At 61.4% G+C, this 115343-nt stretch carries 100 protein-coding genes and 1 riboswitch (2 of these 101 running past the window's edge); of the genes, 53 read left to right on the top strand and 47 right to left on the bottom strand.

Features of this window, described 5'->3' with window-relative positions; all coding sequences use genetic code 11:
- From H2Z84_RS18715 to H2Z84_RS18700, 4 genes are all read right to left on the bottom strand, one after another.
- On the bottom strand, positions 1 to 1407 hold the 5' portion of the coding sequence (locus tag H2Z84_RS18715) for a TcfC E-set like domain-containing protein (RefSeq protein ID WP_181837300.1). 1059 nt of this gene lie to the left of the window's left edge; only the first 1407 of its 2466 coding nucleotides appear in the window; it begins with the start codon at positions 1405 to 1407; its stop codon lies off the left edge, out of view.
- Positions 1408 to 1495: 88 nt separating this feature from the next.
- Positions 1496 to 1987 carry a CS1 type fimbrial major subunit gene (locus tag H2Z84_RS18710; RefSeq protein ID WP_181837299.1) on the bottom strand — a complete coding sequence of 164 codons (492 nt, stop codon included), beginning with the start codon at positions 1985 to 1987 and terminating at the stop codon, positions 1496 to 1498.
- 35 nt (positions 1988 to 2022) lie between these two features.
- On the bottom strand, positions 2023 to 2751 hold the full coding sequence (locus H2Z84_RS18705) for a molecular chaperone (protein WP_181837298.1): 729 nt from the start codon (positions 2749 to 2751) through the stop codon (positions 2023 to 2025).
- A gap of 64 nt (positions 2752 to 2815) precedes the next feature.
- Positions 2816 to 3988: an EAL domain-containing response regulator gene (locus H2Z84_RS18700; RefSeq protein ID WP_181837297.1), complete on the bottom strand. Its 1173-nt coding sequence runs from the start codon at positions 3986 to 3988 to the stop codon at positions 2816 to 2818.
- Between the two features lie 150 nt (positions 3989 to 4138).
- Between H2Z84_RS18700 and H2Z84_RS18695 the strand changes: the two genes are divergently transcribed.
- From H2Z84_RS18695 to H2Z84_RS18665, 7 genes are all read left to right on the top strand, one after another.
- Positions 4139 to 4765 (top strand): response regulator, encoded by a 627-nt coding sequence (locus H2Z84_RS18695; protein ID WP_181837296.1) that lies wholly within the window; start codon positions 4139 to 4141, stop codon positions 4763 to 4765.
- Positions 4752 to 8225: a response regulator gene (locus H2Z84_RS18690; protein WP_181837295.1), complete on the top strand. Its 3474-nt coding sequence runs from the start codon at positions 4752 to 4754 to the stop codon at positions 8223 to 8225. Before H2Z84_RS18695 ends, H2Z84_RS18690 begins: the two co-directional genes overlap by 14 nt.
- Before the next feature lie 53 nt (positions 8226 to 8278).
- Positions 8279 to 9538, top strand: a complete 1260-nt coding sequence (locus H2Z84_RS18685; protein WP_181837294.1) for a hypothetical protein — start codon at positions 8279 to 8281, stop codon at positions 9536 to 9538.
- Positions 9539 to 9674: 136 nt separating this feature from the next.
- Positions 9675 to 10928, top strand: coding sequence for a hypothetical protein (locus H2Z84_RS18680; protein ID WP_181837293.1), 1254 nt, complete (start codon positions 9675 to 9677; stop codon positions 10926 to 10928).
- A 362-nt stretch (positions 10929 to 11290) separates the two neighbouring features.
- Positions 11291 to 11758 carry an OmpA family protein gene (locus H2Z84_RS18675; RefSeq protein ID WP_181837292.1) on the top strand — a complete coding sequence of 156 codons (468 nt, stop codon included), beginning with the start codon at positions 11291 to 11293 and terminating at the stop codon, positions 11756 to 11758.
- 133 nt (positions 11759 to 11891) lie between these two features.
- Positions 11892 to 12167: a putative hemolysin gene (locus H2Z84_RS18670; protein WP_258869484.1), complete on the top strand. Its 276-nt coding sequence runs from the start codon at positions 11892 to 11894 to the stop codon at positions 12165 to 12167.
- 195 nt (positions 12168 to 12362) lie between these two features.
- Positions 12363 to 13793, top strand: coding sequence for a sensor domain-containing diguanylate cyclase (locus tag H2Z84_RS18665; protein WP_181837291.1), 1431 nt, complete (start codon positions 12363 to 12365; stop codon positions 13791 to 13793).
- A 64-nt stretch (positions 13794 to 13857) separates the two neighbouring features.
- Here the strand turns inward: H2Z84_RS18665 and alaC are convergent, their stop codons facing one another.
- Positions 13858 to 15063 carry an alanine transaminase gene (gene alaC / locus H2Z84_RS18660; protein ID WP_181837290.1) on the bottom strand — a complete coding sequence of 402 codons (1206 nt, stop codon included), beginning with the start codon at positions 15061 to 15063 and terminating at the stop codon, positions 13858 to 13860.
- A 189-nt stretch (positions 15064 to 15252) separates the two neighbouring features.
- Here alaC and H2Z84_RS18655 point away from each other — a divergent pair, with 189 nt between their 5' ends.
- Complete coding sequence (locus H2Z84_RS18655; protein ID WP_181837289.1) at positions 15253 to 15723, top strand: Lrp/AsnC family transcriptional regulator; 471 nt, start codon at positions 15253 to 15255, stop codon at positions 15721 to 15723.
- Between the two features lies 1 nt (position 15724).
- Here the strand turns inward: H2Z84_RS18655 and H2Z84_RS18650 are convergent, their stop codons facing one another.
- Complete coding sequence (locus tag H2Z84_RS18650; protein WP_181837288.1) at positions 15725 to 16486, bottom strand: dimethylarginine dimethylaminohydrolase family protein; 762 nt, start codon at positions 16484 to 16486, stop codon at positions 15725 to 15727.
- Between the two features lie 320 nt (positions 16487 to 16806).
- Here H2Z84_RS18650 and modA point away from each other — a divergent pair, with 320 nt between their 5' ends.
- From modA to H2Z84_RS18625, 5 genes are read left to right on the top strand one after another with little or no spacing between them, the layout of a single operon-like run.
- Complete coding sequence (gene modA / locus H2Z84_RS18645) at positions 16807 to 17556, top strand: molybdate ABC transporter substrate-binding protein (protein WP_181837287.1); 750 nt, start codon at positions 16807 to 16809, stop codon at positions 17554 to 17556.
- A 1-nt stretch (position 17557) separates the two neighbouring features.
- Positions 17558 to 18244: a molybdate ABC transporter permease subunit gene (modB, locus tag H2Z84_RS18640; RefSeq protein WP_181837286.1), complete on the top strand. Its 687-nt coding sequence runs from the start codon at positions 17558 to 17560 to the stop codon at positions 18242 to 18244.
- Position 18245: 1 nt separating this feature from the next.
- On the top strand, positions 18246 to 18953 hold the full coding sequence (locus H2Z84_RS18635) for an ATP-binding cassette domain-containing protein (protein WP_181837285.1): 708 nt from the start codon (positions 18246 to 18248) through the stop codon (positions 18951 to 18953).
- Entirely contained in the window at positions 18946 to 19506 is a 561-nt protein-coding gene (locus tag H2Z84_RS18630) for a nitrogen fixation protein NifQ (protein ID WP_181837284.1), read from the top strand. Before H2Z84_RS18635 ends, H2Z84_RS18630 begins: the two co-directional genes overlap by 8 nt.
- Positions 19503 to 20309, top strand: a complete 807-nt coding sequence (locus H2Z84_RS18625) for a TOBE domain-containing protein (protein ID WP_181837283.1) — start codon at positions 19503 to 19505, stop codon at positions 20307 to 20309. Before H2Z84_RS18630 ends, H2Z84_RS18625 begins: the two co-directional genes overlap by 4 nt.
- A gap of 87 nt (positions 20310 to 20396) precedes the next feature.
- On the opposite strand, the gene hflX is transcribed toward H2Z84_RS18625, so the two are convergent.
- Positions 20397 to 21785, bottom strand: coding sequence for a GTPase HflX (gene hflX / locus H2Z84_RS18620; protein ID WP_181837282.1), 1389 nt, complete (start codon positions 21783 to 21785; stop codon positions 20397 to 20399).
- Positions 21786 to 21946: 161 nt separating this feature from the next.
- On the opposite strand from hflX, the gene H2Z84_RS18615 reads away from it, so the two are divergent.
- The 3 genes from H2Z84_RS18615 to H2Z84_RS18605 all read left to right on the top strand — a co-directional run bounded on the left by H2Z84_RS18615 (position 21947) and on the right by H2Z84_RS18605 (position 28456).
- On the top strand, positions 21947 to 23206 hold the full coding sequence (locus H2Z84_RS18615; RefSeq protein ID WP_181837281.1) for a DEAD/DEAH box helicase: 1260 nt from the start codon (positions 21947 to 21949) through the stop codon (positions 23204 to 23206).
- Between the two features lie 262 nt (positions 23207 to 23468).
- On the top strand, positions 23469 to 27392 hold the full coding sequence (locus H2Z84_RS18610) for a response regulator (protein ID WP_181837280.1): 3924 nt from the start codon (positions 23469 to 23471) through the stop codon (positions 27390 to 27392).
- 11 nt (positions 27393 to 27403) lie between these two features.
- Positions 27404 to 28456 (top strand): response regulator, encoded by a 1053-nt coding sequence (locus H2Z84_RS18605; RefSeq protein WP_181837279.1) that lies wholly within the window; start codon positions 27404 to 27406, stop codon positions 28454 to 28456.
- A gap of 93 nt (positions 28457 to 28549) precedes the next feature.
- Here H2Z84_RS18605 and H2Z84_RS18600 read toward each other — a convergent pair whose 3' ends face one another.
- The 3 genes from H2Z84_RS18600 to H2Z84_RS18590 all read right to left on the bottom strand — a co-directional run bounded on the left by H2Z84_RS18600 (position 28550) and on the right by H2Z84_RS18590 (position 31480).
- A complete protein-coding gene (locus H2Z84_RS18600) occupies positions 28550 to 28696 on the bottom strand; it encodes a hypothetical protein (RefSeq protein ID WP_181837278.1) in 147 nt (48 codons plus the stop codon).
- A gap of 249 nt (positions 28697 to 28945) precedes the next feature.
- Positions 28946 to 30817 (bottom strand): methyl-accepting chemotaxis protein, encoded by a 1872-nt coding sequence (locus H2Z84_RS18595; protein WP_181837277.1) that lies wholly within the window; start codon positions 30815 to 30817, stop codon positions 28946 to 28948.
- 387 nt (positions 30818 to 31204) lie between these two features.
- Positions 31205 to 31480, bottom strand: coding sequence for an HU family DNA-binding protein (locus H2Z84_RS18590; protein WP_059286330.1), 276 nt, complete (start codon positions 31478 to 31480; stop codon positions 31205 to 31207).
- A gap of 126 nt (positions 31481 to 31606) precedes the next feature.
- Here H2Z84_RS18590 and H2Z84_RS18585 point away from each other — a divergent pair, with 126 nt between their 5' ends.
- The gene (locus H2Z84_RS18585) at positions 31607 to 32035 is read left to right on the top strand and encodes a LexA family protein (RefSeq protein WP_181837276.1); all 429 of its coding nucleotides are present in this window, start codon (positions 31607 to 31609) and stop codon (positions 32033 to 32035) included.
- Positions 32036 to 32108: 73 nt separating this feature from the next.
- Here the strand turns inward: H2Z84_RS18585 and H2Z84_RS18580 are convergent, their stop codons facing one another.
- Complete coding sequence (locus H2Z84_RS18580; RefSeq protein ID WP_181837275.1) at positions 32109 to 32642, bottom strand: arsenate reductase/protein-tyrosine-phosphatase family protein; 534 nt, start codon at positions 32640 to 32642, stop codon at positions 32109 to 32111.
- Between the two features lie 329 nt (positions 32643 to 32971).
- Between H2Z84_RS18580 and H2Z84_RS18575 the strand changes: the two genes are divergently transcribed.
- Both H2Z84_RS18575 and H2Z84_RS18570 read left to right on the top strand, forming a co-directional pair.
- Positions 32972 to 34237 (top strand): porin, encoded by a 1266-nt coding sequence (locus H2Z84_RS18575; RefSeq protein ID WP_258869483.1) that lies wholly within the window; start codon positions 32972 to 32974, stop codon positions 34235 to 34237.
- A gap of 11 nt (positions 34238 to 34248) precedes the next feature.
- Positions 34249 to 35580 (top strand): sigma-54 dependent transcriptional regulator, encoded by a 1332-nt coding sequence (locus H2Z84_RS18570; RefSeq protein ID WP_181837274.1) that lies wholly within the window; start codon positions 34249 to 34251, stop codon positions 35578 to 35580.
- Positions 35581 to 35715: 135 nt separating this feature from the next.
- Here H2Z84_RS18570 and H2Z84_RS18565 read toward each other — a convergent pair whose 3' ends face one another.
- The 5 genes from H2Z84_RS18565 to H2Z84_RS18545 form a co-directional block, all read right to left on the bottom strand.
- Positions 35716 to 36387, bottom strand: coding sequence for a hypothetical protein (locus H2Z84_RS18565; RefSeq protein ID WP_181837273.1), 672 nt, complete (start codon positions 36385 to 36387; stop codon positions 35716 to 35718).
- Positions 36388 to 36434: 47 nt separating this feature from the next.
- Complete coding sequence (locus H2Z84_RS18560) at positions 36435 to 37139, bottom strand: C39 family peptidase (protein WP_181837272.1); 705 nt, start codon at positions 37137 to 37139, stop codon at positions 36435 to 36437.
- 49 nt (positions 37140 to 37188) lie between these two features.
- Positions 37189 to 37998 carry a FapB/FapC family functional amyloid domain-containing protein gene (locus H2Z84_RS18555; protein WP_181837271.1) on the bottom strand — a complete coding sequence of 270 codons (810 nt, stop codon included), beginning with the start codon at positions 37996 to 37998 and terminating at the stop codon, positions 37189 to 37191.
- A 64-nt stretch (positions 37999 to 38062) separates the two neighbouring features.
- A complete protein-coding gene (locus H2Z84_RS18550) occupies positions 38063 to 38656 on the bottom strand; it encodes a FapB/FapC family functional amyloid domain-containing protein (protein WP_181837270.1) in 594 nt (197 codons plus the stop codon).
- Positions 38657 to 38685: 29 nt separating this feature from the next.
- On the bottom strand, positions 38686 to 39093 hold the full coding sequence (locus H2Z84_RS18545) for a FapA family amyloid fibril periplasmic chaperone (protein WP_181837269.1): 408 nt from the start codon (positions 39091 to 39093) through the stop codon (positions 38686 to 38688).
- 404 nt (positions 39094 to 39497) lie between these two features.
- Between H2Z84_RS18545 and H2Z84_RS18540 the strand changes: the two genes are divergently transcribed.
- Positions 39498 to 41117 (top strand): methyl-accepting chemotaxis protein, encoded by a 1620-nt coding sequence (locus H2Z84_RS18540; RefSeq protein ID WP_181837268.1) that lies wholly within the window; start codon positions 39498 to 39500, stop codon positions 41115 to 41117.
- Between the two features lie 28 nt (positions 41118 to 41145).
- On the opposite strand, the gene cadR is transcribed toward H2Z84_RS18540, so the two are convergent.
- Positions 41146 to 41577 carry a Cd(II)/Pb(II)-responsive transcriptional regulator gene (gene cadR, locus H2Z84_RS18535; RefSeq protein WP_181837267.1) on the bottom strand — a complete coding sequence of 144 codons (432 nt, stop codon included), beginning with the start codon at positions 41575 to 41577 and terminating at the stop codon, positions 41146 to 41148.
- 79 nt (positions 41578 to 41656) lie between these two features.
- Here cadR and H2Z84_RS18530 point away from each other — a divergent pair, with 79 nt between their 5' ends.
- The 5 genes from H2Z84_RS18530 to H2Z84_RS18510 all read left to right on the top strand — a co-directional run bounded on the left by H2Z84_RS18530 (position 41657) and on the right by H2Z84_RS18510 (position 48945).
- Positions 41657 to 43909: a heavy metal translocating P-type ATPase gene (locus H2Z84_RS18530; RefSeq protein WP_181837266.1), complete on the top strand. Its 2253-nt coding sequence runs from the start codon at positions 41657 to 41659 to the stop codon at positions 43907 to 43909.
- A gap of 134 nt (positions 43910 to 44043) precedes the next feature.
- Positions 44044 to 44601, top strand: a complete 558-nt coding sequence (locus H2Z84_RS18525; RefSeq protein ID WP_181837265.1) for an antibiotic biosynthesis monooxygenase — start codon at positions 44044 to 44046, stop codon at positions 44599 to 44601.
- A gap of 134 nt (positions 44602 to 44735) precedes the next feature.
- The gene (locus H2Z84_RS18520; protein ID WP_181837264.1) at positions 44736 to 45890 is read left to right on the top strand and encodes an FIST signal transduction protein; all 1155 of its coding nucleotides are present in this window, start codon (positions 44736 to 44738) and stop codon (positions 45888 to 45890) included.
- Entirely contained in the window at positions 45887 to 47374 is a 1488-nt protein-coding gene (locus H2Z84_RS18515) for an HD domain-containing phosphohydrolase (RefSeq protein WP_181837263.1), read from the top strand. The genes H2Z84_RS18520 and H2Z84_RS18515 overlap by 4 nt, the downstream gene beginning before the upstream one ends.
- A 2-nt stretch (positions 47375 to 47376) precedes the next feature.
- Entirely contained in the window at positions 47377 to 48945 is a 1569-nt protein-coding gene (locus H2Z84_RS18510; RefSeq protein ID WP_181837262.1) for an HD domain-containing phosphohydrolase, read from the top strand.
- 13 nt (positions 48946 to 48958) lie between these two features.
- Here H2Z84_RS18510 and H2Z84_RS18505 read toward each other — a convergent pair whose 3' ends face one another.
- Complete coding sequence (locus H2Z84_RS18505) at positions 48959 to 49564, bottom strand: 3'-5' exonuclease (RefSeq protein WP_181837261.1); 606 nt, start codon at positions 49562 to 49564, stop codon at positions 48959 to 48961.
- A 5-nt stretch (positions 49565 to 49569) separates the two neighbouring features.
- Positions 49570 to 49773, bottom strand: coding sequence for a hypothetical protein (locus H2Z84_RS18500; protein ID WP_124641382.1), 204 nt, complete (start codon positions 49771 to 49773; stop codon positions 49570 to 49572).
- Positions 49774 to 49894: 121 nt separating this feature from the next.
- Between H2Z84_RS18500 and H2Z84_RS18495 the strand changes: the two genes are divergently transcribed.
- A complete protein-coding gene (locus H2Z84_RS18495) occupies positions 49895 to 50476 on the top strand; it encodes a flavin reductase family protein (RefSeq protein WP_181837260.1) in 582 nt (193 codons plus the stop codon).
- A gap of 36 nt (positions 50477 to 50512) precedes the next feature.
- Here H2Z84_RS18495 and H2Z84_RS18490 read toward each other — a convergent pair whose 3' ends face one another.
- Together H2Z84_RS18490 and H2Z84_RS18485 are read right to left on the bottom strand one after the other, a co-directional pair.
- The gene (locus H2Z84_RS18490; RefSeq protein ID WP_181837259.1) at positions 50513 to 51871 is read right to left on the bottom strand and encodes an aspartate aminotransferase family protein; all 1359 of its coding nucleotides are present in this window, start codon (positions 51869 to 51871) and stop codon (positions 50513 to 50515) included.
- Between the two features lie 48 nt (positions 51872 to 51919).
- Positions 51920 to 53257 (bottom strand): glutamine synthetase family protein, encoded by a 1338-nt coding sequence (locus tag H2Z84_RS18485; RefSeq protein WP_181837258.1) that lies wholly within the window; start codon positions 53255 to 53257, stop codon positions 51920 to 51922.
- Positions 53258 to 53484: 227 nt separating this feature from the next.
- On the opposite strand from H2Z84_RS18485, the gene H2Z84_RS18480 reads away from it, so the two are divergent.
- Positions 53485 to 54132, top strand: a complete 648-nt coding sequence (locus H2Z84_RS18480; RefSeq protein WP_181837257.1) for a GntR family transcriptional regulator — start codon at positions 53485 to 53487, stop codon at positions 54130 to 54132.
- A 184-nt stretch (positions 54133 to 54316) separates the two neighbouring features.
- Here H2Z84_RS18480 and H2Z84_RS18475 read toward each other — a convergent pair whose 3' ends face one another.
- Both H2Z84_RS18475 and H2Z84_RS18470 read right to left on the bottom strand, forming a co-directional pair.
- Positions 54317 to 54877, bottom strand: a complete 561-nt coding sequence (locus H2Z84_RS18475; protein WP_181837256.1) for a hypothetical protein — start codon at positions 54875 to 54877, stop codon at positions 54317 to 54319.
- A gap of 93 nt (positions 54878 to 54970) precedes the next feature.
- Entirely contained in the window at positions 54971 to 55570 is a 600-nt protein-coding gene (locus tag H2Z84_RS18470) for a TetR/AcrR family transcriptional regulator (protein ID WP_181837255.1), read from the bottom strand.
- 103 nt (positions 55571 to 55673) lie between these two features.
- Here H2Z84_RS18470 and H2Z84_RS18465 point away from each other — a divergent pair, with 103 nt between their 5' ends.
- From H2Z84_RS18465 to H2Z84_RS18455, 3 genes are read left to right on the top strand one after another with little or no spacing between them, the layout of a single operon-like run.
- Positions 55674 to 57113 (top strand): efflux transporter outer membrane subunit, encoded by a 1440-nt coding sequence (locus H2Z84_RS18465; RefSeq protein WP_258869482.1) that lies wholly within the window; start codon positions 55674 to 55676, stop codon positions 57111 to 57113.
- A gap of 48 nt (positions 57114 to 57161) precedes the next feature.
- Entirely contained in the window at positions 57162 to 58325 is a 1164-nt protein-coding gene (locus H2Z84_RS18460) for an HlyD family secretion protein (RefSeq protein ID WP_181837253.1), read from the top strand.
- 3 nt (positions 58326 to 58328) lie between these two features.
- The gene (locus tag H2Z84_RS18455; RefSeq protein ID WP_181837252.1) at positions 58329 to 59867 is read left to right on the top strand and encodes a DHA2 family efflux MFS transporter permease subunit; all 1539 of its coding nucleotides are present in this window, start codon (positions 58329 to 58331) and stop codon (positions 59865 to 59867) included.
- 153 nt (positions 59868 to 60020) lie between these two features.
- Here H2Z84_RS18455 and H2Z84_RS18450 read toward each other — a convergent pair whose 3' ends face one another.
- The 4 genes from H2Z84_RS18450 to H2Z84_RS18435 all read right to left on the bottom strand — a co-directional run bounded on the left by H2Z84_RS18450 (position 60021) and on the right by H2Z84_RS18435 (position 64439).
- On the bottom strand, positions 60021 to 61292 hold the full coding sequence (locus tag H2Z84_RS18450) for a RidA family protein (RefSeq protein ID WP_181837251.1): 1272 nt from the start codon (positions 61290 to 61292) through the stop codon (positions 60021 to 60023).
- 694 nt (positions 61293 to 61986) lie between these two features.
- A complete protein-coding gene (locus tag H2Z84_RS18445) occupies positions 61987 to 62664 on the bottom strand; it encodes a DUF1028 domain-containing protein (RefSeq protein ID WP_181837250.1) in 678 nt (225 codons plus the stop codon).
- Positions 62661 to 63083 (bottom strand): RidA family protein, encoded by a 423-nt coding sequence (locus H2Z84_RS18440; RefSeq protein WP_103525597.1) that lies wholly within the window; start codon positions 63081 to 63083, stop codon positions 62661 to 62663. The genes H2Z84_RS18445 and H2Z84_RS18440 overlap by 4 nt, the downstream gene beginning before the upstream one ends.
- Before the next feature lie 72 nt (positions 63084 to 63155).
- Positions 63156 to 64439, bottom strand: coding sequence for a flavin-containing monooxygenase (locus H2Z84_RS18435; protein ID WP_258869481.1), 1284 nt, complete (start codon positions 64437 to 64439; stop codon positions 63156 to 63158).
- 453 nt (positions 64440 to 64892) lie between these two features.
- Between H2Z84_RS18435 and H2Z84_RS18430 the strand changes: the two genes are divergently transcribed.
- From H2Z84_RS18430 to H2Z84_RS18420, 3 genes are all read left to right on the top strand, one after another.
- On the top strand, positions 64893 to 65396 hold the full coding sequence (locus H2Z84_RS18430) for a putative pterin-binding protein (RefSeq protein ID WP_181837248.1): 504 nt from the start codon (positions 64893 to 64895) through the stop codon (positions 65394 to 65396).
- A gap of 19 nt (positions 65397 to 65415) precedes the next feature.
- Positions 65416 to 68061 carry a hybrid sensor histidine kinase/response regulator gene (locus H2Z84_RS18425; RefSeq protein WP_181837247.1) on the top strand — a complete coding sequence of 882 codons (2646 nt, stop codon included), beginning with the start codon at positions 65416 to 65418 and terminating at the stop codon, positions 68059 to 68061.
- Positions 68062 to 68308: 247 nt separating this feature from the next.
- Positions 68309 to 69049, top strand: coding sequence for a hypothetical protein (locus H2Z84_RS18420; RefSeq protein ID WP_181837246.1), 741 nt, complete (start codon positions 68309 to 68311; stop codon positions 69047 to 69049).
- A gap of 93 nt (positions 69050 to 69142) precedes the next feature.
- On the opposite strand, the gene H2Z84_RS18415 is transcribed toward H2Z84_RS18420, so the two are convergent.
- The gene (locus H2Z84_RS18415) at positions 69143 to 70606 is read right to left on the bottom strand and encodes a cobyric acid synthase (protein ID WP_181837245.1); all 1464 of its coding nucleotides are present in this window, start codon (positions 70604 to 70606) and stop codon (positions 69143 to 69145) included.
- Between the two features lie 113 nt (positions 70607 to 70719).
- Here H2Z84_RS18415 and cbiB point away from each other — a divergent pair, with 113 nt between their 5' ends.
- From cbiB to bluB, 16 genes are all read left to right on the top strand, one after another.
- Entirely contained in the window at positions 70720 to 71661 is a 942-nt protein-coding gene (gene cbiB / locus H2Z84_RS18410; protein WP_181837244.1) for an adenosylcobinamide-phosphate synthase CbiB, read from the top strand.
- On the top strand, positions 71654 to 72640 hold the full coding sequence (gene cobD, locus H2Z84_RS18405) for a threonine-phosphate decarboxylase CobD (protein WP_181837243.1): 987 nt from the start codon (positions 71654 to 71656) through the stop codon (positions 72638 to 72640). Before cbiB ends, cobD begins: the two co-directional genes overlap by 8 nt.
- A 42-nt stretch (positions 72641 to 72682) precedes the next feature.
- A riboswitch (cobalamin riboswitch) is annotated at positions 72683 to 72862 on the top strand.
- Between the two features lie 162 nt (positions 72863 to 73024).
- Positions 73025 to 73354 carry a (2Fe-2S) ferredoxin domain-containing protein gene (locus H2Z84_RS18400; RefSeq protein WP_181837242.1) on the top strand — a complete coding sequence of 110 codons (330 nt, stop codon included), beginning with the start codon at positions 73025 to 73027 and terminating at the stop codon, positions 73352 to 73354.
- Positions 73351 to 77511 carry a cobaltochelatase subunit CobN gene (locus H2Z84_RS18395; RefSeq protein WP_181837241.1) on the top strand — a complete coding sequence of 1387 codons (4161 nt, stop codon included), beginning with the start codon at positions 73351 to 73353 and terminating at the stop codon, positions 77509 to 77511. The genes H2Z84_RS18400 and H2Z84_RS18395 overlap by 4 nt, the downstream gene beginning before the upstream one ends.
- Entirely contained in the window at positions 77508 to 79454 is a 1947-nt protein-coding gene (locus H2Z84_RS18390; protein ID WP_181837240.1) for a putative cobaltochelatase, read from the top strand. Before H2Z84_RS18395 ends, H2Z84_RS18390 begins: the two co-directional genes overlap by 4 nt.
- 10 nt (positions 79455 to 79464) lie before the next feature.
- Positions 79465 to 80205: a cobalt-precorrin-7 (C(5))-methyltransferase gene (locus H2Z84_RS18385; protein ID WP_258869497.1), complete on the top strand. Its 741-nt coding sequence runs from the start codon at positions 79465 to 79467 to the stop codon at positions 80203 to 80205.
- On the top strand, positions 80202 to 81773 hold the full coding sequence (locus tag H2Z84_RS18380) for a precorrin-8X methylmutase (RefSeq protein ID WP_181837238.1): 1572 nt from the start codon (positions 80202 to 80204) through the stop codon (positions 81771 to 81773). Before H2Z84_RS18385 ends, H2Z84_RS18380 begins: the two co-directional genes overlap by 4 nt.
- On the top strand, positions 81770 to 82924 hold the full coding sequence (gene cbiD / locus H2Z84_RS18375; RefSeq protein ID WP_181837237.1) for a cobalt-precorrin-5B (C(1))-methyltransferase CbiD: 1155 nt from the start codon (positions 81770 to 81772) through the stop codon (positions 82922 to 82924). Before H2Z84_RS18380 ends, cbiD begins: the two co-directional genes overlap by 4 nt.
- Positions 82917 to 83648: a precorrin-2 C(20)-methyltransferase gene (cobI, locus tag H2Z84_RS18370; protein WP_181837236.1), complete on the top strand. Its 732-nt coding sequence runs from the start codon at positions 82917 to 82919 to the stop codon at positions 83646 to 83648. Before cbiD ends, cobI begins: the two co-directional genes overlap by 8 nt.
- Positions 83645 to 84484, top strand: coding sequence for a precorrin-4 C(11)-methyltransferase (cobM, locus tag H2Z84_RS18365; protein WP_181837235.1), 840 nt, complete (start codon positions 83645 to 83647; stop codon positions 84482 to 84484). The genes cobI and cobM overlap by 4 nt, the downstream gene beginning before the upstream one ends.
- A complete protein-coding gene (locus H2Z84_RS18360; protein WP_181837234.1) occupies positions 84481 to 85239 on the top strand; it encodes a cobalamin biosynthesis protein in 759 nt (252 codons plus the stop codon). Before cobM ends, H2Z84_RS18360 begins: the two co-directional genes overlap by 4 nt.
- Before the next feature lie 649 nt (positions 85240 to 85888).
- On the top strand, positions 85889 to 87427 hold the full coding sequence (gene cobJ / locus H2Z84_RS18355; protein WP_181837233.1) for a precorrin-3B C(17)-methyltransferase: 1539 nt from the start codon (positions 85889 to 85891) through the stop codon (positions 87425 to 87427).
- The gene (locus tag H2Z84_RS18350) at positions 87424 to 88524 is read left to right on the top strand and encodes a CobW family GTP-binding protein (RefSeq protein WP_181837232.1); all 1101 of its coding nucleotides are present in this window, start codon (positions 87424 to 87426) and stop codon (positions 88522 to 88524) included. The genes cobJ and H2Z84_RS18350 overlap by 4 nt, the downstream gene beginning before the upstream one ends.
- Positions 88525 to 88554: 30 nt before the next feature.
- Positions 88555 to 89157 (top strand): cob(I)yrinic acid a,c-diamide adenosyltransferase, encoded by a 603-nt coding sequence (cobO, locus tag H2Z84_RS18345; RefSeq protein WP_181837231.1) that lies wholly within the window; start codon positions 88555 to 88557, stop codon positions 89155 to 89157.
- Between the two features lies 1 nt (position 89158).
- Positions 89159 to 90451: a cobyrinic acid a,c-diamide synthase CobB gene (locus H2Z84_RS18340; protein ID WP_181837230.1), complete on the top strand. Its 1293-nt coding sequence runs from the start codon at positions 89159 to 89161 to the stop codon at positions 90449 to 90451.
- Positions 90448 to 91110 (top strand): 5,6-dimethylbenzimidazole synthase, encoded by a 663-nt coding sequence (bluB, locus tag H2Z84_RS18335; protein ID WP_181837229.1) that lies wholly within the window; start codon positions 90448 to 90450, stop codon positions 91108 to 91110. The genes H2Z84_RS18340 and bluB overlap by 4 nt, the downstream gene beginning before the upstream one ends.
- On the opposite strand, the gene H2Z84_RS18330 is transcribed toward bluB, so the two are convergent.
- The 14 genes from H2Z84_RS18330 to H2Z84_RS18265 all read right to left on the bottom strand — a co-directional run bounded on the left by H2Z84_RS18330 (position 91095) and on the right by H2Z84_RS18265 (position 105274).
- The gene (locus H2Z84_RS18330) at positions 91095 to 92273 is read right to left on the bottom strand and encodes a GGDEF domain-containing protein (RefSeq protein WP_181837228.1); all 1179 of its coding nucleotides are present in this window, start codon (positions 92271 to 92273) and stop codon (positions 91095 to 91097) included. The two genes, bluB and H2Z84_RS18330, sit on opposite strands and share 16 nt — an antisense overlap.
- Before the next feature lie 225 nt (positions 92274 to 92498).
- Positions 92499 to 93941, bottom strand: coding sequence for an efflux transporter outer membrane subunit (locus H2Z84_RS18325; protein ID WP_181837227.1), 1443 nt, complete (start codon positions 93939 to 93941; stop codon positions 92499 to 92501).
- Positions 93938 to 94819, bottom strand: a complete 882-nt coding sequence (locus H2Z84_RS18320; RefSeq protein WP_181837226.1) for an efflux RND transporter periplasmic adaptor subunit — start codon at positions 94817 to 94819, stop codon at positions 93938 to 93940. The genes H2Z84_RS18325 and H2Z84_RS18320 overlap by 4 nt, the downstream gene beginning before the upstream one ends.
- Before the next feature lie 2 nt (positions 94820 to 94821).
- Positions 94822 to 95025 carry a DUF1656 domain-containing protein gene (locus H2Z84_RS18315; protein WP_059285457.1) on the bottom strand — a complete coding sequence of 68 codons (204 nt, stop codon included), beginning with the start codon at positions 95023 to 95025 and terminating at the stop codon, positions 94822 to 94824.
- Entirely contained in the window at positions 95022 to 97091 is a 2070-nt protein-coding gene (locus H2Z84_RS18310; RefSeq protein ID WP_181837225.1) for an FUSC family protein, read from the bottom strand. The genes H2Z84_RS18315 and H2Z84_RS18310 overlap by 4 nt, the downstream gene beginning before the upstream one ends.
- On the bottom strand, positions 97088 to 97573 hold the full coding sequence (locus H2Z84_RS18305; RefSeq protein ID WP_181837224.1) for a MarR family winged helix-turn-helix transcriptional regulator: 486 nt from the start codon (positions 97571 to 97573) through the stop codon (positions 97088 to 97090). Before H2Z84_RS18305 ends, H2Z84_RS18310 begins: the two co-directional genes overlap by 4 nt.
- A 288-nt stretch (positions 97574 to 97861) precedes the next feature.
- A complete protein-coding gene (locus tag H2Z84_RS18300) occupies positions 97862 to 98263 on the bottom strand; it encodes a YMGG-like glycine zipper-containing protein (protein ID WP_181837223.1) in 402 nt (133 codons plus the stop codon).
- Positions 98264 to 98405: 142 nt separating this feature from the next.
- Positions 98406 to 99500, bottom strand: a complete 1095-nt coding sequence (locus H2Z84_RS18295; RefSeq protein WP_181837222.1) for a fatty acid desaturase family protein — start codon at positions 99498 to 99500, stop codon at positions 98406 to 98408.
- Positions 99497 to 100591, bottom strand: coding sequence for a sterol desaturase family protein (locus H2Z84_RS18290; protein ID WP_181837221.1), 1095 nt, complete (start codon positions 100589 to 100591; stop codon positions 99497 to 99499). The genes H2Z84_RS18295 and H2Z84_RS18290 overlap by 4 nt, the downstream gene beginning before the upstream one ends.
- Positions 100588 to 101208 (bottom strand): phosphatase PAP2 family protein, encoded by a 621-nt coding sequence (locus H2Z84_RS18285; RefSeq protein WP_181837220.1) that lies wholly within the window; start codon positions 101206 to 101208, stop codon positions 100588 to 100590. Before H2Z84_RS18285 ends, H2Z84_RS18290 begins: the two co-directional genes overlap by 4 nt.
- Complete coding sequence (locus tag H2Z84_RS18280) at positions 101205 to 102494, bottom strand: F390 synthetase-related protein (protein ID WP_181837219.1); 1290 nt, start codon at positions 102492 to 102494, stop codon at positions 101205 to 101207. Before H2Z84_RS18280 ends, H2Z84_RS18285 begins: the two co-directional genes overlap by 4 nt.
- Complete coding sequence (locus H2Z84_RS18275; protein WP_181837218.1) at positions 102491 to 103303, bottom strand: MBL fold metallo-hydrolase; 813 nt, start codon at positions 103301 to 103303, stop codon at positions 102491 to 102493. Before H2Z84_RS18275 ends, H2Z84_RS18280 begins: the two co-directional genes overlap by 4 nt.
- A complete protein-coding gene (locus H2Z84_RS18270) occupies positions 103287 to 104315 on the bottom strand; it encodes an NAD-dependent epimerase/dehydratase family protein (protein ID WP_258869480.1) in 1029 nt (342 codons plus the stop codon). The genes H2Z84_RS18275 and H2Z84_RS18270 overlap by 17 nt, the downstream gene beginning before the upstream one ends.
- A complete protein-coding gene (locus H2Z84_RS18265; RefSeq protein WP_181837217.1) occupies positions 104303 to 105274 on the bottom strand; it encodes a 3-oxoacyl-[acyl-carrier-protein] synthase III C-terminal domain-containing protein in 972 nt (323 codons plus the stop codon). Before H2Z84_RS18265 ends, H2Z84_RS18270 begins: the two co-directional genes overlap by 13 nt.
- Positions 105275 to 105504: 230 nt before the next feature.
- On the opposite strand from H2Z84_RS18265, the gene H2Z84_RS18260 reads away from it, so the two are divergent.
- From H2Z84_RS18260 to H2Z84_RS18245, 4 genes are all read left to right on the top strand, one after another.
- Positions 105505 to 106653, top strand: coding sequence for an ATP-grasp domain-containing protein (locus tag H2Z84_RS18260; RefSeq protein ID WP_181837216.1), 1149 nt, complete (start codon positions 105505 to 105507; stop codon positions 106651 to 106653).
- The gene (locus tag H2Z84_RS18255) at positions 106650 to 107795 is read left to right on the top strand and encodes a GNAT family protein (protein ID WP_220272907.1); all 1146 of its coding nucleotides are present in this window, start codon (positions 106650 to 106652) and stop codon (positions 107793 to 107795) included. Before H2Z84_RS18260 ends, H2Z84_RS18255 begins: the two co-directional genes overlap by 4 nt.
- A complete protein-coding gene (locus H2Z84_RS18250; protein ID WP_181837215.1) occupies positions 107792 to 108787 on the top strand; it encodes a Rieske 2Fe-2S domain-containing protein in 996 nt (331 codons plus the stop codon). Before H2Z84_RS18255 ends, H2Z84_RS18250 begins: the two co-directional genes overlap by 4 nt.
- Before the next feature lie 68 nt (positions 108788 to 108855).
- Positions 108856 to 109860 (top strand): potassium channel family protein, encoded by a 1005-nt coding sequence (locus H2Z84_RS18245; protein ID WP_258869479.1) that lies wholly within the window; start codon positions 108856 to 108858, stop codon positions 109858 to 109860.
- Between the two features lie 141 nt (positions 109861 to 110001).
- On the opposite strand, the gene H2Z84_RS18240 is transcribed toward H2Z84_RS18245, so the two are convergent.
- The 5 genes from H2Z84_RS18240 to H2Z84_RS18220 all read right to left on the bottom strand — a co-directional run.
- Positions 110002 to 111810: a family 2A encapsulin nanocompartment cargo protein cysteine desulfurase gene (locus H2Z84_RS18240; RefSeq protein ID WP_181837214.1), complete on the bottom strand. Its 1809-nt coding sequence runs from the start codon at positions 111808 to 111810 to the stop codon at positions 110002 to 110004.
- Entirely contained in the window at positions 111785 to 112717 is a 933-nt protein-coding gene (locus tag H2Z84_RS18235) for a family 2A encapsulin nanocompartment shell protein (protein ID WP_045844953.1), read from the bottom strand. Before H2Z84_RS18235 ends, H2Z84_RS18240 begins: the two co-directional genes overlap by 26 nt.
- Positions 112718 to 112969: 252 nt before the next feature.
- The gene (epsC, locus tag H2Z84_RS18230; protein ID WP_181837213.1) at positions 112970 to 113926 is read right to left on the bottom strand and encodes a serine O-acetyltransferase EpsC; all 957 of its coding nucleotides are present in this window, start codon (positions 113924 to 113926) and stop codon (positions 112970 to 112972) included.
- A 41-nt stretch (positions 113927 to 113967) separates the two neighbouring features.
- Complete coding sequence (locus H2Z84_RS18225; protein WP_181837212.1) at positions 113968 to 114495, bottom strand: rhodanese-like domain-containing protein; 528 nt, start codon at positions 114493 to 114495, stop codon at positions 113968 to 113970.
- A 271-nt stretch (positions 114496 to 114766) separates the two neighbouring features.
- On the bottom strand, positions 114767 to 115343 hold the 3' portion of the coding sequence (locus tag H2Z84_RS18220; protein ID WP_181837211.1) for a MetQ/NlpA family ABC transporter substrate-binding protein. 212 nt of this gene lie beyond the right edge of the window; 577 of the gene's 789 nt are visible here — the last part of the coding sequence; the start codon falls outside the window, past its right edge; its stop codon occupies positions 114767 to 114769.

Raw genomic sequence — 115343 nt, 5'->3', positions numbered from 1 at the left:
CCGGCCCAGTTGCTGCTGCCAGGTCAGGTTGACCGTGCGTACTGGCTGGCTGGTGCCATTGGACAGATTTTTCCGCCACTGACTCAGCCCCAGCAGCAGGCTGCCGTCACCATAGCCACCGTACCATTGCAGATCGGCCTGATTGCCGGTCTGCCCGCTATGCAGCCAGTTGGCGATCAGCTTGTTGTCGTTATTGAGATCCAGCGCGACCGATGCGCCATGGCCGCCGTATTGCCCGGTGCGCGCCACATTGAGGCCAGCCACCACCTGTGGATGCAGCAGATAGTTGAGGTTACCGCCCCACACCGGCTCTCCGGCATCGCTACGGTCAAAATTATCCAGCAACTTGCGCTGCTGGCCAGCAAACAGGTTGTAGCGCCAGCGCTGTTCCGCACTGCCCCAGCGCGGCGACTTGTAAATCCACTCGGTTTGCGTACTGTGCAGCACGCCGTCCTGCAGTAGCCTGATTTCTACCTGGTAGACGCCCTCGGGCAGGCTGCGGGTATTGATGAGTTGCAAGCCGGAGCTGACTGCCTGGCTGTGCAGCAGCACGCCATTGCGCAACACCTCCACCATACCGTCACGGTTGGCGGTGACATAAATCGGATAGCTGCTGGAGAAATCGTGACTACTCCTGAGCGTGGCGGAACTGCCTGCCATCACACCCAGCGTGGTGCCACCACTGCCGGCCAGCGGGCGTGGCAGCAACACCATATGTTGATTGTCCGGGGTGAAATAACCCAGCCGCAAATAGTTGCCCGCATATTCACGCTGGGCATACCACTGGGTCAGCGCGTGACGCCAGCCGCCATCCATACCACTGCTGCGGCTTAGCAGCATGCCTCCGTGGCTGGTCCAGTTTCCCAGGCTGCCGCTCATGTCCAGCGCGTAACGCCCGCCTACCCCACCCTGCTGCGCACCGGCCAAGTTCAACTGGCTGCGCGCAATCAAGCCCTGACTACCATGATCGGGCTGCAGGATATAAGCCCGTGCCTGATCATTGCCAGTGGCAGACTGGCTTAGCAGGTAGAGCGTGGCGTTTTCCACGTTGTAATGCATGCTGAGCAAACCGCGTGGGCAATCTGCCTTGCAGGCGCCCAGCGCTCTGGGTTCGCTCAGATAGTGCTGCCAGATGGTCTGCAAGTCCGTTTGCCCTTGCGGGCCGGAATCGCTGAACTGCAGCAGTTCCACGCTGCCTTCGCGGCTGAGTACCAGCAGCGCATCGCCCAGAAACGCGCCATTGAGCTCGACGCGACTGGCTTGAGGACTGGTAAACAATCGATCGGCGAATTCTGCGGGAATCTCTTCTGCCTGCTGCTGCAGGGAGGGTGCCAGGACAGTAGTACCTGCTGTCGCCACACCACTTACCAGCAGCCAGGCCGCCAACAGTGAATTGGTATGCAACATCGGTCTCGGGAGTTAAAAATGGCACGCAGAACCGCGTGCCAAAACCATCGAATGAGAAAAGAAAGAAAACGGCGATATAGCCGACAAATCAGCTGCCCGGAGCCACGCTCTCAAACATCATGTTGACCACGGCGTTGTACTGGCCAGCTTGATAACCATTACTGGGTTTTACCGGCTCCAGCGCCAGGGTCACCCGCTTGCTGACTGCCGCATTGGTGGCCGACATCACTTCCACCTTGCTGGTGCTGCCAACTTCCAGCTTCTTGTCAGCTACTTTCACGTTCAGCGGGATGGTGTTCTGGCCATTGCTGCTGTACAGGATGGCGGCTTCTTCCAGATAGCCCTGGATCGGACCCAGCGTACTCTTCATTTCCAAGGTCTTTTGCAAAGGCTCCAGGCTGCTGGTGCCAGGTTGCCAAGTCATGTTCTGTATCTGACCACCCCAGCCACCGACTGGGGTGACATAAAAATTGTCGGACGGAATGCGTGCTTCCACCGTCAGTTGCAACTTGCTTGTTTCCGCCATTGCATTGCCCCACACAGTCGCTAGCGTTACGGCCAACAATAATTTTTTCATCATGTGCATCTCCATTTAGTTCCAAGCACAGCTCGACATCAGGGAAGGGATACGGGCTTGGATCGTGTCCCCTCTATCAACTCGAAGTGGTAACGCCGCTGTGGCGTCTTCTCCAGGCGCAAGCTTGCCTGCGGCAAGACATGGCGCTTTACCGCGTCGCTGCAGGCATTGCCGCCATCGCACTGATACAAGGCTTCCAGCACGATGGTGCTGTTGCCGCGATTACGGATGACAAAAGCGCCATCCTGGTTTTCCAGTTCTGTGTCGTAATGCTCGACATGTGGCCTAACAATCAGAAAAGCCCCATAGCCAGTCAGTACATTCACCCCGGCATCCAGCGAGTTCTGGTATTGAGTGGCAGCCTTGTCATCCAGTCCGAATTCGTCCTTTTTTTGCGGCAACACCGGCACGAAACGCACGCGGTAATAGCTTTCCCGCTCACGCGACCCGACATGGAGCAGCCGCACGCTACTGGCAGAAGATGCCGGCACGATCACATGCGAGGGGCTGGCAATCAGCCCCTCCAGCTTAGTGCTGCCGTCGGTGCGGGCGATGGGCAGCTCGCGATGCTTGCCATTGCTGTCGTACACCACTTCATGGATGGTGATCCGGACAAATGCCGTATTGCTGCCGCTGTTGTAGATCCGCTTCAGGATGGAACTGCGGTCATGATCGATATAGTTGTACAGCGCGCCGATACTGATGACCGGCCCGGCCTGTGCCAGGAAAGTGGCCAGCAGCGTCGTAATCAGCATGATCAAGCGCATCGTTTTCCTTCCTTTCTCTGGCTCCCCCACCGTAACAGCCGGCAGGCAGCACACCGTGCGCGCTTCAAAAGCGGTTGCCTATTTCCACAGCACTCATCGGCCGCGCCAGGAAATAGCCCTGGCCGGTGCTGATATCCAGCTGACGGGCGATGTCCAGATCCAGCGTGCTTTCAATCCCCTCCAGCACCACATCGGTCACCGCCAGGCTTTTGGCCATGCCAACTGCCGCAGCCAGCACAGTAAGTCCATCACGGCCACGACTGGCTGCCCGCAACAGGCTCTGATCCAGCTTCAGCTGGGTCAGCGGCATCTGGCTTAATAGCTGCAAATTGGCATAGCCACTGCCAAAGTCATCGAGCGCCAATTGAAAGCCATGCAGGCGCAAGCTGGCCATATTCCCCAAGACCAAGGGCAGATCAGATAACTCTTCGGTTTCGGTGACTTCGATAATAATGCTGGCAGGGTTAATTCCGCGCCTGCGGGTTTCTTCAATCATCACCGTGGCAAAATCATGCTGCTTTAATAGCGGCCACCCCAGATTGAATGCCAGGGAAACGCACAGACCTTGCGCATGCCAGCGTTGTAAATCCTTCAAGCCCTGATGCAACATTTGCCATGTCAATTGCCTGAGCGCATCCGGATCGTCAAACAACTCCTGAAAGCTGGCCGGCGATAGCAATCCATAGTGAGGATGATCACAGCGCGCCAATAATTCGGCTCCGATATACTTCATGGTATCCAGATTGAATTTCGGCTGATAATGCGCAATAAATTGCCCCTTGCATAAGCAGTCCCATATCTCATCACTACTCAGATAAACCGGCATAGGCAATTGAGCTGACTGAGCGAGCGATCTGCTTTCCATCGTTAGCAAACGTTGCAAATCAGCGCCAGATACCGGCTTTTGCACACAGCCCAATACCTGCCACTGCGATTCTTTGGCTGCCATTTCAGCTGCCTGTAAAATTCGATGATCATAAGAACTCATCAGTATCAGGGCCGAAGGTTTTATCCCACGCGCATCCAGCATTCTGATTAAGCCAATACCATCCATATCCGGCATTTGCAGATCGCAAACAAGTACATCGAAAACCTCTGCATCTGGCTGACAGATAGTCGCCAGGGCAGCGCTGGCGGAAGCCGCTTCTGTAATCTTTTCAAAACCGATGGTGCGCAACAAATCACAAATCAGAAAACGTTGTGCCGCGTGATCATCAATTACCAAGAATCTCGTCATAAATTCACCTTACTAACCGTGGGCCATTGTATCCAAGATAAGTCTTAGCTAAATATGCGATCATTCTTTATTTTTGTAGGAAATTTCCACAAATAGACAAAACAGATTCTGGATTGTTATCATCCGTTGCCAATGCGCATCAGGACATTCATGAAATCAATAGCTATCATCGACGATCACCCAGCCATTCGCATCGCCATCCGCGGGCTGTTTCATAACACAAATGCATTTAATGTTTTATTCGATACAGATAAGGGCACGAATGGCTTGGCCTTTCTAAAAAAGCAGGCTGCCGATTTGATTATTCTTGATCTGGAATTGCCTGATATTGATGGCTTTGAAGTATGGCAGCGTGTTTGCGCTGCCCATTTGCCTTGTAAGGTTTTATTCCTATCAGCCAAGAATGAAAACATTTACGCGCTACGCGCCCTGAAATGCGGCGCGCACGGCTATATCAGCAAGAGCAGGGATCTGGAAGACATTTTCCAAGCAGCCAGCATGATTTTGTCCGGCTACACCTTTTTCCCGCAGACGGCCATGCAGAGCCTGAATTCCGCAGGAGATCCTGCGCTGGATTGTGCCATCGGGCGGCTGTCGAATCGTGAGCTGATGATTGCGCGGCTGCTGGCCCAAGGGCTGTCCAATCTGGATATCTCTCGGCAACTGGCCATTAGCAACAAGACTGTCAGCACTTACAAGACACGGATTTTCCAGAAGCTCAATGTGCAATCAGTGATGCAGCTGGCACAGCAGGTACAGATTCATGCGGCAGATTGAGTTCTGGCTTGGCGGACTGTGCCTGGCGCTATGCTGGCTTGCCCGCTGTGCGCTGGCGGAGCCGTTGCCGCTACAGCTTTATCCCGAACAGGCCGCCACGCAACCGGGTGCGGAACGCCAGCGCCCACCGCTCAAGGTGGGTGTGGTGCTGGATGAATACATTCCCTACTACGTGCGCAAGGACGGCACGCAGCTGCAGGGTATTAGTGCCGACTACCTGGCACTGATCGGCCGCCAGCTTGGCCGCCGGATCGAGGCCCTGCCCTTCAACGACAAACAGCAGCTACTGCAAGCCTTGCGCACCGGTGCCATAGACCTGCTGGCTGGCAACCAGAGCGATCTGGCGGCAGACCTGCTCAGCACGCATGCTTATTTCCCCAACCGCATCATCGAGGTCAAACGGATTGATGAGGACAATAGCCGTCGGCCACGTATAGCGATCGGCAAACATCCCGCGTTGGCAGCGCAGCTGGCGCGTATTTATCCAGGCAGCCCGATACAAGGTTTTGACAACGGCTTGCAGGCCATGCAAGCCGTCGCCTTCGGCCAGGCCGATCTTTATATTGGCAACCCCACCGAGGCCAATTTCCTGATCAACCAGCTGTCGCTGGACAGCCTGGAAATCGCCAACTACTCCGCGCTGGAGGACGATCCTTTTGTATTTTTGCTGCGCAAAGACAATAGCGCGCTGCAGTCCCGCGTGAATGATGCCTTGTCCGCCATCCCGGGCAAAGTGGAGCTGGAGGTACAGAAACGCTGGCAGGGTGGCAACGAGCACTACAACATCAGCCAGCAGATCAAGCTGTCGCCAAGCGAACAGGCCTGGATTAAGGCACATCCCGTCGTGCGCTATTCGGCACCGGCCGATCTTTACCCGCTGGCCTTCAAGACCAGCCCGGATGCCCCGGCCGCTGGCATGGCCATCGAACTGCTGCAAAAAATTGCCCAGCGCACCGGCCTGCGCTTCATCGAGGCTGCACGCAGCGGCAACCACCAGCTAGTGGATTTCTCCAGGGCAGAGGTCGACATCATCCCCAATCTGGTGGTGTCAGACCGCCGCCGCCAGGACATGCTGTTTTCCATGCCCTACGCCCACTCGCTGTGGGGCGTAATTACCCGCAGCGATGACAGCACCATCCGCACGCTGGCCGACCTGGCGGGCAAGAAGGTCGCCATCATCCGTAATTCGGCGGCGCGGGAAAGCATCAGCGACCCAGCCCTGCGCGCGCGTATTCAGTTCGTGGAGGCTGCCGACATGCTGGCCAGCTTTCGCCTGCTGGCCGAGCACAAGGTGGATGCCAACATCAACAGCCTGCTGACAGCCAATGCCATCGTGCGCAATGGCGAACTGGGCCGCTTCAAGGTGATCGGCACCGCCAACCAGACCCCATTGGACATCGCCATCGGCACCAGTCGCACCCTGCCGCTGCTGGCCGAAATCATCAATAAGGCGGTGCTGGCCATCCCGCAAGAGGAGTTGGACAAACTGCGGCTGGACTGGGTCAACAGCAAGGCCAGCACCATGCATGTCGGTCTGAGCCGCCTGAACGACCACCACTACCAGAACATGATCTGGCTGCTGGTGGCCAGCCTGGTGGCACTGCTGATCCTGATTGCTTACCGTACCCGCTGCCACTGGCAGCAGCAGCGCGCCCTGCGCGACCGGCTGGACACCCTGGGCCGGCTGGTGGACCAGCTGCCGTTTGCCCTTTTTATCAAATTACCCGGCAGCGGTATCGAACTATCCAATCCGCCTTACCGCGCACTGCGCGCACAAAGTGAAGATGGCGCACTGGAAGTGTTGCAGCGAGACATCATCGCAGTCGCCCGTACCGAAGGCCGCAGCGCGCAGCGAGAGGGCCAGGTCAGTACCCGCCAGGGCAAGCAAGACCTGTTGCTATGGGCCAAACCCTTTTTCACGCTCACACAGGACGAGGGGGCGATACTGGGCGGATGGTTCGACATCACCCCGCTCAAACACAGTGAACGGGCACTGGAACAGGCCAGGGATGATGCCGAAAGCGCCAATCGTGCCAAAACCACCTTCCTGGCGGTGATCAGTCACGAGATCCGCACGCCGATGAATGCCATTCTCGGCCTGCTGGAGCTGGAACTGAAAAAAGCCGCCAATACCAATCTGAGCACCATCTTCCAGTCGGCCACCAGCTTGCTACACCTGCTGGATGGCATTCTGGATCAGGCCAAGATGGAAGCCGGCCAGTTGAGCATCGCGCCACATCCGGCACAGCCCTGGCGCATGCTGGCCAGCATGGCGGCGCTGTACGGGCCGATTGCCAAGGAAAACGGGCTGTCGCTCGCCCTGCACACCGACCCTGCCCTGCCCGAAACGCTATTTATGGATGAAAAGCGGGTCAGCCAGATTCTGGGCAACGTGCTGGGCAATGCGATCAAGTTCACCGAGCAGGGTGACATCCGCATCGACTGCCAGTGGCAGCCACAATCACCCGGCCAGGGCGTGTTGCAACTGGACATTCGCGATACCGGCCGTGGCATTTCCGATGAAGCCCAGGCAAGTATCTTTGATGCCTATGCGCAGGAGAATCCGGCCACCAAATCGGGTACCGGCCTTGGCTTGTGGATATGCGCCAACTTGCTTAGGCAAATGGGTGGAGACATCAGCCTGGCCAGCCAGCTGGGGGTGGGCACCCTGGTATCGATCCGCATTCCCTGCCGCAGCGATTGTGACATCAGCCAAGACACGTCCACGCCACTGCCGCAGCAAGTAGAGCCGGCATTACGGGTGCTGGTGGTCGATGACCACCCGGCCAACAGATTATTACTGGAGCAACAGCTGCGCTTTATCGGCCTACACGACATCCACAGCCTGCCCAGCGCAGAAGAAGCGTTGGCTTTGCTGGAAGCAGAACACTGCGACATCGTCATCAGCGACTGTTTCATGCCGGGCATGGATGGCTTCAGCCTGGCGCGCCAATTGCGCGCCCGCACCGGCAAGCAGCCCTACATCATCGGTTATACCGCGGATGCCAGACCGCGCAATCTGAGCCAGGCACTGGCTGCCGGCATGGATTGCTGCCTGACCAAGCCAGTCAATATCGAGCAACTGACGGCTGCGCTTGCCGCCTGCCCGCGGGACGATGCCAGCCAACAGCGCCGCCGCATCCTGCAGGAGCGTATTGCCGGGCTCAAGCTGGCCACGGTGGCACGCCAACAATTCATCGACCTGATGCAAGAGAGCAATCAGCAGGACATTGCTGCCTTGCAACAGGCTAGTGCACAGGCTGATTTTGTGCAGATGTCAGCCCTGACGCACAAGCTGATGGGTGCAGCGCGCATGGTACAGGACCAGGAAATGCTGTCGCTCAGCGAGCTGCTGCAAGACAGCGTCAGCCAGCAGTCGCTGGCGGAATGCCAAGAAATCGTGGCCGACCTGGTACAGGCTGTTGCCGAATGCAATGCCATGCTGGAACAAGCGCGCTGATCTAGCACCACCTTAGCGTGGCCACTCTCCAACCTCGGACAAAGGCAAAAGCAATGCACCACAAGCACCGCAGCAAACGCTTGTTCCGCCTGGCCGGCGGCCTTGTCTGCTGCTTGCTGGCGGCCAGCACCCATGGCGCAGAAATGAACATCAGCGCGGTTTTCCAGCCTTCCGTATTGGCTCCGCAAACCGTGCAGTTCCAAAACACCACCCCATTGGCCAGTTTTTGCAGTAATTTCCCGAGTAATTGCACAGGCAAGAATTTCGGTATCAACTTCCCGGTCCGCTGGACCTACCACTTGGAGCAAGGCGGCCTCACTGATCCGCGTAAAAACGCTTATATCAAGGTTCCAAACACCTTTCGCCAAGTACAGCTATTCAACACGTCGACCGGACAAGCCAGTCAATTGCGCTTTCGGGTCAGCGGCATTGCCACTACGTACAACTTATCCAAGCGAGCGATGGATATCGTCGGTGAATCCGGTGCACTCGGCGGACACTTATTGCTCTGGCTTGGCGGGTTCTGGGGCAATCCTTACGGCACGCTGGGCCGTTGCGTGAGCCTTGGTTCAACCTTGTTTTCTGATAAATGGGCAACAGCCGTATGGGGTGTCCCGGAAAATGCTGGCTACTGTTACAAACGCTCCGAATTCTCCATTCCAGCTCCCGGCCTGGTCATCTCCGACCCAGGCCTGATGTACGAGCTGGAGACGCCCAATCCGCTAGAACTCAGTAACGGTGAGTACCGTGGCAGCCTTGAATATCACATCGGTCCCGGCCAGGATTTTGACTTTGGTGACAATGCCACCGTTGATACCAGCAGCATCAAAATCAACTTTAGCCTGCGCGTGGCGCACGAGCTAAAGGTGAACTACCCCGAGAACGCCCATCGTGTACTGCTAGAGCCGGCTGGTGGCTGGGCGGTATGGCTGCAGCAAGGACGCGACCCCGGCCCGCTGCAGCGGGATATACCGTTTACGGTAACCAGCTCCGGCAGCTTTAGCGTGAAACTGGACTGTCAGTACAAGGCAGGCAGCCATTGTGGCATCGCCAATGACAGACAACAGGTCGTACCGGTCAGCACTGCACTGAGCATGGAGGGGCTACGGGTAAAGAACAGCAACCAGGATGCCGCGAACATTCCGCTACGCAATGACAGTGCAGTGGTGTTCGCCACCCGCGCGGCCAGTGCTACGCGCCGCTCCAGGCTGCACTTTACTGTAGCCGCACCGGATGTCAGCGCCATGGCCAAGCAAAGCGGCGATCGTTTCCTGGGTGCGGTCACCCTGGTGTTTGATGCGGGAGTCATCTGACACCGGGGCACGCATGGATATCTGCGCACTGAGCAGGATTTCGGCCAGCCACCTACCGCCATAGTCCGCAGGCAAAGCCACCGGATCCGGCGCTGCCTCACCAGCGTCGCCATCACTCTCAGACAAAGGCAAGACAATGCAACACCGCAAGCATCGCCACACTTGGCGGCAGCACCTGGCTGCCGGCTTCTACGCTGGCCTGCTAGCCAGCAGTGCCAATGGCGTGGAAATGACGATCAGCGCGGCATTCCGCCCTTCCGTGCTGTCCCCGCAAACCGTTCAATTTGAAAACACCACCCCACAGGCCAGTTTTTGCCGCTACTGGCCAAACAGCTGCACCAACAAGACTTTCAGTATCGGCCTGCCGGTGCGTTGGTCTTATCCCAATGTCAAAAGCGGTGAAACCAACCCCCGCAAAGGCCTCTACATCAAGGTGCCCAATACCTTTCGCACGGTACAGGTGGTGAACGCCCAAACAGGACAAACCAGCCAGCTGCGCTTTCGGGTCAGCGGTATGGCCAGCACTTACAACCTGGCATTACGTGCGATGGATATCACCGGCTCCAGCACTCCGCTCGACGCTCATGACAAGCTCTGGGTCGGCAATTATTGGGGTTATCCATCAGGAAAATGCAAGGGATTGACCGTTACCTGGATTTCCGACAAATGGGGGTCTGCGCTCTGGGGATATCCGGAAAATGCGGATGGATGTTACAAGCTGGCGGCCTACCCGATCCCTGCTCCCGGCGTCAGCATAACCGACGCTGGCCTGATGTATGTGCTGGAAACCCCTAGCCCGCTGGAGCTGGGCAATGGCGAATACCATGGCAGCCTGGAGTACCGTATCGGCCCCGGACAGGATTTTGATTTTGGCGACACCGCCACTGTTGATGCCAGTATTGTCAAAATCAATTTCGTCTTGAGCGTGGCACACGAACTGAAAGTGAATTATCCCGACAATGCCCGCCAGGTGCTGCTGGAGCCGCCTGGCGGCTGGTCGGTCTGGCTACAGCAGGGCCGCACCCCCGGCCCGCTACAGCGCGATATCCCGTTTACCGTGGCCAGCTCCGGCAATTTCAGCGTTCGACTGGAATGTCAGTACAAGGTAGGCAGCCAATGCGGCATTGCCAATGGCAAGCAACTGGTGGTGCCGGTGGCTACCGCGCTGAGCATGGAGGGTTTACGGGTAAAGGACAGCGGCCTAAATGCCACCCGCATCGCACTGAGCAATGAAAATGCAGTCGTGTTCAGCGCTCAGACAGCCAGTGCCACGCGTCGCTCCCAACTACACTTTGGCGTGGCGGCTGCAGATGTGACAAGCATGGCCAAGCAAAGCGGCGACCGCTTTCTGGGCACGGTCACCCTGGTGTTCGATGCCAGCGCCATCTGATGCAGATTTCGCTTGGACTTGTTGAGGCTATTTGTTTTCGCTGCGCGATTGAGTGGATGCGAGAGCACATATCGTTCACCACCCAACAGCTGGCCCGGAATATAGGTCCAGATGAACACGATGGTCGCCCAGCCGACTCGCTCTTTGATACGCGGCGTGGAGTGGCAAGCATGCCAGCCAATCCTCTTGTCATCCGATAGCCATGTTGTGCGTTATCCGTATGGAATGGTCCCTATTGCTAATGCATGAACTTTCATAACATCGTCATGTCGGACTGCTTTCATCCATGCTGCTTGCGGCATGGATTCAGACCGGCTCGAAACATGCCCAGCTACGCCCTTACTCCATACGGAATCAACGCCATGAAACGTCTTCTGCTTTGCTGTCTCCTTGCCACCACGCTGACAGCCTGTTCCAGCACCAATAATCAGCAAGCGGTCAGCACTGGCAATAATGCCATCAACAAGCCCACCACCTCCCTGTCTGGTGCAAGTAATTCCAGCGCTGCTCAAGCGGTGCTGAACCAGAAAATCGACGCCAATATGGCAGCCGCACCCGGCTTTATTCCCTTTGCCCCAAGCGATAGCACACTCGACCTGGTCGGCAAGGGGCAAATCCTGCGCCAGATCAGCAGCATTCAGGCCATGAAAAAGATTACCTTGCGTGGCTATTGCTACCGTGGCAGCTCGAATAAAGCCAAATCGATGGCACAAGCCCGTGCTGCCGAAGTCAGGGACTTCCTGATCGCGTCTGGCGTGCCAGCCAAGCGCATCATCATCCGCATCAATACCGACAAGAAGCAGCACGGCGTACAGATCGCCAGCAAGTAATTCGGCAGGCCCGCCAAGCGGGACTGACAGACCAAGCCGGACCGTCCATGCGCGTCCGGCTTTGCTTTGCTCCATGCTGATCATCACGCCAGCGCTATACTGCCGTCATTGCATCAAACACTCAGGAGCCCGCATGCCAGTCCTTACTCGTCCCTTGTTCGCTATCCCCGCCGTACTCTGCTTGTTGCTGGCGGGCTGCACCACACCCTCAGCCGCGCCGGCAACCATGCCAGCCCCCATGGTGGGCATGGCCAATCCTGCCTCGGTGTATTGCATCCAGCAGGGCGGCCACTTACTGCCACAAAAAGACAATGCCGGTAATGAATATTCCCTGTGCCAGCTGGCCGATGGCCGAGTGATCGAGGAATGGGCCTTGTTCCGCCAGCAAAACAGGCCGCCCCAGCCCTGAAGCATTCTGGACAGACATCATCTGTCTAATGCCGCGTCATCACATGGCTTGCAGTTCTGCCCATTACCTGCCGGCGACGCAGCGGGCTGGGCATTAATGCATAGTTAGGTTATAAACAAAGCAGAGAGCGCACGGCCAATGCGTCTCTCCGCCATAATAATATTGCTTCAAATAATAAATACCTCGGGGTGGGTCATGCGCAGCCGGTACCGTAAGCAGATTATTTTTATTACCCTTATTATTAGCATCGGATTTTCCATCAGCGCAGTTGTCACTTATTCACGAGAAAAAGGCGAGGCGGAAAAAAGGATTCTGGAAGAGTCGCTACCCTTGATCGGCGATTCGATTTATACCGAAATACAAAGCAGCATCATGAATCCGGTGGATATTGCCACCTTCATGGCCCATGACAGCTTTGTCCGCGACTGGGTTATCGACACCAACAGCAACCCCGCCACCATTCGCAGATATCTACGCGGGATAAAAGAAAAATACAACGCCGCCACGGCTTTTCTGGTGGATGATGCTGAAAAGAAGTATTACACCGACAACGGCAAACAGCTTACATTACACCCTAATGCATCAAGAGATGCCTGGTATTGGCGGGTCTTGGCAGACCCAGCGATCTATGAGCTAAACCTGGGCAAGTACCAGGAAAATGACTCTTTACTGGTTTTCGCCAACGAGAAGATTTTCGATGATGACGGCAAGGTCATCGGCATAGTCGGCATCAGCCAGGAATTACACCACTTCAAGAAAATCATCGACAAATACGCCGACAAATATAATAACGACATTTACATTTTTGACCAGTCCGGCAATATCATCATTCGCAGCAGTCACGCAAGCTCTCCTCCGCACTTTGACTTCAATTCGATGAATGCTGCCATTCATCAGAATGAAACCATTCCGCATAATTTCCTGCTGCAATCCACGGCAACAGAACGCATTGTCGGCATCCGCAAACTGCCTGGCAGTAATTGGTACCTGGCCGTAGAGGAAGATGTCTCGGAAACGCTGAAAAATGAAAAAAAATCGATGATAGAAACCCTGCTGGTCAGCATTATTTCCAGCATTATCGTCATTCTGTCCACCACCGGACTGGTCTACAACACCCAGAAAAAACTGTTCGCGGCTGCCACTACCGATCCGCTCACCGGCTTGCTCAATCGTCATGCCTTTCACGAACGCATTCGCCGTCAGCGTAAGCGGCATGGTGACCAGGCTTATTTGCTGGCCATGATCGATATCGACCACTTCAAGGCGATCAATGACAGCTACGGCCATCAATTTGGGGACGAGGTTATCCGTGACTGCGCCCGCGCCTTGAGCGAGGAGGCTGCTGGTGGAAATATTCTGGCGCGCTGGGGTGGTGAGGAATTCCTGCTGTTTGCACCGCAACCCAACGGCTGCGATCAGATCAGCTGCCAACAATGGCTGGATAAGCTCCGGGCAAATATTGCTGCGCGCCGCATTCGCTGCAATGGCATGGAGATAGCGGTGACAGTGAGCATCGGCTATGCGCTAGCCAAGAATGGTGTCCAGTGGGAGCCACTACTGGAAATGGCTGATCAGGCTTTGTATGCTGCCAAACAGGCCGGCCGCAACCGGGTGATGGCGGCTTGATCTCTGGATAATCTGCCAGAAAAAGCTGGCCGATCATGCCGGCCAGCTTGGCTGTTGCGCCCACTCAGGCTGTTGCCTGGGCGTCCTTGAACATGGCCTTGATGCCACGCAGGGCCTGGCGAATACGTGCTTCGTTCTCGATCAGCGCAAAGCGTACATACTCATCGCCCTGGTCACCAAAACCAATGCCGGGCGAGACACACACCTTGGCCTTTTCCAGCAGCAGCCGGGCAAATTCCAGCGAACCCAGCTCACGCCATTGTTCCGGAATACGCGCCCAGATATACATCGAGGCCTTGGGGCATTCCACCTGCCAGCCGATCTCATTCAGCCCTTTCACCAGTACGTCGCGGCGCTGCTGGTATTTTTCGGCAATGTCGCGCACGCACTGCTGGTCGCCTTCCAGCGCGGCAATCGCGGCCACTTGCAGCGGGGTGAAAGTACCGTAATCGTGGTAGCTCTTCATGCGTGCCAGCGCGGCCACCAAGTCGGGGTTGCCCACCATGAAGCCAATACGCCAGCCAGCCATGTTGTAGCTCTTGCTGAGGGTAAAGAATTCGACGGCGATGTCCTTGGCGCCCGGCACCTGCATGATGGACGGCGCCTTCCAGCCATCGAACACGATGTCGGCGTAGGCCAGGTCATGCACCACGAAGATGTCGTGCTTCTTGGCCAGGGCAATCACTTTTTCGAAGAAATCCAGCTCCACGCACTGCGCAGTGGGATTCGACGGAAAGCCCAGCACCATCATCTTGGGCTTGGGATAGCTGCCACGAATGGCCTTTTCCAGCTCGGCAAAAAAATCGATGCCCGGTACCAGCGGTACCGAACGGATCTGCGCCCCGGCAATCACCGCACCGTAGATGTGGATGGGGTAACTCGGGTCCGGCACCAGCACGGTATCGCCGCCATCCAGCGTAGCCAGCATCAGGTGGGCCAGACCTTCCTTGGAGCCGATGGTGACAATCGCCTCGCTATTGGGGTCGATCTCCACCTGGTAGCGGTCCTTGTACCAGCGGGAAATGGCGCGGCGCAGCCGTGGAATGCCCTTGGAGGCGGAATAACCGTGGGTATCCGGACGTTGCGACACTTCGTTGAGCTTGGCGACAATGTGCGGTGGCGTGGCGCCATCAGGGTTGCCCATGCTCAGGTCGATAATGTCCTCACCGCGCTGTCTGGCAGCCAGTTTCAGTTCGGCGGTGATATTGAAGACGTAGGGAGGGAGACGATCGATGCGCGCAAAGCGGCGCTTGCCTGCAGAAGAAGCCATGTGAACCTTTCACGTAAGCGCCCGGAACCGTCCGAGCGACGTTGCCCATGAGGGGCAGACTTATCGTAAAAGCGGATGCCGCATGGCACAAGCATTTTTTTGCCATCCAGCTGGCTTGACAAGGACAGGACAGACCGCTCCAATCACAAGCCTTGCCCCAGCACGCCGGGCATCGCGAAAACAGGAAACATGGATCACAAGCCCAGCCTTGACCGAATCGACCTGAAAATCCTGGAAGTACTGCAGCGGGATGGCCGCCTGCCTTTTCAGCGGCTGTCCGAGCAGGTAAACCTGACCGCCCGCCCCTGCCTGGAGCGGGTCAGACGGCTGGAAAAAGCCGGCATCATCAAGGGTTACAGCGCCATCGTTGATCTGCCCCAAGCAGCGCCGGCACTGGTGGTGCTGGCCCAGGTTTCGCTCGCCGACCATGTGGTATCGCAGCAGGCATTTACCCGCGAAATCCAGGGCACCCCGCAGGTGCTGGATTGCTGGCTGGTCAGTGGCAGCTTTGATTTCCTGCTGCGCATCGGCTGTCAGCATATCGACGAATACCGCCAACTGGCCGACCGCTGGCTGGCCAGCACTGCGTTTCATATCGAAAAAATCCTGACCACCACTGAATTGCAGCAGATCAAGCGTGACGGTACGCCCCGGCCCTGAATCAGAAACGCAGCGACAGGCAGGTCAGGCCGCCATCCATCTTGCGGATTTCACTGGTATCAGTCTCGATGATGGGCAGGCCCAGCGTCTGCAACTGGCGCAGGGTATGCGGATAGCCGCTGGGGGTGATCAGCGTGTCGTTGATCCACAGGGTGTTGCCGGCATACTCCTCCTGCGGACTGAGTACTATCTGGTCAAAACCACTGAATGCCGGGTTATTCACCGCATCTTCAGACAAGATCAGCGTATTGCGCCCCACGTAGTTGACGATGGATTTCAGGTGCAACCCTGCCCCGACCGGCACTGCCTGCACGCTATAGCCAAATTTCTCTACCGCCGCCGCAAACTGGCTGATACCTGCCTCGTTGGTGCGGCTGGACAGCCCGATGAAAAAGCGCTTGTCCACCATCAGCACATCGCCACCATCCATATGCGCGCCCTCCCCCAGCCACACTGCATGCCGGAAACGCGAAACCAGCGGGGCAATACTGTGGATTTCGCCACGGCGGGACGGTGCGCCCGGATTCGTGATGATGGCCAGCTCCGGCATCAGCACGGCGGTATCTTCCACAAAATGGGCATCGGGGTAGTCTGGCTGCGCCGGCAAGGTGGTCACGGTCAGCTCCAGTTGCAGCAGGATATCCAGGTAGTTACGAAACTGCTGCCGGGTCAGTTCGGCGTCCGGCGCGCCCAGGCTGGCGGTGGTCAGACCATGAGCAACGGAATCGGCAGGCAGGCGGGTAATGGCATGGGTAAAGTACATGGCGGGCTTTCCGGTGGAGTCAGCAAACACGACGGGCAAGGCCTGTCGTCCTGCCCACCATTCTAGGCAGCCCGCTGCAGTCAGAACGGTCGTTCTACCGGCCGCTCACAGCCGGTTTGCGCTGTCATGCGGTACACGGGCAGCGCAGTACGACTTAGCCCGGGGCATTGCGCCAAGCTGCTAGCCGCTGTTGATAATACGGCATGCCCTGGTGCGGCCACCCTAGCGACTCCAGCTGATTAACCATTCCCCAGAAGGATTATTTCGTAGCGTTATATATCCGGGTATATTACGAACTCACTCGCAAACCGGAGCCCGCAATGAAAGCAAGGCTGATTGCCCTTTCCCTGTGCAGCATGCTGCTGGCAGGCCATACCCTGGCTGGTGAAATCACCGTTTCTGCCGCCGCCAGCCTCACCAACGCCTTCAAGGATATTGCCCGTGGCTTTGAGGCACAGAATCCAGGCAGCAAGATCAATTTCAACTTTGCCGCATCCGGCGCGCTGCTGCAGCAAATAGCCAAGGGCGCTCCGGTGGATGTTTTTGCCTCGGCCGATCAGGAAACCATGGACAGTGCGGTAAAGCAGAAGCTGGTGAATAGTGCAGACCGCAAGGACTTTGCCCGCAATGCGCTGGTGCTGATCACCCCTGCCGACAGCAAGCTGAAACTGCAACAGTTAAGTGACTTGCAGCAAGCCGGCATCAAGCATGTGGCCATTGGCGTACCGGCCAGTGTGCCGGTGGGCCGCTACGCCAAGCGTGCGCTGGAAAACGCCCGCCTGTGGCCGGCGGTGGAGGCGAAGGCCATCAATACCCAGAATGTGCGCCAGTCGCTGGATTATGTTGCCCGTGGCGAGGTGGAGGCCGGCTTTGTCTACCAGACCGACGCTACCATCATGCCGGACAAGGTGAAAGTAGCGTTCAGCGTGCCGCTGGATGAAGTCATTTCCTACCCAGTAGCCCGTACCGCCACGGCAGCCAATGCCACCGAGGCACAACGCTTTGTCAATTACCTGCTGTCGCCAGCCGCACAAGCCGTGCTGAGCCGCTACGGCTTCCAGAAGCCCTGACATGAGCGATTGGCTGGCCGACCCGGCGTGGGCGGCACTTACCTTGTCATTGCAGGTGGCCGGCTGCGCCACCCTGCTCAATCTGCTGTTAGGGGTGGGCGTCGGCCTGCTGCTGGCGCGTGGCCGCTTTCCCAGCCGCGACCTGCTGGACACCCTGCTGACTCTGCCCATGGTGATGCCACCCACCGTGCTGGGCTACTACCTACTCACCCTGCTAGGCCGGCGTGGCCCGCTGGGTAGCTGGCTACAGGCGCAGTTTGGTATCAACCTGATCTTCACCTGGCAAGGCGCGGTGATTGCCGCTGCGCTGGTGGCCTTCCCCCTGGTGTACAAGCCGGCACGGGCGGCATTTGAAGCGGTGGACGGCCAGCTGGAACAGGCCGGACGCGTGCTGGGCGTGTCAGAAATCGGCATTTTCTTTCGCATCACCCTGCCGCTGGCCTGGCGCGGCATTCTGGCCGGCCTGCTGCTGGCTTTTGCCCGCGCCCTGGGTGAGTTCGGCGCCACGCTGATGGTGGCGGGCAGCATTCCCGGCAAGACCCAGACCCTGTCGGTGGCCATTTACGAAGCGGTGCAAGCCGGGCAGGACGATAGTGCCAACCGGCTGGTGCTGGTGACTTCGCTGGTCTGCGTGCTGGTATTGCTGCTGGCCGGCAAGCTGGCACCCGGCCGGCTGGCGGAGCGCTGACATGCCCACACCCCGTTTCGACCTCGCCATCCGTCAGACCGTACGCAGCGGCACGCGCAGCTTTTCGCTGGATATCGCCCTGCACAGCGACTGCCAGCAACTGGTGGTTTATGGCCCGTCCGGTGCCGGCAAGAGCATGCTGCTCAAGGCGATTGCCGGCCTGCATCATCCTGACGCCGGACATATCCGGCTGGATGGCCGCAGCCTGTTCGACAGCACACGGGGCATTTGCCTCAGCCCGCAGCAAAGGCAGCTGGGTTATCTGTTTCAGGACTACGCGCTGTTTCCTCACCTGAGCGTGCGGCAGAACATCGGTTTTGGCCTGCAGCGCGGCTGGCTCAACCCCGGACGCCGCCGTCAGCTGGCTGCCGTGGACTACTGGCTGGATGCCTTTGACCTGGGCACACTGGCCGACCAGCTGCCAGCCACCTTGTCTGGTGGCCAGCGCCAGCGCACCGCACTGGCACGCGCACTGGTGGCCGAGCCACGCGCCTTGCTGCTGGACGAACCGTTCTCGGCACTGGACCCGGCCCTGCGCCAGCAATTGCGCGGGGAACTGGCTGAACTGCTGCAACGGCTGTCCATCCCCATGCTGTTGATCACCCACGATGCCGCGGACGTGCAGGCCTTTGGCCAGCAAACCCTATACCTGCAGGATGGCCGACTTGGCCAGCCGCCTGCCGGCCTGACGGAGACTTCCCATGAATGACTTCCAGCAGCAGCGAGCCTTCCGCCTGCTGACCCGCGCGGTACTCGGTGTGCTGCGCAATGCGCAAGATGGTGAGCTCCCCCTCTATGCCTGGACGCTGGGCCTGCCGCAGCAGATGCTGCTGGAGGTGCTGGCAGCCTGCGCACCGGAACTGGGCAGCATGGAAGCACTGGCTGACACGCAATACCAGCAGCTGCTGTCGCAGCAGCCGCCCCTGCATTCCGCGCTGCTGAGCCTGCTGCTAGCCAACCGTTCGGCGGCGGAAAATCCGCAGCACGGCAGCTGGCTGGCCCATGTGGTGGCCGTGGCCAGCCTGGGCAGTCGCCATCTATGGCAGGACATGGGACTGACAAGCCGTCACGAGGTAAGCCTGCTGCTGCAGTACTATCTGTATCCGCTGTATGCGCGCAATCAGGCCGATATCAAGTGGAAGCGTTTCCTGTACGCGGAGCTGGGCGATCAGCTTGGCCTTCCCGGACTCAAACCACCGCAATGTGGTCGCTGCCGCGAACACGCAGCCTGCCTGCCGGCCCTGCCGGAGCAGCAGACATGAAGCCGCAAGACATCACCTTGCAAGGTGCACTGTGGTTAAGCATGGCGGGTGAGAAGTTCGGCAGCCCGCAACAGCTGGCCTTGCTGGCACAGATAGACGGCAGCGGCTCCATCACTCAGGCCGCCCGCACCACCGGCATCAGTTACAAGGCGGCCTGGGATGCCATCGACCACATGAATAATCTGGCTGGCGAGCCGCTGGTAGAGCGCCTGTCCGGTGGCAAGGGCGGCGGCGGTACCCGGCTGACCGCGCGTGGCCGACAGCTGGTGGCCAATTACCAGATCATCGCGCAGGAACATCAACAGTTTCTGCGTAATCTGCAGCGTCAGGCCAGCAGCATGGCCGACGATCTGCTGCTATTGAAAGGCATGAGCATGAAAACCAGTGCACGCAACCAGTTTCTGGGCAAGGTGGTGGCCATCCGGACCGGCGCGGTCAATGATGAAGTCGAGCTGGAAGTGGCCGATGGCCTGCGGCTGGTGGCCGTGGTCACCCATGACAGTACCGAAAGCCTGGGGCTGGCTCCGGGCGTCACCGCCTTTGCCCTGATCAAGGCGTCGTCGGTCATCGTTGGCTGCGGCCAGGATGGCATGCGCCTGTCGGCGCGCAACCAGCTGCCCGGCACGGTCAGCCGGCTACAGCCTGGCGCGGTGAATACCGAAGTGGTGATCGAACTGGCCCCTGGCAGCAGCATCGCCGCCATCATCACCAATGCCAGCGCCAGCGAGCTGGGCCTGCAACTGGGTAGCCCGGCTTGCGCCATCTTCAAGGCTTCCAGCGTGATATTGGGGGTGCCGGGCTAAGCCGGCTGCAGATCAAGCATCAGTCGTGATGCGCATAAAAAACGCCATCCAGGACGGATGGCGTTTTTCATTTGGAGGCTTTGGGCGTCAGACTTCCCAGTATTCCTTCTCACGGCCTTGCGAGCCGGGGCTCAGCTGCTCGTGCAGCCGGCGCAGTTGCTCTGGCTCACCACGTACGCGGAACCAGCTGCCCTCTTCCTCGGCACGTTCTTCCAGTACCTGGCACTGGCTGAACAGCTCGCCGCGCAGTTGCTGGGCCGACCACGGCAGCAGCACTTCGTCTTCGACCAGATCCTGCTGGAAGAAGGACACGATGCGTTCGCGCAAGGCGGCAACTTCCGCCGGCCGGCGCGCACTCATCACCACGCAACCGGGATAGCGCTGTTGCAGCTCGGCGGTCCAGGCAGCCTCGGCCGCTTCGTCACCGATATGGTCGATCTTGTTGAACACGCGAATGCGCGGCACTTCATCGGCACCGATTTCCTGCAGCACGGTATCGGTCACTTCCAGCTGGCGTTCAAAGCCCGGATCGCTGGCATCGATGACATGCAACAGCAGCGCTGCATCCAGCGCCTCTTCCAGCGTGGACTTGAAGGAGGCCACCAGGCCGTGTGGCAGGTTCTTGATGAAGCCGACGGTGTCGCTTACCAGCACACGCGGCACACTTTCCGGGTAAATGGCGCGCACCGTGGTGTCCAGCGTGGCAAACAGCTTGTTGGCCACCAGCACCTCGCTGCCGGTCAGCGCCCGCATCAGCGTGGATTTGCCGGCATTGGTATAGCCCACCAGCGATACACCGGCCAGGCCCTGGCCCTGACGCTCCAGCCGGCGCGCCCGCTGGGTCTTGCGTTCCAGTTCCATGGCGAGGATTTCGCGTTGCAGCTCGGCAATGCGGTCACGCACCTTGCGCCGGTCCAGCTCGGTATGGGATTCGCCGGCACCCCGACCGCCCATGCCGCTACGCTGGCGGCCTTGCGGCCCGGCCAGCTTGGCCGCTTCGCGCAAACGCGGTGCCATATAGCCCAGACGGGCAATTTCCACCTGGGCCCGCGCCGCACGCGAGCGGGCATTGCGGTGGAAAATCTCCAGAATGACCATGGTGCGGTCCATCACCTCGCAGCCGACCGCCAGTTCCAGATTGCGTGCCTGCGAAGGAGAGATTTCATGATCCACCAGCAAGACGTCGATCTCGATGGCGGAGGGGTCCAGCTGCGGTGGTGCATGTTCCAGCTCGTCAGCGCGCAGGCCGCGATTGACGACCATGTGGATTTCTTCCAGCTTGCCCACGCCCAGGTAGGCGGTGCGGTCGAAGCTGTTACGCTTTTGAACAAAGGTATGCACCACCTGGAAACCCAGGGTCTTGGCCAGCTCGCTCAGTTCGGTGAGCGAGGCCTCGAATTCGACATCGCTGACATCCGGCAGCTGGACCGACGCCACGATGGCGTATCTGGGCTTCTCTTTAACTTCTGTTTGCATGTGCAGATTGCTTTACTTGGTGGCAAGCCCCGATCTTACTCGCAATTGCCCCTCCCTGCCGCAGCGATCGACAGCAGCCTTGACCCTGCCGCCCGCCGGGACGATACTGCTGCGCCTCTGGCGGCGGTGCCGCCCAACCCTCTGCCGGGCCTCCTCCATACATGCCATTCACCTCCCTGGGCCTGCAGCCCGCCTTGCTTGCCTCAGCCAGCGCACAAGGCTATGCCGCGCCCACCGCCATTCAGCAAGCAGCCATTCCGGCCATTCTGCAAGGTCACGACCTGCTGGCCACTGCCCAGACCGGCTCGGGCAAAACTGCTGCCTTTTGCCTGCCCATGTTGCAGCAATGGCTGGCCGCTCAGCACGGCTCGCCACGGCAGATTCAAAACCTGATTCTGCTGCCCACCCGCGAACTGGCGGTGCAAGTAGGTGCCACGCTGCGCGATCTGGCAGCCTCACTGCCGCAGGCCATCAAGGTGGCGGTGGTCTATGGCGGCGTGTCGATCAATCCGCAGATGATGGCCTTGCGCGGCGGGGCCGACTTCGTGGTGGCCACGCCGGGCCGGCTGCTGGATTTGCTGCAGCACAATGCACTGCGCCTGTCTGCCGTGCAAACCCTGGTACTGGACGAAGCCGACCGGCTGCTGGACCTGGGTTTTGCTGACGAAATCAAGCAGTTGCTGGCGCTATTGCCACCGTACCGGCAAAACCTGCTGTTTTCCGCCACCTTCCCGCCGGCCGTACGCCAGCTGGCCGAAACCTTGCTCAAACAGCCGCAGCGCATTGACATCCCGCTCAGCCAGAGCAGCGCACCCGACATCCGGCAACGCGCCATCGAGGTGGATACTGGCCGGCGCACCATGCTGCTGCGCCATTTGCTGCAAAGTGAAAACTGGGAACGGGTACTGGTGTTCGTGGCCAGTCGCCACAGTGCCGAACGCGTGGCCGGCAAATTGCAAAACGCCGGCATCCGCGCCGCGGCATTACATGGCGATTGCAGCCAGAGCCAGCGCGGGCAGGTACTGGCCGACCTCAAAAACGGCCAGCTGCAAGTGCTGATTGCCACTGATCTGGCCGCCCGTGGCATCGACATTGCCGGCTTGCCGGTGGTGGTCAATTACGATCTGCCGCGCTCGGTGGTCGACTACACCCATCGCATCGGCCGCACCGGGCGGGCCGGCGCCAGTGGTGTTGCCATCAGCTTTGTTTCTGCTGACAACGCTGCCCATTTCCGCCTGATCGAAAAACGCCAGCAACAACAGCTGCCACGCGAACAGATTGAGGGCTTTGCACCTAGCGTCGCCCCGGACAACAGTCCTGCTGCACAACACGACCCCAACAGCAATGGCGGCATCAAGGGCAAGCGCATGAGCAAGAAAGACAAGCTGCGCGCTGCTGCTGCCGCAGCTGCCAAAGAATAAGCTTGATACTAGTGTGCACAGGGCGGGCTGCGGCCGGCCCTGTGTCACCGCCCTGCCTGTCTGATCACTCCGCCGCAGACAGCGCGCTTTGAATCAATCATGACAATTGAGTCAATGATTTGACGCGTGCTACTATCACCACACTTGCCTGAAACTCGCCACACACCGCATCAGGCGCTGGGCAGACAATCGCACGACGCCCGCCTGGCCACGACAGCCCCACAACAGTACAGCAGCAGCCAGATCCACATTGGAGCGCTGATTGAAAAAGACATTTGCCAGCAGCCTGGTCCTGCGCATGTGCGGGCTGATCCTGCTGTCCCTGGTCGTGTTCGCCTTTGGCTGCTATCACCTGATCGTCCAATCGACGGTAGATAGCCTGGCGCAATCGCAAATGCAGATTGCTGCCCAGCAGCTGGATGCGCGCATGCAGCGCCTGCTTGATACAGTCGATGCCAATCTGCGCACCAGCCAGGCCTGGGGCCGTAACAGCCGGTGGAACAGCCATACCCAATGGCTGCAGGACGATCGCCAGCAGCTGCAACGCTTCAACGAATTCTTTTTCCCCATCATCGAAAACCAGCGCGAGATTGCCTCGGTCAATCTGGCACATGAGTCTGGCCGGGAAATCCTGTTGTTGCACACCGCCGATGGTGGCTGGGTCAATCGCCTGAGCGATCCGGTCCGCTGGGGGCGTACCACCTACTGGTTTTACTGGAACCAAAAGCGCCGGCTGCTACACAGCGAAACCCGCCAGCAGGATTACGATGCCCGCCAGCGTCCCTGGTTTAAGGGTGCCATGGCGCTGAGCAGTGATCGTGACATTCACTGGACTCAGCCTTATATCTTCTATACCACCCGCCAGACCGGCCTTACTGCTGCCAGTCGCTGGACCGCTGCCGACGGCAGTCATTTCATCATCGGCCATGACGTCAACCTCAGCAGCATCGCCAGTATTACCAACGCACTACCCATTGCCCAACAGCAAACCCTGGCCTTGCTAGATGAGCAGGGCATGGTGCTGGCCCTGCCCTATGGCGGCGGCCAGTCAACGGCCTCCCTGCTGATGCGCCCGCTGGCCAGCCTCAGTGACAACCCGCTATCGCATGGTTACGAGCACTGGCTGCGCCGCCAGCAGCAACCGGGCCGCGCCAGCCGCTTTCATGCTGCCGGGCAGGATTGGTTCAGCCTGTTCCAGCCCACCCGCATAGGCCAGCAACCATTATGGATAGCCGTGGTAGCGCCGGAAGCGGCTTTTTTGCCGCTCAAGCCACGCGATCTGCTGGTGCTGCTGTTGATTACGCTGGCAGCACTGGCCTGCGGTGGCGTGGTGGCCCTGCGCATGGCCCGGCGCTTTGCCAGCCCGCTGCAGTTATTGACTCGGGAAAGTGAACGCATCGGCCAGCTCGACCTGGCCGCACCCGTTTGTGCCACCGCCCTGCATGCCCCCTGGCAGGAGGTCAGCCAGCTGGCTGCCGCCCAGGAAGCCATGCGCCAGCGCTTGCTGGCCAATACCACCGAGCTGCAGCAATCCCGCGTGCTGCTGGAGCAGAAAGTGTCCGAACGCACGGCGGCCCTGCTGCACCAGGTAGCACTGGTGGAGGCCTTGCTGGACGTCATCCCCAATCCGATTTTCTACAAGGGCGCGGATACCCGCTTTCTCGGTTGCAATCAGGCCTACGAACAGGCTTTCGGTATCGAGCGGCGTGATTTCATCGGCAAGCGGGTGCTGGATCTGGAGTATCTGCCCCTGGCGGATCGCCAGCACTTCCAGCAGGAAGACGAAAGCGTCATTGCCAATGGCAGCCGGATATCCCGCGCGGAAGAGCTGGTACTGGCCGATGGCAAATCACACCACCTGTTGTATTCAGTGAGCGGCTTTCAGCATCAGGACGGCACACCTGGCGGGCTGATCGGCGTCATCGTCGATGTCAGCGAACTCAAAACCGCCGAGCAGGAAGCCAGTGAAGCTCGCCGCAGCGCAGAAGCCGCCACCCGCGCCAAGGCAGAATTCCTGGCCAATATGAGCCATGAAATCCGCACCCCGATGAATGCCGTGATCGGCATGACCCAGCTGGCCTTGCAGACCGCGCTAAACCCGCAGCAACGCAATTATCTGGACAAGGCACACGCCGCCGCCAACAGCCTGCTGGGGCTGATCAACGACATTCTGGATTTTTCCAAGATCGAAGCCGGCAAGCTGCATTGCGAGCAGGTGGATTTTTCGCTGGAAAACGTCATCAGCCAGGTAGCCGACCTGCTTGCCTTGCGAGTGCGTGACAAGGGGCTGGAACTACTGTTCGACATCGACCCGGCGCTCCCCCCACAACTCCGAGGCGACCCGCTGCGGCTGGGCCAGGTGCTGAACAATCTGGTGGGCAATGCCGTCAAGTTTACCGAACAGGGCGAAATCACGCTGGCCGTCCGCCTGCGTGAGGAAGACGAACAATCGGTCCTGCTGGATTTCTCCGTCCGCGACACCGGCATCGGCATGAGCCAGGCCGAACAGCAACGGCTGTTCCAGGCTTTCTCTCAGGCCGACAGTTCCACCACCCGCCGTTATGGTGGTACCGGCCTGGGCTTGAGCATCAGCCAACACATCGTGCAGCTGATGCAGGGCGAGATTAGCGTCAGCAGCGCACCCGGCCACGGCAGCTGCTTCAGCTTCAGTTGCCGGCTGGGCAAAGCGCAGTCAGTACCGGCCACGCCAGCCAGCCTGCCCGACATCCGTGGCATGCGCGCACTGGTGGTGGACGACAATGCCGCCGCACGCGAAGTCTTTGTACATATGTTGCAGGCACTGCAGTTGCAGGCCGACGCCGTCGACAGCGGCCCAGCCGCGCTGCTGGCCTTGCAGCAGGCACATGCGGCCGGCCAGCCCTACCAGTTGGCCTTGATCGACTGGAAAATGCCCGACATGGACGGCGTACAAACCCTGCAACAGATCCGTGCACTGACAGAACTACCCGCGCCGGTCTGTCTGCTGGCCACCGCCCACGACAGTGACAGCCTGAGCCAGGCTCTCGGGCAAACGCCGGTGGATGGCATCATGGACAAGCCGGCCACCTTCTCTACCCTGCTGGATGCCATTCATACCGGCTGCCGCCACCAGGTGCCAACACTGCCCGCCAGCAGCGCGCCACGCATCGACCTGCCGCAGTTGCGCCAGTTGTTGCAAGGTAGTCGCGTCCTGCTGGTGGAAGACAATCTGACCAATCAGGAAGTCGCGCTGGAACTGCTGCGGCAGGTCGGCATCACGGCCCAGCTGGCCTGCAACGGTGCCGAAGCCTTGCAGATGGCGGCTACGCACGACTATCAACTGCTGCTGATGGACTGCCAGATGCCGGTGATGGACGGGCTGGAAGCTACCCGCCAGTTGCGCCAGCAGCCACATGGCCGGGCACTTACCATCATTGCCATGACCGCCAATGTGATGGTGGGTGAAGAACAACGCTGCCGGGATGCCGGCATGGACGACTACATCGCCAAGCCCATCGACATCCAGCTGTTCTACGCCGTGCTGCTGCGCCACCTGCGCCCCGGCCAGCCGCTGGCCACCGCCGCCAGCCCCGACCCAGTTGTGACGCCAGGCGAACAGCTACTCGACCGCAAGTCAGCCCTGCTGCGCATGGGCGACGATCACACCCTGTACCAGCGGCTGCTGACCCGCTTTCAGGAACGCGAGAGCGATGCGACCCAACGCCTGCAGCAGGCCTTGCACAAAGGCGAAGCCGATACGGCACGGCGCATCGTGCACAATCTCAAGGGTCTGGCCGGCAATATCGGCGCCGATGCCCTGGCTGCCGCCTGCCGCCATCTGGAATACCACCTGGACGGCAATGATAACCAGCGGCAGCAAGCCATCGAGCAGCTGCAACAACAACTGCAGCGACTGCTCGTGCATGTGGAACAAGAACACCCGGCAGAGCCGGTCGCCAGCGAAGCCAGTACGCTGGTCGACTGCCAGCAACTAATGCGTACGCTGGCCAGCCAGTTGCAAGACAACGATATCAAGGCCAGCCGCAGTGCCGCCGAACTGTACCGGGCACTGGCCGGCCATGCCGAAGCGGACGCCGCCCGCCAGCTGTCGCGACTGGCGGCGCAGTACGACTACGATGCTGCCCTGCGGCAGCTAAACCAGCTGGCGGAGCGCTTGCAGCCCGACCAGACCCAGCAAGCCAACTGAAAGCCCATACCATGGCCGATCTCAGACTGCGCCAGAGCATATTGATTGCCGATGACGTACCGGAAAACATCGAATTGCTGGCCGCCATCCTGGAAGATGATTACAGCATCAAGGTGGCCGCCAATGGCGAAAAGGCGCTACAGATCGTGTATTCCGATTCGCCACCGGATCTGGTCTTGCTGGATGTAATGATGCCCGGACTCAGCGGCCATGAAGTCTGCCGTCGGCTGAAGGCCAACCCCGACCGCCAGCACATTCCGGTGATCTTCGTCACCGCCATGTGCTCGGTGGAGGATGAAAAACTGGGGCTGGAAATCGGTGCGGTAGACTACATTACCAAGCCAATCAGCCCGCCAGTGGTCAAGGCCAGGGTACGTACCCAGCTGGCGCTGTACGACCAGACGCGTGAACTGGAGCGCATGGTGGCCCAGCGCACCCACGAACTGCTGACTTCGCGCCAGCAGATCATCCAGCGCCTGGGGCGGGCCGCCGAATTCAAGGACAATGAAACCGGTAATCACGTCATCCGCATGGCACATGCATCGCGGCTGATTGCCGAAGTGGCTGGCCTGGGCGACAAGGCCCAGGAAATACTGCAGCTGGCCGCCCCCATGCACGACATCGGCAAGATCGGCATTCCCGACCATATCCTGCTCAAACCGGGCAAGCTGGACAACGCCGAGTGGGTCTTGATGAAACAGCACCCGCTGATGGGGGCCGACATCATCGGCAATCATGATGACGAGCTGCTGCAAACCGCCCGCACCATCGCCCTCACCCATCATGAGCGCTGGGATGGCAGCGGCTATCCCTATGGCCTGCGCGGCAATGCCATCCCGCTGGTCGGCCGCATCGTGGCCATTGCCGACGTGTTCGACGCCCTGCTGTCAGTACGCCCCTACAAGCCGGCACTACCGCTGGCAGAGGCGCTCGACTACATGTACAGCCAGTCTGGCCAGCACTTTGACCCGGAGCTGATACCCGCCTTCAGGAAGGCGCTGCCAGAAATATTGAAAATCCACCAGACCTATGCCGACGAAGGCAGCCCCGACCTGACCGGCTAATACCCGGCTATTCCAGCGCCTGGGCCAGTGCCAGGGCGGCGATGAACAGGCTGGACAGCAAGATGCCACCCAGCCAGTGGTAGAGACCTGCCCTCATTTGATGCGTCTCCCGGTTATGCCGGCCACCCGCCCCAGCATGTCCAGCACGTTGAGGCAGGCCTCGCCACAACTGCTGGCCAATGCACACACCGTATAACGACGGCCATCCCGCTCCACCACGGTCAGTAAATAGGCTTTCATCACCAACACCTCCAGACAGATTGTCAGACTGCGCTACAGCACCCTGTCAGCTATCTTGGCAATTCATTCCAGCGACTGACAGCTGACACTTCCTTGTCGTGAGGTGAAAGTTCCGAGCGAAAAACTGTCCTTTTCATCAGGGATGGCGCAAAGCCGACCACCACCCATCCAGCATGGTCAGACTGCCATAAAAAAACCCCCGCCATGGCGGGGGTTCTGTTCAGCGGCAAGTCAGCACTGCCACATCGGCTACAGCTTGAACTGCGACACCAGTGCACGCAGGTCGCCGCCACGACGCGACAGATCCTGAATGATGCTGAGGATGCGTTGCACGTTTTCATCACTTTCCAGCGCCTTGGCATTGATGCGTTCGGCACTTTGCGCCATGACGGTGGTGGCGGTGCTCTGCTCCTTGGTGGAGCTGGTGATTTCCGACATGCGACCCGCGATATCATGGGTGCTGGCCTTGATCTTGCCCACCTTGTCAGCCGCCTCGCGCGACAGTGCCACACCGGTGGCCACGCGCTCGTTGGTCTTGCTGGTATGGCCGATGGCCACTTCGGTCTGGCTCATCACGCTATTGATCATCTGCGCGATTTCCACCGTGGCCGAGGCAGTACGTTCAGCCAGCTTGCGCACTTCATCAGCCACCACGGCAAAGCCACGACCCTGCTCACCAGCACGTGCTGCCTCGATAGCCGCATTCAGTGCCAGCAGGTTGGTCTGGTCGGCAATATCGCGAATCACTGCCACGATGCCGCGAATCTGCTCGGAGTGGGAAGACAGATCGCCCATGGCACTTTGCAGGGCATCCACGGTCTGCACGATGGACTGCACTTCGCTGGCCACTTTTTCCATGGCCTGGTAGGAGTCTTCCGAGTTCTCGCGGGTGCTGGCCACCAGCACTTCAGTCTCACCGGCATTGTCAGCAATATGGTTGATGCTGACGGTAATCTGCTCGATGGTTGCCGCAGTGGCCGACAGCTCGTTGGACTGCACACGCGAATCGGAGGCGATGCTCTCTGCTGCCTGGTGCAAGGCCGATGTGTCGCGTGCCAGGGCTTCCGCGTCATTACGTACCGACACGAACATGCCATGCAGCTTGTGCACGAAGCCGTTGAATGCCTCGGCAATCTGGCCCACTTCATCTTGCGAGTGCACCGGCAGATGCAGGGTGAGGTCGCCATCGCCGCTGGCCACATTGCGCATGGCGTCACGCAGCTCGGTCAGGCCGGACAGCATGCGCGACACGCCTACCGTTGCCAGCAACGCTACCACCACCACACCGGCAATCAGCACGGCAATCATCAGTTCGATCAAATGGGTAACGGATACGGTAGCGGCAGCCACCGGTACCACCACACCCAGCAGCCAGCCGGTCTTCCCCACCGGATAAAGCGCGGTCATGCTGGATTCGCCGTTAATGCTCACTGTTTGCAGCGCGCCATCCTTGCTGATGCCATTCAGATCGAAGCCGGTCATCACCTCACCGATCTTCTTCATGCCCGAATCCTTGACCGGGTGAGCAATCACCGAGCCATCACCGGTAATCAGGAAGGCAAAACCATCACCTGGCAGCTTGGAAGACACCACTTCTTCGGCTACCCGCTGCAGCGATACGTCACCACCGGCCACCGCCACCAGTTGGCCATCCTTGCGCAGGGCTTTGGCGAAGGTAATGATCGGCTTTTTGGTAGCAGCATCGATGTACGGTGCAGTAGCAATGGCTTCTTGCGAATTGCTGGCGGCCAGATACCACGGACGGCCAGTCGGGTCATAACCCGGCGGCACCGGCGTAGAGCCGGTGAACTGGGTCATTTTCTTGCTGGGCTCACCCACATACATGTCGTCCAGCTTGCCGGCGACTTGTGACTGATCGAGGATGGGCTTCATATCCCCCTCGGTAAAATGCAACAGGGCAGAGCCCACGATGTTCTGCCGGGTGGATACCCATTCGGTAATGAAGCTGACTTTATTGTTGGCGGTCTGACTGATCTGATCGCTAATGGAAGACAGCAAGGCGTCTTTCATCTTCCAGTAGGCCACACCGCAAAACAGCAGCGAGATGGCCACCAGCATCATCAATACAAACACCAGCATTCTGGAACGTAGAGTACGCATGGAGGATCCTATTCTTATAATTTCTTAAAACCGCACATTGCCGCCTGTTGCGCTTTGCAGACATTAAACAATCAACAGGCAGGCTGCCATATTCCGACCTTCACTCAGGCTCGTCAATACCATTACAAATTCATCGAGCATTTTAAAATAAAACCTCAAGAATAATGGCATCAACGAGCATTTACTGGCTCATCCAGCGCCATATCTCTCCCCGGGATATCAAAACTGCGAGCAGTTCACAATCTTGTCTTACAGCACACTTTATTTATTGGACAGATTTCCAGCACAGTCCAGTCATTTGCACATTTATCCTGAGTGCATGAAAAAAGGACGCCGTGGCGTCCCTGGGTGAGCATTTCCGGCCACGCCGAAAACAATCCGCTTGTTTCAGTTGGCCACTGCGTCTTTCAGTGCCTTGATCGGGGTAAACACCACTTTGCGCTTGGCCGGGATCAGCACGGTCTCGCCGGTTTTCGGGTTACGGCCATTACGTGCCGCAGTGTCTTTCACCTTGAACTTGCCGGTGCTGGCCAAGGTCAGTTCGCCACCATTCACCAGTTCTTCGCGGATGGTCTGTTCCAGCGCATCCATGAAACGCAGTACATCGACTTTGCTGCTGCCGGTTTTTTCGGAAAGGATGGCAATGAGTTGTTGTTTGGTCATGCATGGCTCCTGCGCCGGTAATGTTGGCTGATGGCTACAAAGTGTGAGGGTAACCAGCCAGAGCCTGCTACATCAAGGGAAATTTGCACTGGCATGGCAAATCGCCTCCCGTGCAGCAGAAAAAGCATGACAAGCGCAATTGCACGGCTAGCCAGCCATCTGCTATATTTGATTACGTACAATTTCAAAACTGCCGCCATGACCACCCTCTCCCGACAAAGCACACACGATGCTACGCCTTCGCCAGCCCAACTCCCTGCCGAGCGCAGCGGGCTGTTTTGCCTGCCCATGCCAGACCAGGCACTGGCCGGTGCCGGCATCGAGGCTGGCTGCCTGCTGGAGGTGGATGGCCAAGGCAGCCCGGTACAGGGCTGTCTGGTGGTGGCGGCCGTAGATGGCGAACTGCTGGTGCGCCGGCTGCAGCGTAGTGGCAGCCGGCTGCAATTGCTGGCAGCACACCCTGACTACCCGCTGATCGAACCCAGCTATGAGCAAGACTTTGCCATCTGGGGCGTGGTGGCCGAACCCGCCGCGCTGGCGACAAGACAAGCCTGAGCGCCTGCGCCAGGGCTGGTCAGTCAGCTGCCGGCGCTGTTATCGCCATCACCACCGTGCAGCCGGCCCGGCATTACGGTTTCTTATGTTGTGCCTTGTCCAGCACCGCCGGCAGATAGCCTTCTACCTGGCGCAGCATCGCCTGGTATACCGCCAGCGGCTTGCCCCAGGCATCGGCGACATCATCCATATTGCCGCTGGCGTATTCGGACAGGGTGAAGGTCTTGCCCTTGGCCTCGGGAAACAGCTCCAGCACCTTGGCCTTGTGCTTGGCAGTCATGGTGAGAATCAGGTCGGAATGGCGTACATCATTGGCATTCAGCTGTACGGCACGGTGGGCCGACACGTCGATGCCGCGCTGCAGCAGCAGGCTGGCGGCATTGGCCTCGGGGCTGCTGTCATAGGGGTCCATGTCGACCGCACGCGAAATCACCGCAATCGGCAGTTGCTGCTGCTCGATACGTTGTCTGGCCAGCGCTTCGGCCGTCACACTGCGCCCGGTATTCCCGGTATCGACAAAAGCCAGCTTGAAAGGCTCGGCCGCCTGTACCAGCCCGCAGGTCACCAGCAACAAGACAGCACCCAGTAGTGCAATCAGCTTCCTCATCGTTTACTCCCTGTCATCAAGCCTGTTCATCATGATTGCGCGCCAAGCGGGCAGACTGCACTGCGGCGAGCTGATTCACCCCGGTCTGCCAGCCGCTGCTTAATTGCGCACTGTTTTCGCAGGCCAGTCAATTTGAACTTGTCTTGGTCCTGCGCTGAACTAATATACAAGATAAATAATTTTCACAAATTACAGTTTAAATAAATAACATCAAGTCGGGCCATGTAATGCATCACTCACCCCATCAGGTGATCGGGAAGCATCGGCATGCCTGCCTTGGTCGGCATCCTTCCTTGCTCCGCCGGCACCTGCGCTACAAGGAAATGATCATGAATCTGCCGCGTAGTATTGGCCCAGGCGCCAAACCGCTACTACTGACCGCCGCCCTTGCCCTGGCCTTCCCACTGCAGGCACAGGCCGAAATCAGCCTGGAGAGCCTGCAACAGCAAATCAGCGCCCTGGCCCAGACCAATCAGCAGCAGGAAAGCCGTATCCGCCAGCTGGAAAGACAGCTGGCCAGCCTGCAACACGGCAATACCGCCGCCAGCGCCGCCAACAACCCGGCCAGCAGCGAGGCCCCTGCCGCTAGCAGCGGAGCGGTGGCCGCAGGCAGTGGACCGGCTCTGCCGGTGGTCAGCGAAGTGCCCAAGAGCGTGGAAGACATCTATCAGGAAGCCAGCGGCTTTGCCGCCGGGAAGTTTTCCATCGAACCCAGCTTCACCTACACCCACTACGACACCCGTGAGCTGGTGCTGAATGGTTTTCTGGCGCTGGATTCGATTTTTCTGGGCAATATCAATCTGGACAAGGTGGTCAGCGACAGTGTCACCCTGGGGCTGACCACGCGCTATTCACCTAGCCCACGCTGGCAGCTGGACGTGGATATCCCCTTTGTCGCGCGTGATGCCACTTATTTTTCCGGCGGGGCTGGCGGTGCGGCCAACAGCGTGTCGCAAGGATCGGTGCAGCAAGGCCCGACACTGGGTGATGTCAGCTTTGGCGTGGGTTACAAGCTGGTGGAAGAAAATGCCGACTGGCCGGACATTGTGTGGAGCGTACGCGCCAAAGCCCCTACCGGACGCAATCCCTACGGCATCAAGCTGGTGCAATCGGCCGACAACAACAATCTGTCCATTCCCGACCGCCTGCCCACCGGCAATGGTGTCTGGGGCCTGAGCACCAGTCTGTCCTTCGTCAAGACCGTAGACCCGGCCGTGCTGTTTGCCAGCCTCAGCTACACCCATTATTTGGATGGCCATTTCAGTGACATCAGCCCGACGGTCGGCGTAACCCAGCCGGGAGATGTGCGGCTGGGTGACAGCTGGAGCTGGGGTGCCGGCATTGCCTTTGCCCTCAACGACAAGCTCAGCCTGGGACTGTCCTACTCGCAACAGATGGTGCAGCAGGCACGCATGCGGCAACAGGGGGGTGACTGGACCAACGTGGTCGGCAGCAGCGCCAACGCAGCCAATCTGAATCTGGGCCTGACCTATGCCTTCAGCAAACGGCTCTCCATCATCCCCAATCTGTCGCTGGGCATGACACCGGACAGCCCCAATTATGCGTTTTCGGTGAAATTCCCCTACCGTTTTTAACGGAGTCGGTCATGCAAGCAAACAAGACGTTGCTGGCAGTGGGGTCGGATGCCCTGCTGCCAGTATTGCAGGTGCTGCGCCAGCAGCATTGGCACATCATCCATATCCACGATCCGCAGCAGTGGAAAGCACCGCGCAGCACCAGCTGCAGTGCCGGGCTGCTGTTGCTGGATGGCAAGCTGCTGCGCAAGAGCGCCGCCCTGCAGCAACTGGCCAGCCAGCTGGATATGGAGTGGCTGTTACTGACCGAGCGCGCCCAGCTGGAGCAGGCCGCCGTGCGGGCCTTCATCAACGACAGCTGCTATGACTACCACTGCCTGCCCGTTGAAAACGAACGGCTGGCCGTCACCCTGGGCAGGCTGCACGGCAAGACTCTGCTACGCCGCCGCAGCCAGCACGAACAGACCGAGCAGGAGCCGCAACAACTGGTGGGCGAGCACCCCAGCATCCGCCGCCTGCGGCAGGAAATCCGCCGGCTGGCGCGGGTGAATGTCACGGTAATGATCAGCGGCGAGTCCGGTACTGGCAAAGAGCTGGTGGCGCAGCTGATCCACCAGTACTCCGACCGCGCCGACGGCCCCTTCCAGGCGGTCAACTGCGGCGGCCTGCCAGTCAACTTGGTGCAATCCGAGCTGTTTGGCCACGAACGCGGGGCGTTTACCGGCGCATCCAGCTGCCGTATCGGTCGCATCGAAGCGGCGCAGAACGGCACGCTGTTTCTCGATGAAATCGGTGACATGGCAATAGAGGCCCAGGTCAATCTGCTGCGTTTTCTGCAGGAAGGCACCATAGACCGGCTTGGCGACAACCGTAGCCGCAGCATCGACACCCGCGTGCTGTCGGCCACCCATATCGACCTGCCGGCAGCCATCGCCAAGGGCCGTTTTCGCGAGGATTTGTACTACCGCCTGTGTGTCTGCCAGTTGCAACTGCCTGCGCTGCGCGAGCGGCGTTCGGACATACCGCTGCTGGCGCAGCATTTGCTGCAACAAAGTGCCAGTCGCCATGGCATTCCACTCAAGCGGCTGTCTTACGAGGCACTGGCGGTCATGCTACAGCACGACTGGCCAGGCAATATCCGTGAAATGTCCAATCGCATCAGCCAGGGGCTGGCCATGGCCAGCGGTCGGGTTATCCGCCCGCAAGACATGGGGCTGGGCAGCCGCATGCAGACCCTGGATCATGGACTGGAGGCTGTCAGGGAAAGGGCGGAGCGGGAAGCGCTGGCTACGGCGCTGCAACTGCACAATCACAACAGCAGCCAGGCGGCGCGCACGCTGGGTATTTCCCGCGCCACGCTGTACCGGCTGTTGAAGAAGTACGAGATGAACGCCGTCGACTAAGACCCGCTAACAAAACCCCGCTGCGGCCTTGCGCCCCCTGGTCCTACTGTTTGTACGGTCTGCGGCGGCGCACCTTGGCCCGGACTCTCTACGAGGTTTTGTTAGCCGCTCTATGCAGCGGGACCCGCCATGGATTCAGCGCACGCCAGTGCCGGACAGCATCAAGCGATTGGGAATGCTGAAACCGAAAGTGGCAGCCTGTGGCTGCAATACCAACTGGATGCGCAGGGTATTGTCGGTACGGATGCCACTGCCATTGATGCTGGCAAACTGCAGCAACTGCCCCTGCCCTAATTGCTGACCAATACGCCCGGCCCCTCCCAAGTCCATGCTCACCGCCAGTGGGCCGCTGCCAAGGGCGCTACTGCCACTGCCAGCCTGCCAGCCGGTGGGCATCTGCAGGCCGGCGGTACCATCACGCCGAATGTCGATACTGGTACTGTTGCGGGAGCTGTTGCCATTGCCAGCCTGCTGGTTAAGCTGCACCACGCCCTGCACCGATGCCAGCCCTGTCGTCGGGGCAGTCGTTGTCGCGGCCGCGCCATCGGCATTCAGGGTATAGCGGCTGATAACCGGCACTGCGCCGCTCTGGGCAGTCAGCTGCAAGCCGGCCCCCTGCACCACGCCGGCCTGGTTCTGCCAGGTCGTCAGCATCTGTACGCCAAAGCGCACAATCTGCCCGGCATCGAGATAACGACCGCGCAAACTGTCCAGCACGCCGTCGTCTACATAAGCCAGCATGGCTTGCGCCGGCACGCTGGCAGTCAGCGCCAGCAGTAGCGGTACTGCCCTGGATAAGATACGCACGTTATGCTCCCGGTCGTCGCCGGCAGGGCTAAGCCCACAGGCCGCAACTATAAGAAATCACTGTAGATAAAGCCGTACTCCACCAGATCGGCCGGCTGCACCGGCTGCATGCCATTCATCAACTGCCGCGCCGACAGCAAGCTGGGCGGCTGCCGCAGCGGGCCTTGTGGCTGGTAGCCGGGGCCGGCTACTGCCAACAGCACGCCATTCCACTGCCGTGCGAATTCCGCCATGGCCACCGCCCGGTTGCCAAGTGCCGGGTCAGCCACATACACCGTGTCGCGGGTCGCCATTTTCAGAATGACAAAATGCTTGTAACCATTGATGTCCAGCATGATGAGTGCCGGAATGCGCAAGGCGGGCAGACGCTCGGGTCCGCTGACAAAACCGCTGGCCCGCAGGCCCAGCGTATTCACATAGTGCTTCATGTCCAGCATGGAAAACCCCTGCTGGCGTACCACGTCGGCATTGGCACCGGCCAGCATGCCGGCAATGACCTGCTGCTCGTCGAGATCACGGCCAAAACCGTAACGCAGCAAGGTGGCCAGCGCCGCCGCACCACAGCTGAAATCAGTATGCTGCTCCACCACATGGGAAAAACGCATTTCACGCAGGCTGTGTACCTGCTTGTAGACATTGCCCTCGCCGATATACGCGGGCAGGGCCAAGTCTGCGGCCTGGGCAAACTGTTCGCCACCTGGACAGAACAGGCCCAGCAGAATGGGCAATAGCAAGCGGATAGAGGTTTTCATGGCAAAGCCGGCAGCGCGGCCAGACGACTGCGCTGCCGGCGTCTCCAACTTAGTGGGTAGCGGCAACCGACAGGCTGTTAACCTGCTGGTTGGACAGGCCGGCGGCATTGTTGACGCCGACATTGCCACTGATGCCATTCACCGAACCCGCAATGCTGGCGGTGGCATTGAGCGGGAAGAAGGTGGTCACCGCAGTGCCCTGGTTCACCTGCATGCCACCAGCCGAAGCGGTGGCCAGCACGGCGGCGCTGGCCGAGGCCAGGGCGACATCATTCTTCTGCTGGTTGCCGGCACCGGCGGCGTTGTTCACCCCGGCATTACCCTGGATGTTGTTCACCGAGTTGCTGAGGCTGGCATTCATGTCGTTGGACGTGCCGCGCATCGGCTCGGCAAAGGTGTAGCTATTACCGTCGTTCAACTGCTCGAATGCAGTAGCGGCTGCCGCAGCACTGTTCTTGCCGGAAGCCGAACTGATCGCCACATTATTAGCCTGCTGATTGAAGAAACCAGCAGCATTGTTGACGCCGGCATTGCCCTGGATATTGCTCACGCTGCCGCTCACCCCCGCATTGGCCGGATCGGTCACATTCAGCTTGTTGCCCAGATTTTTCTGTACGTCGTTCACGCGGGCGCTGGCCAGCGCGTCGGCTTTGGGATCAAACACCTCATACACGGCGATGCCTTCCAGATAGGCGGTACCGGTGAGGTTGACGTTGGTATTGCTATAGGTATTGGACAGATTGTTGCTGATCTTGGTCGTCGTGGTGGACGGCGGAGCCGGCGGTTCCACGGCATGCGCTACGCCGAACACACCAACAAGAGCGACGAAAAGCACTTTTTTCTGCAGCATTGCGGTCATGATTGTTCTCCTGGCGATTTGCTTGAATACCGGCTGAGCCACTACAGGCTAAGGCCGGCACTGCTCACGGATTGGCCCATTGCACGGCCACGACATTGACAGCCAGGTTGTGGCTGCCAGCAATCTGGTTAAGCTGCACCAGCCCCCGGCTTCCCTGGAAAGCTGCTGCGGATAATTCGGTGGTTTGTCCGACATTGGCGGTGGCTCCCGCCGTGGGGGCTGCTGCAGCCGTAGTCCCGGCCAATACCGCATCCTGCACGGCGGCAGGCATGTCGCGGACGGTGGCCTGTGGCCGTGCCGCCTGCGCCAGGCTAAAGGCATTGAGCGACTGGTTGGCATTGCCGGCAGTCTGGTTCACCGCCAGCAAGCCCTGGCTGCCGGCAAACGCTGCGCCAACAATGCTGGCATGCTGGCTTTGCTGGGCCATGCCCTGCGCGGCTCCCTGTTGCTGCGCCAAAGTGACCGAGGCCTGCGCTACCCCGGCGGCCAAGGCAAGCGCCTGCAGATTGCCTTGCTGATTGGCATCGCCTGCCGCCTGATTCACCGCCAGCACGCCCTGTGCTGCCTGCCCGCTGCTGTCTATCAGGGCCAACTGCTCGGCGTGAGCCAGTGCCGCACTCAGCCCGCTTGCCAACCACACCATCTGCAAGATGCGCATAACTTGTCTCCTTACCGCCGCCAACCCATTCAAGGGTGCAGGGCCGATTGCAGCAGATGCCCCATCCCGACACCGGACAATGCAGCGCCCGCCCCCCCTGCCGGCTGCCGGCCACCAACCGCGCCGACCGCCATGCCAGACCAGGCAGACGGCCCATCCTGCGCCACGACGGGCAGGTGCAAGGCTGGGGTGGACGTCACCGCATGCGTGGCTGCCAGCACGGGGTCAGCCAGCTGTTGCGTGACAGTGGGCATGGTGCTGGATGGCGAAGTCGAAACCCGGCTGACCTCTGGGCTGGGATCGCCATGGCGGATAGCCGGGCGGGCCGGCACTTCACGGCCAATCACCATCTCGCCCTCGCCCTGTGCTGCAGTCGATGCCAGCAGGCTACCAGCCAGCAAAGCCGGCAAAACGAGGCGGAATAATGTGCTATCCATGCTGACCACCTGAGGGCTGGGTAATGCCTCATCCAGTGCAGAAAGCATGCCAGCGCGCCGCTACCCGCATGCCATAAGGAAATTCGCGTGTGAGCACCGCTGGCAAATCGGGCAACTGTCTCACCACTGCGACAGGAATCAGCACTGCACCGGGCAAGAGCCATGCCTGGCCGGCGTGCGGCCACCGGAAAAGGTGGCCGTGCCAATTGCCACGGGCCTGTTGTGCTGGCAGGCCGCAGACAAAGCGTCTCAGCGCTGCGACACGGCCGCCGATCACCGCTCCGCCACCACTGGCCATTCACCAGGCGCATGAAAGAAGGCTTGTTACAAGCCGGCTGCCAGCTATAACGGAACAGGCAAAGTAGAAAGTCAGCAACAGATAGCCAATGGGCCAAGGGGAAACCATGAATATTTCACAACGACTCGCGCTTACGCTGGGCATCGCCCTGCTTGCCCTGCTCGGCATAGGCGGCTTCGGACTGTATCAACAGAGCCAGGCCAATGAGCGCTTCAACTACCTGGAAACAAACACCTTCCCCAGCATTATTGCCTTGGATGAGGCTCAGGATGCGCTGACCCAGTCACGCACCGGCACCTACCGCCATGTCATCGCCCACGACGATGCACAAAAGTCAAAGGACCTGCAGGCCATCAGCAGCAATGATCAGCACTTCGACGAAGTCATGGCGCGCTATGGGAAGGAGCTGATTGTTAATGAAGAAGATCGCGCACTACTGGAGCAGGACCGCAAACTGATGCAGGACTACCGCAGCGCCCGCAATGCCCTGTTGCAACTCTCCAAAGAGCACAAAATCCAGGAAGCGGAACAGGCTATTAACGCTGGCCCCATGCGCAATGCCACCGCCGCGCTGAGCAAACAAATCCGTGAGCACATCAAATTCAACTATGTCCTGGCCGACAGGCTGTCGAAAGAAAATGCCCAGGCTTACAAGCAAGCCATCATATTGTCCGCTGCCATTGTCGCCCTGTGCCTGCTGTTATGCGGTGTCCTGGGTGGCCGGCTGTTCTTCCATATCCGCAGCAGCCTGCAAAATATTCGTGGCGTGATGCTGAACGTGCGCCAGTCACTGGACTTCCGTCAGCGTGCCAAGGTAGGCATCAAGGACGAAGTGGGCGAAACCGCCGAAGCCTTCAATGCACTCTTACAGCAACTACAGGGCAGTTTTCAGGATATCCGGCGTAGTGTGGAATCGGTAGACCAGGCGATCGAAGGCATGGCCGCCAATACCTCGCAGATCGCCCGCAGCTCGGAAGCACAAAGCGAAGCCGCTTCGGCCATGGCTGCAGCCATCGAGCAAATGACAGTCAGCATCAACCACGTATCCGACCGTGCCCAGGAGGCCAGCAGCCAGACCAGCGCCGCTGGCGACACCGCTATCCAGGGTGGCAAGGTCATTCTGGCCACTGTCGAGGGCATTACCCAGGTATCCAGCTCGATTCGTGATGCCGCCAACCACATCAATCAGTTGCAGCAAGACAGCCAGACAGTGGCAACCGTGATGGGCATCATCAAGGATATTGCCGAGCAGACCAATCTGCTGGCGCTGAATGCCGCCATCGAAGCGGCCCGTGCTGGCGAAATGGGCCGGGGCTTTGCCGTGGTGGCCGATGAAGTACGCAAGCTGGCCGAGCGCACGGCCAAATCCACCACCGAGACTTCCTCGGTCATCAACAAGATGCAACAAGGCACGCAGGAGGCGGTCAGCAGCATGCAAACCGTGGTGGAACGCGCCAATCGCGAAGCAGATGGCGCACGCGAGGCCAATAGCGCCATCGGCCAGATCCAGACCAATACCCAGCAGGCCATGGGGCTGGTGCACGATATTTCCAACAGCATTTCCGAGCAAACCAGCACCAGCAACACCATCGCCCAGCGGGTGGAGCAGATTGCGCAGATGGCCGAAGAAAACTCATCAGCCGCCAGCAGTTCGGCCGATGTGGCCACCGAACTGCACCGGCAGGCCAGAAGCATTCTGCAAACCGTAGCGCAGTATCAGGTATGAGACAGCACAGTGTCCGCCGGCCCGCCACTCAGCCCAGATGGGTGTGGCGCTCCGGCCGGGCACTGGCCTCCATTTCCGCCAGCCCCAGCAGGATGCCGCAGGCGTCCACCCCTTGCTGTTGCTGACAGCGCTGACGCAAAGCATCCAGCTGTTGCTTGAGCTGCAGCAATTCGGCAATGCGCAAGTCCACATGCTGGATATGCGCGTCCAGCAATTCGTTTACTCCACCACAATCCGCCCCGGCCGTTTCCATCAGCGCCAGCAGTTGGTGGATTTCCTCGTGGGTCATGTCCAGGGCGCGGCAATTACGCACAAAACGCAGCCGTTCCAGATGGCGCGCGCCATAGCTGCGGTAATTATTGGCGGCACGGTCAGCCGCTGGCAGCAGCCCTTCCTTTTCGTAGAAACGCACCGTTTCCGTGGTGCAACCCGCGTGACGGGCCAGATCACCAATTTTCATCTCACCCTCCCTGACAAGGCTTGACCTTGAAGTTGCTACAAGGTGTTTACTGTAAGCCAATGTCGCAGCGGAGACCAGCATGAAACATCAACACCCCCCTCATCAGCACGGCGAACATGCACATGAACACAGCCATGACCATGTCCACGATCATGGCCATGCCGAACAACATGCCCATCAGCACAGCTGTGGCTGCAGCGGCGCAGCGGCGAGCACCCTGGCCGCGCTACCTGCCCCACAAGCCAAGGGCGAACTGCTGCGCACCCCTATCCGCATCCTGCAAATGGACTGCCCCACCGAAGAAGCGCTGATCCGCAACAAGCTGGGTAATATGCCCGGCGTGCAGGACATGGAATTCAACCTGATGCAGCGGGTATTGACGGTTAGCCATCTGCCAACCGTACTGCCAAACATTCTTGCAGCCTTGCGCAGCCTCGGTTTTGAACCACAAACCGGCGACACACCAGCAGCCCAGGCAGCACCTGCCGCATGGTGGCCGCTGGCCCTGGCCGGCATGGCGGCAGCAGCGGCCGAAGTATGCAGCTGGCTGGCCCTGCCCGGCTGGCTGGCAGCCTTGCTGGCGCTGGCGGCCATTCTCACCTGCGGCCTGAGCACCTACCAAAAAGGCTGGATTGCCCTGCGCAACCGCACCCTCAACATCAATGCGCTGATGAGTATCGCCGTCACCGGCGCACTCTTGCTGGGTCAATGGCCGGAAGCCGCCATGGTGATGGTGCTGTTTACCCTGGCCGAGCGCATCGAGGCCCGCTCGCTGGAGCGCGCCCGCAATGCCATTGGCAGCCTGCTGCAACTGACCCCGCCGCAGGCCATGGTGCAGCAGACGGACGGCAGCTGGCAGAACATGGCTGTGGCAAACATCGCCATCGGCAGTACCGTGCGGGTGGCCCCGGGCGAACGCATCGCACTGGATGGCGTACTGCTTGCCGGCAGCTCCAGCGTCAATCAGTCGGCCATGACCGGCGAAAGCCTGCCGGTGGAAAAAAACGTGGGCGACAGCGTATACGCCGGCACGCTGAATGCCAGCGGCTCGTTTGAATACCGGGTCACTGCCGCCGCCAACGACACCATGCTGGCGCGCATCATCCATGCCGTAGAACAGGCGCAGGGCGCACGCGCCCCCACCCAGCGCTTTGTCGACAACTTCGCCCGCTACTACACCCCGGCAGTCTTCCTGCTGGCGCTGGCTGTTGCGCTGCTGCCTCCGTTGCTGGCTGGCGGCAGCTGGCATGACTGGCTGTACAAGGCGCTGGTGCTGCTGGTCATCGCCTGCCCCTGCGCCCTGGTCATTTCCACGCCGGTCACCATCGTCAGCGGCCTGGCTGCCGCCGCACGGCGCGGCATCCTGATCAAGGGTGGCGTCTGGCTGGAACAGGGCCGGCATTTGCGCTGGCTGGCGCTGGACAAGACCGGCACCATCACCCACGGCAAACCGGAACAGACCGACTTTGTTGCACTGGGCGAAGCCAAGCCTAGCGATTACCAGCAGCTGGCTGCCAGCCTGGCCGGCCGTTCCGACCACCCGGTCTCGCAAGCACTGAGCCGGGCCGCCGCGCAGCAGGCGCTGGCGCTATTGCCGGTGAACCAATTTATCGCCCTGCCCGGTCGTGGCATCCAGGGCAATATCGCCGGTCGTGACTACCTGCTGGGCAATCAGCGGCTGCTACAGGAGCGCGGTCACTGCCCACCACAGCTGGCCGCACAACTGGCAGCACTGGAGGCGCAGGGCAAAAGCGTGGTGACCTTGCTGGATGACAGCGGCGCGCTGGCCCTGTTCGCGGTGGCGGACACCATCAAACCCGGCAGCTCGGCGGCCATTGCCGAACTGCACCAGCTGGGGGTGAAAACCCTCATGCTCAGTGGCGACAATCAGGCCACCGCCACTGCCATCGCCAGCCAGGCCGGCATCGACGAGGCGCGAGGCAATCAGCTGCCACAGGACAAGGCCGATGCGATAGCCGCCCTTGCTGGCCAGGGCCTGATCGGCATGGTGGGCGATGGCATCAACGATGCCCCGGCTCTGGCCCGTGCCGATATCGGCTTTGCCATGGGTGCCATGGGCTCGGATACGGCCATCGAAACCGCCGACGTGGCCCTGATGGATGACGATCTGGCCAAGATCCCGGCTTTTGTGCGCCTGTCACGCACCACCCACGCCATTCTGGTGCAAAACATCGCCCTGGCACTGGGCATCAAGGCGGTTTTCCTGCTGCTGACCCTGCTGGGCATGGGCAGCATGTGGATGGCGGTGTTCGCCGATGTGGGCGCCAGCCTGCTGGTAGTGGGCAACGGCCTGCGTTTGCTGCGCAAATAAGGCTGTACGACGGGCGGCTGTGTCACAGCAGGCATATTGCTTGCTTTAACTGTGACAGAAACGCTTCCACCACCCCGGAAGCGTGCCGTCCACTCCCACCCCGATGCGGTACGGCTTGCCTGCAGGAGCCCGACATGACATCCGACACCCCGCTTACCTTGCTGATCACCCGCCGCATCGATCCGGCGCGCCATACCGAATTCCACCAATGGCTCCGCCACGGCGAAGCCCTTGCCAGCCAGGCTGCTGGCTATCTCGGCTCGGGGCTGCTGTCGCCACCGCCCGGCGACGACAGCTGGCAGATTCTGTTCCGCTTCGCCAGCCAGTCCAGCCTGGACGCCTGGGCCGCCAGCCCCGCCCGCCAGCAATGGCTGCAAGAAGGTGCCGGACTGATCCAGCACAGCCAGGTGCATTGCGCCAGCGGACTGGATAGCTGGTTCGGCCTGCAAGCGCCACCGCGCTGGAAGCAGGCAGTGATGATCTGGCTGGCTTTCTTCCCGGTTTCACTCAGTTTCAATCTCTTGCTGGGGGATCAACTGGCCGCGCTGCCATTGGTACTGCGCGTGCTGTGCAGCACGCTGCTGCTGACACCAGCCATGGTGTTTTGCTTTATCCCCTTGTGCAGCCGGCTGCTGCGCAACTGGCTGCAAGGCAAGCGCCAGCACGACCCTTCACTCGCCGGGGAGCACTGAACGACAGTGGCATAGGATTGCGCTGGCCAGTTTTTGTCATGATTTATTGTGTAAAACGGTCGGAATCAGCGATGACCTCGTTTATGATAAGGCTATCGCTAGCAAGAGTAGCTTACTGATCGAAAGCCCCGCCGATGAACGCCCCCTGGCACAGCCCGCTGGATAGCGGACAGCTGGAAGTGCAATTACGCCAATGGCAATCCAGCCACCCCGGCCAGCAATTGCTGGCGCTGGTGGCCGAATCCGATCAACAGCAGCTGCCCCTGCTGCAAACCTGTTGCCTGCATCTGGGCATTGCGCTGGCCGGCGGCATTTTTCCGCGCCTGCTGGACGGCCAGGGCTTTTTGCCTGGCGGTGCCTGGCTGCTACCCTATGCCTCATCGGCCAATGCGGCCCTGCTCGGCATCCACCCTGACCGTGGTGCAGGCATTGCAGCCCAGCAGATGGCCGACCAGGTGCAGCACATGCTGCAGCAGTGGCCGGCGGCGCAGGGCAAGCCCACACTGTTCATGCTGTTCGATGCCATGCTGCCGGACATTGCCTCCATTCTGGATGAGCTCTACCTGCTGCTGGCCGATCAGGTGTACTACGGCGGCGTGAACGCCGGCAGTGAGAGCTTCCAGCCCATGCCCTGCCTGTTCGACCAGCACCGCACTATTGGCCACGGTGTGCTGTGCCTGCTGCTGCCCTCCTCCGCCAACCCGGTGATTGCCCACGGCTATTCCGCACCACAAAAAACCACCTGCGCCACCGCCACTGCCGGCAACCGCATCTTTCAGATCGACTGGCGGCCCGCTTTCGACAGTTACCGGCAAATGGTGCAAGAACAGTATGGTGCCGCACTGACCCGGGAAAATTTCTACTCCTTTGGCGTGCATTTTCCGCTGGGCGTAGTACTGGCCAACCAGCAGGTGCTGATCCGCGTGCCGGTGGCACTGGAGGACGACGGCTCGGTGTTCTGCGTGGGTGAAGTACCGGAAAATGCCTTGCTGATCATGCTGCAGGCCCCGTCAGAACCAGGGACTGAGTGCGTGGACAGCATTGTGGCCGACTTGCGCCAGCGCCATGGTGATATCAGCCAGCAAGCGCTCGTGAGCTTTTACTGCGCCGGTCGCAGCATGCACTTCGGCCAAGCCGCCTTGCAGGAGATCAGTCATTTACAAGCCAGCAGCGCAGCAGCCCCCTTGGTGGGTGCGCTGACGCTGGGTGAAATCGCCAGCCTGCAGGAATGGGGCTATCCCTTGTTTCATAATGCCAGCATCCTGTGCAGCCTGTGGCGGTCGGCATGAACAAGGACCAATTACTGGCCGTGCTGTACGACCTGTCGCTCACCATCGGGCGCGAAGTAACGGTCGATGCCCTGCTCACCAAGGTGGTGCAACGCCTGCTCTACCACACCGGCTGCCCCACCGGGCTGGTGCTTAGCCACCCACAGGGACTGGATGCCAGCCACGGGCGCTTGCTCAAAGTGATAGGCGATCATCTGTTACAACAGCAACTGGGTGAGGACATTGCCCTGCCACCCGGCCTGCTGGGCCGCACCATCCGCTCCGACTTAGCCCAGGCACTGCTGCAAGGCTTCACCGGCCAGCCGCGCTACCACTGTGGCTTACGCCTGCCGCTGGACCAGTACCACACCATTCTGCTGCTGGCGCCAGTCCCTTTGCTGCAGCAACTGCCGCTGGAGCATGTGTTTCCGCCGGTGCTGGCCAATCTGTCACGCGCCATCAAGCTGTGCCAGGACAGTGAACAACTGGCCGAAACCATGCAGCGCGAACGCAATCAGGCCAAGGCCGCACTCAATCGCGCACTGCGCTTCAACCAGGCCCTGCTCAACGCCATTCCCATTGCCGTGTTCTACAAGGATGCCCAGGGGCGCTACCTGGGCTGCAATCCGGCCTTCAGCCGCACCGTGGGCATGCAGGCCAAGGACATCATCGGCAAACTGCCGGCAGAAGTGTGGCCGGCTGAACTTGCCGCCATGTTCGCCCAGAAAGACAGCGAGCTGATCGCCACCCGCCAGCCGCAATTGTTCGAATACGTGATCCGCAGCCAGCAAGGCAAGCTGATGGATGTGGTCTACGCCAAAGATCTGTTCTACGACGATGACAACCAGATTGGCGGCATCATCGGGGCCTTCATCGACATCAGTGCCCGCAAGAAGGCGGAAGAATCTCTGCGCCAGTCGCTGATCCAGGCCATCAGCGCTCTGTCTTCAGCCATGGTGCATCGCGACCTGAGCACGGCCGGCCACGAAGTACGGGTCAGCGACCTGGCCGTCTCCATCGGTCGCCAGCTGCAATTGGACGCCGAGCAGCTGGAAGGGTTGGGACTAGCCGCCATGGTGCACGATATCGGCCAGATCCAGATCCCCTCGGAAATTCTCACCCGGCCGCGCCGACTCAACCATGAAGAATTCGAACTGGTAAAAATGCATGCCGAGGCCGGCCATGAAATCCTCAAGGACATCCATTTCCCCTGGCCTATCGCCGACATCGCCTGGCAGCATCATGAAAACATGGATGGCAGCGGCTATCCGCGCGGCCTCGCCGGCAGCGATATCCTGCTGGAGGCGCGCATCATTCACGTGGCCGACAGCATGGAAGCCATGCTGTCGCATCGCCCCTTCCGCCGCCAGCTGGGCCTGGAGCAGGCGATAGCGCAACTGCAACAACACCGTGGCAGCATTTACGACCCGGCCGTGGTCGATGCCTGCCTCAGCCTGTTTCTCGAGCAGGGCTACCAGCTGCCGGACAGCAAAAGAAAAAACTAACCATGTCCATCCCCTTCGACCCCTCGCCGCTGACCGCCTGTGGCTTACAGGCGCTGATCCGCCAATTGCCGGATCGCGTCGTCATCAAGGACAGCAACTCGACCTTCATCGCCTGCAATCAGCGCTTTGCCGATGATCTGGGCCTGGCGGTCGATGCCGTCACCGGCAAAACCGACTTCGACTTTTTCCCACCGCAGCTGGCTGCCCGTTATCAGGCCGACGACCAGCGCATCATCCGCAACGGCGAGAGCATTACCGTACAGGAGCCCGGTGCCTTTGCCGGCAACCCCGGCTGGCTGGAAACCAGCAAATCACCGATTTTCGATGCCAACGGTCACTGCATCGGGCTAACAGTCATCATCCGCGACATCAGCCAGCGGCTGCGCGATATCGACGAAATGCGCCGCCAGTCCTGGGCGGTGCAGGCCAATAGCCGCACTAATCAGGCGCTGGTACAGGCACGGGATGAAGGCGAGCTATTACAGGCAGTGTGCGAGGCCATTGTGGCGGACCAACGCTATCAGCTGGCGCTGATCTGTGGCATCAGCGATGTGCAGCAAAAGCAGTTGCAAGTACTGGCCTGTGCCGGCAGCGCCCGACGCTATGCCGAACAGCTGCAAGTCAGCTGGGATGAATCCGAGCCTATCGGGCAAGGGCCTATCGGCCACTGCATCCGCCAGGGTGGCACGATCAGCCTGGGCGAGCTGCAACAACACCCGCAATTCCAGCCCTGGCAAGAGGCCGTGCGCCAGTTCGGCCTGGAAGCTATCGTCGCCATCCCGCTGGTGGCAGGGCCGGATTTGATCGGTGCACTGGCGGTGTATGCCGGCGAAGCGCAGTCCTTCGGCCCGGTAGAAGTACAGGTATTTGAAGAGCTGACGCGCAATGTGCAGTTTGGCATCCAGTCACGCCGCACCCAGGTAGCCTACCAGCAGTCATTGCAGGAGCAGGCCAGCCAGGCCCAGGTACTGGAAAAGGCCCTGGAAAATGCACTGGCGGCCATTGCCTCGGTGCTGGAACAGCGCGATCCCTATACCGCCGGCCATCAGAAGCATGTCGCCGAACTGGCCGTGCTGATAGGACGGGAAATGGGTTTGTCAGCCGAGCGGCTGCGCGGGCTGTATCTAAGCGGTGTAGTGCATGATCTGGGCAAGATCGAAGTGCCAGCAGAAATCCTCAGCAAGCCCAGCCGGCTGCACCCGGTGGAGTTTGCTCTGGTCAAGCGCCACCCGGACGTCGCTTACAACATCCTGAAAAACATCGACTTTCCCTGGCCCATCGCTGACATCATCCGCCAGCATCACGAATTCATGGATGGCTCGGGCTATCCGCTGGGCTTGAGCGGTGACGCCATTTTGCTGGAAGCGCGCATCCTCACCGTTGCCGACATCGTCGAATCCATGTCGTCTGACCGTCCCTACCGTGCAGCCCTGGGCATTGAGCAAGCCATCGCCCAGATCCGGCTGATGCGCGGGGTGCAACTGGACCCGGAAGCAGTCGATGCCTGCATCCGGGTATTGGAGCAAGGAGCCTTCACCCCGCACTTGCTGTCGCTGGAGTACCAGCGCTGAGGCGGCAGCCGCTTCAACGCGGGCGCAGAAACTCTCCCACCTTGGCAGCAGCCACTTTTTGCAGCTGACACAACTCGGCATGCGCCAGGCCTGGGCGATGATGCTGGCGTGCAGCGGTATCCAGCAGGTATTGCAGCAGATGCGCCGCCATGCGGGCATCTGCCAGGGCGCGGTGGGCGCGGCCAGCGGCAGGCAAACCAGCCCAGCGGGTGAGCGTACCCAGCTTGTGGTCCGGGGCCTGCGGCAGCAGCCGGCGCGCCAATAGCAGGGTGCAGGCAAAATCCTGCCGCCGCTGCCGGCCCAGCAAAGCCAGCTCGTGATCCCAGAATTTGCGGTCGAAGGCGGCGTTATGCGCCACCAGCGGGATGTCACCAACAAAGTCGGCCACCTCGGCCATCACCCGTGCCGCCGGCGGTGCCGTGCGCAGCATGGCATTGCTGATGCCGGTCAGGCGCTCGATATCGGCGGGCACCCGCACCCCGGCATTCATCAGGCTCTGGTAACTGTCCAGCTCGCGGCCGTCCTGCCACAACACCACGGCCACTTCGGTGGCGCGGCTGCCTACGGCGGGTGACAGCCCGCTGGTTTCAAAGTCGATTACGGCAAAACAGGCAGACATGGGGCTTAGTTCAATGCGGCCTTGGCGGCCTCTTCCGGGCTCAGGCCATCAAAGAACATGTCGGTAAACCACTCGGCATTTTCTTCGATCTGCTGTTGCGCTTCATCCGGCTTGGCACCGGCAGCCACGAACAGGGCCTCCACTTCGGCGCACCATTGCAGCAGGGCTTCGGTTTCCGGATCCAGCTCGTCGTCTTTGCGTTTGGACATGGTTGATCTTTCAATGAAAAGTAAAAACTGAGGCGGCATTGTACACGCCATCGGCAAGGTTCTGGCTGGCAACAGATGGATATTGCTAGAATCCGCCATCTTCACCTTGCGGAAAATCCTCATGAGCACTCTCGTTGATGTCGATCTGGCCAAAAGCTATCGCCTGCTGAATCACGGCCCCACCGTGCTGGTCTCCAGCGCGCATGGCAATCAGCGCAATGTCATGGCTGCCGCCTGGGCCATGCCGCTGGATTTTTCCCCGCCCAAGGTGCTGGTGGTGGTGGACAAAGCCACCCACACCCGCGAACTGATGGAAGCCTCAGGCGAATTCGTGCTGAATGTCCCGTGCCGGGCACAGGCGGAGCAGGTACTCAAGGCGGGCAGCGTCAGCGGCAAGGAAGTGGACAAGTTTGCGACCTGCGGCCTGGAGGCCGTGGCGGGCGACAAGGTAGCCGCGCCGCATGTGGCGGGCTGCATTGCCTATCTGGAATGCCGCATCATCAGCGAGCCGCACAATCAGCAGCAATATGATCTGTTCATCGGCGAAGTTGTATTCGCCAGGGCCGACCCGGCGGTATGGCACGATGGCCATTGGCAGTTTGACGGCCATGATGACAAGCGCAGCCTGCACTATATTGCCGGCGGCAACTTCTTCAGCATTGGCGAGCAGTTCAGTGTCACCGCCGACCAGACGGTAGATTAAAGCAGGCCGCCAGTACGGCGGCCCCTTGATGATGGATTACAGCACCTGCTGCACGAAGCTGTCGAAAGCTTCCACCAAACGCTCGACATCCGCCGTCGTGGTCCGTGGGCACACCAGCAACATATTGTGGAAAGGTGTGATCAGCAGACCGCGATTGAGCAGATAGAGATGAATGATGTGCTCCATATCGCTGTCCAGAATGGCATCCGCCTCGCTGCCATTGCGCGGCGGGGTGGCGGTGAACTGGAACTCGGTACGCGCCCCCACCTGGGTAACACACCACGGCAGTTGATGGCGGGCGATGACGGCACGCAGCCCCTCGGCCAGCTGGCCGGCCAGGGCAAACATGTGGGCATACGCCTGTTCGGTCATCACCTCGGCCAGATTGGCGCGCATCGCGGCCATCGCCAGCATATTGGCGGTCAGCGTGGTGCCGATGCCGCTATGGCCCGGCACGGCTTCGCGCTTGGCCTGCTGCGCCCGCTCGGCCATTTCCGCCGAAAAACCATATACCGCGCACGGCACGCCGCCACCCATCGGCTTGCCCAGCACCATCATGTCCGGCTCCAGTCCATGGGCGCGGCTATAGCCACCCATGCCGGTGCTGATGGTGTGAGTCTCGTCCATGATCAACAGCGTGCCGTAGCGGCGACACAGCGCCTGCGCCGCTTCCCAGAAACCCGGTTCCGGCAGCACCATGCCGATATTGGTCATGGCCGGCTCGGCCAGCAGGCAGGCTACCTGCCCGTCCTGTAGCGCTGCTTCCAGCGCGGCCAGATCATTGAACTCCACTACGCGGGTGTATTGCGTCAGGTCGTACACCTGGCCTAGCAAGCTGGCGCGCTGCAGCGGCTGCCCATCCACCAGATCGACAAACACATCATCAATGGTGCCGTGGTAGCAGCCGTTGAATACCAGCAACTGCTGGCGGCCAGTGGCGGCACGCGCCCAGCGCAGGGCGAAACGGTTGGCATCGGTGGCGGTCATGGCGAACTGCCAGTACGGCAGGCCAAAACGGCGGGCCAGCTCGCTGGCCACCCATACCGCATCTTCCGACGGCAGCATGGTGGTGATGCCGCGCGCGGCCTGCTCGGCTACGGCCTTTGCCACCGGCACCGGGCCATGGCCGAACATGGCACCGGTATCGCCCAGGCAAAAATCGACATAGCGATTGCCGTCCACATCCTCAAAACTGGCACCTTGTGCCTGTTTCACATACAGGGTGAAGGGGGTGGACCAGTCGTCCATCCAGTGCAGCGGTACGCCGAACAACAGATGCTGGTCGGCACGGGCCGACAGTTGCTGCGATTGCGGACGGGCCGCGATGAAACGTTCACGCTCCTGGGCGTGCAGTTGCAGGGCCTTGTCCCAGTTGATGCCGTGTCGTGTAGTCATCCATCTCTCCCAGATCTTGTTCTGTGCGGGCAGCAGCCCGCCATCATGTCATACGTGCAGTTGCAGGTGTTCGCGTTCCCAGGCGGTGATGCCGCGATTGAAGGTTTCGAATTCCTTCTCCTTCACCGCGCAGAAGGCCTGTACAAACTGTTCGCCCAGAATTTCCGACAGCTCGGGGCAGTCCTGCATCAGCGCCACGGCATCTTCCAGGCTGCGCGGCAGCTCGAAATCCAGATCATAGGCACTGTCGCTCATCGGCTCGCTAGCTTGCAGTTGCTGCACCATGCCCAGATAACCGCAAGCCAGGGTCGCCGCCATCGCCAGATAGGGGTTCACATCCACCCCCGGTACGCGGTTTTCCAGCCGTCGCGCCGCCGGGCCGGATGGTGGAATGCGGATGCCGCAGGTGCGGTTGTCATAGCCCCAGCGCACATTGATGGGAGCAGCCGCGTGGCGGCTGAGGCGTCGATAGGAATTCACATACGGTGCCAGCATGGGCATCACCAGCGGCAGGTATTTCTGCATGCCGGCAATATGCTGGAAAAATTGTGGCGTAGCCGTGCCATCGGCTGCCGAAAAGATGTTCTCGCCGCTAGTGCTGTCAACGATGCTCTGGTGGATATGCATGGCACTGCCCGGCTCGCCCTCCATCGGCTTGGCCATGAAGGTGGCGAAGATATTGTGACGGTAGGCGGTTTCGCGTACGGCACGCTTGAACAGAAACACCTGATCGGCCAGCGCCATGGCATCACCATGGGCAAAGTTGATCTCCATCTGGCAGGCACCCACCTCGTGAATCAGCGTTTCGACATTGAGCTTGGCTTGCTGGCAGAACGTGGACAGTTCCTGAAAGAAGGGATCGAAATCGTTGACGGCATCAATGGAGAAGGACTGCCGCCCCACTTCCGAGCGCCCGGCACGGCCGGTGGGCGGGCGCAGGGGTTCGTGCGGATTGCTGTTCTGGCGGATCAGGTAGAACTCCATTTCCGGAGCCACCACTGGTCGCCAGCCGCGCTCGGCATACAGCTTGAGCACACGCCGCAATACCGCGCGCGGTGAAATGCCAATCGGCTGACCATCAAAATCCTCACAGTCGTGGATCACCACCGCTACCGGCTCGATGGCCCACGGTACCAGGCGGATGGATGACGGGTCCGGCACGCACACCATGTCCGGATCATTGGCCCCGACAAAGCGTTCGAATTCGGCAAATTCACCATTGACGGTAATGGTCAGCACTGCTCGCGACATCTTCATGCTGGCTTCCGCCAGAAACAGATCGCGCGGCACGATCTTGCCGCGTGCCACGCCAGTCATGTCGGGAATGACGCATTCCACCTCGTGGATATTGTGTTCACGAATGAAGCTGTGCAAATGTTCATGCATGATTTCTCCTTTATGATCATAAGTGCAAAATAGCTTGCATTCCAATACCGCACCAACCCGAGTGAAATTAAATGTAAATACCGGAATTAAAGCTGAAACAAATCATAGTAAGATAAAATTTCAATGTCAATATTTGATCAAATAAATGAAAGAAAGCTAAGCATCACAGCACTACTGCTGCTATGGTATCCTTGTGGCAAACTCCAATACTCACCGACCCGCCAACGATGAAGACTTCAGCCTCCTCCACTCTGCAGGACGAAACCTACACCACGCTGCGCCAATGGCTATCACTCGGCCGCTGGCTGCCCGGCGAACGACTCAAGATCAAACAGCTGGCACAAGACATGCAGGTCGGTGAAATGCCGGTTCGTACTGCCTTGCAGCGACTGGTAGCGGAAAAGGCTCTGGCCAATATTCCCAACTGTGGCGTGACCGTGCCGCAACTGACCCGCACCCAGTTTGATGACATCCTGCAAACCCGCATGTTGCTGGAAGGTGAAGCAGCCGAAAAAGGCGCACGCAATCTGAGCGGTGCCGATTTCAAGCTGCTGCAACAACTGACCGTCACCATGGAGCAGGCGATCAAGGAGCACGACGTCAAGGGCTACCTGACGGCCAATGAAGAGTTCCACATCACCCTGTACCGCGCCTCCGGCTCCGCCATGCTACTGGCCCTGATCGAAAGCGTATGGCTGCACGTCGGCCCCATCTCCAACCAGCTGCACCAGGACCCGCATGTATGGAGCATCATGAACGACTGTCATGAAGACATGATGCGCGCCCTGCAACGCCAGGACCCATCCGCCGTGCGCCGCGCCATCGAGCGCGACCTCTTCAACGCTGGCCAGTACCTGAAAACACTGTGCAACTGAACATCATGCTAGCAGCATGAAAAACCGCGCACCGGCCTTATGCTGCGCACTTAATAAAAAAGCACCGCCCCACACATGGGAAACGGTGCTTTTTTTGCTTTCAGCAACAACGCCAGCACAAGTGCACTGACCCGACCACGTACAAACTCACTGCCGCTGCGCTCAACAATCCGGGCACATCACACTACTTATCAGGCTCACAACCTTGGCTGACTTTGCCACTATCGATGTCTTGCGTGGCGCATGAGGTCTCTTGGTATTTTCCAGCCTTGAAAGAAAGCTTTACCAAGTAGCATTTCCCACCATGGCATTGCGCCTCCTGGATATCTTTCATGCCATTGCGACTGCTGCCCAGCACCTGGAATGCATCCGAGCTGCCGGCGTAGAGCATGCTGTTCCGGTCATCCACAATCCAGTGGCAGAAGATATGGGCACCATAGAAAGTCTGGAAGTATGGCGAAGACTTGGGCCGAACAAAAAGAAAGGTCTTGCGATCAGCGGACAAAGGAAGCTTGCGACTGGCAAAGAACTGCCGATAGTCGCCAGCCCTGACGTTTTTTTCTGCCATCTCCTCGTCGGCCTGTGCTTTCAAATCCGCATCGGAACGGACGATTAAGCTGGCCACGGTCTGAGACACAGCCGACCAGCCGGTGGTTTGCTCTTCCGTGTAGGTTTCAAAAATGGGCTTGGCCAGCACCGCACCTGAAAACAATACCATCAACAAGCCAACAGTCTTCATCATCATTCCTTGCTTGCAGTGCTTGAGATATTGGCAGCAACAAGTGCGCGGCAGCAGGACCCTGGCGCGATTGTTTGCATGGTGATGGCAGGAAAAGCACTACACCCCATACCAGGCCATGAATACCTCCACCCCTCTGTCCACCCGCTCTTGCAACATGCTCAGGTCTTGCTCACGGACTACGCCAATCATGAAGGTCTCCTGGTACTCCGCCTGAACCAGCGACAGCAAATGCATGGCAGCCACCCAGCCATCCGCCTGACGCAGTCGCCCGGCCGCCATTTCCGCCTCCAGATAGGCCGCCACCTTGTTCCACCCCTGACGCGGGCCGGCATCATAAAACTGCTGCGCCGCGCCGGCACGGACCAACTCGCCAACGATGATGCCGCGCATGGCCATCAAATCCGGCCCCAGGATGACCTGCAAGTAGTTTTCCGCAAAGGCACGCAAAGCAGTGGCAATATCCCCACCTGGCACCAGTCGGGCATAAGCCTGCGACATGCGCTCTTCGGCCAGCATCTTCATCACACTTAAAAACAGTTCTTCTTTTGACTTGAAATAACCATACAGCGTGGCCTTGGAGCCACCTACCCGGCTGCAGATTTCCGCCATCGACGTAGCTTCGTAGCCACGCTGCAAAAACACCTCTGCCGCCGTTGCCACCATGTGCTGACGGCGTTCTTCGCTTTTTGTACGCATTCACACTCCGAAACAGTACCAAACTGTACAGTTTTTCTTGACGACAATATTTGGCTGCATTATAACCGTACCGTACCGTACAGTTAAAGACCTTGGCAATATTATGGACACCACATCAAGCATGCGCCGCCGGCACTCATTGCTGCAACTTTCGCTGCTGGGCAGCCTGTTGCTGACCGGCTGCGCCAGCGTACCAGAACTGGGCCCGGCCGCCCGTAGCAAAACCACCGCTGAACTGGCCAGTCAGCAAAGCCTGCCCGCCAGCACAGCCCAATGGGCCAGCAGCAACTGGTGGCAGGATTATAACGACAGTCAGCTCAATGCCATCATGCAGGAAGCACTGCGTAATGCACCCGACCTCGCCGCCGCCCAGGCCCGCCTGGCCAAAGCAGCAGGTCAGGCCGAACAGGCCGGTGCCAGCCGGCTACCCAGCGCCAGCCTGGACAGCTCGGTCACCAAGCTCAAACAAAGCTATAACAACGGCATGCCGGCTGCCTATGTACCGCACGGCTACAACAACTCCGCCAGCGTAGAGTTGAACTTCAGCTACGAGTTCGATTTCTGGGGCAAGAACCGCGCTGCCGTGGCCGCCGCCAGCTCGGATCTGGCCGCAGCCGAGGCTGAAGCCGCACAAAGCCGGCTGACCCTGACCAGCTCGATTGCCGCCGGCTATGCCGAACTGGCCCGCCTGTTTGCCGAACAGGATGCCGCCGAGCAAGCTCTGGCCGTACGCCGCCACAGCGTCGAACTGCTGCAGCAGCGCTACGACAATGGCCTGGAAACCCTGGGCAGCCTGCGCCAGGCCGAATCACGCGCCGCTGGTGCCAGTGCCGACCTCAGCGCTGCGCGTCAGGCCATTGCCCAGCAACGCTTCAGCATCGCCGCCCTGATGGGCGCCGGCCCGGATCGCGGACTGGCGATTGCACGACCACAAGCCAGCCTGCTGCACGCTCAGGGCTTGCCCGCCACCTTGCAGGCCGACTTGCTGGGCCGCCGGCCCGACCTGGCAGCCGCCCGCCTGCGCGCCGAAGCCGCAGCCCGCCGCATCGATGTGGCGCACGCGGCGTTCTACCCCAATGTCAATCTGTCGGCCTATCTGGGCGTGCAGTCGCTGGGCCTGAGCCTGCTGGGCAAGAGCGGCTCGGATGTCGGCGGCATCGGCCCGGCCATTTCATTGCCCATCTTCCGTGGCGGTGCGCTACAGGGTAATTACCGCGTGGCACGTGCCGAATACGATGCCGCCGTCGCCAGCTACAACCAGACCCTGACCCAGGCCCTGCACGATGTCGCCGACGTAATGGCGCAAGAAAAGGAACTGGCTCCGCAACTGGAGCAACGCCGCCTGGCACTGAAAACCGCCGAGCAGTCCTACCAGGTCATGCAGAACCGCTACCAGGGCGGCCTGGCCAGCTATCTGGACGTGCTGAATGCCGAAGATAGCGTCATCAGCTGCCGCCGCAGTGCGGCCAGCCTGGAAACCCGCCAGCTATTGCTTGACGTCAGCCTGATCAAGGCACTGGGCGGCGGCTATCAGCAAGCCTGACCCCACCCACCCGGCACACACAGACAAACCGCATACTAGAGAACCATCATGAGTGAAATCAGCCAAACCCTTCCCGCCAGTGCAGCCCCGCAAGCCAGCGACCAGCTGCGCCTGGCCAAACGCAAGAAACTATTTATCCTGCTCGGCAGCGCCGTCGCCCTTGGCGCACTGGCAGCCGGCAGCTACTGGGTACTGGTGGCCTCGCACCATGTCAGCACCGACAATGCCTATGTTGCAGCCGAGATTGCCCAGGTCACCCCGGAAGTCAGCGGTACCGTGCGCGAAGTACTGGCGGTGGACACCCAGGCCGTCAAGCGTGGCGACATGCTGGCCCGTCTGGACGACAGCGATGCCAAGCTGAACCTGGCCCAGGCCGAGGCCGAGCTGGCCCGTGCCGAACGCCGCGTACAAGGCTATCTGGCCAGCGATGAAGGCCTGCAGGCGCAGATCCAGGCGCGCATTGCCGACCAGGCCCGCAGCAATGCACAACTAGCCTCCGCCCGCGCCGACCTGCAACGCGCCGAGCTGGATCTGAAGCGCCGCCAGGCACTGGCCAAGAGCGGCTCAGTATCCGGCGAGGAACTGAGCAATGCGCAAAACGTGTTCAGCACCGCCAGCGCCAGCCTGGCCGCCGCCGAAGCCGCCGCCAAACAGGCCGAAGCCAACGCCCGTGCCGCACAGGGTTCGCTCAAGGCCAACCAGACGCTCACCGTCAATACCACGGTGGACAACAACCCCGAAGTGGCACTGGCCCGCGCCAAGCGTGACCAGGCCCGCCTCGACCTGGCGCGTACCGTGATCCGAGCCCCGGTGGATGGCGTGGTGGCCAAGCGCCAGGTGCAAACCGGCCAGCGCGTGCAGTCCGGCACCCAGCTGATGTCGGTGGTGCCGCTGCAGCAGGTGCATGTGGACGCCAACTTCAAGGAAGTACAGCTGGATAAGGTACGCATCGGCCAGCCGGCCACCCTGACTGCCGACCTCTACGGCAGCCGCATCACTTACCACGGCAAGGTGGCCGGCCTGTCCGGCGGCTCGGGTGCCGCATTTGCCACCATCCCGGCGCAAAACGCCACCGGCAACTGGATCAAGGTGGTACAACGTCTGCCGGTACGGGTGGCACTGGACCCGGCCGAACTGCGCGCCCATCCACTGCAAGTGGGCCTGTCCATGGAAGTCACCATCGACACCGCCAGCACCGGCCATAGCGAGTAAGTCATGTCCAGCAGCCCATCCTCCACCGCCCCGCAGCCGCTGCAGGGCAATACGCTGTGGCTGGCCGCCCTGGTACTGGCCGCCGCCAACTTCGTCGCCGTGCTGGACACCACCATTGCCAACGTATCGGTGCCCAATATTGCCGGCGGCCTGGCGATTTCTTCCAGCCAGGGTACTTATGTCATTACGTCTTATGCCGTGGCCGAAGCCATCACCGTGCCGCTGACCGGCTGGCTGGCCGCGCGGCTGGGGACGGTCCGGCTGTTTATCGGTTCCATGGTGTTGTTTGGCCTGTTTTCCCTGCTGTGCGGCATGGCTGGCTCGCTGGAAACGCTGGTGCTGTTCCGCGTGCTGCAAGGCCTGGCCGGCGGCCCGCTGATGCCGATGTCGCAAACCCTGCTACTGCGGATTTTCCCCAAGGAAAAAACCGGCGCAGCCATTGGTTTGTGGAGCATGACCACGCTGATTGCGCCCATCATGGGGCCGATCCTGGGTGGGGTGCTGTGCGACCAGGTAAGCTGGCCGTGGATCTTCTGGATCAACGTCCCCATCACCATGCTGTGCGGCTATGCCGGCTGGCAGTTGCTGAAAAGCCAGGAAAGCCTGCGCGAGAAAATCCGCGTCGATGCCGTCGGGCTGGGCCTGCTGGTGGTGTGGGTGGCCGCCTTGCAAATCATGCTGGACGAAGGCAAGAACCTGGACTGGTTCAACTCGGTCGAGATCATCGCGCTGGCGGTAACGGCAGCGGTCGGCTTTGCCGCCTTCCTGATCTGGGAGATGACCGAACGAAACCCGGTGGTAAACCTGCGGGTATTCCGCCACCGTGGCTACTGGGCCAGCGTACTTACCATCTCACTGGCTTTCGGTTCCTTCTTCGGCGCCACGGTACTGACCCCGCAATGGCTGCAAAGCTATATGGGCTACACCGCCACCGAAGCCGGCCACGCCACGGCCATGAGCGGCATCCTGGCCGTGCTGGTGGCACCGCTGGTGGCGCAGCTGTCCACCCGGGTCGATCCGCGTCCGCTGGTGTTCATGGGGGTGATGTGGCTGGGCGGCGTCACGCTGTACCGCAGCTTCTCCACCACCGACATGGGTTTCTGGCAAGTGGCGTTGCCGCTGCTATTCCAGGGTGTGGGCATGCCCTTCTTCTTCGTGCCGCTGACCGGCCTGGCCATGGCCAGCGTCGAGCCACAGGAAATGGCTGCCGCCGCCGGGCTGATGAGCTTTATGCGCACCTTGTCCGGCGCCTTTGCCACCTCGCTGGTGACCACCGCCTGGGATGACAAGGCCAGCTATAACCATGCTGACCTGGTCGGCAACCTGGACAGCACCGGCAGCACCTTGCGCACGCTGCGTGACAGCGGCTTGAGCATCGATGCCGCCACCGCCCAGCTAGGCCAGATGCTGCAATCGCAAAGCATCATGCTGGCTACCAACCAGATCTTCTGGCTGACCGGTCTGTCCTTTGTCGTGGCCGCCTGCGCCATCTGGCTGGCCCCACGCCCGACACGAGTGGCCGATACCAGCCAGGCGCACTGACACCATCATCCTGCGTGGCAGCCATGGCCCCAGCGTTCTGGCCGCCACGCCATAGGGCACAGCTTATCTGCACACAAAAAAGAAAGCCGGGTAAATACCCGGCTTTCTTTTTGACTGGAACAAAGCGTTTTCGCCTGTTCCGGCAAGTAGGGCCTAGGCTTGCGGAGCAGTACCTTCCGCGTGCGATACCACTGCATCGATTTGCAGCAGCGCATTGCCCGGCAATGCTGCTACAGCAACAATGCGGCGAGCCGGCGTGCCAGTCGGGAAGAAGGTGGCGTAAACCTCGTCGATGGCCGCGATATCTTCGATATTCTTGAGGAAGATATTCACTTTGACCACGTCAGCCAGCTGGTGGTTGATGCTTTCGACAATCGCCTTGATATTCTTCAGGCACTGCGCAGCCTGTTCCTTGACGCCACCGGCCACCAGCGCACCACTGGCAGCATCCAGCGGCAGCTGGGCGGACAGATGGTTGTAATGCGAGAAGGCCACGGTCTGGGTGGACAGACGGTCTTGCGGAGCTGCCGGGGTGTTATTTGCCTTGATGACAATACCGTGGCGATCTTCAACGGCTTGCGGAGGCGTGCCATCGCCATGCGATACCACCACTTCGATTTGCACCAGCGCATTCATCGGCAATGCTGCAGCAGCAATAACCGTACGGGCCGGGAAATAAGCTACAGCGCGGGCAATGGCCGAATCCGGGAAGAAGGTCGTATAAACTTCATTGACGGCATCGATATCCGCGAAGTTTTTCAGGAAGACATTAACCTTGACGATATCGTCAAAAGGCACATCAATCCCTTCCAGAATTGCCTTGACGTTTTTCAGGCATTGCGCGGTTTGTTCTTTCACCCCACCCGCTACCAATTGACCGGATAGCGGATCAATCGGCAATTGCGCCGAAATATTGTTGTAGTGAGAAAAAGCCACGGTCTGGGTCGACAAGGGGCTAATCGGTGCCTTTTCGATATTTTTGGCGATTTTCACCAGATCACCGGCTTGCGGTGCATTCGGGATGGTACCTTCGCCATTGGAAACAAGCGCTTCCACTTGCACCAGCGCACCCAGCGGCAATGCGGCTACCGCTACCGTGGTCAGTGCCGGACGATAAGCCGGGAAGAAGCTGGCATAGACCTGAGTTACCGCGTCAAGATCGGCAATATTCTTGAGGAAGATGGTGATTCTGACCACATCATCCATAACATGGTCGATGCTTTCGACAATGGCCTTGATGTTTTTAAAGGATTGCTCGGCCTGCTCTTTTACGCCGCCAGCCACCAATTGGCCGGATACCGGATCAATCGGCAATTGCGCCGACAGATTATTGTAATGAGAGAAAGCGGCTGTCTGCGAATAGGGACCCATATTCTCAGGAGCATTTGTCGTATTTCTTGCCAGAACTGCGTTATATCCACTCATGATCATGCTCACCTTTTACTTGATTTAGGGTATTCCGTAGCGAACATTTGCCGATTTCTCATCTGCCATTGCTACGGCTTCTTTCCAGATACCGGCCATTTGCTTAAGCCAGGAGTAGTAACAGTATCCGAAAGGAAAAACTTATATAGATAATGAAACGGTAATATAATGAACTGCTAATTTTAAGTCAACACGGTCGAGCTTGATCCAGATCAACAAAACGACCATTCCCCTGTACACCACTCTGGCAACAAATGGCCCGAATGCTCTGTGTACAAGATATGACTTCACTATATTTTCGACGATGTGGCTTTTTTACTGCCACGGTGACAGGGCTGATCAAACAAGCCTGAATGCGGAATTTTCCTGATAGAACAGGCCAAACCAGAAGATTAATCTGCCAGAAACAATTTATCGAACTGATACGCCCATGCTGCCAAATTGGAGAAGTCGCTCAAATCTGTTTATTTACTGATTAAATAGTCAGCTTGAGCCAATCTGCATGGTCATTGCAGCGGCATCAGCCACTGCAACTGTGCTGAGGATGCCGCAGACTTACATTTAAGTTGTGTTGCATAAGCAGAAACCGCTACGAACACCGCTGAAGGAATGCACTCAACAAGATGCGCCAGCGGCGGCAGGCCCGGGCTGCCCAGCCCAGACCCGCACACCTGCGCGACGCCACGGCGCTGTGCTACGCCACCACGCCGGGCACGGCAAAGCCAGGCGCCTGCTGCGGGTGTTCAGCCCGGGTGATGTAGTCCTGCATTTGCGGACGATAGCGCTGCCATAACTGGGTCAATTCGGTAATGGGTTCACCATCGCTCCAGTCAATGCGCAGGTCGATCACCGGCCATGCCTGGCTTGCCACCAGCTTGAGGCCGGCAGCATGGATGGGGCCGGCTTCCCCACCCGCCGCCACGGCGGCCTGCATGGCGGCCAGCAGGCGATCGGCCAGATGACCGCAGCTGGCGGCAAAAGCGGCCACCATCTGCTGCGGCACGGAGGCACTGTGCAGGATGTTGCCACCGGCAAGGCAATCTGCGCCGCTGGCAGTAGCGTGGATACCCAGCGCATGCTCGCCGCTAAAGGTGAGCGCCTCGCCACTGGCTGGCAATGCCAACAGCTGTCGCCATTGCAGGTGAGGATCGGCCTGTGCCAACTGCTGCAGCAAGGCAGCGCCGCGCACTCCGCTGGCCATGGCTTGCAGCGCCAGCGGCCCCAGCAGCGGATTGGTCACATTCTGACTCATCACCGCCCCCACTCCGGCCTGCAGGTGGCAGCAGCGGCTGGCGACGGCAATACTGGACGAGGCCACCGCCACCCCCAGCATGCCGGTTTCCGGGCAGCGTGCCGCGATGGAGAAGGTCATGGCTGATAGCCCTCGGGAATAACGGCGGTGATGTCGATTTCCACCAGCCATTCCGGCCGCGCCAGCGCCGAAATCACCAGCCCGGTAGACACCGGATACACCCCTTTCAGCCACTTGCCCACGACCTGGTACACCGTCTCGCGATAGCGGGTGTCCACCAGATAGATGACGATCTTGCACACGTGATCCAGGCAGCTGCCCGACTCCTCCAGCAGCATTTTCACATTGGCCATGGCTTTTTCGGTTTGTACTGCAACATCGCCGATGCCCACCGATTCGCGGGTGTCCAGATCCTGACCGATCTGCCCGCGCAGGAAGACGATATTGCCGGCCACCACCGCCTGACACAGATCATTGTCGAGCTTTTGTTCCGGATAGGTTTCTTTGGTATTGAAGGGACGAATGCGCTTGTGAACCATATTTCACCTCATGGCAGTGGATGGCGGGCTGAGCGAACAGCCCGGATGTGTCTGATTGGCGGGGCTGTTGTTTCAGGCCGGTGCAGTGACGGTGCTGGCCGGCGCCACCGGCTCCGGCGCGTGATAAGCCTGATATTTGCGCTGGGTGGAGATATGGTCGGCAATGAATTTGGCATCGTGCCAGACACCCCAGATAAAGCTGGACCCCCGACGTGACAACCAGGGCAGGCCAAGAAAGTACACGCCAGGCTCGGCGGAAATACCGCGCTGATGCACCGGCTTGCCCTTGTCATCGAAGGTATCGACCTGCAGCCAGCTGTAATCGACGGCAAAACCAGTAGCCCAGATAACGGTGGTGATGCCAGCAGCGGCCAGATCAAGCTCGAGCACCGGATGACTGACACAGGCCGGATCCGGCCCGATCAGACGTGCTTGCGGCTCGGGTGGCAGGTCCAGCCCGTTGCGCTCGATATAGGCATCGGCAGCATCCAGCAGCGCCAGGTAATTGGCATCGCCGGCTGCGATATTGGCAGCCAGATCCGGCTGGAAGCGCATCACGCCCTGCGCGTAGTCTCGGGTCATCCCCAACAGGGTAACGCCCTGCTCGGCCAGCCGGCGGAAATCCACAGTATGGCCACCGCGCGCACCGCTCACGGCAATGGTGACATGCTCGCGACCCGGCTGGACTTTCTGCGCATCCCATTGGCCCAGCACCCCCAGCCACCAGCAAAAGTCGCGCTGGCGATAGCTGCGTGGCGGGCGATCATGCGGGCCGACCGACAGGTAGACTTTCTTGCAGGCACGGTGCAGCTCATCAGCGATCTGCACCCCGGAGGAACCCGCCCCCACCACCAGCACCGCACCTGCCGGCAGCTGCTGCGGATTGCGATAGGCCGCGGAATGCAGCTGGGTAATGCCAGGCTGCTCGGGCAGAATGGCCGGAATCAGCGGCCGCTGGAAAGGGCCGGTAGCCGCGACCACGCGTTGCGCTTCGATCAGGCCGGCGCTGGTTTCAACGGTAAAGCCGGGACGGCCGCTATTGCGCGTTACCCGCGTTACTTCCACCCCGGTACGGATGGGTGCCTTGAAATGACGGGCATAGGCTTCCAGGTAATCAGCCACCTGCTCTTTTGCCGCAAAGGCATCCGCTGCCACATCGGCAATGGCCAGTCCGGGAAAGCGGTCATGCCAGGCCGGGCCATTACACACCAGCGAGTCCCAGCGCTCGGAGCGCCAGCGCTCGGCAATGCGCTGGCGCTCCAGCACCAGATGCGGCACGTCCAGCTGGCTCAGATGTTCGCTCAGGGCGATACCGGCCTGGCCAGCACCGATGACCAGTGTGTCTGTCTTTTCCATCACCATCGTCGTCTCCTCCCCTGTGTATGCCCACCCGCCGGCACGACAAGGCTGGCGCGGGTGGTGGCCGGGCTGCACGGTTGGCATGCCGGCCTGACCACTGCAGTCTAGGGAAGGGTCTTGAATACGGAAAATATATATATCTTCTTTATTGAATCATTAATTTTTATGCAACTTTGACCGACCCAGAAACAGCCAGGAGGGCTGGCCGACCACCCTCCCCAGTACGTCCAGGCAGAAACCGCAAGACAAAACGCAGAAAGTGGCGGATAAAAATGGAAGCGTCATGCAAACAGCTACTGGTCCAAACAGCTACTGGTCAGCAAGAGCCGTCAGGCATGACGAAATCATCAAAGATGGATTTTTTGTTATCCGTTTGTAGAATGCAGCACGGCCAAGCCAAGTACCGCAGGCTTTTTTACCGAATGCCGTTTACACATCAAGGAAATCACCATGGCAAAAACCGGTCACATTTTTCTGTTTTCTTGCTGGCTGGCCCTGCAGTCGGCCACGGCACTGGCACTGGAAAAACCTGCCGGCCACCCTATCGTGACTATTTCCGGACTCATTAGCGAAAAGAACAGCGGCGCCAATGCCGCTTTTGATAGCGCCATGCTGGACAAGCTGCCGCAAGTAAAAATGACCGTAGCGACGCCGTGGTACAAGGAAGCACAAACCTTTGAGGGACCGCTGTTTCGCGATGTGCTGAAAGCCACTGGCAGCAAGGGCAGCAAACTGTATGTCGTTGCCCTGAACGACTATGCTGCGGAAATACCGCTGGCCGACCTGGAAAAATACGATGTAATCCTGGCCCGCAAGATCAATGGCAAAACGCTGACGGTACGCGACAAGGGGCCATTGTTCATCATGTACCCGTTTGACAAGAAGCCGGAGCTGCGCAACAAGGAAACCTATTCGCGCTGCGTATGGCAGGTCAACCGCATCCGCGTTGAATAAATCACTACCAGGATAGCCAGTGTCACTGTTCTCTCGTCAATACCGCATCAACAACCAGGTGTGGCTGCTGGGCATCCTGATGCTGGCGGCACTCCTGGTGGTCGGCATGCTCTATCAGCGCCAGCAAGCCGAAATGAAGCGCTTTGCCGAGCAAGGCCAGGACAATGTGGTGTGGGTGTACTCCCAGTTGGGAATAGATTATTTCCGCACCGTGGGTGCGGCCAAGGTAGCTCAGGCTACCGGCCAGACCACTGATCTGGACGAGCTGCAACTGCGCTACAACATCCTGGTATCGCGTATCAATCTGCTGAAGGAATACCGCTATGCGGCGCTGTTTGCCAACGATCAGTGGTATCAGCAGCAAATCAGTGCGCTGAACAATGTAGTACTGCAAACCGACCGCAAGCTGGCGGCCAATGACGGCTATTTCGACCGGGCGCAAGCCGCCGCCCTCATCGGCGAGCTGGATAGCGTGGTCGAGAACGTACGTGAGCTGACGGTGGGTGCCAACAGCCGGCTGACCGACGCCGCCAATACCAGCAACAAGAGCCTGCAAAACATCAATACCACGGTAGCCATCACCGCCGCCTTGCTGATGCTGCTGGCAGCGCTGATTGCCGCACTGGCCTACCGCAACCTGTCCCATAGCGAAAGACGGCGTGAAGAGGCCGAAGCACTCAGCCGCAAGCTGGACCGGGCGCTGGAGCAGGCCGAAGCGGCCAATGTGGCCAAGGGGGCATTTCTGGCCAATATGAGCCATGAAATACGCACGCCGATGAACGGCATCATCGGCATGACCGAACTGACGCTGGACACCGAGCTGGCACCCAGCCAGCGTGAATACCTGGAAATCGTCAAATCATCGGCCGATGCGCTGCTCACCATCATTAACGACATTCTGGACTTCTCCAAGATAGACGCCGGCAAGCTGGTGCTGGAAGCACTGCCCTTCTCGCTGCGCAGCCTGATCAGCCAGACCATCTACCCCTTCACCCTCAAGGCCGAAGAACGCGGGCTGGAAGTCGTCTGCCAGATCGACACTGCCCTGCCCGACCGCCTCATCAGCGACCCTTCGCGCCTGCGCCAGGTGCTGAACAACCTGCTGGGCAATGCCGTTAAATTCACCAAACAGGGTGAAATTGTCCTCAGCGTCAGCGGCAAGCGCCAGTCGGCTGACAGCTATCTGCTGACTTTTTCCGTGCGCGACACTGGCATCGGCATTGCGCCAGCCAAGCAGAAAATCATTTTCGATGCCTTTGCCCAGGCCGACAACAGCACCACCCGGCGCTATGGTGGCACCGGTCTTGGCCTGTCCATCACCCAGAAGCTGGTGACATTACTGGGGGGCGACATCCTAGTCAGCAGCGTGCCCGACCAAGGCTCGGAGTTTGTGTTCAGCATTCCGCTCAAGCTCAGTTCCGAACAGGCCTCCACCGCCAACCTGCCGGCCGAACTGAACGGGCTGCAAGTCCTGGTCTGCGACGACAACCCCACCAACCGCAGCTGGCTGGCTACCCTGCTGGCCAATTGGGGCATGCAGGCCACGCTGGCTGCCGATGGTTTCGCGGCGCTGGACCTGCTGCAACAGCAATCTTTCGACCTGATTCTGCTGGATGGCCACATGCCGGGCATGTCCGGCTTTGAGGTCGCCGGGCAGTTGCAGCAACAAGGTTGCCAGGCCGACATCATCATGCTTACCTCCTCTGGCGAACGCGGTGATGGCCGCCTCTGCCAAGACCTGAACATCGGCGGCTACCTGACCAAGCCGGTGTTGCAGGAAGAACTGCTTGCGGTCATCCGCCAGCGGCTGGGCATCTCCGCCGGACATGGCACAAGCGGCCTGGTCACCCGCCACACGGTAAGAGAACAGCATCAGCAGCTGAATATCCTGCTGGTGGAAGACAACGAAGTGAACCAGAAGCTGGCATTGGCCATCCTCTCCCGGCGCGGCTGCAAGGTCAGTATCGCCAACCATGGTCAGGAAGCCCTGGACATGCTGGCGCAGCAAGCATTCGACCTGGTGTTGATGGACATGCAGATGCCGGTGATGGACGGCCTGGAAGCTTGCCACCACATCCGCCGTGGTGAAGCCCTGACGCAGCAGTCACGCCTGCCCATCATCGCCATGACCGCCAATGCCATGAAGGGCGATCGGGAGCGCTGCCTGGAGGCCGGCATGGACGGCTATGTCAGCAAACCCATTGATGCCCAGCGCGTATTCGAGGAAATAGAACGGGTACTGGCCGGCGAACAGGACATGGCGCCAGCACCGCCCCCGGCGCTGGCGGCAGAAGTCGACGCTGGCAACATCCCCTTGATGAATTACCCAGCCACCCTGGACAACTGCGATGGCGATATCGCCTTTCTGCAAACCCTGCTGCGCAGCTTTGTCACCGATTCCGCCACGCGCATGGCCACCCTGCAGCAGGTCGTCGCTCAGTCACAGCTGGATGAGGCCGCCAGGCTGGCACACGCGCTGAAAGGGGCCGCCTTGTCCATTGGTGCCAAACCCTTCGCCATGCAGTGCCAGCAGTTTGAAGCTGCGGCGCGGCAACAGCAGGGCGCTGCGCTGGCCAGCCTGCTGCAAGAGCTGGATACAGGCCGCCAGGCCTTGCTGGCGGAAATCCAGCCTCATCTGGGCACTCCCGACACCACCGACCGCTAATGGCGCACTCCGCCGTGTGCCTGGCAGTAGCGCCAGCCACGGCATGCGCAGCGACCGGCGGGTAAATTTTCGTAAGATGCCGTGAAAACCGCTGGCATTGCCGGTCAGGCGCGGTAAAGTCGCGCTGCCTTGTCAAACCTTGCTGACAGGCAATGCCCTGCTGCGCGCCGTTTTCCGCGCATTGCATCCACTCAACATCCGCCGCCGTGGAATAAATAGCGTTTACAGGCCCTACCCAAGACAAGCCATGAACAAGACTGTCATTTCACTCCTGCTGGGCACGCTGCTCAGCGCCTGCGCCAGTCATCCTCCCGCTTTGCCGGACGGCCCGGCCGGGCCTATCCGCAGGGAGACCGGGCAAGCGGATTGTCCGGATTGCAGCAAAATCGTGACATACCGCGCCGAACGCAGCTTTGGCGCAGAACAGCACGCCGGCGATGCCCGCTTCAAGGGCACGCTCAGCGCCAGGACCAGCTTGCTGGCCAGTAATCACACTGCCAGCGGGGACTATGCCTACCGTTTGGTATTGGATATCAACGCCAGCGGCAACTACCTGGCAGTCACACCGCTGGTGGCACGCAATCAGCCGCTGGCCCAGGTGCAGCAGCAGGATGCCGAACAACTGCATGTATGGTGGCAGGATGCTGCCGGAAGGCGGCGCATGCTGCTGCTGAGCGCCTACTCGCGCAGCCTGCCGCTACAGGATTTCCAGTGCCGGGTCACGCCGGGTGACGGCTACTGCAGCTGGAAGCAGTATGTCGAGCTGCCAGCGGCCGCCGTGGAAGAGGCAATACGGCTGCATGCTCCGCTGCGGCTATTCGTTGGCAGCACACACAGCAACACCGTGTATGGCATGCGCAGCTACAACAACAAGCCGTCGGCGTCGGTGGTGACACAGTACAAGGGTGCCAGCGTGGAGTTGCCGGCACAGCATGTGCTGGGCTTCAGCCAAGCCATGCACCTACTGGATATTGAAATAAACCAGTAAGAGCGGCTAACAAAATAGCGTAGCGTCCCTGGGGCAAGGAGGCGCAACGCAGCAGCAGGGTTGTTGTTAGCGGCTCTAGATCAGGCCCCGCGCTCAGGGCAGCCAGCCAGCCAGCGGCGTCAGGTCCAGATGCTGTTCCAGCATGTCGGCCAGCCGTTCGATATGCGTTTCGCGGATGGCCGGGTAGTCCAGCGGCTCTGGCGCGGCCAGCCCGGCCCATGCAAGCAGGGCGGCCAGGCTGGCCGGTTGATCGAACACCCCGTGCAGATAGGTGGCCAGAATCTGGCCATCGGCACTGATGGCGCCGTCGCAGCGGCCATCTTCCAGACGTACCGCAGGCTGTGCCAGCGCCGCGCCCGTGCTCACCCCCATGTGGATTTCGTAGCCGCTCACCGCAGCACCATCCAGCGTCAGCTGGCCGTTCACCCGGGTCAGTTGCTTGTGCGCAGCCAACGTGGTTTCCATTTCCAGCCAGCCCAGGCCCGCACTGCTGCCCGCCTCGCCTTCCAGCCCCAACGGGTCGTGCAGCTGCTGGCCCAGCATTTGCAGGCCGCCACAGATGCCAATCAGCTTGCCGCCATAGCGCAGGTGACGGGCAATGGCGGCCTCCCAGCCGGCGGCGCGCAAGCTGGCCAGATCGGCCCGCACGCTTTTACTGCCAGGCAGGATGATCAGGTCGGCCGGCGGCAGCGGCTGGCCGGGCTTGACCAGCAACAGCTCCACTTGCGGATGCAGGCGCAGCGGGTCGAAATCGGTGTGATTACTGATGCGCGGCAGCACCGGCACCACCACCCGCAGCGTCTGTTGCGCTGCAGCTGCGCCCTGCGGTCGGTTCAGCGCCAGGCTGTCTTCCGCCTCGATATGCAGGCCATTAAGATAAGGCAGCACGCCCAGTACCGGTTTGCCGGTGCGCTGCTCCACCCACTCCACGCCAGATTGCAGCAAGGCCGGATCGCCACGGAAGCGGTTGATCACCAGCCCCACCACCCGTGCGCGTTCGCTGTCGGACAGCAATTCCAGCGTACCCACCAGATGGGCAAACACCCCGCCACGCTCGATATCCGCCACCAGCACCACCGGGCAGTCCACCGCCTCGGCAAAGCCCATATTGGCGATGTCCCCCTCGCGCAGATTGATTTCCGCCGGGCTGCCCGCCCCCTCCACCACGATGCACTGGTATTGGCTGGCGAGACGGGCATGCGACTGCAGCACGGCCTGCATCGCCACCGGCTTGTAGGCGTGATAGGACACCGCGTCCATATTGCCCACGGCATGGCCCTGGATGATCAGCTGGGAGCCGGTGTTGCTATTGGGTTTGAGCAGCACCGGGTTCATGTCGGTGTGCGGCTCAACGCCGCAGGCCAGCGCCTGCACCGCTTGCGAGCGGCCGATCTCGCCGCCGTCCACCGTCACCGCACTGTTCAGCGCCATGTTCTGCGGCTTGAACGGGGCCACGCGCAGCCCGCGCCGTGCCAGCAGACGGCAAAAGCCGGTGGCAAAGGTGCTCTTGCCGGCATCCGAAGTGGTGCCCTGAATCATGATGGTTTTGGCAGACATGCAATTCTCCGGCGCGCAATTTTTCGGGAAGACCCCTAGAATGTCGCTTTTTCAACGGTAGGGCGGCGCGGCAAGCGGCTGCCCCGAAGCCGGCGATTATATAGGCGCGTGACGTGATTTCAGCTGTTTTTCTGTTATTGGCCGTCGTGCTGGACCGCCTGCTGGGCGAGCCACGGCGCTGGCATCCGCTGGTGGGCTATGGCTATCTGGTACGCAAGGTGGAGCATGCACTTTACCCGGCCACACCCCAGGCCGAACCGGTGTGGCGCCTGCGCCTGCGCGGCGTGCTGGGCATCAGCCTGTTGCTGCTGCCGCTGACCGGCCTCGCCTGCGTACTGGCGCGGCTGCCGTGGCTGGGCCAGCTGGCCTCGGTCTTGTTGCTGTATCTGGCCATTGGCGCACAAAGCCTGCGCGAACATGCCCAGGCGGTGCTGGATGCGCTGCGCGCCGGTGACTTGCCGCTGGCCCGTTACAAGGTGTCGATGATCGTCAGCCGCAACACCAGCGAACTGGACGAAACTGCCGTGGCGCGCGCCACCATCGAATCGGTGCTGGAAAACGGCAGCGATGCCATTTTTGCCGCCGTGTTCTGGTTTTTGCTGCTGGGCGCACCGGGCGTGGTGCTGTACCGCGCCGCCAATACCCTGGACGCCATGTGGGGCTACCGCAACGAACGCTTTTTGCATTTCGGCTGGGCTGCCGCGCGCTTTGACGATGTGCTGAACCTGATCCCAGCCCGCCTCACCGCGCTCACTTACATTCTGCTGGGCCATACCCGTCAGGGCTGGCAATGCTGGCGCGCCCAGGCACCCACCTGGTACAGCCCCAATGCAGGCCCGGTAATGGCCGCCGGTGCCGGGGCGCTGGGCGTGCTGCTGGGCGGTGCCGCCAGCTATCACGGCAAATTGAAACAACGCCCCACCCTGGGCCTGCAACGCCCGCCAGTGGCCGAGGACATCGCCCGCGCCATCGCGCTGGTAGAGCGCAGCCTGTGGCTATGGGTGGTGCTGGCCTTGCTGGCTGGCTTGCTGAACTGGAGTTTTACGCATGCTTGAACACGGTGGCGGCATCCTGCGTGCCGCAGCGCAATACGGCATTGCCGTACCAGACTGGCTGGACCTGTCCACCGGCCTGAACCCGCAGGGCTGGCCGGTGCCGGCCATCAGCCCGCGCAGCTGGCAGCGCCTGCCGGAAGATAATGACGGGCTGGAACAAGCCGCCGCAGATTACTACGGCAGCCTGCTGCTGCTGCCGGTAGCCGGCTCGCAGCCGGCCATCCAGCTATTGCCCAGCCTGCGCCCAGCATGCCGGGTGGGCATGCTGCCACTGTGCTATGCCGAACACCCCTGGCACTGGGAGCAACATGGCCACAGGCTGAGCCGCCATGCGCCGGAAGATATCGATGCCGCCATCGAGCAGCTGGACGTACTGCTGCTGTGCCACCCCAACAACCCCACCGGCACCACCTTTACCCGCGAACAGCTACAGGACTGGCGCGCCCGGCTGGCCAGCCGCGGCGGCTGGCTGATCATCGACGAAGCCTTCATGGATGCCACTCCCCAGCATAGCCTGCTGGATGAGGTGGGCCTGCCGGGGCTGATCGTGCTGCGCTCCATCGGTAAGTTCTTTGGCCTGGCCGGGGCGCGGGTGGGCTTTGTCTTTGCCTGGCCGTCCCTGCTGCAACAACTGGCCGAGGCCATCGGCCCGTGGAGCATCAACGGCCCGGCGCGTGAAGTGGTGAAACTGGCCTTGCAAGACCATGCCTGGCAACAGGCAATGCGCGGGCAACTGGCCGCCGACAGCCAGCGCCTGCAACAGCTGCTATCCCGCCACGGCCTGCACCCGACCGGTGGCAGCCTGCTGTTTCAGTGGCTGCACGGGGCGCATTGCCCGACCTTGTTCGATTTGCTGGCGCGGCGCGGCATCCTGGTGCGCCAGTTTGCTGACGGCCCCAGCCTGCGCCTGGGCTTGCCACCGGACGAAGCCGGCTGGCAGCGGCTGGAAACTGCACTGGCGCAATGGGAAAAGCCTTGAAAATCAGACGGCAGAATTCCCATTTACCCCGTTGTCACGTATCATGCGCGCTTCAATGACGGTGCCCCGCCAGGGGTGAAACGGGAATGCGGTGAGACACCGCAGCTGCCCCCGCAACTGTAAGCGACGAGTCCGCATCACGATGCCACCGGGGCCAACCGGGAAGGCGATGCCGGGTAAAGAAGCGCGAGCCAGGAGACCGGCCGTCATCCGTGTCGACGCAGGCTGAATCCGGGCGGGGTGTACCGGGGGAATGCACCGTGCCGCCCATCGCCGGCGCGCCGTGCCCTCGCCTGCGGCGACCTATCGTTAGCTGAGGGCCGCCATGAATTCATCCAGCCAGCCGTTACCGGCACGCCACCCTTCCCTGCCGGAATGCCGCCGATGAGACAGCACTATCGCCATGTGCTGATGTGCACCGGTCCGCGCTGCACCGAAAACGGCCAGCAGGCCGAGGCCATGTTCAAACAGCTGGGCCAGGCCATCGACGCCTGCGCCGGCCTCAAAGTCAAACGTACCCGCAGTCATTGCTTCGCCGTGTGCAAGGAAGGCCCCATCATGGTGGTTTACCCGGAAGGCGTGTGGTATCGCAAGGTAGATGCCAGCGCGGTGCAACGCATTGTCAGCGAGCATCTGCAGGGCGATGTGCCGGTGGAGCCGCTGATTTTCCACCGCCTGGGCGCGGGCGATGTTTGCAGTGAAAGCAGCACATGAGCCAACACACACACGGCGGCATCGTGCTGCTGAGCCATGCCGGCACCGACCTCACCGCACTGGGCCGCGCCCACTGGCCGGAGGATTTCTGCCCGGTGACGGGCATCGCCCTGCAACAGATCACCGATGAACACCACATGCAGCAGCTACTGGACGGGCCGCTGGCCAGCGCCCGCATCCTGTTGCTGCGCGTACTGGGGCGGGTGCAGGCCATCCCCGCTTTCGATGCACTGCGCCAGCAAGCCATCGCTCACCACCAGGCGCTGATCGTGCTCAGCGGCACCGGCGAGCCGGACCCGGAACTGGCCGGCCTCAGCACCGTGGCCACTGCCATCCAGCAAGATGCCAATGCCTATCTGCAAGCCGGTGGCAGCGGCAATATGGCGCAGCTGATGCGCTATCTGTCCGACCGCCTGCTATTGACCGGCCACGGCTACCTGCTGCCAGCCGCGCTGCCGGAACACGGCCTGTATCACCCGGAACTGTCCGACGCTTGCAGCATGGATGACTGGCTGGATAACTGGTGTGCAATACGCCAGCCTGGCTGGCCCACGGTAGCCATCAGCTTTTACCGCGCCCACTGGCTGAGCGGCAACACCCGCTTCATCGACATGCTGGTGGACATGCTGGCCGAGCGCCAGATCAACGCGTTGCCGCTGTTTACCTCCTCGCTGCGCAGCCAGGACGACAGCGGCCTGCCGGCAGCGTTGCAATGGCTGCGCGACCCACGCGCTGGCCAGCCCTGCGTGTTGATCAACACCACCTCGTTTGCCATGGGCGAAGTGAATGCCGAGGGCAGCACCCAGGCCAGCTGGGCGGTGGAAGCCTTCGAACAACTGGACATCCCGGTGCTGCAAGCCATCACCAGCAGCATGACCCAGGCGCAGTGGGAGCAATCCGAACGCGGGCTGAACCCGCTGGATACCGCCATGAATGTGGCGCTGCCGGAATTCGACGGCCGCATCATCGGCGTGCCGGTATCCTTCAAGCCGGAAGACCCGGCCAGCAGCGACTACCAGCCACTGCCGGACCGCATGCGCCGCCTGGCCGGCATTGCCGCCCGGCTGGCGCGGCTGAAGCACACCCCGGCTGCCGACAAGCGGGTCGCCTTCATCTTTACCAACTCCAACAGCAAGGCCTCGCAAGTGGGCAATGCGGTGGGGCTGGATTCCGCCGCCTCGCTGTATGCGCTGTTGCAGGCGATGCAGGCCAATGGCTATAGCATCAATACCCTGCCAGAGAGCAGCGACGCGCTGATGCACAGCCTGATCGACCGTGGCTGCTACGACACCGACTACCTGAGTGCCGACCAACTGCGCCAGGCCATTGCCCGCGTGCCGCTGGCGCGCTACCAACAATGGTTTGCCGAACTGCCCACCCCGCTGCAACAACGCATGCTGGAACGCTGGGGCGCAGCACCGGGTACGGCATATGTCGATGGCGACCAGCTGGTATTTGCCGGCATGGAACTGGGCAATGCCTTTGTCGCACTGCAACCGCCGCGTGGCTATGGCATGGACCCGGACGCCATTTACCACACGCCGGACCTCCCGCCCACCCATCACTACTACGCGCTGTACTGCTGGCTGCGCGACGAATGGCAGGCCGACGCCATTGTCCACGTGGGCAAGCACGGCACGCTGGAATGGCTGCCGGGCAAGGGTGTGGGCGTGTCGGAACACTGCTTCCCCGACGCGCTGCTGGGCGACATGCCCATGTTCTACCCCTTCATCCTGAACGATCCGGGCGAAGGCTCGCAGGCCAAGCGCCGCACCCATTCGGTGATCATCGACCACCTGACCCCGCCGATGACCACCGCTGACACCTACGGCCCGCTGGCCCAGCTCACCCAGCTGGTGGACGAGTACTACCAGGTGGAAATGCTGGACCCGAACAAGCTGCCGCTGTTGCAGCAGCAAATCTGGGACCTGATCAAGGAAGCGAAGCTGGACAGCGACCTGGCCGCCATGCTGGGGCACGACCATCATCACCATGATGAACATGAACACGGTCACCATCATCACGACCACCATGACGAACATGATCATGATCATGCCCACCCGCCCAAGGCAGCCCAGCCCGGCTACCGCCTGAGCCAGCCGGCCAAGGCGGCCACAGCCAGCCCGGCCAAAGCTGGCGGCATGCAGTTCCGCCCGGTGGCCAAGGGCGCAGCGCACAGCCATGGCGCGCATGATCATCACCAGCATGACCATGCACATCACCACCATCAACATGATCATGAGCACGGCCACCACCATCACGCTCACGATGACCATGACCACGGCCATGCCCACGAATGGGACGCCACGCTGAATGCCGACGGTGTGCCGCTGACGCTGGCCAAGATGGAGGGCGTGGACGTGGCCCACCTGATCGAAGACATCGACGGCTATCTGTGCGAACTGGGCGCGGCGCAAATCCGCGACGGCCTGCACATCCTGGGCCAGGCCCCGCAAGGCGAGGCGCTGGTGGACATGCTGTGCGCCCTCACACGCCTGGCCAATCTGGCCGTGCCCAGCCTGCCCGCCAGCGTGGCGCAAGCGCTGGGTGTGGACTGGGATGAATTGCAGGATGACAAGGGCCGCCGCCTGGAAAACCTGCCCGTCCCGCTGGAAATGAGCAGCCCACAGCTGCTGCACACCCGCAGCGACGCCATCGACCATATCAATCAGCTGGCACGCCAACTGGTGGCACGCTTGCTGGCCCCGGTCAGCTCGCCGCTGCCCGCCATCATTGCCGCCGTCCTGCCGCATGCCGGTGACAGCCAGGCCCTGCAACAGGTGCTGGCCTTTATCCAGCGCGAACTGCTGCCCAATTTGGCGCGCACCCACGAGGAAATCGACAATCTGCTGCGCGGTCTGGCCGGTGGCTATGTGCCAGCAGGCCCCAGCGGCGCACCCACCCGTGGCATGGCGCACATCCTGCCCACCGGACGTAATTTCTATTCGGTAGACCCGCGCGGCCTGCCCTCGCAAGCCGCCTGGCAGGTGGGCAGCCAGCTGGCCAATGAAATGCTGGCGCGCCATCGCAAGGAAACCGGCAGCTATCCGGAATCGGTCAGCATCAGCGTGTGGGGCACCAGCGCCATGCGCACCCATGGTGACGACATTGCCGAAATCCTCGCGCTATTGGGCGTACGCCCGCGCTGGCAGGCGGAAAGCCGCCGCGTGGCCGGCATCGAGGTGATTCCGCTGGCCGAGCTGGGCCGGCCGCGCATTGACGTCACGGTACGCATCAGCGGCTTTTTCCGCGATGCCTTCCCGCAGCTGATTGCGCTGGTGGACGACGCAGTACAGGCGGTGGCCATGCTGGACGAAGACCCGTCCGACAACTACCTGCGCAAACACTATCTGGACGACATGCGCCACCAGCTGCTGCAAGCCCTGCCCGACCAAGCCGCCGAACCGGCATTGCTGCGCATCTTCGGCGCCAAGCCCGGCAGCTACGGCGCGGGCATTTTGCCGCTAATCAACGAGCAGAACTGGCAGACCGACGCCGACTTCGCCACCGCCTACCTCAACTGGGGCGGTTATGCCTATGGTCGTCAGGTACAAGGGGCAGATGCGCGCGACGCGCTGCGCCATCGCCTGTCCGGCGTGGAAGTGGCGCTGCACAACCAGGACAATCGCGAACACGACATCTTCGACAGCGACGACTACCTGCAATACCACGGCGGCATGATTGCCACCATCCGCAGCCTGACCGGCCGCCAGCCGCGTGCCTTCTTTGGCGACAGCCATAACCCGGACCAGCCGCAAGTACGCGGGCTTAAGGAAGAAGTGCTGCGCGTGTTCCGCTCGCGGGTGGCCAACCCCAAGTGGATTGCCAGCATCCAGCAGCACGGCTACAAGGGCGGGCTGGAACTGACCGCCACCGTGGACTATCTGTTCGGCTACGATGCCACCGCCCATGTGGTGGACGACTGGGTCTACGAAGAACTGGCAGCGCGCTACGCGCTGGACCCGGCCATGCAGCAGTTTTTTGCCGACAGCAACCCGTGGGCGCTCAATGCCATCAGCGAACGCCTGCTGGAAGCCGCCCAGCGCCAGCTGTGGCAGCAGCCCAAGCCAGAGACACTGGCCGCACTGCAACAACTGCATCTGAATAGCGAAGCCATGCTGGAAGCGCGTGGCGAACATCCGCAAGGCCGCCCATGAAACAGATTTATCCGTTTGCCGCCATCGTCGGTCAGGAACAACTGAAGCAGGCGCTGCTGCTGTGCGCGGTGGACCCGAGCATAGGCGGCGTGCTGATCCGTGGTGACAAGGGCAGTGCCAAGAGCACGGCCGCACGCGGGCTGGCGGCCATTTTGCCGCCCATCCGCCGCGTGCCAGGCTGTGCCTTCAACTGCGACCCGGCCTCCCCCTTGCCCGAATGCAGCTGCTGTCAGGGCGAACACGCGGTGGCGGAAGATGCCGCCGTGCCCTTCGTCAACCTGCCGCTGGGAGCCAGCGAAGACCGCGTGCTGGGCAGCCTGGACTTTGAACAGGCGCTCAAGCAGGCCAGACAAGCCTTCAAGCCCGGCCTGCTGGCCAATGCCCACCGTGGCCTGCTGTACATCGACGAAGTAAACCTGCTGGCCGACCATCTGGTGGATGTGCTGCTGGATGTGGCCGCCATGGGCGTCAACACCGTGCAGCGGGAAGGCCTGTCCATCAGCCACCCGGCACGCATCACCTTGCTGGGCACCATGAACCAGGAAGAAGGCGAGCTGCGCCCGCAACTGCTGGACCGCTTTGGCCTGATGGTGGACGTCGCTGCCCCGCGCGATGCCGCCATCCGCAGCGAGGTGGTACGTCGCCGCCTGGCTTTCGAAGCCGACCCGCTGGCTTTTGCCGCCCGCTGGCAGGCCGAGGGCAGCGCGCTGCAGGAGCAGATTCGTCAGGCCCAGGCCATGCTGGCCAGCGTCACGGTAAGCGATCATCTGTTCGACTTCATCAGCCAGCTGTGCTGCGAGTTTGAAGTGGCCAGCCTGCGCGCCGACATCGTGCTGCACAAGGCGGCACGGGCACTGGCCGCGCTGGATGGCCGGGCACAGGTCAGTGCCGAAGACATCCGCACCGCCGCCATGCTGGTGCTACCGCACCGCCGCCGCCGCAAGCCCTTCGAGCAAAGCGGGCTGGATCAGGACAAGCTGGACGAGCTGACGCAGCAAGCACAAAATCCGCCGCCGCCCGCCAGCCCTGCCGACAGTCCTGCCAGCGATGACCAGCAAGCAGGCGATCGGCAAGACAAACCCACAGAAGACAGCAAGGACGAGCCAGCCCAGCCGGACAATGGCGGCGAACAAGTTTTCGCCGCCCGTGCGCCGCAGGACATCGGCACCATCCGCCTGGCCAGCCACAGCAGCGACAGCGAAGCCAGCGGCCGCCGCAGCACGGTGCTGAATGCACGGCGCGGCCACAGCGTGCGTGCCGTGCCCAACGCCCAGCCGCAGGCGCTGGCACTGGACGCCACCCTGCGCCATGCCATCCAGCGCAATCCGGCGGAATTTGCTGTCACCCGCGCCGACCTGCACGACAAGGTGCGTACGGCAAAACAGGGCAACCTGATTGTGCTGGTGGTGGACGCCTCCGGTTCCATGGCCGCCCAGCAGCGCATGGAGCAGGTAAAGGGCACGGTGCTCAGCCTGCTGCAAGACGCCTACCAGCGCCGCGACCAGATTGCCGTCATCGCCTTCCGTGGCCGGCAGGCCGAGCTGGTGCTGCCGCCCACCCGCCAAGTGGAACAGGCCGAACAGGCGCTGCACGCCCTGCCCACCGGTGGCCGCACCCCGCTGCCGCATGCGCTGCAACTAGCAGCCAGCACGCTGGGCCGTCAGGGTGCGCAGGGCCTGTCACCGCTACTGGTGTTGCTGAGCGATGGCCGTGCCAATGTGGCACTGGGCGAAGACCATGCCGACCCGTGGCAGCAAAGCCTGCAACTGGCGGGCGAGCTGGCCGACGCCGCCATCCCGGCGCTGGTGCTGGATACCGAACAAGCTTATGTGAAGCTGGGCCGCGCCAGACAACTGGCCGAAGCCATGCGGGCGGAGTACCTGCCGTGCGAGCAGCTGTCCAGCGAACAACTCACCATCACGATTCAGGCGCGACTGGGCTGATGCCGTCGCGCTGCATAAAGGAACAGACATGATTATCTGCATCGGAGCAGGCCCCGGCGATATCGGTTACCTGCCACGCCGCTCGGCCGAGCTCATTGCCAACGCCGACGTGGTGGCCGGTTTCAACGCCGTCATCGACGTGGTGCGCCCGCTGATTCCGGACAGCGCCCAAGTCATCCAGATGGGCTACCGCGACCAGGTGGCCCAGCTGGACGAAGTGGCCAAGCTGCACCACGCCGGCAAGAACTGTGTGGTGGTGTTCATGGGTGACATTCACTTCAGCGGCTTCCAGTATCTGGAACGGGTGGAGCGCGCCTGTGGCCACCCGGTGGAAACCATGCCCGGCCTGTCCTCGGCCCAGGTATTGGCCTCGCGCGCCAAGGTGTGTTTTGACGAAACCACCTTCATCACCTTCCACCGCCGTGGCGACCTCACCCCGTTCAAGCGCCATCTGGTGCATGTACTGCAAGACCAGCGCAATGCCATCGTGATTCCCTGTCCCTGGGACGAAGCCCGCTCCTTCATGCCCTGGCATATCGCCACCTACCTGCTGGAAAACGGCATTCCGGCCGACCAGCAGGTGGAAGTGTGGGAAAACCTCACCCGTGGCGAGGCCGAATGGCACGGCACACTGGCCGAGTGCGCCGAACACCGCTGCTCGGACATGAGCATCATGCTGATCCGCACCAAAACGCCGATGGCCAGCCAGATCGAGCCCAGCCATCTGCCCACGCCGGAGCAGGCGCAATGAGCACGCAGGATTACAGCATCGTGCTGGCCGGCCACGGCAGCCGCGACCCCGCCGGCATCGCCGAATTCATGGCGCTGGTGGACATCATGCGCCAGCGTGCACCGCAGCGCCGCATCTACCACGGCTTTCTCGAGTTCGCCACGCCCACCATCGATCAGGCAGTGGCACAGGCCATTGCCGATGGTGCCAACACGGTGGTGATGACTCCCGGCGTGCTGCTGGCCGCCACCCATGCCAAGAACGACATGCCCAGCGAACTGCTGGCACTGCAACAGGAACACCCGGACACCGCCTTCCACTTTGGCGCGGCGATGGACTTGCACCCGCGCCTGCTGGAGCTGTGCCGCCTGCGCATCATCGAGGCCGAAGCCCGCTCGCCGCGCACCGTGGCGCGTGGCGACAGCTGTCTGGTGGTGGTGGGCCGTGGCACTACCGACCCGGACGCCAACTCGGAAATCGCCAAACTCACCCGCATGCTGGAAGAAGGCATGGGCTTTGGCGCGTCCTTTGTCTGCTATTCCGGCACCGCCCGCCCGCTGGTGGCCGATGGCCTGAAAGCGGCCAGCCTGCTGGGCTTTGAGCGCATCGTGGTGCTGCCTTACTTCCTGTTCGATGGCGTGCTGGTCAAACGCATTTACGGCTCGGTGGACGATCTGGCCGCGCGCTGCCCGGACATCGAAGTACTGGCCGCGCCGTATCTGGGCGTGCACGAGCATGTGGCCGAGGTGTTTCTGGAGCGAGCGCAGGAAGGCGTGGAAGGCCGCGCCAGCATGAACTGCTCGCTGTGCAAATACCGGGTGCAGATCATCGGTTTCGAGCAGCAAGTGGGCACGCCGCAACAAGGCCATCACGGCAAGGTGCGCGGCCTGCTGGCCAAGGACAACACCCCAGCCGCCACACCCGCCTGGCCGCCCTATGTGCCGCACCCCATCGAGGCGGAAAGCATGTGCATCATCCGCGAGGGGCGTGACTGGTCGGCCTTTCCGGCAGAACAGCACACCGCGCTGCACCGGCTGGTACACACCACCGGTGATTTCAGCAGCGTGGACGAGCTGGTTTTCTCGCCCGGCGCGGCCGACATCGGCATGCGCGCCCTGCTGCGCTGCCGCCGCATCGTCACCGATGTCACCATGGTGGAAACCGGCCTCAAGCGCGCGGTGCTGCAACAGCTGGAAGTGGAAACCTGGTGCGGCGTGCACGACCCGGAAACCTATCTGCTGGCCGAGGCCCACGGCCTCACGCGCTCCGCTGCCGGCATCCGCCGCGCCTGGGAAAAGTTTGGCAATGACGTAATCGTCGCCATTGGCGACGCGCCCACCGCCATCATGGAACTGGTGCGGCTGGTGCGCGAACACGGCTGGCGGCCGCAGCTGGTAGTGGGCCTGCCGGTGGGCTTTGTCGGCACCCGCGAATGCAAGGACGCACTGCGCGGCCTGCTGCAAGTGCCGCGCATCACCAATAGCGGCACCCGTGGCGGCTCGCCGTGGGCGGCCACCATCGTCAATGCGCTGATGATTGACGCCATCGGCCATGTTTACCAGCAGCAACAGGCAGCGCCAGAGGCATGAGCCACGAACGGCGCGTCCCCTACGACCTGACGGTGCCGGCCCCCAACGGCCTGCGCCGTGGTCGCACCACCGGCAGCTGTGCCACGGCGGCAGTAAAAGCCGCGCTGGCCTGCCTGCTGGACGGGGTGCGCGCCAGTGAAGTGGACATCAGCCTGCCCGACCCGGACTACTACCTCAGCGTACCCATCCAGGCGGTGGACCTGCTGGATGAACACACTGCGTGCGCCGAAGTGCTGAAAGACGGTGGCGATGACCCGGACAACACCCACGGTGCCACCATCTTTGCCCAGGTACGGCGCAATGGCAGCGGCCAGCTGCGCTTTATCGCTGCCGAAGGCGTGGGCACGGTCACCCTGCCCGGCCTGCGCATTCCACCGGGCGAACCGGCCATCAACCCGGTACCACGGCAGATGATGCAGTGGGCGGTGGCCGAGGTGCTGGCTGGCCGTGCCGACCCCGGTTTTGATCTGGCCATCGGCTGCGTGGAGGGCGGGCGCATTGCCAAGCGCACTTTCAACCCGATGCTGGGCATCGTCGGCGGCATTTCCATCCTCGGCACCAGTGGCATTGTCGAGCCGATGTCACTGGCCGCGTGGATGGCCTCCATCGAAGTGTATATCCGCGTGGCGCTGGGTGATTTGCCTGCCGCCATCGCCTTCACCCCCGGCAAGATAGGCCGTGGCTATGCCGCCGACGTGCTGGGCCTGCCGAAAAAACAGGTGGTGCAGATTGCCAACTTTGTCGGCAGCTCGCTGGAACAGGCCGAGGCCATCCTGCAGGAACAAGGCCGCGAGCTGGACACGCTGTGGGTGCTGGGCCACCCCGGCAAGCTGGCCAAGCTGCTGGACCCCACAGTATGGGACACCCACTCAGGCAAAAGCGGCATGGCCATGGGCGATGTGGCACAACTGGCGCAGGAACTGGGCCTGAGCATGGAGCTGGTACAGGCCATCCGCCAGGCCAATACGGTGGAAAACATCGTGCAGATATTGCAAGGCCATCCGCAGGCGCAAGCCTTCTGGATGGAGATAGAACAGCGGGTATCCACCCGCATGCACAGCCGACTGCCCAGCGCCCGCCGCGTGGCAGTGCGGCTGTTCAGCATGGACGGCACGCCGCTGGGCGCAGCCGCCGGAGACACACATGAGTGAACTGGGACATTTCATTGGCGTGGGCGTAGGCCCGGGCCAGGCCGGGCTGATACCGGTGGCTGCGCTGCAGGCATTGCAGCAGGCCGACATCATCTACCTGCCGCGCGCGCGCGGCAGCGAGCAATCGGTGGCACAGCAATGTCTGGCCGGCCTGCCCGTCGACGCCAGCAAATTCCGTGACGTGGAATTCATCATGGACCCGGACCGCAGCCTGCTGGCCGACCACTACGCCACGCTGGCCGCCAGCGTGGCTGCCGAGCTGGAGCAAGGCCATAACGTGGCCTATCTCACCATCGGCGACAGCATGACCTACTCCACCTACGGCTATCTGCTGGCCGCGCTGCGCGAACGCCTGCCCGGCCTGGCCCACACCACTTTTCCCGGTGTTACCAGCTTTGCCGCCACCGCCTCGGCGCTGTCCTGGCCGCTGGGTGAAGGCAAGGAACGCATGCTGATTCTGCCCTGCCCGGACGATATGGCCGCGCTGGAAGCGGACATCGCCAGCCATGACATCGTGGTGCTGATGAAAATCGGCCAGCGTCTGCCGGACGTGCTGGCCCTGCTGGCGCGGCTGGGCATTGCCCAGTATTGCGCCTTCGCCCGCCGCATCGGCCTGTCCGATGAAATCCTCTGTCCGGATGTCAGCCAGCTGGACGCCTCGGCCAGCGGTTATCTGGCCACCATGCTGATCCGCCGTCAGGCGAGAGAGAAACGTCATTCATGAAAGTCTATTTCATTGGTGCCGGCCCCGGTGCCGCCGACCTGATCACCCTGCGCGGCGCGCGCCTGCTGGGTAGTTGCGGCATGGTGCTGTACGCCGGTTCGCTGGTACCCACCGACATGCTGCAACATTGCAGCGCGGGGGCGGAGATTCTGGACACCGCCGAACTGTCGCTGGACCAGCAGGAAGACTGCTACCGCCGCGCCCAGGCCGCCAATATCGACGTGGCGCGGCTGCACTCCGGCGACCCGGCCATCTACGGCGCCACTGCCGAACAAATGCGCCGGCTGGAAGCACTGGGTATTGAATATGAAATCGTCCCCGGCGTGTCCTCCTTCACCGCTGCCGCAGCCGCACTGGGCAGCGAGCTGACCCGCCCGGCCATCTCGCAATCCATTATCCTCACCCGCGTCTCCGGCCGTGCCAGCGCGGTGCCGGAGCTGGAATCCATCGCCCGCTTTGCCGAACACCAGGCCACCATGTGCATCTTCCTGTCCGGCCAACGGCTGAAATACACCGTGGCCGACCTGCTGCTGCACTACCCGCCGGATACCCCGGTGGCACTGGTGCGCCGCGCCAGCTGGCCGGACCAGTCTATCCACCGCAGCACGCTGGGCAGGCTGCTGGAAGAGGTGAAACAGAAAGACTGGTTGCTCACCACCCTGTTGCTGGTGGGTGCGGCGCTGTCGCGCGAAGGCGGGGTGGAATCCAGCCTGTACGCGGCTGGTTTCACTCATATTTTCCGTGATGGCAGCGACCGCAAAACCCCGCGCCCGAGCAAACGCAAGCCGGAACTGGCGGAACAATCGGAGCAGGACCCGGAGCAGGAAGCCTCGTGAGCCACACCGCCATCTGGACCGTGCGCGAATCGGCCCTGCCGCTGGCGCGGCAACTGGCCGCCGCGCTGGACGCCACCGTCTACCAACCCTGGCAGCAGCCGGATGACAACGCACGCCAGCAGTTTGCCGCCGTTTTCCACCAGCACCGCCAATGGGTATTGCTGATGGCCAGCGGCATTGCCGTGCGCTATCTGGATGGCCTGCCACAAAGCAAACTCACCGACCCGGCGGTGGTGGTGCTGGACGAAGCCGCGCGCTTTGCCATCCCGCTGCTGTCCGGCCACGAAGGTGGTGCCAATGCGCTGGCCTACCACGTCGCCCGCCTCACCGCTGCCACTCCGGCCATCACCACGGCAACCGAAGCACTCAAGCCGCTGACGCTGGGCATAGGCTGCCGCCGTGGCAAAAGCGCCGACGCCATCGAACAGGCTGTGTTGCAGGCACTGGCTGGACGCAGCCTCAGCGAAGTGCGCGAGGTAGCCACCATCGACCTGAAGGCCGATGAAGCAGGCCTGCTGGAGTTCTGCGCCCGCCACGACCTGCCCTTGCGGGTGATTGCCCGTGCCGACGTGGCCGCCCGTGGCTGGACCGACCAGCCCTCCGCCTGGGTACAGCAGAATGTGGGCGTGGACGGGGTATGCGAACCCTGCGCGCTGATTGCCAGCCCGCGCGGGCGGCTGCTGCTGCCGAAGATGGCGTGTGAGGGGGTGACGGTGGCGGTGGTGGAGGATGGTTTTTTAGCTGTAATGGAGTGAAAGAATGCTTTGTATCCGCTGACGCGGATGATGATTTAAGTGCCGCTTCCGCGCGGCGGACGGGAAAGAGGGCTTGCCTGGCCAAGCCCTCCTTCACCTCCAAGGCCACCCCACAAGCATGGCCTGCGGCTGCCCGACAGGGCCCAGTGGGCGCGTTGGTGCGGTGGATGATTTTTGAAAGGTAAATGATGTTGCTAGAGGCTTGGTTTTCCGAGAACGCCAAAGCAGCCATAGAAGCAGTTATGTAATCGCAGCTGTTGGCAAGTTGAAATAACAACTCCAACGCAGCCCTAGCCCCGTCAGCGAGAGCCGACGCAGACGTGCCGCCCAGGGTCTTAAGCGGTCGGCTGTCTGAAGCGGCGCGACGTTAGCGCGCCGCAAGTTCCGGCCGCGCCCTGAGCGGTGCAGCTGGGGCGGGAATTCGACGCGCTGCGGCTCGCCTTTTCTTTGGGTACTTTCTTTTGGCGAAGCAAAAGCAAAGTACCTCGACGGCGGGGCGAGACCCGCGAAGTTAAACGTAGTGGGGCTGGATGAAAATCGGCTTGCCATTACCAAGTAAAAACAGGCTTTGCATCCGCAATGCGCACCACGCATTGCCCAGACAAACTTTTGGCAGGCCCCGCCTGCACGCAGCAGAAAGCACAAAACAATGACCGGCAAACTCTACCTTGTCTCCGTCGGCCCCGGCAGCCGCGAACTGATCCCGCCCATGGTGGAACAAGCGCTGGCCGCCAGCGACGTCATCGTCGCCTACGACCTTTACCTCACCTGGATCCAGCCGTGGATTGCCGGCAAGGATATCCGCACCCTGCCGCTGACCCAGGAACGCGACCGCGCCCAGCTGGCACTGGCCGAAGCCCGCGCCGGCAAAACGGTGGCGCTGATTTCCAGCGGCGACATCGGCATTTACGCCATGGCCACGCTGGCCTACGAAGACATGCGCGAAGACGACACCTTCGACGTACAGCTGATCCCCGGCATCACCTCGGCCAATGCCTGCGCCTCGCTGCTGGGCGCGCCGCTGTCGCACGACTTTGCCACCCTCAGCCTGTCCGACCTGCTGTGTCCCTGGGAGTGGATTGAAAGCCGCGCCCGCCATATTGCAGAGGCGGATCTGGCCGTGGTGTTTTACAACGTGCAAAGCAAACAGCGGCAGGAAGGCGTGTACCGCATTCTGGACATCATGCTGGAACACAAGCGGCCGGAAACCCTGTGCGGCATCGTGCACAATGCCTACCGCGAAGGTCAGACGGTGGAAATCGTCACGCTGGCCGAGCTGCGCACCCGCCAGTTCAACATGCTCACCTCGCTGGTGATCGGCAACCGCTTCACCCGCCGCAAGCGCAACTGGATGTTCACCCCGCGCGGCTACTTCAACTGGCAGAACACCGCCGATACCATTACCGCCGACAGCCTGCCCAGCACCGCTGCCTGGGTATTTGCTGGCACCAGCGACGGCAATGCGCTGGCGCGCCAGCTGGCGGCAGGCGGCAAGCCGGTGATTGTCAGCACGGCCAGCGACTACGGTGCCGAAATCGTCGCCGCCGACAGCCCCGGCCTCACCAGCATCAGCGGGCGGCTGGGTGTGGAGCGTCGCCGCGAGCTGCTGCAACGAAGCCAGGCACGCTGCATCGTGGATGCCACTCACCCCTATGCCACCGAAATGTCGCAACAGCTGATGGCGCTGGCACGCGAGCTGGCCCTGCCCTATCTGCGCTACGAGCGCCCCAGCGCTGTCGACCAGCACCCGGCTATTCACTGCAGCAGCATGGCCGCAGCAGCCAAGCTGGCGATGCAGCACGGCCAGCGCATTTTCCTGGCCACCGGCAGCAAGGAGCTGGCCAGCTTCGTGCAGGCCGAGGGTGCGGCCGACAAGCAATGGTTTGTACGACTGGCACCGGACCCGCAACACCTGCAACGCGCCATCGACCTGGGCATTCCACGTTCCCGCTTATGTGCCATGCAAGGCCCGTTCTCGCAGGCGGCCAATGAAACCCTGTGGCGCGACTGGCAGATCAACTGCGTCATCAGCAAGCAGTCGGGTGACGCCGGTGGCTATGGTGCAAAAGCGGCAGCGGCAGCTGCACTGGGCATTCCCTTTATCGTGGTAGACCGTCCACAGCTGGACTACCCGGCCAGCTTTGCCGACTTTGCCAGCCTGCAGGCCGCACTGGAGCAACTGGCATGAGCAGCCCGCGCATTCCGGTCACCGTGCTCACCGGTTTTCTGGGCGCGGGCAAAACCACCCTGCTGTCCAATCTGATCCGCGACAGCAAACAACGGCGGCTGGCCATTCTGGTCAACGAGTTTGGTGAGGTGTCCATCGACGGCACCATCCTGCGCACGGACGACAAGGCCGGGGTGGAGATTCACGATCTGGCCAATGGCCTGGTGGCCTACGACGACGACGAACACTTCCTGCCCACCATGCTGGCCTTGTGGCAGCGCCGCCAGCAGATCGACCATGTGCTGATCGAAACCTCCGGGCTGGCCCTGCCCAGCGCGGTAATGGAGCAGCTGCAAGGCCCTGAGCTGGCCGAGCGCTTTGTGCTGGATGCCACGCTGGCGGTAGTGGACACCCCGCTGCTGCTGGCGGGCGATTTTGACAGCGGCCACGGCCAGCAGGACGACGCGGTGGCCAGCCTGTTCCGTCAGCAGCTGGAAAACGCCGACATCGTGGTGCTGAACAAGATAGACCAGCTTGACGACGACGCCATGCTGCAAGCGGAAAGCACAGTGCGCCAGCTGGCCTCGTCCATCCGCTTCATCGAGCTGGCCTATCAGGCAAAACTGGACACCCGGCTGACGCTGGGCCTGCATCTGCACGAAGTCAGCGGCAGCGGCCACCGCCATTACGGCCCGGTCTCCAGCTTGCCACTGAATCTGCGCCCGCTGGCCAACCAGGCGCTGCTGGACGGTCACAGCCACGGCGGACTGGCTGCCCACAGCCACGGTCTGGCCACGCACAAGCATTTTCACGAGCAGGACCCGGGCTGGCAGTCGTTTTTGATTCGCAGCAAGGACGTGCAAGACCCGGCCCGGCTGCTGAGTGCCATCGAGACCATTGCCCGCGAAGAAGCGCTGCTGCGCATCAAGGGCCATGCAGCCAGTGCCGATGGCGAGGGCCGGCTGACGCTGCAAGCAGTACGCCAGCGCGTGCAACTGCAACAGGAGCCGGACAGCGCTACGCCATGGCAGGCGCAGTTGGTGTTCATCGGCTACCACCCCAGCCGACCGCGCATTGTGGAGCTGCTCAAGACATTAACCGGCACCCACTGGCAGTAAGCGCCAGCCTGATCAGACAAGGACAAGACCATGAAAACCGACGCCGCCGCCCACCAGCGCATGGTGGAAAAGCGCAAGGCCGGCTTTGAAAAGAAAAAAGCCGCCGCCACCAAGGAAAAAGGCTTGCTCATCGTCCACACTGGCACCGGCAAGGGCAAGAGCAGTGCCGCCTTCGGCATGGGCCTGCGTATTATCGGCCACGGCATGCAGCTGGGTGTGGTGCAGTTCATCAAGGGCGCGCTGCACACCGCCGAGCGCGATCTGTTCAGCCGCTTCGACAACTGCCATTTCCTCACCATGGGCGAGGGCTATACCTGGAACACCCAGAACCGCGAGGCCGACATCACCACCGCGCGCCAGGGCTGGGAGGCCGCACTGGAAATGCTGAACAGCGGCGACTACGACATGCTGATCCTGGACGAGCTGAACATCGTGCTGAAATACGACTACCTGCCGCTGGACGAGGTACTGGCGGCGCTGGCGGCTCGCCCGGCCAATCTGCATGTGGTGATTACCGGCCGCCATGCGCCGCAGGCGCTGATTGATGCGGCCGATCTGGTCACCGAGATGAAACTGGTCAAGCACCCCTTCCGCGAACAGGGCATCAAGGCGCAACAGGGCGTGGAGTTCTGACATGGCCATCCGCCACTGCCCGGCGCTGTTCATCAGCGCCCCGGCTTCGCATCAGGGCAAAACGACACTGACGGCAGGCCTGGCGCGCTACCACCGCCAGCAGGGTCGACAGGTGCGCGTATTCAAAACCGGGCCGGATTTTCTCGACCCCTATGTGCTGGAACAGGCCAGCGGCCACACCGTGTATGCGCTGGATTTGTGGATGAATGGCGAGGACGACTGCCGCCAGCGCCTGTATGCCGCAGCCACCGAGGCCGACCTGATCCTGATCGAAGGCAGCATGGGCCTGTTCGATGGCACCCCCAGCAGTGCCGACCTGGCCCAGCTGTTCGGCGTGCCGGTGGCCGCCATCATCGACGCGGCCGGCATGGCGCAAACCTTTGCCGCGGTGGCGCATGGTCTGGCCACCTTCCGCCCCGGCCTGCCGTTTTATGGTGTGCTGGCCAATCAGGTGGCATCAGCCCGTCATGCAGAAATGCTCACCGCCGCCCTGCCCGCCAGCCTCAATTATCTGGGCGCGGTGATGCGCCAGCAGGACATGGGCCTGCCGGAGCGCCATCTGGGCCTGGTTCAGGCGCAGGAAGTGGACGATCTGGAAGCACGGCTGGAGCGCGCCGCCGCCCAGCTGGCCACCACCCGTCTGGCCGATCTGCCACCCGCAGTGGCCTTCCAGCCTGCCACGGCACCCAGCCTGCCACGGCTGCTGGACGGCGTGCGCATCGCCATCGCCCGCGATACCGCCTTCAGCTTCATCTACCCGGCCAATATCCAGACGCTACAGGCAATGGGAGCCGAGCTGCATTACTTCTCGCCACTGGCCGACGATGCCCTGCCGGACTGCGATGCAGTCTGGCTGCCCGGTGGTTACCCGGAACTGCATCTGGCCGCACTGACCGGTGCAGAGAGCAGCCGCGCCAGCCTGCATGCTCACGTGGCAGCAGGCAAACCGCTGCATGCCGAATGTGGCGGCATGCTGTATTTGCTGGACAGCCTGACCGACAAACAGGGTCAAAGCGGACAGATGCTGGGCCTGTTGCCCGGGCATGCCCGGCTGAATAGCCGCCTGAGCGCGCTGGGTCTGCAACAACTGCAACTGGATGGCGCAGTGCTGCGTGGCCACACTTTTCACTATTCCAGCCTGGATACGCCCATCACCCCGCTCACCCATGCCAGCCGCGCTACCGGTAGCGGGCCGGGCGAGGCGGTATACCGCCACGGCAGCCTGCTGGCCAGTTATCTGCATCTTTACTTCCCGTCCAACCCTGCGGCCTGCACCAGATTGTTCCTGCCATGAATGCCTATCCCCAAGCCGACATCGACGCCGTCTACCGCGCCATCCGCGAACGGCGCGACATGCGCCACTTCAAGCCGGACCCGGTGGACCCGGCCCTGCTGCAACGCCTGCTGCAGGCCGCACACCTGGCTCCCAGCGTGGGTTTCATGCAGCCCTGGCGCTTCATCCGCATTACGGACACCGCCCTGCGCCAGCAACTGCATGCCGAGGTGGAAGTGGAAAGGGTAGCCACCGCCAAGGCACTGGGCCAGCGGGAAGAAGAGTTCATGAAGCTGAAGGTGGAGGGCATTCTCGACTGTGGCGAGGTGCTGGTAGCCGCACTGATGGATGGGCGCGAACGCCATGTATTTGGCCGCCGCACCCTGCCGGAAATGGATATCTGCTCGATTGCCTGCGCCATCCAGAACATGTGGCTGGCCGCCCGCGCCGAAGGCATTGGCCTGGGCTGGGTATCGCTATTCGACCCGCAGCGGCTGGGCGCACTGCTGGGCCTGCCGACCGAGGCCAAGGCGGTGGCCATCCTGTGCATCGGCCATGTCGAGGCTTTTTACGACAAGCCCATGCTGGAACAGGAAAACTGGGCGCAGCGACAAAACCTGGCTGAGCTGGTGTTTGAAAACGGCTGGAGTCCGCTCAGTGCCGCTCAAGCGGCATCCTGAGCATAAACCGCTACCCGGTCGCGCCCGGCCTGCTTGGCCGCATACAGGGCCTGGTCGGCATGGCGGTATAAATCGGCAAAGGTCTCGCGCTGTGCATGCATGGCCAGGCCCATGCTGACGCTGTAGCGCAGGCTGCCGCTATCGGTAACGATGCACTGTCCGGCCACCGCCTGACGCAGGCGCTCGGCCACGCGCATGGCCTCGGCCGGTGGTGTGGCCGGTAGCGCAATGCCGAACTCTTCGCCACCCATGCGACCGATATAGTCCGCAGCACGCACATGCTGGCGAATCAGCTCGGTAAAAGCCACCAGCACCCGATCACCGGTCTGGTGGCCATGGTTGTCGTTGATGCGCTTGAAGAAGTCCAGATCCGCCAGCACAAAACAAAAGGCATCGCCGGTGATGGTGGCCCGCTGCAGGTCGGCCACGATGCGCGACTCGAAACTTTGCCGGGTTAGGGTGCCGGTCATGCCATCGCGCTCGGCACGCCAGGTGGCATCACTCAGCAACTGTTGCTGCACCATGGCTGCCGCCAGCATGGACAGGCCGGGAACCAGCGCGGCGGTGAGACTCATCGAGATCACATTGGCCGGAGTATTGGCAAACAGGTCGGACAGATTGCCCAAACCAGCACCGTAATAGATGGCGCGCGCAGTATGCAGCAAGGCCGTGGCCATGCTGCAAAACGCCCCCAGCCAGTACACCGCTACCCCATGACCAGCCGGACGGTGACGGCACAGCAGATAAGCGGTGGCAACAAACACCACGGCAATACCGCCCGAGGCGATGATGACGCGCAGCCGGATCACATCCGTCACCAGGGTGAACCACAGCAGGCCGCCAAGGGCGCAGAGTATCAATGCCAGCCAGCAGCGGCCATAGCTGGGCCGACCCAGGAAACGGGCGCAACCAATATAGAACAGGCTGGCGGCAAGCAGGCCCAAGCCATTGCTGAGCACCACGCTGAACACCAGTGGCAGCACGGTGCGCAGGCCCAGTGCCGGCAGGTAGGCCACCATGGCGATGTTGGCAGCGATCCAGCTGCGGGTGCCCGCCACCCCGGCCTTACGCAGGGCCAGTAGCTGTACCAGGATGCAGGCGCACAAAATATCGGTCACCAGAAAAACCGGCAACAACACGGGAACGCTGGCAGGTGCGGACATGGCAGGGATTCCGGACGAAAGACGGCGATGGCAGATGCTATACGCGTGACCAAGCCGGCACAACAGAAATCACACCCATCTGGCATTAATTGCCAGCATCTTGCATCCACAAGGTCTGGGCCGTGTGCAGCTGTGGCCTGGGCTGCCAGCGAAAATCTCGCAAACAAGCCCGGTCAAGGTGACCTGCGGCATTAACAGTCTCCAAGCCGGGCTTGTCTTTGTGGCCTAGTGAGCAGCCTGGGGCTTGCCCTCTTCCCAGCCGCCGCCCAGCGCCAGGAACAGATTGACCTGATCCTGTGCCAGCTGGCTTTCCGCGCTGGCCACGGCCATTTCGTTACTGACCAGAGTGCGATCGGCATCCAGGCTGGACAAATAGGGAGAGCGCCCTGCCTGATACAGCCGGCGATTCTGCGCGGCGGCCTGGCTGGCACTGTCACGCGCCGTGCGCAGCAAAGCCAGCCGCTGCAAATCCTTGCCATACAGGCTGAGGCTGGTTTCCACCTCGCGCAGGGCATTGAGCACCACGCCATCGAAGTGCGCCAGTGCCGCCGCATTATCGGCCTTGGCAGCCGTCACCCTGGCGCGTGCGCCGCTGTCGGGAATGGTCCAGCTGATCAGCGGACCATAGCCGAAACGCTGGGTGGAACGCTGTCCAACATCTTCGAGTAAGCCGGTAAAACCAGCCGATGCCCCCAAAGTAATGCTGGGATACAGCTCGGCAGTAGCCACGCCTATCATGGCGCTGGATTGCGCCAGTTTGCGCTCGGCCTGCTTCACATCCGGCCGCCGCGCCAGCAAGGTCCGGCCATCACCTACCGGAATGGCTTGCGCCAGCTGTGGCTCCTGCGCGCAGGACAGTGCTGCAGGTGGCAGGGTTTCAGCCGGGGTTTGCCCCAGCAGCATGGCCAGACGGTAACGCGCAGCGTCGCGTTGGGCCTGATAGGCCGGCAGGCCGGCCGCTACGCTGTCGGCCTGGGCTTGGGCGCGCAGCACATCGGTGGCGGTGAGCCGGCCGGCACTGGCCAGGCGGCGCGTCAGTTCCAGCTGTTTCTGCTGCAAGGCAGACTGCCGCTGCAATACCTGATAGCCATGATTGGCCGAGCATATCTGCAGATAACTGCGCACGGTTTCGGCGGTGACGGTGATGCGGGCCAGATCGCGGGCGGCGGCACTGGCTTCACTATTGGCTTCGGCAGCCTCGTCGCCGCGTCTGAGCTTGCCAAACAAGTCGAGCTGGTAAGCCACACGGATGCCCTCGTCACCCAGATTGCTCACCGGTAACGGCACGTCCAGCAACATGCTTTGGCCGGAGATGCGCGCCCGCTCGGCCGACGCCGCCAGCGCTGCATGCGGGCCGGCCTCGGCACTGACTTCGCTCGCCACCGCCAAGGCCTTTTGCAGATTGGCCGTGGCAGCGCGCAAATCGGTATTGGCCTGTTGCGCCTGCTCCACCAGCTGGTTCAGCACCGGGTCGTGGTAGAGCTGCCACCAGCGTGGGGCAACTGGCTGGCTGGAGCTTAGCCGGCCATCGGCATTGGCAAAGCGGCCCTGTGCTGCCTGACGTTGCATGGCGGAATTGGCCGGCAGCTGGTAATCCGGGCCCACGGTGGTGCAGCCAGCCAGCGTAGTCAGCACCAGCAGCAGGCTGGCAGGATAAAGACGGCTCACTGCTGGCCTCCCTTGCCGGCCACCACGGCCACGGTGGCGGTGCGCCCGGCGATCATGCGGAAGTCGGCCGGGACTTCATCCAGGGTAATGCGCACCGGAATGCGCTGGGCCAGCCGCACCCAGTTGAAGGTAGGGTTAACATTGGGCAGCAAGGTGGCGCCGTTGCTGCGGTCACGATCTTCGATGCCGGCAGCAATGCTCTGCACATGGCCGCGCAGCTTGTGCGTCTCGCCCATGATCTGGATCTCCACCGGCTGATTGACCTGTACCCGGTTCATCTTGGTTTCTTCGAAATAACCATCCACATGGAAGGAATGGGCGTCCACCATCGATAACACTGGCTTGCCGGTACTGACATAATCGCCCACCCGTGGGGTGCGGTCGTTGAGATAACCATCCACCGGGCTGCTCACTACCGTGCGCTGCAAATTGAGCCGCGCCACTTCCACCGCAGTTGCGGCGGCGGCGACACTGGCCTCATCCTGTTGCACACGGGCTTCGCTCTGCTCGATGTTTTCTCTGGCTACCAGATCACTCAGGCCACGGTTGCGCGCGGCCTCGCGTTTTGCCTGCAGCAGCCCGGCGCTCTGCTGTGCCAGTGCGGCTTCGGCCTGCTTGAGTGCCAGTGCGTAGCGGGCGCGGTCGATGACAAACAACACCTGGCCGCGCTTCACCAGCTGGTTGTCAGTGACTTTCACCTCGGTAATCAGCCCGGACACATCCGGGGCGATCTGCACCACGTCGGCACGGATATGGCCGTCCCGCGTCCACGGCGCATTGGTGTAGTAATCCCACAGGTAGCGCCCCACCAGCACGGCCGCCACCACCACGATCAGGGTCAGCACCACCGGCCCTGCTTTACCTATCAGCTTTTTCATCATTACCATCCGCGAGTCAGCACGACGAAACCGCCGAGCACAATCACATACAAGGCAAAGTTCATCAAAGAACGGTGCCATACCAGTTTGTAGAAGCCCAGCTGACCCAAAAGAATGCGCAGGCCGGCGGTAACGCCAAAGGCCAGCACCATCAGGATCAGCAGGCTGGGGAAATACACCCCGTAGATTTCGATTTCACCGATCACGGCGTCGAGCCTCCTGCAGGCAAGGGTGAGCTGGCTGCCATGGCATAGTTGCCGGCAGCCGGAAACAGGGTAATGCGCAATTCAACCAGGGCGTTCAGCACGGTGAGCAGGTGATGATCACTACGGCGGCCGCTTGCCAGCAGCTGATTAAGCGCGGCATCGATACGCTGTAACAGGCGGACATCGGCCTGTGGCTGCTGTCGCTGCTGCAGCGCCTGGCGGTAATGCCGCTGGACTTCGTCCAGCACCTGCTGCACCGCCACCCCGGCGGGGCCGGCCTGGGCATTTTCATCCCGCTGCAGATGCAACACACTGAAGCCGGCGCGCAACTCATTGAATACTTGTGGCAACTGGTCGTGGCCACTGGCGGCCAGCCGTGGAATCAGCAGGCCCAGCCGGTCCAGCATACGTGCGGTGAGCTGGGAATAATCCTCCAGGCGGCGGCCCGCCGAGGTTTCGGCCAGGTCATGCCAGCTGGCACGACGCAGCCGACGGATGGCCAGCTCGATGCCAAAGGGACGAACCAGCAGACTGAACAGCAGCGCAAACGACACGCCCACCACGGTAGCCACGTTGCCATTGAAGAAGGCGGTGAAGTCAGTATCGTAAGCGCCTTGCAGGCTGAGAAAGGTGGCGGTATTCACCGTCAGCATCATGGCAATCATGGTGAATTGCGGCCGGGTAAACAGCGTCCCTACCAGCAAGAACGGGACAGCCAGCATCGCCACCAGCATTTCAAAGGTATAGGCCGCGGGAATCACCATGAACAAGAGCACGGTAGTCAGCACGATGCTGACCAGCGCCCAGATCAGGAAGGTGCGCATCATCGGCGCGGGCTCGTCCAGCGCGGCAAAGAAGCAGGAGGCAATGGCCACCATGATCACGGCACCGGAACCATCGGTCCAGCCCAGCTGAATCCACAACTGGGATGCCAGGAATATGGCAGCAGAAGCCTGCAGCGAGGAAAACGCCATCATGCCGTAATCGTAATGGCGCGCCGTGCCGCCCACCGGCCAATGACGATAAGCCGCTTTCCACTGGAAAGTAGGATGCTCTTCGGCGATCAGTTGCTGCAATAAGCGGCAGTCCAGCCACAGGTTGATCAGCGATTGCAAACGCGCCAGCCCGTGGGCAATCAGCAGTGCCTGCCAGCTGTCGCCGCTGGCGATCTGCTGTTTCAATGTTGCCAGACGCCGTTGCAGCAAGGGTGCTTCGCGACGAAGATGGGCCAGATCAGGGCTGGCCATCCAGCGTGCCACCTCGTGCATCAGCTCGCTCAGCCCGCTGGGCACACCGTTTTGCTGGCGCAGCAATGCCTGCTTGGTTTCGGTCAGCGACGACAAAATCGGCAACAGCATGCTCATGCGGCCGCGCAGTTCGCGGGCGTTTTTCACCATGGCAAAACTGGTGGTGTCGTAAGACAAGTGAGAGATGAACTGATCCAGCGCCAGGATATCCGCCGCCAGCTTGTGGCGGCTGGCATGTGCGGGCTGGCTGGCGGCATCACTCTGCTGCAGCAGCTCGCAAGCCCAGTCGCGGGCATCACCCAGCCAACTGCCAATACGCGCGCTGAAAATGGGCGCCACCTTGCCCGGCCACACCAGCGCTGACACTACGCTGGCGCACAGGATGCCCACCAGGATTTCCTCGCTGCGCGCCAGTGCCAGATCGAAAATGCCTTCCGGACTGTTCAGCGCCGGCAAGGCAATCATCGGTAGCGTATAGGCCGACAACATGAACAGATAGCTGCGCGGGGTGCGATCCAGCAGCGAGACGCTTAGCAGCGTGCCCGTCCACAGCGCCACCACTAGGCTTAGCAGGGTGGGCGCATTGACAAACAGCGGCATGAGAATGACGGCGGCCGATGCTCCGATCAAGGTGCCGCCAATACGGTATACCGCCTTGGAGCGGGTGGCCCCGGTCAGCGGATGCGATACCACATACACCGTGGCCATGGCCCAATATGGCCGCGGCAGCTCCAGCGCCATGGCCAGGTACAGCGCCAGCATGGCTGCAGCAAAGGCCTTGGCCGAAAACAGCCAGTCACGCCAGCCCGGCAGCGTCATGTGCGTGCCTGGCCAGCCATGGCTGCCAGTTCGGCCACCAGTCCCGGCCGCTGATAGGCGGACTCCACCGCCGCGAACACCCGCAAGGTGGCTTCCAGATCAGCCGGTGTCACATCCTTGAATACCAGCGTGCGCAAAGCCACCAGCTCGGCCTCTATCCTGGCTGTCAGTGCCCTGCCCGACTCGGTGAACCACAAGGTATTGGAGCGACGGTCTTCCTTGCCTTTCTCACGCCGTACCAGGCCATCTGCAGCCAGCTGGTCGATCACCCGCACCAGCGATGGTCCTTCGATGCCGATTTCCTCGGCCAGCGCGATCTGGTTGATGCCCTCGCCCAGGCGGCCGATGAAAATCAGCGCCGTGGCACAAGGCGCGGTCAGGCCATGACCAAACACCACATCCTGTGAAATATGCCGCCATTTGCGCCCGGCGTGCATGATGGCACTGGTGATGCCAAGCCGTAGTAAATCTACACTGTTCATAATGCTTCGCATGTGAATGATTTGATTGCTAATCAATTATAAGGAACAGCAAGCCCGACAGGCAACCACTTTATCGTCATCCAGACAGCGGTAAGCGACAGCCATCACCCAGCGGAGCGAGAGTGTGAGCCAGGCTCTGCCAACTGACCAGAGATCAGTGCATGGCCAGGCCATCACCTGGAAAACAACAGATGACCGTGCCGCTTATCAACACTAGTAAAAATGTGCATGCGCTGCGCAAAAAGAAAAAGCCCTGATTGCTCAGGGCTCGGTCTGCTGTGGCGACACTCAATCGCCGTAACGATAATAACCGTCGCGCCACCCACGGCCATGCCATCCGCGATCATGCCAATCGCGGTATGGCTCACGTCGGTCTTCATGCCAGTGCGGATAACGCGGCGGCTCGACATAGCGCACAGGGGCAACATAAGCCACCGGCTGGTAAACCGGTACCGGCGCCGGTGCCGGGCGGTAAGCGCGGTAGTCATCACGCTGGTAGGCCAGCGCAGTGCCTACGCTGCCACCCACTGCGCCACCGATGATGGCACCGTTACGGCCACCGATGGACTGGCCAACGGCAGCACCCACCGCACCACCAAGCGCACCACCCAGGATGGCAGAAGCATCGGCATAAGCCATGCCGGTGAAGGAAAGCGCCAACAGCGCGGGGATCAGGATTCGGGTTTTCATGGACTGGACCTCCAGTGCGTTGATACCAGTCCAGATTAACCAACGGCAGGTAACCGCTTGTAAAACAGTGTGAAGAACTATTGCCCGCCCCAGCTTGCTACACATCTGCACACACAAAGCGGCATAGTGCAGCGCGGCATGCTCATGAGGCCTCCGGCCGCAGCCCCATTGCACGCAGGAAACGCTGTTGCGCCCGCCAAAGTTGCGGATAGCTCAGGCAGCGATATGGCAGGCCATGTGCCGCCGCCTGCTGCTGCACGATGCGGGCCAGCGCCGGATAGTGGCGATGACTGTAGGCCGGAAACAGGTGATGGGTCAGGTGCAGATGCAGGCCGCCGAGCAAGCCGCCAAGCAAAGCAGGTGCCGGCAGCCAGTCGCAACAGGTCAGAAACTGGTGCTCATGCCAAGTGTGTGGCAAGCGGCCAGTTGCATCCGGCTGGAAAAAGGCGACATCAGCCCAGTGCGTGCCAAGAATCATGGCCACCAGAAAACAGGAAGCCAGCATCTGCCCGGCCACATAGCACAGCAGCACCGTGCCCCAGCCAATGGCGCTACCCTGCAGCAGCCACAGCGGTAGCCACAGCGGTAGCCACAGCGCCAGCAGCACATGGGCGGCCTTGCTGGCCAGAAAATACGGCGTATTGATAGGCCTCGCATCACGCAGCCGCAGCTTGCTCTTGCCCAGCCAGTCCAGCCAGTCGCCATACCAGCACAGATAAGGCAGGGACAACGCAGCAATCAACGGCCAGTAGCGATGCTGCCAGCGATACTGCGCGGCCCAGGCCTGGAATGGGGTCTGCCGCAAGAAGGGATTGGGCTCGATATCCAGATCGTATTCTTCGACATTGGGATAGGTATGGTGCAGATGGACATGACGGCGCGTCCAGATATCGGCATCCACCCCCATCGGCAGGCTGGTCAGCCGTGCCAGCAGCCGGTTCAGCACGGCAGAACGGAACACCGCACCATGTGCGGCATCATGCAGGGTATTCATCGCCAGCAGCATGGCCAGCACAAATGCAGCGATATAGGCTGCGGCAAAGCTCCAGCCCTGCGTGGCATGCACGGCCAGCCAATAACAGTACAGGCTCAGGCCGCCCAGCAGTGCTGCTTTGCCGGCCATGCCAAATCCGGCGTAGCGGTGACACCCCTGCTCGGCCAGATAATCCTGCGCCGCCTGTTGCAGTGCCACGCGGAAGGCCAGTTGCCGCGATGACTGAAAACGCAGCTGACTCATACCACTACCTCCGCACGACGCCAGCCCAGCACGCCATGCAATAGCAATAGTGCAGACAAGACCAGTGCTGCAGTATCACGCAGGCCCAGCAGCATGCCACAAGCCAGGGGCAAGCCCAGCGCCAGCAGTTGCCAGGCCCACCAGCCAAGCCGCTGCCGGTCCGACATCGCACCCAGAGCCAGCGTACCGGCCAGTAGTGCGCCAAACAGGCTCCATTGCTGCCAGAGGGTGAAACTGCCAGTCATCTGTACGTAGTAAATCACCCAGCCAAACAGCAGCACGGCACCGCAGGCAATATAACTGCCACTGATCTGCCATCCGGCATCGCTTTTCCCGGCCCGACTCCAAGGCCAGGACCAGGCCGCCAGCCAGGGATTGCTGGCTAGCAGCGGGTTGAAGGACGCGGCACTACCCGGCACACCATACACCAGCGGCACATCGTCGCGCGGCGGCTGATAACTGCCAAAACAGCGGTCCCACAGCAGGAAAGTGCCGCCAAAGTTGCGGTTGAGATAAAGCGGATGGGTAGCGTGATGTACCCGGTGCGCAGCCGGCGTTACCAGCAGCCCCTCCAGCCAGCCGGAACGGCCGACAAAGGCATTATGGTTATACAGCTGCACCGCGTAATGAAACGAGGAGGCGGCGACAAACAGCTCCAGCGGCAAACCCAGCACCGCCAGTGGTGCCACGAACAACAGCGAAGTGAGCGAGGAATACCAGGAATTGCGAATACCCAGCGACAGGCTGAAATGCTCACCCTGGTGATGCACGCGATGAACTGCCCACAACAGCGGCCAGCGGTGGTGGGCGCGGTGCATGCAGTAAAAGCTCAAGTCCCAGCCGACAATCGCCACCAGCCACTGGGCATAGAGCGGCAAGCGATCCACCAGATGCAGGTTGGCATGGGTCAACAGCCAGCCGAACATCGCCACCTCGACGCCACGCAGCGCCCACATCAGGATATGGCCGGAATTCAGGTTGAACACGATCTCATGCCAGGGAATGGCCTCCTTGCGCCAGTGGCGCAAGGCCAGCAGCTCCAGCAGCACGATGGCCAGCATCAGGGCGAAGGTCAGGGCAAATACATTCATGCGCAGCGATACCGAAAAAAAGAATGCAGAACAGGACGGGCTGCCAGCCAGCCACTAAACAGGCCAAGCAACAAGCCCGCCCCCAGATCGAGTGTCAGATGACGACGCAGCTGAACCACCGCCAGCATGATGGCCAGCGCCCACAGCAATAGCAGCGTATTGCGCCAGGGCCGCCGGCCATCCCACAGCGCCGACAAGGCCAGCCAGGTCAGCGCGCCATGCAAGGACGGCAGACAGTTACCCGGGGTGTCGAACTGCAGCAAAAGCTGCAGCACGCCATGCGATGGCGCTGACAAAGCTGGCGGATAGACCAGCGTAGTGGGCCACAACAGGAAAACCAGGCCAGCCAGCAATGCCGACAGCTGCATGGCGTGTTGCAGCCAGCGCAGCCGCTGCGGCGGCGTCAGCCAAAAGGCAGCAGGAACCAACAGGAAAAACGACAGATACAGCCAGATGGCCGAAGGATCGAAAGCCAGCAAGCGGTCACTGGCCAGCTCCGGCAGCACCCAGGCCGGTCCGCTGCGCAGACTGCCCAGGGTATAGGCACAGCCCACCGAGCCCCAGCCCAGCAGCAAATGCCGCAGGCGGGGCGGCAACTGGCTCAGCAGTCTGTTCATGCCAGCTCCCGGATGATGCGTCGCCGCTTGCGGCTGGTATCCAGCGGCGGCAAGGTCTGCTCGTGTTGCCACTGCAATGCCGCCACATCCACACCAGCGCCCTGCAGTACGCGCTCCAGATGTGCCTGCACCGCCGCCTGCTGCCCGACAGGCAGTGCCAGATGCAGCGTCAGCCGGCTGGGGCCGGTTTGCCGCAGCCGGTAGTCGGCATCAAATGGCAAGACCTGGGCCAGCGCACGGCCAAGCAGGTCGGCAAATACCGTTTGTGGCTGCCCTTGGTGATCGGGCAGCAGCAGCATGTCGTCACAGCGCCCCTCCACCCCGTCCAGTGCCATGCTGGCACGGCCACATGGGCAGGGCGTGGCGCGCGCCAGCAGCACGTCGTTCAGCCGGTAGCGCACGATGGGCTGGGTATAGCGGCTGAAGTCGGTAATCACCGGCACGAAGCGGCGGTGTGCATCGTCCAGCCATTCCGGCTCGACATGCACATACTCCTCGTTCAGGTGCAACACCCCGGCGGCACAGGTGCTGGCGAGAAAGCCCTCGGTTGCCTGGTAGATTTCATGCACGGTGCCAAAAGCCTGTTCAACCAGTTGCCGGTCCTGTGCTTCCAGCACCTCGGCAATGGAGTACACCCGCTTGGGCTGCAAGCGGATGCGGCCTTGCAGTTGCGCCAGTGCCAGTTCACGCAAGACCTGGGCCGGTGCCAGCAAGATGCTGGGCTGGTAGTCGGCCAGCAAGGGCAGATGTTCGGCAAAGGGACGAAACAGGTCGAAATAGCGGAATGTCAGCCAGCGACTGCGCACTGAGGTGTAAAGATTGCTGTTGGCACGCAGAAACAGTGCCACGCGTTCGCGCGCCAGCAGGCCATCCGGCAAGGCGCGCGCCAGCATGATGCCAGCCCACTGCGCCTGCTCGCTCCGGCTCACCACAAAGGCTGCCCGCTGCGCGGTGGTGCCGGAGGACAGCCCCACGGTATAGGGGCCGATGGTGGGAGCAAAGTCCCGGCTGTGCTCGGCATGCAGGGCGATCTGCATCACCTGCTCCAGCCTCAGTCCGGCAGTGTTCATGCTGTCGAAATGCTGCAGCATCAGCGCCTTGTCCATCAGCGGCCACTGCGCCAGCGGCACGTCTCCCAGCGCAGCAAAATACGGGCTGCGCTGTTGCAGGCGGCGGCGAAATACCGCCAACTGTTGCTGTTGATAGCGCTCCAGCGCAGCCCGATCGTGAAATTGCAGCCGCCGCGCCTGCCAGTAGGCCTGCAGCACTCGCAGTAGTCGCATCATGCCGGGCCATCCTCTTGTTGGTGGGTCAGGCGGATATCATGCAAGCCATTGCGGTACAAGGCATGCAGCCGGCCCAGCGTCTGGTAATAGGCCGCACGCTGATGCTGGATCAGGAAAGTCAGTTCGGCGGGGCCACGCAAATCCTGGAACCCTTCGCGCGCCCAGGCGGCATCCGACGCCAGCAGCGTCCAGCCCTGCTCGGTACGGACAAATGCCCCCAGATGCCCCGGCGCATGGCCAGGCAGGTCCACCACTAGCACTTCGCCAGTGCCGGAAAGATCGCGGGCCAGGGTGAACGGTGCCAGCTCCGCTGGCAGGTCCACCAGCTCCAGCGCTTCGACAAAGTGCAGCCGGCTATCGATATCAGCGGGCAGCAAGGCGGGAAGAAAAGCCTGCCGCAATGCGGCGAGACCAGACAAACCGCGCACAGCCTGCCAGCCTGCGGCCGAACACCATAGCTGGGCCTGGGGGAAGTCGCGCAGGCCGGCGATATGGTCGGCATGAAAGTGTGACAACACCAGCGCATGGATGTCGCGCTGGTTCACCCCGCGCGCCTGCAGCTGGCTGGACAAGGCATCTGCCGCATTGAAGGTCACCGGTGTCACCAGCGGATACAAGCGATAGATACCCTGGCGGGTAGCGGTATGGAAATGCTCGGCATAGCCGGTATCCCACAACAGCAGGCGGTCGCGGGTTTCAATCAGATAAGCACGCGAGGGAAAGCAGCGGCTGGCCAGCCCTGCGCCTTTGAGCGCCATGCAGGCCGGATGGGTGCAATGACCCACGCTGAACTCATGCAATATGGCCATCAGCCTGCTCCCTCAGCCAGTCCGCAGTACGCTGTATGCCCTCTTGCATGCTGTAGGGCGGAACATAACCCAGCCGTTCGCTGGCGCGGCGGTTGTCCAGCGTCATGTCAAAATGCACCGCCCCCAGACTATAAGGCGTCAGCAGCGGTTCACGCCCGTTAAACCGAGACAGCCACTGCAATGCCAGGCTGGCGTAATGCAGCACGGTATAAGGCGGGCTGACAATGCGCATCGGCCAGCCCAGCTCCTCGACAAACAGCTGTTGCAGCACCTGTTTGAGCACCGCCGGTTGCTGATTGGTGATATTGAACACTTCGCCGCTCAGTAGCTCTGGCCGGGTACTGGCCAGCCACATGGCATGGGTGACATTGCCGACATAGGTGAGGTCCAGCAACACTTCCCCGCCCCGTGGCAAGGGCAGCCGCGCCCCCGGACGGCGCAACAAGCGCGCCAGTCGCGGTATCAGCACCTGATCGTACTCGCCGAAAATGGCCCGTGGCCGCAGGATGATGCAGCGCATGGCCGGATAGCGGACCACCGCCTGTTGCACCCTGTCCTCGGCCTGCGCCTTGCTGCGGGCATAGCCGTTGACATACTGCCGTGGCCGATAGCTTTCCGGAATCTGGTGGCGATGCTGAAAATCGAAATACAGTGCCGGCGTGGAAATATGTACGAAGCGGCTGACACCGGCTTGTCCAGCGGCCTGTAGCAGGCGTTCGGTCGCCAGCACATTGGCGGCGATGAAATCGGCCTCCGCCCCCCAGGGGGCGGACAAGGCGGCGCAGTGCCATACCGTATCGATGCCATGCAGCAGAGCGGCCACTTCCGCACGGGTAGCGCTGGCCAGATCCAATTGCAGGAATTCGGCCCCCTGCGCCACCAGTTGCCGGCCAATTTCCAGCTTGCGGCCAGTGGCGCGTACCCTGCAGCCACGCTGCAACAGCATGGCGACGGCATTGCGCCCCAGCCCTCCGGTAGCACCGGTCACCAGCACCTGTTTCATAAATCCCATACCAACCCGCCCAGGCTCAGCCCGGCCGCTGTCCCCAGCATCAGCAGACGTTGACCACGCTGCGCCCGGCCACTGCTGACTGCCTCGTGCAGCACGGTGGGCAAGGATGCCGCCACCTGATTACCGTGGCTGGCGTAGATATCGATGACCCGCTCGCGGCCAATACCGAGTTTTTTCGCCATATGCTGCATGGCCAGATGGCTGGCCTGATGCGGCAACACCCAGTCTATGCTGTCCAGACCACCCGGCGTAGCCGCCAGCAGGCCGTCGATAAACGCTGGCATCTTCTCTGCGGCCAGCTTGAATACGGCCTTGCCCTGCATATTGAACAGAAAGTCGCTGGCCACCGCTCCACGGCGCGGATTGCACTGGGTGCCGCCGGCGCGGATTTCGCAATGACGTCGCCCTTCGGGATAGTTGGCCAGCCGAAAAGCGCGCAAGCCCTGCCCCGCTTCGCCACGCTCGACAATGGCGGCGGCCGCACCATCGCCGAAAATCAGCGAGGCTTCGGGATTGCTCCAGTCCAACCCACGCGAGGCGAGGTCGGCAGCGACAATAGCGATGCGACGGTAGGCACCACTTTGTAGCAGGCTGTCGGCCACCTGCAAGGCACTCAGAAAACTCAGGCAGCTGGCATTGACATCAAACACGGCCAGCCCTGCTGGCAAGCCGGCAGCATGCGCGATGAAACAGGCCGTGCCCGGCAGTGCCTGCTCGGGAATGCCACAGGCACCGATCAGCAGATCGATATCCCCCACCCCCAGCCCGGCATTGCCCAGCGCCGCATGCAGAGCCCGCGCAGCCAGTGCACTCTGTGTCTCCTGCTCACCAGCAAAATAGCGGGTATGCACCCCGCTTTTGCGCAAACAATCACCTGAGCGACAGCCCAGACGCAGATCAAGATCGGCAGCACTGACCGACAGTTCTGGCAGCGCCTTTCCGGTGGCAATCAATTTCATATTGGTGTGTTCATGACTTCATCTTGCGCTCTGTGCCGCCAGCATTGCCGACAACAGCCACTCTGGAAATCAATTTCCCTGAAATCACTATTTACGTTTAATTTAAACCGAGCAGTTTATGAGTGTTGCATAATGAACGCAATGCGTAATGTCACCTATCCGTAATACTGGATATGCCAGACCAGCCATTGTTACCACCCGCAGTGTTCAACCTGTTTTGAAAGCATTACATGCATGTCCTGCTTACCGGCGCCCGCGCGCCAGCCTGCCTGGAATGGGCTCGTGCCTTTCATGCTGCCGGCTGGGAAGTCAGCGTGGGCGATTCGCTCTCCTGGCCGCTTAGCCGCTTCAGCAAAGCCGTCGATCATTTTTTGCGCCTGCCAGAAGCGCGCCACGCCCCCCAGGCCTGGGGCCGGGCGCTTGAGCAGGCCGTCCAGCGCCTGGGCATAGACCTCATCCTGCCCACCTGCGAGGAGGCGTTTTACCTGTCGCACATTGCCAGGCAATTGTCCTGCCGGGTGCTGGTCAGCGATTTTCCCCTGCTACACAGACTGCATCACAAGGCGCACTTCGCCTGGCTGACCCAAGGCTGGCCGGCAGCTGCCCCTCCAACCAGCCTGCTGTCATCCCGCGCCGAGCTGGATGACTTCATCCTCCAGCACGCGACAGCCGGGCAACAGCTGCCATGGGTTTTCAAACCGGCCTACTCACGCTTTGCCAGACACACGCGAATCTGCCCGAGCGCACGCCAACTGGACAGCCTGCACCCCACCCCGGCCCAGCCATGGGTAGCGCAGCGCTTTATTGCCGGGCGTGAACATTGCAGCTACAGCCTGTTCAGTGCCGGCCGCCTGACTGCCCATGCCTGCTACCATCCGCGCCACCGGGTGGGCGGTGGTTCGGGCATCTGCTTTGAACCCAGCGATCCACCAGCCATCCGCGCCTTTGTCGAAGCCTTTGGCCAGGCCACCCACTTCAACGGACAAGTGGCCTTCGACTTCATGGAAGACAGCAGCGGTCAGTGCCATGTGCTGGAATGCAACCCACGCGCCACCAGTGGCGTGCATTTGTTCGATGACCAGCCACAGGCACTGGTGCAGGCCCTGCTGGGTGAAGGCCCGCTATTACTGCCAACAGCCCAGCCGCGCATGGTCGGGCTGGCCATGCTGCTGTTTGCCGCGCCCAGACAGGCATTGCTGCCCGCTTTCTGGCAGGACTACAGGGCCGCACACGATGTGATCAGCCGTCCGGGCGACACCGGACCGCTATGGGCGCAGCTGCCCGGTCTGCTGGAAGTTTGTGCCCGTGCCCTCCACCGTCGTTGCGGGCTGCTGGCTGCGGCCACCACTGATATCGAATGGGATGGCCAGCCGCTATGAGCAGCGACCTGCGCGTGCTGGACCCGCAGCAGATCGATGACCCGTCGTTGCTGGCCAGCCATGCCCCGCTGATCGCATTTTCCCGCCATGCCGCCAGCGAAATCGCCAATGTCAGTACCCGTCTGCAATTACTGCAGTGTGGCGAGCAGCTGTTTCCACTCAGCATCAATGATGGCGACGAGGCAGCCGCCAACAGCTACGTGGTATCCCCGCTCACCACCTATATCCGCTACGCCAGCTACGAGCTGGCACAAATCGGCCGCCCCTGGCTGAGCTGGCCGCTACAGCAATTGCTGCGCGGGATCAGTCACTGGCTGCAACAGGCAGAGCTGGACCGGCTGGTGCAGGTGAACAACTGGCTGCTATCAACCAACCTTTATCCACCGGATTGGCAAGGCGGCGAAATCGCCACGCTCACCCGCTTCCTGTGCAGCCAGTTCCCCCGGCACGCCATCGGCTTGCGCTCGCTCAACCGCTTCAGCAATGCTCAGCTGATCGACCGCATGCTGGCCTGTGGCTATGTGGCCATTCCCAGCCGGCAGGTTTACCTGTTCGATGGCCGTGCCGGCCAGCAGTCGGCTTTTCTGCAGCGCCACAACACCCGGCTGGATGCCACACTGCTGCGCAATGCCGGCTACCGCTGCCTGCCAGGAGAACAACTGCAGCAAGACGACTACCCGCGACTGGCCCAGCTCTACCGGCAGCTCTACCTGGAAAAATACTCCCCGCTCAACCCCCAGTTCACTGCCGACTGGCTATACCACGGCCAGCGCGATGGCTGGCTGCAGCTCTGCGCCCTGCAAAACAGCGACGGCCGGCTGGATGGCATCGTCGGCTGGTTTGCCAATAGCCACATCTTGACCGCGCCCATCGTCGGCTACGATACGGCCCTGCCGCAAAAGCTCGGTCTGTACCGCCAGCTGACCCAACTTTGCCTGCAACGCGCCGCAAATGAAGGCAAGCTGCTGAACTTCAGTTCCGGCGCAGCCGATTTCAAACGCCGCCGTGGCGGCGTAGCCGAAATTGAATACAGCATGCTGTATGTCCGCCATCTGCCACCTGCCCGCCAGCGAGCCTGGCACGTGCTTGGCCGGCTGCTGCACGGCATAGGCATTCCCCTGATGCGGAGACTGAAACTGTGATAGACCTTCGCGCTTATTGGTGGCCATTGGCCATCGAGGCAGAGTTAACACATGACAAACCGCTGGCCCGCACCCTGCACGACCAGCCGCTGGTGCTGTTTCGTGACCGTGCTGGTCAGGCAGTCGTCATGCCAGACCGCTGTCCACACCGCCACGCACCCTTGTCCTGCGGCCGGGTGCACCACGGCGAGCTGGCCTGCCCTTATCACGGCTGGCAATTCACTGCCGATGGCCACTGCAGCAAGGTGCCGGGGCTGAAGCGCCAGCCGGCAGGTGGCCCGCTGATCAAGCCGTTGGCCAGTTGCAGCGCCCATGGCCTGATCTGGGCCTGCCTGCAGCCTGGGCCCGCAACACCGCCGCCGGTTGCCCCGGCCATCAGCAGCAGCGTGGACAGCTTTTTCATGAGCGACATCGTGCACTGCGAGATGGCCGACGCAGCCGAAAATTTTCTCGACGGCTTTCACACCCATTTTGTCCATGCCGGCTGGATTCGCCGCGACAAGCGCCGCCAGCAGGTCAGCGCCCGTGTCAGCGCGCTCACGGATGGCATAGAAGCCCGCTACAGCGAGGAAGGCTTGCAGTCCGGACTGATTTCACAATTGTTCGAAGGCAGCCGCAGCCACAGCATGGGGCGTTTTCGCCTGCCCGGCCTAGCTGAAATCGAATATCACGGCCAGCGCGGGCTCAACCTGCTGGTCAGCGCCTGGCTGACACCGGAAACCCCGCAGCGCCTCCGCCTGCATGCACGCATAGCCACCCGTCGCGGCTACTTGCCAGCCGGCCTGAAACGGCTGCTGCTGCGCCGCCTGTTTGGCGTCATCCTGCGCCAGGACAAGGCCATACTGGAAGAAACCCAGGCCAACCGCCTGCGTTTTGCCATGACGCCCCCGCTGGACACCGAACTGGACCTGCTGGGCCCAGCCATCCGTCAATTGCTGCGTGGCGAACAGCTTGATCCGGCCCTGCACAGGGAAGTCAGCGCCCTGCTGTAAACCAAGGGGAAACCACGGTGGAAATACTCTGGCACAACTATCCATTTATCCTGTAATAGCACGCTATAATGCCGCTTTTCCAAGCCCCCTCACCCATGCGCCACAGTTTCCCGCGTAAGCTCGTGTTCCTCAGCAGCCTGGTGTTTGCCGCCCTGCTGTTTGGCACCTCCGGCTACATGCTGATCGAGGACTGGAGCTTTTCCGACAGTCTGTTCATGACCGTCATCACGCTGGCCACCATCGGCTATGGCGAAACCCACAACCTGTCGCTGGAAGGCCGCTATTTCACCATTGCGCTGATCGTGTTCGGCACCGGCGTGGTCGGTTATGGCATTTCCTCGCTCACCCTGATGCTGTTCCAGGGCGACCTGCCGCTTTATCTGAGACGAAAGAAAATGGAAAAACTGATTGCGCGCATGCGCCAGCACACCATCATTTGCGGACTGAGCCATACCGGGCGCTACGCGCTGGAAGAGTTGCTGGGCACTCACCACCAGGTGGTGGTCATCGAAAAGGACGAAGCCAATATCGCCCTGCTGCAAGAGCGCGATGTGCCCTTCATTGTCGGCGATGCCTCTGAAGACGAAAACCTCACCGCTGCCGGCATTACCCATGCCCGCGCGCTGATTTCCTGCCTGAGTGCCGATGCCGACAACGCCTTTGTGGTGGTAACGGCCAAGAGCCTGAACCCGACGGTACTGGCCGTGGCCAAGGCGGAAAACGAAAGCTCGCGCAAGAAACTTTTGGCAGTGGGCGCTGACAATGTGGTGATTCCGTCCCATCTGGGCGGCATGAACATGGCCAATATCGTGGCCCACCCGGAAACCCTGCACTTCTTCGAACACCTGCACCATCGCTATCCCAACCAGTTCCATGCCCAGGTACATGTACTGGACGAACGCTGGGAAGGCCAGCCGCTGGGCAGTTTTCTCAAGGATGGCTTCGATGGCAAGGCCATGGTGATTGCGCTGGAACGCAGCCCGGGTGAAGTGGAGTTTTCGCCAGACCCGGAAGTCATCATGCACAGTGGCGAATCACTGCTGCTGATCCGCAACCAGCAAGCCAGCAGCTGAGCAGCACACCAAACGAAGAGGGCCGATGCATGCGCATCGGCCCTTTCTTCATTTCCAGCACAGCTTGGAGCTGCTAACAAAACCCCGTAGAGAACCCGGGCCAAGGCGCACCCCAGGAGCCGGGGGATTTGTTAGCGGGTCTTAGTTCCGCCGCGCCAGCCGCTGCAACACGGCTACCAGGGTATCGACTTCCTCGCAGGTGTTATAGAAAGCCAGCGAAGGCCGCACCGTGGCTTCCAGCCCGAAGCGCCGCAGAATCGGTTGGGCGCAGTGGTGGCCAGAGCGCACCGCAATGCCTTCCTGATTCAGCGCCTTGCCCACTTCCTCGGTGCGGTAGCCCGGCAGCACGAAGGACAGCACGCTGGCCTTGTTGGCTGCCGTGCCGATCAGGCGCAAGCCCGGTACCGATTGCAGGCCGTGGGTGGCATACACCAGCAGGTCGTGCTCGTAATGGGCAATGGCTTCCAGCCCGATACGCTCGACATAGTCGATGGCTGCACCCAACCCCACCGCGTCCGCGATATTGCCGGTGCCCGCCTCGAACTTGTTGGGTGCCGGCTGATACAGCGTTTTCTCGAAGGTGACATCGGCAATCATGTTGCCACCCCCTTGCCACGGCGGCATGCTGTCCAGCAATTCCTTCTTGCCGTACACCACGCCGATGCCGGTGGGTGCAAACACCTTGTGCCCGGAGAACACGAAGAAGTCTGCATCCAGCGCCTGCACGTTCACCCGCATGTGCGATACCGACTGCGCCCCGTCCACCAGCACCCGCGCCCCGGCGGCATGCGCCAGCGCCACGATTTCCTGCACCGGCGTCACCGTGCCCAGCGCATTGGATACCTGGGTGATGGCCACCAGCCTGGTGCGGCTGTTCAGCAGCTTGCGGTACTCGTCCAACAGAATCTGGCCGCTGTCATCCACCGGAATCACCCGGATCCTGGCACCGCTGGCGGCTGCCAGCATCTGCCAGGGCACGATGTTGGCGTGGTGTTCCAGCTGCGACACCACGATTTCATCGCCAGCGCCGATATTCTGACGCCCCCAGGTATTGGCCACCAGGTTGATGGCTTCGGTGGCTCCGCGGACGAAAATCACCTGATCCGGGCTGGGAGAACCGATGAAACGGGCCACCTTGTTACGGGCCGCTTCGTAGGCATCCGTCGCCCGCGCCGCCAGCTCATGCGCCGCGCGGTGGATGTTGGAGTTTTCGTGCTGGTAGAAATAGGCCAGCCGGTCGATCACCGCTTGCGGCTTGTGCGTGGTAGCGGCGTTATCCAGCCAGATCAGCGGCTTGCCATTCACCCGCTCGGCCAGGATGGGGAAGTCACGGCGCACGGCGTTCACATCAAAGCCATGGCCGCGACTGGCCACCTTGCGGTCGAAATCCGGTGCCTTGCCATGCTGCGGCCACTCCTCGACAAAGTAATAGCCATGGCTATTACCCTGCGCAGGTGCCGCTGCCACTGGCTGGCGATTATCACCGGCCAGCAAGGCGCGCAGCTCATCCGCACCGGGCAGGCCAAAGGACTGCGCCGTCACCCGGTCATCCACCGGCAAACTGCTGGACGATGCCGGATAAGCCGAGGACTCACCAATAAAGTAATACGGCGAGGACGGGACGGCAGCACCAGCAGCGGACGGTGCCGAAGGCTGGGCCGCGGCCACTTGCGGAATGGCCGCACCATAGCCCTCAGGCACGGCATAGGCATGCGGGCCACCCCGGCCAAAGCCATCCAGTGCCGCCGGTTCCGGCGTATGCGCGGCGGCGGCGGCCGGCTGTGGCGACAACTGCGGGCCAGCCACATCCAGATTCAGCCCATTGGACGCCGCTGGCGCACTGCCCGGCACCTGCCCCGGCAAGGCGCTGAAGAAGGCATTGGCCAGATTCGCCAGCTGGGCGATGTCCGGCAAGCCCTCAGGCTTACTTGTAGGTATCTGGGTAGTCATGGTACTTGCCAATCTCCACGTCTTCGAGCACGGCCAGCGCATCTTCGGTCAGCACGGCCAGCGAGCAATACAGCGAAATCAGGTAGGACGCGATGGCGTTGCGGTTGATGCCCATGAAGCGCACCGACAGGCCCGGGCTCTGTTCGCCAGCCACACCCGGCTGGTACAGGCCGATCACACCCTGGCGCTTTTCACCCACGCGCAGCAGCAGGATCTTGGTCTTGCCGTCTTCGTCGATCGGCAGCTTGTCCGACGGGATGATGGGCACACCGCGCCAGGTGATGAACTGTGAGCCGAACAGGCTCACGGTCGGCGGCGGCACACCACGGCGGGTGCATTCACGACCGAATGCGGCAATCGCCAGCGGGTGGGCCAGGAAGAAGCCCGGCTCTTTCCATACCTTGGTCAGGAGCTCGTCCAGATCGTCCGGGGTCGGTGCGCCGGTCAGGGTGGAGATGCGCTGGGTATCGTCCACATTGGCCAGCAAGCCGTATTCCGGGTTGTTGATCAGCTCGGATTCCTGGCGTTCCTTGATGGTTTCAATGGTCAGGCGCAGCTGTTCCTTGATCTGGTCGTGCGGGCTGCTGTACAGGTCGGATACACGGGTGTGCACGTCCAGTACGGTAGTCACCGCATTGAGGAACAATTCACGCGGCTGTTCTTCGTAATCGACAAAGGTTTGCGGCAGTTCGGACTCGTCGCGCTGCGAGCAGGCTACCTGCACCCCGGCGGCGTTTTTCACCCGGTTCAGACGGAAAATGCCCGCTTCTACCGGCGACCATTGCAGCAGGTGCACCAGCCAGCGCGGGCTGATGGTGGACAACTGCGGTACGGTTTTGGTGGCATTGGCTAGCTGGCGCGCGGCGTTGTCGCCCAGTGCCTGTTTGACGTCCTGATGTTGAGACATGTCTGCTCCATAAGGGATGGGTTAAAAAACAATCTGCAGGCAACACAGCCCCCTTGCCGGCGGCCTGCAGGCAAAGCTCCGCCCTGCCCGCTGTCCATGCAGCGTGGCGAGGTGGTCAAACAGTGAATAGTGGTGAGGTTAAGAGCGGCTAACAAAATAGCGTAGCGCCCCTGGGGCAAGGCGGGCCGCCGCAGACAGTACAAGTAGTACGGCAAGGCGGCGCAACGCAGCAGCAGGGTTTTTGTTAGCTGCTCACGGGGGGGCTGCCTGCAGGCTGGCCTGGGTAATCTGGCTACCCGGCGGCACACTGCGGGTGAGCCAGACATTACCGCCGATGCTGGAGCCACGCCCGATGGTGATGCGACCCAGTACAGTGGCACCGGCGTAGATCACCACATCGTCCTCCACGATGGGGTGGCGCGGCTGGCCCTTGAGCAGGCTGCCATCCTCGCCCTGCTCGAAGCGTTTGGCGCCCAGGGTGACTGCCTGATACAAGCGCACCCGCGCACCGATGACAGCGGTTTCGCCGATCACCACGCCGGTGCCGTGATCGATGAAGAAACCAGCACCAATCTGCGCACCAGGATGAATGTCGATACCGGTTTCACCATGGGCAATTTCAGCAATGATGCGGGCAATCAAGGGCAAGCCAGCGCGGTACAGTAAGTGCGCCAGGCGGTGATGCAGGATGGCGCTGATGCCCGGATAGCACAGCAATACCTCGTCCACACTGCGGGCTGCCGGATCGCCTTGCCAGGCGGCGGTGATGTCAGCATCCAGCAGGCGGCGCTGATCGGGCAAGGCGGCAGCAAACTGCTGGATGATGGCCACCGCCTGCGCCTCAAGCCCTGCCTCGCCAAGCGCGCCAGGCTGGCCGCTTAATCTGGCGCCATAGCGCAGCTCCAGCTGCACTTGCGCCACCAGCGCATCCAGTGCCACGGCCAGGCTATGGCCGACAAAGAAATCCTCGCTGCTGTCGCGCAGTCCCGGCGGCCCCAGCCGCATCGGAAACAGTGCCGCCACCAGTGCAGCCACAATGTCGCGCAATGCCGTGCGCGAGGGGAACTCGCGGGTACTGAAATCACGCAAGCGGCCCTGGCTTTGCCGCCAGTCGGCACGTGCCGCATGCAGGGCGCTGACCACGCTGTCCAGATGCCAGTCATGCACCACTGGCTGGGCGGGATTAAAGGGACGGACCAGATCATTCATGGCAGTACTCGCTGTCTCGTGGTGCGCGGAGGAAGAAACAATCAGTCCTGCTGCCAGGGCAGATTCCAGTAGCGCCAGCCGCCTACATCGCCGCGCTGGTTCTGGCTGTCCAGATCACCCTCGAAGCCTTCCAGCACGTTGTACACCTGGGTGAAGCCAGCCTTGGCAGCAGCCTCGGCAGCGGCGGCAGAGCGCTTGCCGCTACGGCACAGCAACACCACCACGCTATCCTTGCCGCCAGCCTTGCTTTCCAGCTCGCGCAGGAAGCGCGGATTCTTGATCAGCGCCGTGCCCGTCTGCCAGGCCACATGCAGCGAATCCGGCACCTGGCCGACAAACTTGCGCTCTTCAGCGGTGCGCACATCCACCAGCGTGGCAACGCCGGCTTCCACCAGTGACCAGGCCTCCAGCGGATAGAGCGCACCGGTATAGGCGAGGCCACTGTCTGCCGCACGCAGCCGGGCGATTTCCAGCAGTTCGGTACTGGCCGTTACGGCATCAGTGGCACTGAGTTGATGGCCGGTCGGGCCAGCCTGGGTGGTGCTGATGGTGGAATGCAGTTGGCTCATGCTTGTCTCCTTGGCTGGCGCCGTGTCTGTTGCCAATGAATATACGCGGCGACAAGCTGGCGACTAAGCAAGAAAATCTGCACTTGTTATGAAGAAAATCGATAACCACACCGCACTTATGGCATTTTCTGGCATAACAAAACGAATCGTCGCTTTCAGTCATGGCAGCTGCTTACAAAAGCAGTAGAAAGCGCGCATGGGATGTCTTGAAATGCAAAACGGGATGGCCGTAGCCATCCCGTTTGGTGCAATCAGATACTGTAAATCAGGCTCAGAAAGCCGGAATCACCGCACCCTGGTACTTGGTTTCGATGAACTTCTTGGCTTCCGGGCTGTTCAGCGCAGCAGCCAGCTTCTTGATAGCGGCGCTGTTCTTGTTGTCCGGACGGGCTACCAGCAGGTTGGCATACGGCGAAGTGGTTTCGGTGAACAGGCCGTCTTTCTTCGGGTTCAGCTTGGCTTCCAGCGCGTAGTTGGCGTTGATCAGCGCAACATCCACCTGGTTCAGCACGCGCGGCAGGGTAGCGGCTTCCAGTTCCTTGATCTTGATGTTCTTCGGGTTGGACACGATGTCCTTGGTGGTCGGGTAGATGTTCTTGCGGTCCTTCAGCTTGATCACACCGCCCTGATCCAGCAGCAGCAGCGCACGGCCGGCATTGGTCGGGTCATTCGGGATGGCCACGGTAGCGCCCTGCGGCAGCTCAGCCACTTTCTTGTACTTGCTGGAGTAAGCAGCAAACGGCTCGATGTGTACCGGCTTGGAAGCTACCACCAGGTGAGTGCCACGGTCCTTGTTGAACTTGTCCAGATACGGAATGTGCTGGAAGAAGTTGGCATCCAGCTGCTTT

Source organism: Aquitalea aquatica (genome assembly GCF_013911085.1).
Classification (GTDB): domain Bacteria; phylum Pseudomonadota; class Gammaproteobacteria; order Burkholderiales; family Chromobacteriaceae; genus Aquitalea; species Aquitalea aquatica.
The sequence above is the reverse complement of the archived record's forward strand: the minus strand, read 5'-3'. Positions and strand labels throughout refer to the sequence as shown.

Coding starts and splice junctions, on each gene's coding strand:
- H2Z84_RS18710 (WP_181837299.1), bottom strand. CDS start 1,987: ATGATGAAAAAATTATTGTTGGCCGTAACGCTAGCGACTGTGTGGGGC.
- H2Z84_RS18705 (WP_181837298.1), bottom strand. CDS start 2,751: ATGCGCTTGATCATGCTGATTACGACGCTGCTGGCCACTTTCCTGGCA.
- H2Z84_RS18700 (WP_181837297.1), bottom strand. CDS start 3,988: ATGACGAGATTCTTGGTAATTGATGATCACGCGGCACAACGTTTTCTG.
- H2Z84_RS18695 (WP_181837296.1), top strand. CDS start 4,139: ATGAAATCAATAGCTATCATCGACGATCACCCAGCCATTCGCATCGCC.
- H2Z84_RS18690 (WP_181837295.1), top strand. CDS start 4,752: ATGCGGCAGATTGAGTTCTGGCTTGGCGGACTGTGCCTGGCGCTATGC.
- H2Z84_RS18685 (WP_181837294.1), top strand. CDS start 8,279: ATGCACCACAAGCACCGCAGCAAACGCTTGTTCCGCCTGGCCGGCGGC.
- H2Z84_RS18680 (WP_181837293.1), top strand. CDS start 9,675: ATGCAACACCGCAAGCATCGCCACACTTGGCGGCAGCACCTGGCTGCC.
- H2Z84_RS18675 (WP_181837292.1), top strand. CDS start 11,291: ATGAAACGTCTTCTGCTTTGCTGTCTCCTTGCCACCACGCTGACAGCC.
- H2Z84_RS18670 (WP_258869484.1), top strand. CDS start 11,892: ATGCCAGTCCTTACTCGTCCCTTGTTCGCTATCCCCGCCGTACTCTGC.
- H2Z84_RS18665 (WP_181837291.1), top strand. CDS start 12,363: ATGCGCAGCCGGTACCGTAAGCAGATTATTTTTATTACCCTTATTATT.
- alaC (WP_181837290.1), bottom strand. CDS start 15,063: ATGGCTTCTTCTGCAGGCAAGCGCCGCTTTGCGCGCATCGATCGTCTC.
- H2Z84_RS18655 (WP_181837289.1), top strand. CDS start 15,253: ATGGATCACAAGCCCAGCCTTGACCGAATCGACCTGAAAATCCTGGAA.
- H2Z84_RS18650 (WP_181837288.1), bottom strand. CDS start 16,486: ATGTACTTTACCCATGCCATTACCCGCCTGCCTGCCGATTCCGTTGCT.
- modA (WP_181837287.1), top strand. CDS start 16,807: ATGAAAGCAAGGCTGATTGCCCTTTCCCTGTGCAGCATGCTGCTGGCA.
- modB (WP_181837286.1), top strand. CDS start 17,558: ATGAGCGATTGGCTGGCCGACCCGGCGTGGGCGGCACTTACCTTGTCA.
- H2Z84_RS18635 (WP_181837285.1), top strand. CDS start 18,246: ATGCCCACACCCCGTTTCGACCTCGCCATCCGTCAGACCGTACGCAGC.
- H2Z84_RS18630 (WP_181837284.1), top strand. CDS start 18,946: ATGAATGACTTCCAGCAGCAGCGAGCCTTCCGCCTGCTGACCCGCGCG.
- H2Z84_RS18625 (WP_181837283.1), top strand. CDS start 19,503: ATGAAGCCGCAAGACATCACCTTGCAAGGTGCACTGTGGTTAAGCATG.
- hflX (WP_181837282.1), bottom strand. CDS start 21,785: ATGCAAACAGAAGTTAAAGAGAAGCCCAGATACGCCATCGTGGCGTCG.
- H2Z84_RS18615 (WP_181837281.1), top strand. CDS start 21,947: ATGCCATTCACCTCCCTGGGCCTGCAGCCCGCCTTGCTTGCCTCAGCC.
- H2Z84_RS18605 (WP_181837279.1), top strand. CDS start 27,404: ATGGCCGATCTCAGACTGCGCCAGAGCATATTGATTGCCGATGACGTA.
- H2Z84_RS18600 (WP_181837278.1), bottom strand. CDS start 28,696: ATGAAAGCCTATTTACTGACCGTGGTGGAGCGGGATGGCCGTCGTTAT.
- H2Z84_RS18595 (WP_181837277.1), bottom strand. CDS start 30,817: ATGCGTACTCTACGTTCCAGAATGCTGGTGTTTGTATTGATGATGCTG.
- H2Z84_RS18590 (WP_059286330.1), bottom strand. CDS start 31,480: ATGACCAAACAACAACTCATTGCCATCCTTTCCGAAAAAACCGGCAGC.
- H2Z84_RS18585 (WP_181837276.1), top strand. CDS start 31,607: ATGACAAGCGCAATTGCACGGCTAGCCAGCCATCTGCTATATTTGATT.
- H2Z84_RS18580 (WP_181837275.1), bottom strand. CDS start 32,642: ATGAGGAAGCTGATTGCACTACTGGGTGCTGTCTTGTTGCTGGTGACC.
- H2Z84_RS18575 (WP_258869483.1), top strand. CDS start 32,972: ATGAATCTGCCGCGTAGTATTGGCCCAGGCGCCAAACCGCTACTACTG.
- H2Z84_RS18570 (WP_181837274.1), top strand. CDS start 34,249: ATGCAAGCAAACAAGACGTTGCTGGCAGTGGGGTCGGATGCCCTGCTG.
- H2Z84_RS18560 (WP_181837272.1), bottom strand. CDS start 37,139: ATGAAAACCTCTATCCGCTTGCTATTGCCCATTCTGCTGGGCCTGTTC.
- H2Z84_RS18555 (WP_181837271.1), bottom strand. CDS start 37,998: ATGACCGCAATGCTGCAGAAAAAAGTGCTTTTCGTCGCTCTTGTTGGT.
- H2Z84_RS18550 (WP_181837270.1), bottom strand. CDS start 38,656: ATGCGCATCTTGCAGATGGTGTGGTTGGCAAGCGGGCTGAGTGCGGCA.
- H2Z84_RS18545 (WP_181837269.1), bottom strand. CDS start 39,093: ATGGATAGCACATTATTCCGCCTCGTTTTGCCGGCTTTGCTGGCTGGT.
- H2Z84_RS18540 (WP_181837268.1), top strand. CDS start 39,498: ATGAATATTTCACAACGACTCGCGCTTACGCTGGGCATCGCCCTGCTT.
- cadR (WP_181837267.1), bottom strand. CDS start 41,577: ATGAAAATTGGTGATCTGGCCCGTCACGCGGGTTGCACCACGGAAACG.
- H2Z84_RS18530 (WP_181837266.1), top strand. CDS start 41,657: ATGAAACATCAACACCCCCCTCATCAGCACGGCGAACATGCACATGAA.
- H2Z84_RS18525 (WP_181837265.1), top strand. CDS start 44,044: ATGACATCCGACACCCCGCTTACCTTGCTGATCACCCGCCGCATCGAT.
- H2Z84_RS18520 (WP_181837264.1), top strand. CDS start 44,736: ATGAACGCCCCCTGGCACAGCCCGCTGGATAGCGGACAGCTGGAAGTG.
- H2Z84_RS18515 (WP_181837263.1), top strand. CDS start 45,887: ATGAACAAGGACCAATTACTGGCCGTGCTGTACGACCTGTCGCTCACC.
- H2Z84_RS18510 (WP_181837262.1), top strand. CDS start 47,377: ATGTCCATCCCCTTCGACCCCTCGCCGCTGACCGCCTGTGGCTTACAG.
- H2Z84_RS18505 (WP_181837261.1), bottom strand. CDS start 49,564: ATGTCTGCCTGTTTTGCCGTAATCGACTTTGAAACCAGCGGGCTGTCA.
- H2Z84_RS18500 (WP_124641382.1), bottom strand. CDS start 49,773: ATGTCCAAACGCAAAGACGACGAGCTGGATCCGGAAACCGAAGCCCTG.
- H2Z84_RS18495 (WP_181837260.1), top strand. CDS start 49,895: ATGAGCACTCTCGTTGATGTCGATCTGGCCAAAAGCTATCGCCTGCTG.
- H2Z84_RS18490 (WP_181837259.1), bottom strand. CDS start 51,871: ATGACTACACGACACGGCATCAACTGGGACAAGGCCCTGCAACTGCAC.
- H2Z84_RS18485 (WP_181837258.1), bottom strand. CDS start 53,257: ATGCATGAACATTTGCACAGCTTCATTCGTGAACACAATATCCACGAG.
- H2Z84_RS18480 (WP_181837257.1), top strand. CDS start 53,485: ATGAAGACTTCAGCCTCCTCCACTCTGCAGGACGAAACCTACACCACG.
- H2Z84_RS18475 (WP_181837256.1), bottom strand. CDS start 54,877: ATGATGATGAAGACTGTTGGCTTGTTGATGGTATTGTTTTCAGGTGCG.
- H2Z84_RS18470 (WP_181837255.1), bottom strand. CDS start 55,570: ATGCGTACAAAAAGCGAAGAACGCCGTCAGCACATGGTGGCAACGGCG.
- H2Z84_RS18465 (WP_258869482.1), top strand. CDS start 55,674: ATGGACACCACATCAAGCATGCGCCGCCGGCACTCATTGCTGCAACTT.
- H2Z84_RS18460 (WP_181837253.1), top strand. CDS start 57,162: ATGAGTGAAATCAGCCAAACCCTTCCCGCCAGTGCAGCCCCGCAAGCC.
- H2Z84_RS18455 (WP_181837252.1), top strand. CDS start 58,329: ATGTCCAGCAGCCCATCCTCCACCGCCCCGCAGCCGCTGCAGGGCAAT.
- H2Z84_RS18450 (WP_181837251.1), bottom strand. CDS start 61,292: ATGAGTGGATATAACGCAGTTCTGGCAAGAAATACGACAAATGCTCCT.
- H2Z84_RS18445 (WP_181837250.1), bottom strand. CDS start 62,664: ATGACCTTCTCCATCGCGGCACGCTGCCCGGAAACCGGCATGCTGGGG.
- H2Z84_RS18440 (WP_103525597.1), bottom strand. CDS start 63,083: ATGGTTCACAAGCGCATTCGTCCCTTCAATACCAAAGAAACCTATCCG.
- H2Z84_RS18435 (WP_258869481.1), bottom strand. CDS start 64,439: ATGGAAAAGACAGACACACTGGTCATCGGTGCTGGCCAGGCCGGTATC.
- H2Z84_RS18430 (WP_181837248.1), top strand. CDS start 64,893: ATGGCAAAAACCGGTCACATTTTTCTGTTTTCTTGCTGGCTGGCCCTG.
- H2Z84_RS18420 (WP_181837246.1), top strand. CDS start 68,309: ATGAACAAGACTGTCATTTCACTCCTGCTGGGCACGCTGCTCAGCGCC.
- H2Z84_RS18415 (WP_181837245.1), bottom strand. CDS start 70,606: ATGTCTGCCAAAACCATCATGATTCAGGGCACCACTTCGGATGCCGGC.
- cobD (WP_181837243.1), top strand. CDS start 71,654: ATGCTTGAACACGGTGGCGGCATCCTGCGTGCCGCAGCGCAATACGGC.
- H2Z84_RS18400 (WP_181837242.1), top strand. CDS start 73,025: ATGAGACAGCACTATCGCCATGTGCTGATGTGCACCGGTCCGCGCTGC.
- H2Z84_RS18395 (WP_181837241.1), top strand. CDS start 73,351: ATGAGCCAACACACACACGGCGGCATCGTGCTGCTGAGCCATGCCGGC.
- H2Z84_RS18390 (WP_181837240.1), top strand. CDS start 77,508: ATGAAACAGATTTATCCGTTTGCCGCCATCGTCGGTCAGGAACAACTG.
- H2Z84_RS18380 (WP_181837238.1), top strand. CDS start 80,202: ATGAGCACGCAGGATTACAGCATCGTGCTGGCCGGCCACGGCAGCCGC.
- cbiD (WP_181837237.1), top strand. CDS start 81,770: ATGAGCCACGAACGGCGCGTCCCCTACGACCTGACGGTGCCGGCCCCC.
- cobI (WP_181837236.1), top strand. CDS start 82,917: ATGAGTGAACTGGGACATTTCATTGGCGTGGGCGTAGGCCCGGGCCAG.
- cobM (WP_181837235.1), top strand. CDS start 83,645: ATGAAAGTCTATTTCATTGGTGCCGGCCCCGGTGCCGCCGACCTGATC.
- cobJ (WP_181837233.1), top strand. CDS start 85,889: ATGACCGGCAAACTCTACCTTGTCTCCGTCGGCCCCGGCAGCCGCGAA.
- H2Z84_RS18350 (WP_181837232.1), top strand. CDS start 87,424: ATGAGCAGCCCGCGCATTCCGGTCACCGTGCTCACCGGTTTTCTGGGC.
- cobO (WP_181837231.1), top strand. CDS start 88,555: ATGAAAACCGACGCCGCCGCCCACCAGCGCATGGTGGAAAAGCGCAAG.
- H2Z84_RS18340 (WP_181837230.1), top strand. CDS start 89,159: ATGGCCATCCGCCACTGCCCGGCGCTGTTCATCAGCGCCCCGGCTTCG.
- bluB (WP_181837229.1), top strand. CDS start 90,448: ATGAATGCCTATCCCCAAGCCGACATCGACGCCGTCTACCGCGCCATC.
- H2Z84_RS18330 (WP_181837228.1), bottom strand. CDS start 92,273: ATGTCCGCACCTGCCAGCGTTCCCGTGTTGTTGCCGGTTTTTCTGGTG.
- H2Z84_RS18320 (WP_181837226.1), bottom strand. CDS start 94,819: ATGAAAAAGCTGATAGGTAAAGCAGGGCCGGTGGTGCTGACCCTGATC.
- H2Z84_RS18310 (WP_181837225.1), bottom strand. CDS start 97,091: ATGACGCTGCCGGGCTGGCGTGACTGGCTGTTTTCGGCCAAGGCCTTT.
- H2Z84_RS18305 (WP_181837224.1), bottom strand. CDS start 97,573: ATGAACAGTGTAGATTTACTACGGCTTGGCATCACCAGTGCCATCATG.
- H2Z84_RS18300 (WP_181837223.1), bottom strand. CDS start 98,263: ATGAAAACCCGAATCCTGATCCCCGCGCTGTTGGCGCTTTCCTTCACC.
- H2Z84_RS18295 (WP_181837222.1), bottom strand. CDS start 99,500: ATGAGTCAGCTGCGTTTTCAGTCATCGCGGCAACTGGCCTTCCGCGTG.
- H2Z84_RS18290 (WP_181837221.1), bottom strand. CDS start 100,591: ATGAATGTATTTGCCCTGACCTTCGCCCTGATGCTGGCCATCGTGCTG.
- H2Z84_RS18285 (WP_181837220.1), bottom strand. CDS start 101,208: ATGAACAGACTGCTGAGCCAGTTGCCGCCCCGCCTGCGGCATTTGCTG.
- H2Z84_RS18280 (WP_181837219.1), bottom strand. CDS start 102,494: ATGATGCGACTACTGCGAGTGCTGCAGGCCTACTGGCAGGCGCGGCGG.
- H2Z84_RS18275 (WP_181837218.1), bottom strand. CDS start 103,303: ATGGCCATATTGCATGAGTTCAGCGTGGGTCATTGCACCCATCCGGCC.
- H2Z84_RS18270 (WP_258869480.1), bottom strand. CDS start 104,315: ATGGGATTTATGAAACAGGTGCTGGTGACCGGTGCTACCGGAGGGCTG.
- H2Z84_RS18265 (WP_181837217.1), bottom strand. CDS start 105,274: ATGAAATTGATTGCCACCGGAAAGGCGCTGCCAGAACTGTCGGTCAGT.
- H2Z84_RS18260 (WP_181837216.1), top strand. CDS start 105,505: ATGCATGTCCTGCTTACCGGCGCCCGCGCGCCAGCCTGCCTGGAATGG.
- H2Z84_RS18255 (WP_220272907.1), top strand. CDS start 106,650: ATGAGCAGCGACCTGCGCGTGCTGGACCCGCAGCAGATCGATGACCCG.
- H2Z84_RS18245 (WP_258869479.1), top strand. CDS start 108,856: ATGCCGCTTTTCCAAGCCCCCTCACCCATGCGCCACAGTTTCCCGCGT.
- H2Z84_RS18240 (WP_181837214.1), bottom strand. CDS start 111,810: ATGACTACCCAGATACCTACAAGTAAGCCTGAGGGCTTGCCGGACATC.
- H2Z84_RS18235 (WP_045844953.1), bottom strand. CDS start 112,717: ATGTCTCAACATCAGGACGTCAAACAGGCACTGGGCGACAACGCCGCG.
- epsC (WP_181837213.1), bottom strand. CDS start 113,926: ATGAATGATCTGGTCCGTCCCTTTAATCCCGCCCAGCCAGTGGTGCAT.
- H2Z84_RS18225 (WP_181837212.1), bottom strand. CDS start 114,495: ATGAGCCAACTGCATTCCACCATCAGCACCACCCAGGCTGGCCCGACC.